Origin of the sequence: Wolbachia endosymbiont (group A) of Campoletis raptor, assembly GCF_964026755.1 — a bacterium.
Lineage (GTDB): Bacteria > Pseudomonadota > Alphaproteobacteria > Rickettsiales > Anaplasmataceae > Wolbachia > Wolbachia pipientis.
This window is the reverse complement of the sequence record NZ_OZ034695.1, coordinates 403700-518755: the sequence shown is the minus strand read 5'-3', so window position 1 is coordinate 518755 and position 115056 is coordinate 403700. Positions and strand designations below refer to the sequence as shown.

The following is a 115056-nucleotide window of genomic DNA, read 5'->3' as shown; positions in this document are numbered from 1 at the left end:
AGAGTGAAAATCATAGCATGGTCGGTGACAAAGCAAACGATGAGCTGAGAGTAAATGGTAAGGATATTAGAGCTTCTATGTTTATAGAGGGTGGAAATCTTGGTTGTACACAGCTTGGAAGAATAGAATATGCTGAAAAAGATGGATATATCAATGCAGATTTTGTTGATAATTCAGCCGGAGTGATATGTTCGGACCTTGAAGTTAACATTAAGATTGCATTTGTTTCAGCTATGAAAGCAGGGGGTATTTCTTTAGAAAAAAGGAATGAAATACTGGCAAGTATGGTGGATGAAGTTGCATCCAAAGTGCTTGAGAACCACAACAAAATTGAAACAAAAGCATTACTTCTTGAGTGTTTGCAAGCTAAAGAGAGATTGGAGCAGCACCACAGGTTACTGCTCAGTTTAGAAAAATCTGGGCTGTTAAACCGAAGCGTAGAATTTCTTCCAACTGAAGAAGAGATAGCAAGGATGTTAACTGGTGCAGAAGGTTTCAGTTCTCCTCAGCTCTCTGTTCTAATGTCTTATGCTAGAACAGCAATAAAAAATGAAATTATACATTCCGATCTGTCTGAAAAAGATCTTATATCTCATGACTACTTGCTAGGTTATTTTCCTAAAAAGATGGTAACAAAGTTTAAGGATTTCATATTAAAACACCAACTTCGTAGAGAAATTATCTCTACTTGCATTGCAAATGATGTAGTGAATAGAATGGGCTGTATATTCATCAATAATTTGGCTGAGAACACTGGAATTAAGATACAAGAAGCGGTTAACATATATATTGTTGTTAACCACCTGTATGATTTAAACAGCCTGTGGCAGAAAATTGATGAATTGGATGGAAAAATTGATGTTAACTCATACTTACAAATAGTGAGGAACGTGCAGAAATTTATTGGCAGAGTATCATTTTGGCTAGTGAAAAATCTTGGCAAGCTTAGCTTTGTAGAATTGGATGATGTTACAAAATTTAAAGATGCAATTGAAACTTTAGGCCAGAACTTAACTGATGTTTTAGATGAACACCTATTAAAGATCTATAGCCATGGATCAACTTCTTTAGTAGAACTTAATATAAATAAAGATCTAGCAAAAAAAGTTGCTGATCTATGCGTTCTTGCTTATGCACTGGACATTATATCTGTTGCTGAACAGACATCTTTGTCCATTCTTGATGCTGGTAAAATATACTTTGAGTTAAAGTCGCTGTTAAGATTCGATCTGATTAGAACAATTGCCATCAAGATGAAAAGCCGCTCTTCTTATTGGGATCGCAGCTTAGTTAATGATTTATTGGACGATTTAAGCAATTACCATCACAAGCTAGCTGTTAAAGTCATAAAAGCTACTGATAACCCTGAAGATAAGGTTCAAACCTGGGCTTGTAATGATAAGGACTACATAGAACGTTATAATAGTTTTTTAGATGAGATGGTTGCTTCTAAACTTGATTTAAGCAAATTAATATTTATAATCAGAAGGATTAAAGTACTTGCTTCATAGGAAAATGTTCAATATAGGTCTTTCAGAAATTTTAGTTGTAGCTTTAGTGAGCATAATTGTTCTTGATAAAAATAAGGTGCCTGTATTTATTGATCTTATTAGGAATGTGTATAAGTATCTTATGATTATAAAATCAAAAGCTAGGAGGTTATTGAAAGACGCAGGAGTTGAAGACTTATATAAAGAATGTAATGCTGAGAAAGTAAATTACATAATTGGTAAAAATGGTAAGCTTTATCCTACTTATGATATAGATAATACATCTAAAGATAATGACAGCAAAGATTCTGGTAGTAGATGATGTACTATCTAATGTCAAGCTTTTAGAAGCTCGACTAAAAGCAGAGTACTATACGGTTATCGTAGCTCATGATGGTGAAGAAGCTATAGATTTAGTAGCAAAGCAGCAGCCCGATATTATATTACTTGATATCATGATGCCAAAGATGAATGGCTTTCAAGTTTGTAAGGAGCTAAAGAGTGATCCCTTGACAACCCATATTCCAATAATTATGGTAACTGCGCTGCATGATACTCATGATAGAGTGCAAGGTATTAATGCTGGCGCGGATGATTTTCTGACTAAACCAATAAACGAAACTGCTTTATCTGCACGAATTAAGTCTCTCACACGCTTAAAGATGATTATTGATGAATTGCGTTTGAGAGGAGAAACTAACGCTGAGATTGGTGGAGTCGCAGGAAACAGTATTATGGATTATTCCAATCAGATTTTTGATGCTAACATACTTGTTATAGATGAGGATGTTCATCAAGCAGAGCAGATATATAATATATTAAAGCAACGCTTTAGGTCAATTAAAATACTGAGTGATCCAATGGAAGCATTGAAGGTTGGTATTGAGAATGGTTACGACCTGATCATTTCTGATATGCAATTTTCAAAAACTGACGGCTTGCGTTTGTGTTCTGAGTTTCGTAGTAAGGTGGAAACACGTTATACACCAATTCTGATTCTTTCTGAGGATTATGATAAAAACAATTTAGTAAAAGCACTTGATGTAGGTGCTAATGATTATTTAACAGTACCTTTGGATGAGGGTGAGCTAATAGCAAGGGTTAATTCGCAAGTAAAACGCAAAAGATATCAAGATGCCTTGAGAATGAATTTATTTAATAATGCGGAAATGTCTATAAAGGACCCATTAACTAACTGTTATAATAGAAGATATTTTGATGCACACTTAAGAAACATTGTTAAGGACTCTGTGGAAAAGGATAGAAGGTTGTCTCTTATGATACTTGATATAGACTATTTTAAGATAGTGAATGACAGTTTTGGGCATAGTGCTGGAGATGAACTTTTAAAGCAAATACAGAAAAGAATTTCTGAAAATATCAGAGTGACAGATTTACTAGCTAGGTTTGGTGGTGAGGAGTTTGTTGTTGTAATGCCAGATACCAATGTATCAGATGCGTATACTATTGCGGAGAGAATACGAAAAATTATTGCTAAAGAACCTTTTGTACTTGCGGATAAAAATACAACCCATAATGTAACTGTGAGCATTGGAATTGCAGAAATGCAAGGATCTGACTTTGATGATATTAAAAAATTTATAGTACGTGCTGACAGATATTTATATAAAGCAAAAAACAGTGGTAGAAATAGAGTGGTTACTGGCTATAGCTAAAGTGGCTTAAGTTTACCGACAACCGTCATTCCACTACTCGTGAGCGGAATCTATGCTGAGATACCGCGAATGAATCGCGGTATGACGTGTTGCTTGGGTTAGCTATAGATTTCTGAAATGATTTCAAAAAAATGATAACTAAGATTAAAGCGACAACATGAGGTTTCTCAGCTCTGGAAATTTCACGTTTAACTGCAAAAATAGATACTTATTTAAAAAATATCCTGTGACTTTCAGTCCTAACTGAAATTCTTGGAATGAGTAGCTGTTTTGTAGGGTATTATTGTATACATCATGCAACATTTGTGGAAAAGGTAGGAGTTTATCTGCATAATAATCTCCTACTTTTTTTGACACTGCTCTACCAGTTTTTGGAGAAATAAATTGCAGATTTTCCTTAACACCTGTTACAGCGCATTTGGATAAGTCTAACTTGAATCCCAATTGCGTAAGAAGCAGAAGCTCTAAGTTAAGATAATGGCTTTGCCAAGACTGATTGTTGTGTTTAATTACATCGATGAAATATCGAAAATTGTCATACAGCATGGCACAGGGTTCACTTTCTGGAAGCACTTTTTCTAAAATAGAGGAGAAAGAAACAATAGTAATGCTTTTTAACCTATCTTGAAAGAAATGATGGAATGGAGATTCGATTAATTCGCACTTAAAAAAACCTAGATTTTCAGGTAACTTAGCACTCCATTCTGCATGTAATAGATTACTTATCTGAAACTTATAATTGCTATTGTTTGTTAGCTTAGTTAATCCCCTGCGCTTTCCATGATTTTTTGTAAACAGAGAGAGAATTAAGTTTTTATCGCCGTATTTTTTAGCAGCTATAATGATGCCTTCATCTTTCCATCTCATTTAGAGTATATTGACCGTATGATATTATAGGATAGTACACCTAGAGCTTGTAATCCATAAAAATCACTTACTCCGTTACTGTCTGCTTCCAAAGTTTCAAGGCTATGAGAGAGTAAGGTATTGGCTGCCACCCTTCTTCCTGAGCCTCCATGCTGAGCTTTTGGTTTTTGGTTTGCTAAATAATTGTTTGAATGATTTTAGTAACCATTACTTTTCCTTATCTGAAATTTTGGATAATTCAGCTTCTAATTCTTCTATCGTCGGTAAAGCTGTTTTTATGTTCTCTGGTAGATTTTCAGTTATTCGATATTCCGCTAATCCTATTGGTTTATTTATGTCTTTGAGTGTATATTTAGCAAGTACATCGTCTTTAGATTTACATAAGATTAACCCTATAGAAGGTTGATCTGTCGAGTGCTTAAGTAAATCATCAACTGCAGAAAGATAAAAATTCATTTTACCAGCATATTCCGGCTTAAAATCCTTATCTTTTAGTTCAATCACTACGAAGCAACGTAACTTTAAATGATAGAATAATAAATCAATATAAAAGTCTTTATTACCAACATCTAAATGAAATTGTCTACCAACAAATGCAAATCCTTCACCGAGTTCTAACAGAAATTTTTCCATATGCCCTACGAGTCCTTTTTCTACTTCTCTTTCATGAGCATCCTTACCTATACTTAAAAAATCAAAAATATACGGATCTTTTAATGTGTAATGTGCTAGATCGGATTGTGGAGATGGTAATTTTTCTTTAAAATTAGTTATTGCTTTTCCTTGACGTTTATGTAGTCCAAGTTCTATCTGCATCACCATAATGTTACGTGACCAGCCATGTTCAATAGCTTTTTTTACATAAAATAATCTTATTTCATGACTTTCTATTTTTTCCAAAAGAGTGATATTGTGATACCAAGTTAATTGTGCAAGAGGCTCCTGCACAAATTCAACATCAGGATATTCTTCGGCAAACTTACGCATATACTTCAGATTTCTCGTGCTAAAGCCTTTCATTTCTGGAAATGTACTTCTCAAATCCTTACTTAATTGATCAATTACCTTAGCTCCCCAGGTATGTTCTTTTTGGCGTTTTAGGATCTCTGTACCAATATGGTGGTAAAGCAAAATAAGCTTACTATTTACTGCAAGTGCTGCCTTATAACGGTTTGTTGCAATACGATCTTTCAACTGCTCTAAAAGTTCTGTATATTCTTTTCCTATAATTTTTGTCATACGGTCCCTTTTAATCCATTATACAATTCTTTGTCTGTCGAGAAGACAATCTTTCGCTTGCCTGCAACTTTGAAGGGATTCCTTATTGACTTCAAAGTTGTCCATCAACTAAAATATATTGACTTTATGTGCAATATTAGCTTTAAACCAGTAAAACAAGCTGCTTAACATATGCGTTTTTTCTATTCTAATTATATTCTTTTTTTGTCTTTATGTTGTTTTCTGCTTTTTTCGTTACCTTCAACAAAAGCCCAAACGAATGATACGTCAGTTGTTCCTATACCACAAAGGAAAAAAGAATTGGTTGAGCACACTGTTGTAGCACAACCGAGGCAAATTATCGAAATGCAAGAAGAAGTCATTATTAACGAGGGTAAAGAATTCATTCCAATTCCAAAAAGAAAAAAAAGTGTAGAGAAAAAACTAAGAAGGGATGTTAGAGGGGCAAAAAATGAAATAGGAAACGAAAAAAGCGTTGAGAGCAAAAAGGATGAATTAGTTGTAACAGAAATTATTAACTCTATAAGAGACAAGCTCACAAAATGCTGGAGCATTCCTGAAAGCATAGCTTACAAAGAAAATTTTAATATAAAAATTAACTTATTGTTATCCAGTCAAGGCGAGATAATTATGGCGGATGTAGCAGACAGTGATTCCTATCGAAATAATCCACTTTTCAGGTCGATAGCAGATAACGCAATGCGTGCAGTATATAAATGTAGCCCATTAACCGGCTTGCCTACTCAGCACCACCACATTTGGCGTGAAGTAACACTAGACTTTATTCTATAGCTAAAGTAATTCTATAATTTAATAAGCCCACTGTATCCGTTCAGGATAGCAGCAAGGTAGTATAACCATAGAGTAAAAGTGAGTTTACAACAAATGGTGTCATCCCAGTGCTTGACACTGGGATGACGTTATACGGTTCTTGGATGCAAAGAAGAGTGAGAAAAACTCCATAGTTAGCAAACTTTCAATCAGAAACAGCCAAAGATCTCTCTAAGATGTCAGTTTCTTTTGTATCTTCAACTTTACCGTCCTGGTCGAATGAAATTTGCAGAGACTTACTACTATACTTCCTTTTTCCTAAAAAGTTGGCTTGTTTAATTTTATATGAGACATAGTACCAAACATTGTCATCGAACTTTGATACTAATGTTGGTGATCCTAAAGTGTGAACCACTTTTTCTTTATCGTCACCTACTTTTATCTTGCTCCACAATTCAACACTAATGCCAGGAGCTCCGTGATTGTGAATAGTGTGAGTGCAGCTCACTGTAAATAATAAAATAAAAGATATTAATACTCGCATTTCTGTTGATAAATTACTTGAAGCTATAATACACTAATAAATTATCTGCCGTCAAATTTCAAAAAAGTTAAATTGACTGATTCTCAATATCACTTAATATAATATTTACTTTAGAAAATAATAGGTGTCTTATGTCATTGTTAGAAGCAGATCCAATATACAAACCTTTTAATTACCCTTGGGCGTATGATGCGTGGCTGCAGCAACAAAGAATCCATTGGATACCTGAGGAAGTTCCACTTGCTGATGACGTAAAGGATTGGAAAACTAAACTTTCAAGTGTAGAAAAAAATCTACTAACCCAGATCTTTAGATTTTTTACTCAGGCAGACATTGAAGTAAATAACTGCTACATGAGGCATTATTCAAATATATTTAAGCCAACGGAAATATGCATGATGCTTGCAAGCTTTTCCAATATGGAAACTATACACATTGCAGCTTATTCTTATCTTTTAGACACAATTGGCATGCCAGAAAGCGAGTATCAAGCATTCTTAAAGTATGATGCTATGAGAAAGAAGTATGAATACATGTTAGAATTCGAGGAAAGCAAAAAACACGATAAAAAACATGTAGCTAAAACTCTAGCGGTGTTTGGTGCATTTACCGAGGGGTTGCAGTTATTCGCATCATTTGCAATTTTGCTCAATTTTCAACGCTTTGGAAAAATGAAAGGCATGGGACAAATAATTGCCTGGTCAGCCCGTGATGAAACTTTGCACACCAATTCAATTATCATGTTGTTTAATACATTTATTAAAGAAAATAATGAAATTTGGGACGACGAGTTTAAAGAGGAATTATATTCTGCATGTCGCACCATTGTTGAACTTGAGGATGAATTCATAAAGCTTGCTTTTGATTTCGGAGACGTTGAAGGACTATCCGCAGAAGAAGTGCGCAATTACATACGCTACGTAGCAAACAGACGGTTAATGCAATTAGGTCTTGAGTCCATATATGATGTTAATGATAATCCTATTCCGTGGCTTGATGAAATACTAAATGGCGTGGAACATACGAATTTCTTTGAAAATAGAGTAACAGAGTATAGCCGTGCAGCAACTCAAGGCACATGGGAGGAGGCTTTTACTGAAAACGACACGAATAATAAGTGAGTGCTAATTTCACTCTTCTTTGTCATTCCAGTGTCAGCTACTTTCATTACACCATTTGCTGTGCAGTTTAGACAGTTTTGCTTTACTTAACAACTAACTTACCATATATATGTCCATAGGACATTGGTATATAAGAACGTGCTACAACTATTAATCTTACTCACGGTCATCACTTCAGTTGCATTCTTTGGTCATTTAGTTCCAATGGAAGCAAAAACCTTCTTGTACTCAACGAGCCTGAGTATAAAAGAGGTTTTGCTATTTATAATGCCTTTTATTATTTTTGCGTTAATCTTTAGCAGTGTTAACAATCTTAAGCAGTCAGCTATAAAGTTCATATTGTTACTTATTATAATGATCTTCTTGTCAAATCTGGCTTCAAGTTTAATAGCTTATTCTGTTGGGCATTTCATCATACAAAACACTCATTCAATACAAGATATAACGTATGAAGAAACAATTGTTCCCTTATGGTCGTTTAGGCTGCCTGCATTGCTTTCTAATTTTTATGCCCTTGCCTGTGGATTTGTGTCCAGCATAGTAGTGTCCACACTGCTACCCAAGAAAAGCAAAGAGCTTTCGAACAAAATGTTAGATTTAACTCTCTTTATTTTGAAGACGTTTTTGACGCCGATTATTCCAATATTTGTACTTGGGCTTGCTTTAAAAATGCAGCATGATCAAGTTTTATCTATAATATTTAAGGATTACTCAATAATTTTCATTATTATAGCATCTGCAACCTACCTTTATGTTTTCCTCTTATATGGAGCAGCAAATTCATTCAAGATCACAAGCTGGATAGCTAGTATAGGCAATATGATACCGGCATTTATTACTGCGATGAGCACAATGTCTAGTAATGCAACTATGCCTCTTAGTCTTGAAGGAAGCAAAAAAAATGTAAAGCAACCTGACATAGCATCGTCTGTTGTGCCAATAACTGCTAGCTTTCATTTAGTAGGTGATTGCTTTTTTATCATAATATTATCAATGATAATTGCCTCCGGTTATTCATTGTGCACAACAGACTATGTAACTTTCCTTCTCTATTTTTTGTTATTTAAGTTTGCTATCGTTGCAGTGCCGGCAGGAGGAATTATGGTAATGCTACCTATTCTTGAGAAATACCTCAAATTTTCTCCAGAAATGCTTTCGTTAATCACAGCATTGTATATAGTGTTTGATCCAATAATCACTTCAGCAAATGTTATGGGTAATGGTGCCTTTACTATGATATTTTCAAAACTCTATGATAAGCTTAAGTAATGTCTATTTTAGCGATTGATACTGTAGGTATTGGTAGTTCAATAGCAATAGTTGATTATGATGGTAACTGCTTTGTAGAGCACAATTCCACCAACAATAGTCATGCAGAATCATTTTTTCAAATACTAAGTACTTTATTTGATAAGCACAACTATAATTATGATAAAATAGATCATTTGGCGGTAGTAGTTGGACCAGGAAGTTTCACTGGAATTAGAGTTGGTATATCAGCTGCACAAGGTATAAATCTTGCTACAAATAAGCCGTTATACGGGGTTAGTGCGCTGGAAGTTCAAGCCTACGCAATATCTTTGCTTTGTGCAAATAGCAAAAAAAATATCAGAGCTATAATCAAAAATGCTCAAGGGTTTTATACACAGTTATTTGATTTCAATTTATTGCCGCTGTCTGGTCCAACTGCAGCATGTGACCCTGGTCACGCTACAAGCAGTACACATATGGATTGCAATTTAAATGCTAGCCATGGAGGGCTATTAGTTCATTATAGACTAAAGAACAAGCAAAAATTAAATGAAGTTGAAGCTCTATATTTAAATGAGCCTCAGTATATGAAATTGCTATAGACTATTTTTTTTGCATACACGCAATTTGGCTAAGCTTGTGCATCTGGTTTACTATCTCTTGAGCTACTTCTTTTATACTCATATTTGAATTTTCTATCTCTATAGCACTCGGTGGTGTAAATAAATTGTTAATCCTACATTGCTCTATCATGCTATTTAGATTAATCACCTTCCTATTTTTTCTTTGCCTTTTTAATGCAATACGCTTTTGTAATGTCGGTAGATCACACCTAAGTACCACAGGAAGGATTTCTGTGTTCATTTTTTTACTAAGCCTTACTATTGAATCATACATCCTCATGTTCTGGTCATTATTTTCCATCAACTCATCAATAAATATGTAATTTTTTGAGTGAATCGGATAATTTTCTATTACCTGAAGCATAATTTGCATAATGCCATATATTCTATCTTGAACTTCTTTAGGTATTTGATCACGTTCAAAGACACCATCGTATATAGAGCAAGCTTGAACATTGTTATAGAACTTACTATTTACAATTAATGCGTTTATCATATTAGATAATTCTATTGCTGTGGAAAGTTTACCACTTCCCGAAAGACCAGAGAGATATATGAAAAATCCTGCTGGCTGTCTTTTTGTGTTAATATTTACCATATTATTTTCAATCTTGAAACTTACATTTATAATAACATAAAAATGAAGCTTTAAAACATATGAAATATTATATAGAAAATTATTTTTGTAGTTAAGATATTATGTAATTTAAAAACATAAATTCTGTATATAAACTCTATAATAACGATAACTATTTTTAAGCAAGCTACAACACAAAAGTGTTTGGTATTCAGAAAGCAAGACAGAGTGGCATAGACTTATTAGTTTACTACAAGTCTCTTTTCGCGTATAAACCTTCAGAAGATTCTAACAGAGGATTGTGTTGTTAACAAAGAGCAGAGTAAAAAGGGATCTAGTCTATGCCTATCAGATTTTGTCCTACCTTAAGTTCGATGATCATACATATACTCACCTTTCAGTGCGTTCTGAAGATCAAAAGTCGTTTTATATTTATCCGTTTGGTATGCGTTTTGATGAAGTAGATGAACGTTCGTTAATGAAAGTATCATTTGATGGAGATGTAATTGAAGGCAAAGAATATCAATATAATAGAACTGGCTATATAATTCATGGTTTTATTTATCAAGCAAGGAAAGATATTCAAGCAATTTTTCACTTGCATACACCTTCTATTGTAGCGGTTTCTTCTCTCAAAGATGGGCTGCTTCCTATAAGTCAATGGGCACTGCACTTTTACAATAAAATCTCTTACCATAATTATAATTCCCTAGCACTTAGCGATACAGAAGGAAAGAGGTTAATAGCTGATCTGAAAGAAAATTTTGTCATGTTAATGCGTAATCATGGATCTATAACGTGTGGTCGGACTATACAAGAAGCAATGTTTTACACGTATCATTTAGAACAAGCGTGCAAAACTCAATGTTTAACGTTAGCAATGAATAAGGAGTTATCAATTCCAAGTGAAGAAATTTGCTCAAAAGCTGTAAAGGATCTCCTATCTTTTGAAAGCAATCTTGGTGAGAGGGATTGGCACGCATGGGTTAGACTAATTAAAAGTAAGTTGTAAGAGACTTTCGCACTACTATCTGTCATCCAAGTAGTGACCTTACCCAGAAAAAGTAGAGAGAAAGTTAAGACGTTTTTGGAGTAAAATAAAACGTTTTTTCAAAATATGACAAATAGAAGAGAATATACAGCAGAATTCAAATTAGAAGCTGTTAAGCTGGTTAAAGAAACAGGTCAAGCAAGTACAAAAATAGCAAAAGATCTAGGTATAGATGGCAGTATGTTAAGTAAGAAAATATGATGGAAAAATGTCTGGAGCATACGCATTTCCAGGCAAAGGCTCCTTATGACAAAGAAAGATTTGATCTAAAAAAAGAGCTAATAAGAGAAAGAGACATCTTAAAAAAAGCCCTGGGCAAAGAAAAAGAGTAAAGTATTCTTTTATATAGAAATTGCTATAAAACACAGGAACTATGTAGGGTTTTGTACTGGTGGTATGGGTTGCTAAGGAAAAAAGCAGTAAAGAATTAGCAAAAGAAGGGCTTCTAGCAGATATTCAAAAAATACATCAAGCATTCTAAATGCAGATATGGAGCCCCTAAAATTCACGCTGAATTAAAAGCTTTAGGCAAAAATTAAAACAGTACAAAGTGTTATGCAAGAAAATGGCATTAAAACCAAGCTTAGACGAAGGTTCAAAAATAAAAAACAGCAAATAAGCAACCGAGTTGTGGCTCCGAACACATTGGATCAAAATTTTACTACTGATCAGCCAAATAAAGTTTGGGATTACCTACATAAAAACTAAAGAAGGTTGTTGGCGGCAATAATTGACCTATATTCACGCATGGTGGTTAATGAGTAACATGATAATTAGTTATAGATTCTTTATTGATGGCCGTTGATAAACGCAAACCCGATAAAAATCTGCTGTTACATAGCGATCAAGGGTCACAGTATACCTCTCAAAATTACCAATTTCTATTGAATACAAAAAACATCATTTCCAGGATGAGCCATAAGGGCTGTTGTTACGATAACTCTGTTGCAGAAAAGTTCACTTAAAAGGGAGCTGCTTATTGATACTTCTCGCTCAACAAACCAGAACTGCCATATTTGAATACATAGAAATCTTTTATAACAAATAACGTAGACATTCTACTATTAACTATTGCATTCCTGCACAATTTATTCTCATGATAAAAACGTCTTAACTTTCTCTCTACTTTTTTTGGGTAAGGTCAAACATGCAATACCAATAATGCTAATATATTTTATAATTTTTCTCATAAGATATTTTACAATGCTTCTAATAATATTAGATATCATCTATAAAATTAAAAAATCCATGAAAGGGGATGAAAATATGTAAAAAAGTATTATTGATTAATTAAAAACAGATTTTGATTTGATAATACTAATAAAATCGATTTATCTTAAATTTACGTTGATTTTTACCTGTTATTTTTTGTAGTTTATCCAACGTAAATTCCAGGTAAAACAAAGTCGTTATCTCCAACCTTTACAACCAACTCTCCTTCTTTAATTTTTATTTGATTAGGTGTATGGTCCCATACCATCACACTCTGGGATCATACACCTAAAGTACTCCGACACTGGGATGACACCCCGGGGTTTCTGGGATGACAAAAAAGAGCCCCCTGAGCAAAAATCTTATAGCCACTTGAATGATAATTGACTTTTTGCCTAAAATAACTAAGAAAGAAACTTCTCATCAAGATAACTTAAATATATACTAATTCTCTTATTTTTAAACGATTTCTCATCATGAATTGCACGATCAAAAACCTGAATTTGACTTGTTATAATGCTACAATTATTATTTGCAACTTCTAATACGCCACTATCAATTACAACCTTCTTTTCTGTTTGGTTACTCATTTTAACAGTAATCATACCAGGCAATAAATAAATTAAGTAAGGAGCATGGTGAGCTAAAATCATAAGCTCCCCTTCGAGCCCAGTTACTGAAAGAGAAACCACTCCACTGAATGAAATTTGATCATCAGGAGAGAAAAATTGCACTTTAAAAGTATTCATAATCTTTAACTTTTATTTAGCTTCAGCTTGTATTAATTCAGCCTTTTTTATTGCTTCATCTATATTCCCCACCATATAAAAAGCAGCCTCTGGTAAGTGATCATATTTGCCTTCAACAATTCCTTTAAAACTGGAAACAGTATCAGAAAGTGAAACAAATTTACCAGGCATGCCAGTAAATATTTCTGCAACGTGAAAAGGTTGAGAAAGAAATTTCTGAATCTTACGAGCCCTATCAACAATAATTTTATCTTCATCAGATAGCTCATCCATACCAAGTATTGCGATAATATCTTGCAGTGATTTATAAGTTTGCAATATACGTTTCACCTCAGAAGCTACATTATAATGTTCTTCACCAATGATTTCAGCAGATAAAGACTGAGAAGTTGAATCAAGTGGATCAACAGCAGGGTATATTCCCATTTCAGCTATTTGCCTTGACAACACTGTGGTTGCATCAAGGTGAGAGAATGTAGTTGCTGGGGCTGGATCAGTCAAATCGTCCGCAGGAACATATATAGCTTGCACAGAAGTAATAGAGCCAGAAGTTGTTGAAGCTATTCTTTCTTGCATTGCACCCATATCAGTTGCAAGGGTTGGCTGATAACCAACAGCTGACGGTATTCTTCCAAGTAAAGCAGAAATTTCAGAACCAGCTTGTGTAAATCTAAAGATATTATCCACAAAAAATAGAACATCTTGGTTTTCACGGTCACGAAAATACTCTGCCATAGTAAGTGCTGTTAAAGCAACTCTAGCCCTTGCTCCAGGAGGCTCATTCATCTGACCATAAACCAAAACAGCTTGAGATTTTTCATGCTCATTTATATTTATTACATTTGAAGTGATCATCTCGTGATAAAGATCGTTACCTTCACGCGTTCTCTCCCCTACCCCGGCAAACACAGAAAATCCTTTATGAGCTTTTGCTATATTATTAATTAATTCCATTATTAGGACTGTTTTACCAACACCGGCTCCACCAAATAAGCCAATTTTTCCTCCTTTAAGATAAGGTGCAAGAAGATCTATAACTTTTATTCCCGTAACTAAAACTTCTTCCTGTATTCTCTGTTCAGTAAAACTTGGAGGTGCTCTGTGTATAGGCTCTAAGTTATACTTTCCCTTCAGTGGACCACACTCATCTATAAGCTCTCCAACAACATTAAAAATCCTTCCTAAAGTTGAACGCCCAATTGGCACCGATATTGGTGCACCTGTATCAACAAATTCATCCCCCCTTGACATGCCATCTGTGCTATCCATAGCAATACAACGAACTATATTGTCACCTATATGCTGCGAAACTTCTAAAACCAGCTCCTTATCCTTATATTTTAGTTTGCTTTTTAAAGCATTAAATATTTTAGGCAATTCACCTTCAAATTTTATATCAACGACTGCTTGAGTTACCTTAATCGCTCTACCTATATTCATCTCTTTATTTTTATCACCTAACACTATAATTCCATAAAAGAACTTCTAAAGAAAATAAATTTTATATTATTAATAGAAATTTTGCAACATTAAAACGCTTACTAGTTACGCTTCATTACAAACAATGCAAATGCATTTAATAGCCAAGTAATAATAAACAATACTAAACTAAGCGCATAAGCAGCAAGAGTTTGTACACTATTGAAATCCTGATCTCCGGTAAGTAATGTAGCGATCTGCACGGTAATGGTAGTAACTGAATTAAGAGGGTTAAAAGTCAAATTTGCGTTGATTCCCACAGCCATTAGCACAATCATTGTTTCACCTATCACTCTTGAAATTGACAATAAAATTGCACTTAAAATTGTAGGCATTGCATAAGGTATTGTTATATGCCATATAGTTTCCGCTGGAGTTGCACCAAGTGCCATGAAGCCATAACGCAAGCTTTTTGGAACAGATCTTATGGCATCTTCGAGTAAAGAAATAATAAAAGGAAGAATCATTATCCCAATCGATAAACCGGCAACTAAGGCACTTTCTGAGTGTATACTTAAACCAAAAAAATTTGCTACCTGCTTTATAAAGAAAGACAAAAACACAACCGCGAAATATCCATATACAACCGTAGGAATAGCAGACAAAACTTGCAAAGTTGTATTAACAATATAACGCACTTTCTCACTCGCATATTCACTAATATATATTGCAGAAAATAAACCAAGCGGAACGACAACTAACATTGCTATAATAGTTATAAGTAATGTACCAACTAAAAGCGGCGCTATACCAAAACATCCTATCTTCTCTTTATTGATAGTGACTACATTGTGGCCCCATTTCAAGCAAAACAAGAATTCTGAAATAGCTACTTTATTAAAAAAACTAATGGATTGAATAAAAATAGACAGCATTATAAATAAAGTGATAAAAAATGATATGGCCAAAGCCACAAATAACGAAAGTTTTATTATCTTATTTCTTTTATTTTTAAAGATAAAAGCAAGCATGAAAAAAAGTAACGCTATAGAAATAAAAGTTACAAAACAATTATTATAGAATACTAACAACCAAGTTAGCATCCATACACAACTAAGATACAGATAAGATTTAACCTTATTTACTTCTTGAAACCTACTAAAACAAAATAAAAGGATTAGTAAGACAGGTATGACTATCACCGAATTCATTCTTCCATGCATCAAATTTTATTCTACGAAAATGTCATACAAGTTCACCATTATTTGACAATAAAGTAAAACAATTTAAAATAAATAATTATATTAATATAAAAACAATGAAGAGAACATTTCAACCAAAAAATTTGATAAGAAAGCGCAGACACGGATTTCGTTCACGTATGGCAACAAGAGCTGGAAGAAAAATCCTTAATAGGCGCCGTTCATTAGGGTGTAACAAATTATGCGCATAGTAAGTATAAAAAAAAAGATTTTTCTTCTGCTTTCAAAAATAAGTTAGCACTCAACAGTCTTTTTTATCGTGGGCTTTATATATCACTGTACGCTATAAAAGAAAGAGAACCTGAAAAGTACATTCATACTATTAGAGTAGGTCTGGCTATCAGTAAAAAAACCGGAAAAGCAGCAAAAAGAAATAAAATAAAAAGGCAACTACGAATGCTTGCTAAAATTAGCATTTTAAATATAAGTAATATAGGGCACTACTACATAATACTAACTCATAGAAACATTATGCAAGCAAGTTATAAAAATTTACAAAAAGATCTAACTATTTGCTTAAAAAAGATAAAATAAAAAAAAATCTCAATTAAGGTATTTACAACTATATTTTTTATGATAATATAGGTAAAATTTTTAAAAATAGTTAATGGGTGTGGTGAATGGTAGAGCATATAAAAGAGGTAAATAACACAGGCTTTGGTCAGATGTATCAATTCTTATTTCTTCCTAAAGGAACAGGAACAGATTGGAGGTCAGCATTTCGCCAACAAGAAGAATTATTTAAAAAAGTGGGAGGTAATGTAATATTACCAGAAATCAGTAATTCTCCTTCAAAAGGGAATCAATTAGGGGAAGTGGGAACAATGCTAAATAATGTAGAAAATGACCAAGAACATATAAGAAAAAAAAGATATCGTAGTTAAAGTAAAAACTTAAAGAATAGTAACAAAACAAGAAAGTTAAAATATAAGTATACCTACTGTCTAATTAACAAAGAAATTTTGTATCCGTTCAGCGGAGTGGCAGAATAAGGTAGACAAGGTGATCTAAGAAGATAATCATAGAGCAAAAGTGAAATAATATGGTAAACCTTTTAGAACTTTGCAAAAATTTACAGCAAAAAATAGAAAGGTTAGAAGCAAAAATAGAAAGATTGGAAAAAGAGAATGAAAGTTTAAAAGCAGAAAATAAGGCTTTAAAGATAGAAAATGCTGAGTTAAGAGAAAGACTCGGTTTAAGCTCAAAAAATTCATCAATACCAAGTTCCAAAGAGTTGTATAAAATAAAAAAGAATAAGCCGAAAAGCGAAAGGAATATTGGCGGTCAGGTTGGTCATAAAGGAAGTTTTCGCGCCAACATGGATGCAGATAAAGTAGTAAAGATAGAGTTGCCTAATACTTGCGAATGCGGAGGAGAAATTGCAATATGTGAAAAACCATATATTCATCAGAAAGTTGATCTTCCAGAAATCAAGCCTTATGTAGTGGAATATCAGTTAGAACATGGCCGTTGTCGGAGATGCGGAAAGAGAAGAAGTAGCAAGTTACCAGAAGGTGTTACGCCAGATACATTTGGTCCAAGGGTTAAGTCAATAATTGCAGCGTTCAGCGGATTCTACAAAAATTCAAAACGCGAAATAGCGAGTGTCGTAAATGATATCTTCAATTTGAACATAAGCGTCGGTAGCATATCAAATAGTGAACATAGAGTTGCTTCAAAATGCAAAAAAATGTATGAGCAGATCGAACAAGAGATAAGTAGGAGTAAAGTTCTACATATTGATGAAACGAGCCATTATAACAAAGGTAAACTCGCTTGGTGTTGGATGTTTGCAAGCAATACGGCAAGTTTTGTAAAATTTACAGAGTCAAGAGGAATGAAAGTTTTACAAAATAGTAAATTCTGCAATCGCAATAGCTTGGTAATAACTGACAGGTATGCAGCATACAATTATTTTGCCGATAAAAACAGGCAAATCTGTTGGGCACATTTATCAAGAGATTTTGAAAGATTAGCACATAGTTGGAATATTGAAGTTAAAGTTCTGGGTTGTTACTTGAGAAACGTGGCCACTGAATTATTTGCACTAAAAAAAGCTTTACTAAAAAGTGAGATAGATGTTTTGAGGTTTGTCAGACGTGCCAGAAAATTAAGAAAACGTACAAAGTATTACTTGAAGGAGATATCTCGTTTACCTGAAGCAATTGGAGCCTCTCGAGTTGCAAAAAATGTTCTGAGATCTGAAAGAATGATGTGGAAATTTTTAGATGACCCAGAAAATATTCCGCTGACAAATAACCACGCTGAACGGCAAATTCGGCATTATGTCGTTTATCGCAAAAACTCATATTTTACACAATCAAAGCGGGGAAATACATTCCTTGAGCGGATAATTTCATTATACTTAACTTGGAAACAAAGGGGTCTCAATCCTTTCCAAAATCTCCTATCTATTGTTTCTTAAACCACTCTCCTGAACGGATACGAAATTTTTATAAACTTGGCGGCGACCTACTCTCCCTTTTCAAGTACCATCAGCGCTAAAAAGTTTCACTTCCGAGTTCGAGATGAGATCGGGTGGTTCATTTTTGCTATAGCCACCAAGTCAATAAAAATTTCTAACTTAACAATTTTAACTTAATATTTAACACTGCATACACACATATAGAAAGCAAATAAATCAATCAGGCTATTAGTACTAGTTAGCTTCACATGTTACCATGCTTCCACACCTAGCCTATCAACGTGGTAGTCTTCCACGGCCTTAATTGGGAAATCTTTTTGAAGAGGGTTTCTTGCTTATATGCTTTCAGCAATTATCCCATCTATACATAGCCACCCAGCGATGCTATTGGCATAACAGCTGGTACACCAGAGGTATATCCATCTCGGTCCTCTCGTACTAGAGTCAGACCTTCTCAAATTTCCTTCACCCACGGCAGATAGAAACCGAACTGTCTCACGACGTTCTAAACCCAACTCACGTATCACTTTAATCGGCGAACAGCCGAACCCTTGGGACCTTCTTCAGCCCCAGGATGTGATGAGTCGACATCGAGGTGCCAAACGGTGTCGTCGCTATGAACGCTCGAACACCATCAGCCTGTTATCCCCGGCGTACCTTTTATCCGTTGAGCGATGACCCTTCCATACAGAATCACCGGATCACTATGACCGACTTTCGTCTCTGCTTGGCTTGTCAGCCTCGCAGTCAGGCAAGCTTATGCCATTATACTATCAAGCTGATTTCCGACCAGCTCTAGCTTACCTTCGCACGCCTCCGTTACTTTTTAGGAGGCGACCGCCCCAGTCAAACTACCCACCATACAATGTCCTAGCTCCAGATAATGAAACATAGTTAGATATCAAAAGTGTAAAGGGTGGTATCTCAAGGTTGAATCCATTATAGCTAGCGCCATAACTTCAAAGTCTCCCACCTATCCTGCACATCACACTTTTAATAGCAATGTAAAGCTATAGTAAAGGTGCACGGGGTCTCTTCGTCTAACCGCGGGTACCCCGCATCTGCACGGGGAATTCAATTTCGCTGAAGTGATGTTGGAGACAGTGGAGAAATCGTTACGCCATTCGTGCGGGTCGGAACTTACCCGACAAGGAATTTCGCTACCTTAGGACCGTCAGTGTTACGGCCGCCGTTTACTGGGGCTTCAATTCGGAGCTTTGCACCCTTCCTATTAACCTTCCAGCACCGGGCAGGCGTCAGACCCTATACTTCCACTTACGTGTTTGCAGAGTCCTGTGTTTTTAGTAAACAGTCGCTACTCCCTATTTTGTGCCACCTACTCATAGTTGCCTAAAAGCAGGTTACCCTTCTTCCGAAGTTACAGGTATAATTTGCCGAGTTCCTTCAACATCATTCTTTCAACACCTTAGTATACTCTACTCATCCACCAGTGTCGGTTTGCGGTACGGCCTCATAAATATAAGTGCTATTTCCTGGAGCTTCTTTTAAGCATAGATCAATCCAATAAGATCTATACAAATACGAAACCCGTCACACTTAAGAGGTTTAGGAATATTAACCTAATTGCCATCGACTACTCCTTTACGGACTCGCCTTAGGAACCGACTAACCCTACGCAGATTAACTTAACGTAGGAACCCTTAGATTTTTGGTGAGAGTGTTTTTAACACTCTTTTACGCTACTTATGTCAGCATTCTCACTTCCGATATCTCCAGCAGTTTTCACAAACCACCTTCACAGACTTACGGAACGCTCCGCTACCGCGCCTATTGATCGAAATCAATAAGCACTCACATCTTCGGTATACAGCTTTAGCCCCGGTACATTTTCGGCGCAGAAAAACTTATTTAGACAAGTGAGCTGTTACGCTTTCTTTAAAGGATGGCTGCTTCCAAGCCAACCTCCTAGCTGTAATGGTTTTTCTACTTCCTTCCCCACTTAGCTGTAATTTTGGGACCTTAGATAGTGATCTGGGTTGTTTCCCTCTTCACTACGGACTTAGCACCCGTAGTGTGCCTGCTGTATAATTAATTGCTGGTATTCGGAGTTTAGTTAGATTTGGTAAGACGGTGAATCCCCCTAGTCTATCCAGTGCTCTACCCCCAACAACATACATACAACGCTCTACCTAAATAGATTTCGCGGAGAACCAGCTATTTCCAAGTTTGATTGGCCTTTCACCCCTAATCACAACTCATCCAATAATGTTGCAACATTAACTGGTTCGATCCTCCAGTGTGTTTTACCACACCTTCAATCTGGTCATGACTAGATCACTTGGTTTCGGGTCTAATCCATAAAACTAAAACGCCCTATTCAGACTTGCTTTCGCTACGCCTACACCTAACGGCTTAAGCTTGCTTCATAGATTAACTCGCTGACCCATTATGCAAAAGGTACGCTGTCACTCTAAATATCAATAAATTGATATAGAGCTCCAACTGTTTGTAAGCACTTGATTTCAGACTCTATTTCACTCCCCTCCCGGGGTTCTTTTCACCTTTCCCTCACGGTACTTGTTCACTATCGGTCGTTAAGGAGTATTTAGGCTTGGAGGATGGTCCCCCCATATTCAAACAGGATTTCACGTGCCCCGCTCTACTCAAGGATTTAAAAACTTTCTACTTATACAGGACTATCACCTTCTATGGTTACTATTTCCAGAGTATTCTAATTCTTATTCTTAAACCACTAGCCTTTTCCGCTTTCGCTCGTCACTACTAACAGAATCTCGGTTGATTTCTTTTCCTCTGGCTACTTAGATATTTCAGTTCACCAAGTTTGCTTTACATACTTAGTACGTAATAACTAGCTAAACTAGTTGGGTTTCCCCATTCGGAAATCTGCGGATCAAAATTTGTTGACAATTCCCCACAGCTTATCGCAGCCTGCCACGTCCTTCATCGCCTCTTAACGCCAAGGCATCCATCAAGTGCTCTTAATAATTTATTTATCCGACTATATGCAGAATATGCAGAGTTAAATATTATTAAAATTGAATTGAGATTAAATTAATCTCTACCATAAAACTTGTCAAACATCTAAAAACTAAATTAATCTTTTATATACTATAACCTAATAAATAATATGTCAACGCCTTTTTGCACAAAACATTTACTTATATTATCAACAACAATACACTAGCAATCCTAAACAGTAGGATCTGAGAAATATGTGGTAAACTTATATATACAGTAAAAATTAATAAAAAAGATATTTTGTAAGATAAAATGTGTTAAAATCAATTGCCTAAAAATGATAATAAACATTCGGAGTATTTCTAACGTATGAAAAGTAATCTCTCTTTTATAAAAAACGTTGCTTTAAATTGTATGTCTAAGCTCATTGGCGTATTAAATATTAAGAAAGTAAAACACTTCATTGTGAATAAATATAATACTCTTCATAAAGAAATGACAGTGCTTCTTAAAAAATCTAAGAACCTGTTAAACACCAACATTGAAATCGGTTTATATCACTTTTATAAAGGTAGCATATCAGATGCAAAGTTACGATTTTGGTTAATTAGCATATTTTACCCCCATTTACCTATAGTCTGGTATAACATCGGAAGGTGTCATTTTGCGGTAGGGAATACTAACAAAGCTTATAATTATTTAACAAGGGCACTAAAATTAGATAATGACCACGAGGAGGCGTCTTACTATATAAAAAAAATGACAAACTCGGCGCCTATTACAGAATTGCCAAAAAACCTCATAAGACAATATTTTGATTACACAGGTGAATATTTTGTTGAGCATTGGTTGATTGCCAAACAATATAGAGGGCATGAACTTGTACACATGATAATTACAAAAATCTTCAACAACTCCACTTCTGAGCTCAATATACTCGACCTTGGTTGTGGAACTGGAATATGTGGTCATTTCTTGAAAATAAATAGTATTGGAAACCATATAACAGGAATTGACATTTCAAGTAGAATGCTAAATATCGCAAGAGGATGCTTTATAAAAGGTAAGCCTGTTTACAATGAATTAATACATATGGAAATGAAAGAGTTTCTTAAACAAGAGAAAAACCAGCAGTATGATGTAATTATCTTTGCTGAAGTGCTACATTATCTACATGACTTTCAAGAAGAATTGGAATTAGCAAAAAGATCTACGAGCAAAAAAGGGGTTATTGTATGTTTAATAAGAAGAAAGGAAGGTGAAGGTATTGACTTTGTAAATAAAGGAGACTATTTTCGTCACTCAGAAAGTTATGTTCAACATGTTGCAAAAGAAATAAATATGCAAATAAGTTATATGAGTTACTGTAAAATATATGGCAGTCAGGTTGACGGTATCTTGTTTGCATTACAGCATCAACAAGAAAGTCCGAAAAACCTAACTTAAAAATCGCTCAAAATGACTTTTAAGTATCTATATATAATAAAAGAATAAAAGGAACTTTATGAATAACATTACCATTAATTACGCAAAGGACAGCAAATTAACCGACTTTGGAAAAGCAGTTCTATCAGACAGGTATTTAATAGAAAATGAAAGTTATCAAGACCTCTTTGCACGTATTGCTAATTACTATTCTGATAATAAAGAACATGCGCAGCGTCTTTATGACTACATGAGCAACTTGTGGTTCATGCCTTCAACACCAATACTCAGCAATGGTGGCACTAAGAGAGGGTTACCTATCTCTTGCTTTCTTAATGAAACCGAAGACAGCTTGCAGGGAATAGTTGATCTATGGAACGAAAATGTTTGGCTTGCTGCACGTGGAGGAGGCATAGGTAGTTATTGGGGAAATTTACGCTCAATAGGCGAAAGCGTAAAGGGTAGCGGCAAAACATCAGGAATTGTTCCATTTATTGTAGTGCAAAATGCTCTAACGCTTGCAATTAGTCAGGGATCCCTAAGGCGAGGAAGTTCAGCAGTCTACCTTCCTGTATCTCATCCGGAGATAGAAGAGTTTCTAGATTTACGCAAGCCAACAGGCGGTGACCCAAATCGCAAAGCGTTAAATATACATCATGCTGTAATAGTAACAGATAAATTTATGCAGGCTGTTGAGAATGATCAAGAATGGAATTTAATAAGCCCTCACAACAATAAGGTTATTTCAACTGTAAAAGCGCGGGATATATGGATCAAAATATTAACAGCAAGAGTTGAAACTGGAGAACCTTACATTATTTTCCTTGATGCAACAAATAACAATAAGCCAGAATCTTACAAAAAGCTCAACTTAGACATCAAGATGTCAAATCTATGCAGTGAAATAACTTTAACCACAGGTTATGATCACCTGAATAAGTCACGCACTGCTGTGTGTTGTCTATCATCCGCAAACCTTGAGTACTACGAAGAATGGAAAGACAATAAACTCTTCATAGAAGATATAATGCGCTTTCTTGATAATGTATTGGAAGATTTCATAAATAAAGCACCGAATGAAATGCAGCGAGCAAAATATTCTGCAGCCAGAGAACGCAGTATTGGTCTTGGTGTGATGGGCTTTCATTCATTTTTACAAAGCAAAATGGTTCCTTTTGAATCAGTAACAGCACAACAATGGAATAAAAAAATATTTAAGTATTTACGCGAGCAAGCAGATATAGTTTCTAAAAAATTAGCAGAAGAAAAGGGAGCATGTCCTGATGCCAAAGAAGTTGATCTAATGGAAAGGTTTACACACAAACTCGCTATTGCTCCTACTGCCTCGATCTCCATTATTGCAGGTAATACCTCCCCTGGAATAGAACCATACGCAGCAAACGTATTCATACAAAAGACACTTACAGGCTCATTTGTAGTGCGAAATAAATTCTTGCAAAAACTATTAGCAGAAAAAAATCAAGACAATGATAAAATATGGTCTTCAATTTCAACAAACGAGGGTTCCGTTCAGCATTTAGATTTTCTTAGTGAGCATGAAAAATTGACATTTAAAACAGCGTACGAGCTTGACCAAAGATGGATTATAGAACATGCAAGTAATAGAACTTCGTATATTTGTCAATCTCAATCAGTAAATCTGTTCTTACCTGCCAACGTACATAAACGTTACTTGCACAAAATACACATGCTTGCTTGGAAAAAAGGATTGAAGAGCTTATATTACTGCAGATCACAGTCAATGCAGAGAGCCGATAAGGTCTCGCATGACATATTCAAAAAAAGTGAAATATTGCAACAAAAAGCAGATATTGACTACGATGAATGTCTGTCATGCCAATAGCGGCCTTACTCAGAAAAAGTAGAGAGAAAGTTAAGCAAATGGGTAAATAGACTTCTTGCATAACCATATAACGCACTTTTATTGGGAATAGAAACGAAAAAACTTTCTTGACAAACTCCGCCAGCCCTCTTATCATAAAATTGAAGCTATTTATTTATCTTCTCTGTACAGATTAAATGACAAAAAAACTCACGTATCTGGCGTCTCATGTTTAATTTTTTGCACTATGTGCACCTTATGTCTTTATCAAACTTCTACCTACATAAGCTGAAACGCGCTTATAAAGCGTTTAAAACATAAAAAAACGCCAACTTAAAAAATGGATAGTGAATAACTAGCTACCCTAGGGTTTCTTTTGCCTTTTTTCTGTTTAGTAAATTTCTTAAACATTTATAGCTAAGGTTAGTTGCATTTAAAAGCAGCTGAGTCGCGGTTATTAAGCGTTTAGAATAAAAAAACGCCATACTTGAAAGTATAATGTAAGTAATTAGCCAACTACGGGGCTTCTTTTGCCTTTTTTTTTCATTTGGTAAATTTCTTAAACATTTATGGCTAAACGACAATCGTCATCCCGCTACTTGTTAGCGGGATCTATTGCCAAGATACCGCGAATGAATCGCGGTATGACGGTTCGCGGTGGCATGACGATAAAGTTTATACCTCGTCATCCCGCTGCTTGTTAGCGGGATCTCTTGTTAGCGGCTGAGATACCGCGAATGAATCGCGGTATGACGGTTCGCGGTGGTATGACGGTTCGTGGCAGCATGAAGATAATCCCGCTACTTGTTAGCGGCTGAGATACTGCGGCGGTATGACGTAGATTGCTGTCATTCCGCTACTAGTTAGCGCCGCAGCGGTATGGTGTAGGAAAATTAGCTATATAGCTAACTTGCACCACGCGTTAAAGCTTTTAAACAGGTCTTGGTTTACTTACTCCATTATTTTCTTTATTATCAGATATCATTTTAAATAATATGGAGGAGCAAATTGTCAGCAATTGCCATTATTGATTTTGGTTCACAGTTTACACAGCTTATCGCAAGACAAGTAAGAGGAATGGGTGTTTATTGTGAGATATTTCCAAGCAACATCAGTTTTGAAACAATATCAAAATTCAATGGGTTTATTCTCTCTGGAGGACCACAATCTGTAAATGATGATTGTTCTGAAACAAGTAGAGTAGTACATGAAATTATAAAACTTAATGAGGCAACAAGCGTTCCTATACTTGGAATATGCTATGGACAGCAACTCATTTGTCATTATTTTGGAGCAAAAGTAAAAGAGAGTTTCAAACAGGAGTTTGGTAGAACTAAAATCAAGATACTAAAAGAATCCCCCATTGTAAAGGATACCTGGGATGTTAATTCTGAAGTGGATGTATTAATGAACCATGCGGACAGTGTTGATACTATACCACAGGGATTTACTGTTATCGCATCAGGTGTGATAAATCAAACAATTGCAATGATTGTCAACGAACAGCGGAAGATTTACTGTACTCAGTTCCATCCTGAGGTTAAGCCCACAACAAATGGCAGTAAATTGCTCTCTAACTTCTTGGATATTGCAAATTGCAAAAGAGACTGGACAATGAAGTCGTTTATTGAGGAGCAAAAGGAAAAAATCAAAAATGTAGTAGGAGAGAAAAAAGTAATCGCTGCAGTAAGTGGTGGGGTTGATTCAAGCGTTGCAGCGGCTCTCACACATAAAGCTATAGGAAAACAATTGAACTGTATTTTTATCGATACTGGGTTGTTACGCAAGAACCAAACCATCGCTATGTTGAAAGAGATTCCGATAAATTACGTTGATAAATCAAATTTATTTTTGAGTAGGTTGAAGGGAATAACTGATCCAGAAGAAAAGCGAAAAATTATCGGTAACACTTTTATTGAAGTGTTTGAAGAAGAAGCAAAAAAAATAGGTGATGTGGATTTTTTGATGCAAGGTACCATCTACTCTGATGTAGTTGAGTCAGGGCATGCCTCAAACAACACTAGTACAATTAAGTCTCACCATAATGTTGGTGGGTTGCCAGAAAAGATGAACCTGAAGCTAGTGGAGCCTTTACGCTACCTCTTTAAAGATGAGGTAAGGCTACTTGGAAAAGAAATTGGGCTTTCAGATGAGATAATATTTCAACATCCATTTCCTGGACCTGGACTTGCAGTGAGGATTATAAGTGAAGTCGATGAAGAAAAGGTGCGAATATTGCAAGAAGTAGATGAAATATATATTAATACGATGAAAAATTACGATCTATATGATAAGATATGGCAAGCTTTTGCTGTATTATTACCAATAAAAACTGTAGGCGTTATGGGAGATGGTCGTACGTATGGATATGTTTGTGCTTTAAGGGCTGTAACATCATCTGATGGTATGACAGCCGATGCATTTCCATTTGAAGATAAGGATCAACACTTGCTAGTATTTTGGGATTTTTTACGCAATGTCGGCAGTATAATTGTTAATAATGTTCCCGGAGTAAATAGAGTTGTTTATGATATCACTTCTAAACCACCCGCAACTATTGAGTGGGAGTAAATCAAAAAGATCCCGCTGCTTGTTAGCTGGATCTAGAGATACCGCGGCGGTATGACGGTTCGCGGCAACATGACGATAACCTCGTCATCCCGCTGCTTGTTAGCGGCTGAGATACCGCGAATGAATCGCGGTATGACGGTTAATTTTCTTTATTTTGCTTATAATTTCCACAAGCAGTGCAAACATAAATGAAGAATACAAATATCCTTTTGGTAATTCTATATGAAATCCATGAAGTATGAGGTACACACCGACAAATAAAATAAATAAAATGGCGATTATTTTTAACCCTGGGTTAGATTTGATTAACTGGGCGGTATAACTTGATAAAAACAGCATTGCTAGCATGGAAAATGTAAATGCTGTAGCAATTATTACCATGTTATAAGTTAGTGCTATAGCAGTTAATATCGAATCAACCGAAAAAACTAAATCTATTAATATAATTTGTAGCACAACTAAAAAAAATTTTGATTTAACGTTTGCTTTCTTTTTATTTTTCTTACATACAAAGATGTCATCCCGTAACTCCATAGAGCTCTTAACAATAAGGAATAATCCCCCTGCGATCATAAGTAAATCCCTTGCTGATGCAGTGTGAAATATAGGTTTTTGCATTGATAATATAGATGATGTAAAAAATAGTATTACAAAACGCATTAATAGTGCTAATCCAAGGCCCATAAGGCGCACTCTTTCTCTCAGCGCATTTGGTACCTTATCTATTGCTAGAGAAATAAAGATTAAATTGTCTACACTAAGTATAGTTTCAAGTAGTGTAAGTGTCAGTAAAGTCCAAGCATCAGTTAGCATTTTTGTTTCAAATTCGGTTCTTCTTACTCTACAATAGATGTGTAAAAATTAAGTGACTTCACTCAGAAGTTTTATAGCAGTTCTCCAGAAAAACAGGATATATAAAGTTCAGCAGCTTCTTCTATTTTCGTTTTTGAGCAAAATCAATAATAAGAGAGTTTCTTATTTTCATGCACGCAAATAAGATAAAGCCTTATTTTCATTTTTGACTTTATTTGAAAATAATATATACTATAAAAATAGTGTGCTCGGTTGAATGAATGTATATTAAAGGATCACCATCAGGCAAAGTATTCGCTGGTTATCAGGCATTTATACCAAGCCCCTTGCCACCAAAATTTGAATGGGACAATGATTTAGTTAATAGTCTTTAAACCCTTACTTTACTATAAGGAAAGTGGTTGAAAACTTAGGTGTCGTATTTACAACAGCCCAAAGAGCAATCGTAAAGCTTGAAGATTTAGGCATCGTTTCACAAACTTCTCAAGGAAAGAGAGATCGGGTTTATTGTGCAACTGATATTTTGAATATTCTAGAAGAACCAACTAAGATTACAGAGAACTTCGATAGCACATTGTAGCTATTGTGATGAATAAATTCAGCAAACAGCAAGCTTAAAGAGTCTGATCCAATGGACATGCTGAACAAAAAGTAAGGAGCTCCTTTTGGAGGATTATATTAACTTATTAATTAATTGCTTGACTTTTAGCAGGATTTATTATATTATTTATTAATGAGTAATGCAATCAAACCAAGGAGGATAGCATGATAAATAATTTGGATTCAATAATTCTTGGAATAAAAGATGGTGAAAAGGCGATTGAAGATTTAAGGGTTGTTCTTAAAAAAAGAAAAGAAGAAGTTATTACTACACAGACATTTAATTACGCTTTACGATGCCCAAAAACTACAAAGGAAGCGATAGTACACGAAATTCTGCTTCATTTTATACAAAATCCTGGCGAGCAATCACTAGAACAAGTGATACAATGCTTAGACAGAGCAATACAATCTGGGATATATGCAAAAAACAACCCAATAAGAAATCTAGATGAAGAATTTAGTACTCATATAAACTTTAAAGATGAAGAGGGAAATACATTACTACATCATGCAGTTATAGGTAATAAAACTGAAGAAATAACCACCCTTCTTGTTACATATAGTGCAAATCCTTTGATACAAAACGCGGATAATAAAATTCCTTCAGATTTAGCTCAAGGAAAAACAAAAGAAGTGCTTATTAAAAGTATGAAAAAACAAGCTCATACGAAAAAAGAAAGCGCTATGATAGGCAGTTTAGTGCCTGGCGTAATAATTGGTGGTTTTCTTGGTGTTGTACTTGGAGCTGGTGTGTATGTTGCAGTAAGTCTTTCTGGTGGTATGATACTAGGTGTAATGATAGCATCTGTTCTTGTTGCTAGTATAGCTGTTGGACTGGCCATGTATTTTTTGAGTCAAGACTATGAACAGGCTAAAGCGATAGAAAAAACTATTAGCACTGTTAGCTCTGTTAGCTCTGAAATATCTGTTGGTGCTGCAAATGGTAAAAATGATAAAGAAGGGCAACAACTTATATAGAAAAAGCTATAGTATTTTTCAAACTAAATAATAAACCTTGTAATTAGGATATTCTGGATTCCAGCGTCACGTGCTGGAATGACAACTGCGTTTTTTGTTTTTTTGTCATCAAATACTCCTACTCTTTATGTCATCCAAGTGTCCTGACTACTTGGATCCAAGAAATTTAATTGTTTTAAATTTTTCCCTCTATACACCTATTTAAATTTTATATTATCCACATGTACAATATAATCTATAATAACGTTTATCAATACAATATATTAAAAAATATTATGAGCTTCGTAAAAGAAAAAAACACCCCTGTGATGGAGCAGTATTTGAACCTGAAAGCTCAATACAAGGATCATCTGCTATTTTATAGGCTAGGAGATTTTTATGAGTTGTTTTTCGATGATGCTATTAAAGCTGCGAAATTGCTGAATATAGTGCTCACTAAGAGAGGTAATTCGTGTGGGCAAGAAATACCAATGTGTGGAGTGCCAGCACACAGTAGTGAATCTTACCTACACAAGCTAATAGATTTAGGATTCAAAGTAGCAATCTGTGACCAATTAGAAACTGCTGATGAAGCAAAAAAGAGGGGCTATAAATCCATAGTAAAACGTGATGTAGTGCGAGTTGTAACTCCAGGTACAATTATAGAAGATTCACTACTGGAGGATAAAAGCAATAATTATCTCGCGTCCATAGTTGAACAAAATGACGAATATGCTATTAGTTGGCTTGAATTATCGACGGGAAAATTTTTTCACACTTTAACGAGTTTGAAAGCTCTAGATAGTGATTTATTGCGTATATCACCAAGAGAATTATTAATTTCTGAAAAATTCACTGAGGATGAAAAAATTAGATCGGTTTTAAAAAATTATAAAATATCAATTACGCAACACGCACAGAGCTTTTTTGAGTATAGTAAATCTCACAGAACGTTATGCGAGTTTTATAAAATCAGGGAACTTGGGAGTATAGGAAATTTCAGCAAAGTAGAAATCATGGCGTGTGGTGCACTGCTTGAATATGTCAGAGTAACGCAAAGGGGCTCCATTCCAAGGCTTGAATTCCCAAAAACCTATAAGCAACAAAATTTCATGCTTATTGATGCTTCAGCAAGGAGAAATCTTGAGTTGTTTTCAACTCAATTTGGTGAAAAGAAAGGTTCACTAATTTCAGTTATTGATCATACAGTTACAGCTTCTGGTGGACGCCTGCTCAAACAAATGCTCGCTTCACCCCTTGCTTGTTCTAAGGCGATTAACCTAAGGCTCAGTACCGCTCAATTTTTTGTAAATAATCATGATTCACGCAAAAAAATACGAGAGATATTATCTAACATTCCGGATATTGAAAGGTCTTTATCGCGCTTAATACTAGGGCGTGGTTCACCAAAGGATATGAACCTATTAAAAATAGGCCTAGGAAAAACTTTAGAGTTGTCTGAGTTCTTATGTAAAATTGAATCAGGTGAAAATGGATCTCTCCCACAACAATATGTCATCCAAACTGAGATCCAGCCAGCGTCACGCGCTGGAATAACAGTAAAATCAGACGAGAGTGAACTAAGCACAATACATAAAAGCCTTGGCAATCATAAAGACCTATTTGAACTGTTAAATAGTGCTATACTCGATAATAACCTCAGTTCCGTGAAAGAAGGAGGATTTATTCACTCAAAATACAACTCAGAATTATATGAGTTATCCTACATATTAAATAATAGTAATAAACTAATAACCAAACTCCGTGAATCTTATCGCGACCTAACTGGCATTGCCGCACTCAAAATATTACACAACAACATACTTGGTTATTACGTTGAAGTGTCGGCAAATCACAAAATAACTTCGGATATATTTATTCATAGGCAAAGCTTAGCAAATAGCATGCGCTACACTACTAATGAATTGAAAGAACTAGAAAATAAAATTCTTACGGCACGTGATGCTGCAATCGGCTTAGAAATGAAAATTTTTAGTGAACTGTGTAGTGAAGTTGCTAAAGAGTCTGAAAAAATTGCTCTTGCTGCAAATGCTTTGGCAAAACTTGATATTAGAACCGCATTTGCAGAGCTTGCAGTGCAAAATAATTACGTAAAACCCATTATTGATGACAGCAAAGAGTTCAATATCTGTAGCGGAAGACATCCAGTGGTTGAAGTTAACGATAAATTCATTGCAAATAGCATCAATTTAGCTGGTATACATCTAATTACTGGTCCTAATATGGCTGGAAAAAGCACTTTCTTGAGGCAAAACGCTCTCATTGCAATTTTAGCTCACATGGGGTCATTTGTGCCAGCAGAGAGTGCACATATTGGAGTGATTGACAAGATATTCAGCAGGGTTGGCGCAACGGATAATATAACAGCTGGTTATTCTACCTTCATGGTAGAGATGATCGAAACAGCAACGATAGTAAATCAGGCAACGGACCGTTCCTTGGTGATACTTGATGAAATTGGTAGGGGCACAGGGGTGTATGATGGATTATCTATTGCACAGGCGGTGATTGAACATATTCACAATGTAAATAAGTGCCGCGCCATTTTTGCAACTCATTATCATGAATTAACTAAAGCAAGCAAATACTTGAAGAACGTGAAATGTTTTTGTGTAAAAATAAGAGAGTGGAACGGAGAGGTTATTTTTCTACATGAAGTCATTGAAGGCATTGCAGATGAGTCATATGGAATACATGTAGCAAAACTTGCTGGTTTTCCTGATTCTGTTTTAAATAGAGCAAGTGAAGTGTTTGAGGAGCTGAAGGCTTGAATCATTATTATAAGTGAAGAATTACCTATACAATCGTGGTAGTAGCTATAGAAACGAAAAACTTACTTGACACCCTTCGCCAGCGCCCTTATCATGATAGTGAAGCTATTGTATTTGCTTTCGCCAATCTGCAGATTAAAAGGTAAGGATTACTTAATGTATCGGCGTCTTATGTTCAATTTTTTGCAGTATATAGATACTGTATGTCTTTACAAAACTTCATCTACATCTAGATTTTTATCTAAATAAGCTGAACGCGCTTATAAAGCGTTACAAGACATCAAAAAATGCCAATACTCGACAGAGATAGTAAAAGACTAGCTAACTCGGGGATTCTTTGTCTTTTTTTCTGCTTAGTAAATTTCTTAAACATTTGCAGCGTAAGTTAGTTGCAATTAAAAGCAGCTTAATCTTGCTTGTCAAGCGTTTAAAACATAAAAAACGCCAATATTTTAAAGCGGATAATAACCCCAGGGCTTCTTTTGCCTTTTTTTTATTCGGTAAATTTCTTAATATTTATAGCTAAACGACAATCGTCATCCCGCAGCGGGATCTAGAGATACCGCGGCGTTATGACAGTTCGCGGCGGTATGACGTAGAGTGCTGTCATTCCAGTGCTTGGCACTGGAATGGCTTTGTTGCATCGCTAGCTATGATGGATTAAAGATAAAAAAGGTGGAGAATATCAGTAGCTTATTATTCTGGTATTTATAACAAGAACGGTCAGTGAATACCTAAATTTGAGTAAAAGAAATTTCACTACCACTCACTAATCCGGCTAAAATTCAAGAATTTCAATGCTTTAGCTATTTTCAATAGAATTAAATTTATTAATATAAATAACAAATTACTATTCTTAAATTTGATCAGATTGATTGCAAAAAAACAAGATTTTCAATAGGTTGCTTATAATCCTAACTATAGTTAGCCTTTCATAAGTAGCGATGCAACAAAGCCCACTGGAATCCAGCCTTTATTATGCAGCCACTTGGTTGAAATTAAGTCTTCTAGATCCCAGTGTCAGCTACTTGGATGACAGGAGAAGGAAGCACTGGGATTGGGATGGAAAAGGCTATTTGTGTGATGCCAATGAGTGATAGAAAGTTCTGCAAGAAGTCATTAATTGCAAAAATTTAATATAAGTGGTAAAGTAGAACCACTGAATAAAAAACATATGTTAATTAATACAACGTCGGACCTGGAGGACATATGTGAGGGGTTGATAGCAAAAAAGCCAAAATTTATAGCAGTTGACACGGAGTTCATTAGAAATAATTTAATCTACTACCCAAAATTATCGTTAATTCAAATTTCTTACGGAGAGAAGAGTTTTATTGTAGACGCATTAGTGCCAGAAATTGATTTATCATTCATTAAGAAAATAATGCTAAATCAGGGGATAACCAAAGTGTTTCATAGCTGCCGGCAGGATATAGAATCCTTACTCACTGTGTTTAAATGTATTCCCACTCCCATTTTTGATACCCAAGTTGCTGCTATGTTTTGTCATTATTATCATGACTTTATTGGTTACTCAAAAGTAGTGGAGCAATATCAAGGAATAGCACTGGATAAAATTAAAGCTAAAAATTCAGATTGGTTAAGGCGTCCGTTGTCCGAAGATCAGTTAGATTATGCAGTAAACGACGTGGTACACCTATATGACCTATACCAAATATTGTGCAATAAACTTGAAGAAAATAATAGGATGGGTTGGTTTCAAGAAGAGATGGAATCAATAGTTGATATAAATAAGTATTTACATAGCCCAAAAGATGCATGGAAGAGGATTAAATTTAATTATGAAGTAAATCCAAGATTGATACTAACTGTTAAAGCAGTTAGTGAGTGGCAAGAAACCTTAGCACAGCGCTATAATATGAACCGTAATAAAATAATCAATAATGCTGTAATAGCTGATTTTATTGAAAAAAATGTAGAGCATGTTGATGAGATTTTAGATGATCTCAAGAGGAATACAAAAAATATAAAAGATGCGGATTTACTAGAGTTTGTGAATATTTTTAATAAAAATGAGAGAAATTGGATGCAGCAAAACAACACCTTATCGAGTAATTATGATAAATCTGTACTTGATATACTCTCAATTATTTTAGATAGTAAATGTAAAGAAAGTAACATATCAAGGAAATTAGTTTCTTCAAAAGATGAGTTAACCGGGTCAATATCTGGACAGACAGATAAATTATTCAAGGGATGGAGATATGATTTTTTTGGCAGGTCAGTTGAATCATTTTTGAACACAAGCTCAAAATTTGAGATTTCAGCAGTGAAATCCGCAAATAATATAACCAAAATTCAGAGTAATTTAGTGGAGAATAACTGTTGCTAAAGTAACTTAGATTTATCGACAATCGTCATCCCGCTACGTGTTAGCGGCTAAGAGATACCGCGGCGGTATGACGGTTAAGTAGGGTGTCATCCCAGTGCCTTGACTACTTCGATCCAGGAAAATTGATTGTAAACGAGCAAACATTTTCGATAAAATTACCAAAAAGCTAGATCCCAGACTGGGATGACACCACCTACAAATTGCAATGTTCGTATAGTTATGTGCTTGACACTGGGATCTAGAAAATCTAGTTAATATATATAGAGAAACCTTAGCTATAGTTTCAAAAGAAGTCGAATGTATTTTGTTATATGATTATAAGTCTAACAGGCGGAATTGGGGTAGGAAAGAGCTTTGTAGCTAATTGCTTTCAAGAGTTTGGTGCTGTTGTATTTGATGCTGATTCTGTTGTACACCAACTTTATAAAGTGGATAAAAGCATAATAAGTTATGCAGAGAAAAATTTTCCTGGAGTGGTAGTAAATGGTGAAATAGATAGAACAGTACTGTCTAAATATTTCTTAGCCTACGATGAAAATTGGAAACAATTTCAATCTTTGGTTCACTCTGCTGTGCTGCGTGAATTAGAATTTTTTATTGCCAAGGAAAAAAAGATCGATAGAAAACTTTTAGTTTTAGATGTGCCACTTCTATTAGAAACAAAATTTTATTTATATTGCGACCTTATTGTTTTTGTTCATGCAGATAGCGTTGTGCAAGCTCAAAGACTTAACGAACGCAACATAGATAAAGAAAAGCTTAATCTAATCTCCGATGTTCAGTTATCTATTGAGGAGAAAAGGAAGATGAGTGACTTTATTATCGATACCAGTGTAAGCAAAGAGTATGTTTTTTCTCAAGTAAAAGATATAGTGGATTCATTAAACCTAAACACGTAGCTCTACGTCATACCGCCGCGGTATCTCTAGATCCCGCTAACAAGCAGCGGGATGACGGTTGTCAGGATCCCAGCAGCCTCCCTCCCCTGTCATCCAAGTAGCCCCTATGGTGTCATCCCAGTGCCCAGACACTGGGATCCAGGAAAATTGATTGTGCACTATAGCAACATTTTTGATCAAAAACTGGATTCCAGTGGGCTTTGTTGCATCGCTACTTATGAAAGGCTAACTATAGTTAGGATTATAAGCAACCTATTGAAAATCTTGTTTTTTTGCAATCAATCTGATCAAATTTAAGAATAGTAATTTGTTATTTATATTAATAAATTTAATTCTATTGAAAATAGCTAAAGCATTGAAATTCTTGAATTTTAGCCAGATTAGTGAGTGGTAGTGAAATTTCTTTTACTCAAATTTAGGTATTCACTGACCGTTCTTGTTATAAATACCAGAATAATAAGAGGTTGTCCGGAAACAAGTAAATTCAAGCATATTCCCTCTTTAACATAACCCTACTCATAGCTAGGTATATGAAATTCTCAGTGGATGTTGTGAGTAAATCATACTCCTTCGATAGCCTTCTATTCCTATTAACCCAAGCAAAAGTCCTTTCTACAACCCATCTTCTTGGCTGTACTTTAAACCCTTGTTCTCTTGTTGGTAGTAGCTCAGGTGGCGTATCTTTGTGCACCCAAAATCTACATGGAGGCCTTGTAACAATTTCAATATCTATGTCATATTCTTCCTTTATGTGATTCTTTAAATTTCTTCCTTGGTATCCCATGTCAGCCCACATTTTTTTAACTTTAGTATATTTTGTTCTCATATTGTTTAATGCTATTTTAATACCATCTCTATCATTTTCGTTAGCAGCGCCTACGTAACAACCTAGTATAAAACCCTGAGTGTCTGTAATTATATGCCTTTTTCTACCCTTTACTTTTTTACTTCCATCATAGCCTTTGATCCCCCCTTTTCTGTAGTCTTTACAGATTGACTATCTACTATACAGGCACTCGGCTGCTCATTCCTTCCTATTTTTCTTCTACTATATTTTGTAATTTCATAATTCATTTTCTCAAAAATTCCCTGCTTCTTCCATTGCCTGAACTGCTCATACACAGTCTTCCATAGCGGAAAATCATTTGGTAAATACCGCCATTGACACCCTGTACGCAATACATAGAAAATTGCTTCTAATATTTCTCTTTTGCTATACTTTGGCGGCCTTCCTCCTTTCTTGTATGATACTCTGAAGTGTTTTTCTATTCTTGCCCATTCCCTTTCGCTTAGATCTGTTGGATACTTTTTTCTCATCTTTACCCCGTACTAAAATTTCAGATATTATAGCCTTTTACTTGTTTCCGGACAACCTCTCAAACTACAACAGCATGAGTAGCTACAGAAGCTTTAATGATACAAGAAAAAATAAACAGCTATCATTTTTTTAGTAATTAAGTAAAATAGAGTGAAAGATTGCGAGGAAGTTTTGAAAAATAAGATAAAAAAGATAGTAATTTCAGGAAAGGAAGTGTGGCCAATCATCGAGGGCGGCAAAGGCATTGCAGTTAGTGATGGAAGATCAAGCGGAGCATTTGCTGCAGCAGATGCTGTGGGTACATTTTCTGGTGCAAATGCTAAGCTTATTGATGATAATGGCGAGTTAGTGCCACTAATTTATAAAGGCAAAACAAGAAATGAAAAGCATAGTGAATTGATTGAGTATAGTATTGAAGCTGGAATTAGTCAGGCAAGAATAGCAAATGAAATATCAAAAGGTCATGGAAGAATACACATGAATGTACTTTGGGAGATGGGAGCAGCAGAACGCGTGCTTCATGGCATATTAGAAGGAGCGAAAGGTTTGATTCATGGTATTACCTGCGGTGCTGGTATGCCTTATAGGCTTGGAGAAATTGCAGCTAAATATCAGGTTTATTATTACCCTATTATCTCATCGGTGCGTGCTTTTAAAGCATTATGGAAGCGTGCTTACCAAAGAATATCTTCCTATTTGCTTGGTGGAGTAGTGTATGAAGATCCATGGCTTGCTGGAGGGCACAATGGACTGAGTAACAGTGAAGACCCAGAGCTACCACAGGCTCCATTTGAAAGAGTTGCAGAGCTTAGATCTTTCATGAACGAGATCGGTCTTTCAGAAACACCAATTGTTATGGCAGGAGGAGTGTGGCATTTGAAAGATTGGGAACATTGGTTTGACAATCTGCAAATTGGACCAATAGCTTTTCAGTTTGGCACTCGTCCACTTTTGACGAAAGAAAGCCCAATTTCTGCAGAGTGGAAAAAGAAGCTACTCACTTTAGAAGAAGGTGATGTATTTTTAAATAAATTCAGTCCAACAGGGTTTTACTCATCTGCAGTAAAAAATAACTTCATACGTGAGTTGCAGGAACGGAATTCACGTCAAATAAAGTTTTCAGAAAATGCTAGCGAAGAATTTAATAATGAATTTGCAATGGGTAGCAGAGGTAGAAAGATCTACCTTACTGCAAAAGACAAAGAACTGGCAAATACATGGACTAAAGCAGGGTATACAGAAGCAATGAAAACTCCAGATACAACTGTTATTTTTGTGACGCCAGGCAGGTTTGCAGAGATAAGACAAGATCAAATCAATTGTATGGGATGCTTAAGTCATTGTTTGTTTAGCAATTGGAAAGATCATGGTGACCATTCAACAGGACGAAAGCCAGATCCGCGTAGTTTTTGCATACAAAAAACACTGCAAAACGTTATACACGATGGTGATATTGAGAACGAACTCATGTTTTCCGGGCACAATGTGTACAAATTTAAGCAAGATCCATTTTATGAGAATGGCTACGTACCGGCAGTAAAAGAACTGGTGGAAAGGATATTGACTGGGTATTGAGTCAGCAGTGGCCTGAAAAGTCCATTTTTCACTTTATAAAATGTTTATATTTTACTACCTACTTTATTTGAATAAGTTCTTCTGCCACACTTGAACGAATATCAAAAAAGATTGAATATTTGTATAGAATAGTGTATAATTATTAATCTTTTCTCAGTATTTTTACTATGGCTTTATCTAAGTTTCTCGACCCTAAGCTGGATTTAACTGACCTTACCCAGAAAAAGTGGAGAGAAAGTGTGGAATGTTTTTTACAAAAAGAATGATGCATCAAATTGTTCTGGAATGCAATAGTTAATAGTGACGTTGTTTGTTATAAAAAATTTCTATGTATTCAAATATTGCAGTTCTAGTTTGTTGAGCAGAGTGTTGTGAAGTATCAATAAGTATTTCTCTTTTCAATGAGCTAAAGAAGCTTTCTGCAACAGAATTGTCGTAACAACAGCCTTTATTACTCATCTATATTCTTTACAGCTAAGAGATATTGATACCCTTGCGCAGTATATTGTGAACCTTGGTCACTGTGCAGCAGTAGATTTTTAACAGGTTTACGCCTATTAATGGCCATTAATAAAGAGTTCATAACCAATTGTTTATTTATTGCACTACTCATTAACTACCATACGTGAGAATTATTGCTGCCAAATATAGCCATCCCTCCTTGGTTTTGATGTAAGTAATCCCATACTTTATTTGGTTGATCAACAATAAAGTTTTGATCTAGTATATTGGGAGCTACAGCTCTATTATCTGTTTGTTGTTTTTTAATTTTAAACTTTCTTCTCAGTATAGCCCTGATGTCATTTTTCTGCATAATACTTTGCACCGTTTTCAAATTGCAACTTTTACCCAAAGCCTTCAATTCAGCATGAATTTTAGGAGCTCCATATCTACATTTAGAAACTTGATATATTTTTTGAATAGCTTCGAGTAGCTCTTTATTTGCTGATTCTCTACTGCTTATTTTTCTTGTGGTCCACTTATAGTAGCCACTAGCAGAAAATCCTACATAATTCCTGTACTTTATAGCAGTTAGATGTATGGTCCCAGAGAGTGATGGTATACTATCATCATCATTTAAGGAGTCATTATGGGACAGATATTACATGGGTGCGCCAAAACAACACAGACGATTCGTAGAGCAATACAAAATAGAAAAGAGAGCATAGCAAAACTCTCCAAGCATTATAACCTTAATCCAAAAACTATTATTAAGTGGAGAAAACGTTCATTTACGAAAGATGCTGATATGGGTCCAAAGCATCCAAGATCAACTGTTTTAACGCTAGAAGAGGAAGCTATAATAGTTACATTTCGCAAGTATACACTACTGCCACTAGATGATTGCCTTTACGCTCTGCAGTCTACAATTCCGCATTTGACTCGCTCTAGCTTGCATCGTTGTTTACAAAGACACAACATTAGCAGATTACCAACTGTTGATGGAGAAGTTAAGTCAAAAAAGAAATTCAAACAATATCCTATCGGTTACTTTCATATTGATATTGCTGAAGTTAGAACTGAGGAGGGCAAATTACATTTGTTTGTTGCTATTGATAGGACATCCAAATTTACCTATGTTGAGTTGTGTAACAGTGCTACAAAACCCATAGCTGCTGAGTTCTTACGTAATTTGATTAGAATTTTACCGTATAAAATCCATACTATTTTGACAGATAACGGTATACAATTTACAAACCAGAAGCGTCATAAGTATGCTTTCCAACATATATTTGATAGAGTTTGCGAAGAGAATGTTATTGAACATCGTTTGACAAAAGTTAGCCATCCTTGGACGAATGGGCAAGTCGAGCGTATGAATAAAACTTTAAAGGATGCTACAGTTAAGAAGTATTACTATCAATCGCACCAGCAACTTAAAGAACACCTTTATAACTTTGTTATGGCTTATAATTATGCAAAGAGACTCAAAACTCTTAAGGGTCTTACTCCTTATGAATTTATATGTTATCAGTGGACACAGTCTCCAGAATTATTTATACTAAATCCACACCATCACACTCTGGGACCATACAATCTACCAGTTGGATTGACTAAGAGATTTTCCTCAGAACACATCCATCCTTCAGGTAAAGATGAAACTATGTAAGGGTAAATTATTTCTTTTACTTTTGATTGATCCAAATCCTCAGGGTGCTGTATTGAGACAATAATACTTTCAGCACGTACCGGGAGGTTATTCTCATATGCCAAAGTGATTTGTGACTTTGCATCTGGACCAAGTTTTGCTTCTTTAACTGCGCTCATGATATTTTTCAGAATCGAGTGTGCATAAAAAATGGGTGCCGGCATAAGGTTTTCTGTCTCTGTTGTTGCATAGCCATACATTATGCCCTGATCTCCAGCACCTTGATCCAACCCTATTGCAATGTCATTTGATTGCTCATGCAGCAATATATTTACTTTCACTTTTCTCCAGTGGAACCCATCGTGCTTGTAACCAATATCTTTTATTGTATTCCGTACAATACTTTCAATCCTGCTATTTTTGATGTTAGGCCCAAACACTTCCCCAGCTATAATAACGTTATCTTTGGTGACTAAAGTCTCTATTGCAGCTCGCGCAAAAGGATCAGTAAAAAGGTACTCATCAAGTATTGCATCTGAAATTTGATCTGCTACTTTATCTGGATGACCAGCCGCCACTGATTCACTGGTTACTAAATTTTTATATAAACTCATGTTTTTGCTTATACAATATCAAAACCGCTATAGAAAACACAGTTAGTAACTACTAAATGGTGGGTCTGGGAAGAGTTGAACCTCCGACCTCACGCTTATCAGGCGTGCGCTCTAACCACCTGAGCTACAGACCCATGATTTATTCAAGCTGAAGCTTTCATATTATCTGTAGGCACGATATCAATAAAAGTCTTTTTATTTGCTGATCTTCTAAAGCTGACCCAGCCTTCTATTTTAGCAAAAATCGTATGATCTTTACCTATACCAACATTCTTCCCAGGATGGAATTTTGTGCCTCTTTGGCGCACAATTATGTTACCAGGAATAACCTTCCCATTCTTCTTTATTCCTAACCTACGACCCGCTGAATCTCTACCATTACAGGAACTACCACCTGATTTTTTAGTTGCCATATCTTACCTCTTACTTTTGAAGACTAATTTCATTTATACGAAGAACAGTTATATACTGCCTATGACCAGTTTTCCTACGGTAATTTTTTCTTCTTTTCTTCTTAAAGATTATAATTTTTTCCCCCCTGCACTGCTCCAACACTTCAGCTTTAACAGTAGCATTAGATGAATAAGATAAGCCATTATTTGAAATACAAATCACCTTATTGATTTCCACCTCTTTTTTTTCTTCAGCTTCTAACTTCTCTACCTTTATTATACTACCTTCTTTTACTAAATATTGCTTTCCACCAGTCTCAATTACTGCAAACATGATAAATATAAATTATTGTTATTAACTTTAATCGTAAACGATGTCATATACGCTGTCAATATAAATAAAAAGCATGACTTAACGTTCTTTTTGAGCTACTAAAATACTTCTATCTGTTTTCATCTTTTATCTACCTTTTCTCAGACAGTAGACTTCTTGGATAACCTAAGCAGAAAAAAGGCAAATAGTTATTATAGCTCTAAGTTTACCGACACCGTCATGCAAGTAGCCCCTTCTCCTGTCATCCGAGTAGCTTGACACTGGTTCCTTTATGACGATGTCATCCAAGTGTCAGCTACTCGGATGACAAAAAAAGGAGCACTAGGATGACACCCTACTTAACCGTCATACCGCCGCGGTATCTCTTAACATAGATCCCTTACTTAACCGTCATACCTTAACATAGTATCCCGCTAACAAGCAGCGGGATACTATCTACACCGTCATACCGCCGCGGTATCTCTAGATCCCGCTGGGATGACGATTGTCGTTTAGCCATAAATATTAAGGAATTTACCAAATAAAAAAAAGGCAAAAGAAACCCTGGGGTTATTATCCGCTTTAAAATATTGGCGTTTTTTATGTTTTAAACGCTTGACAAGCGAAATTCAGCTGCTTTTAATTGCAGCTAACCTACGCTGCAAGTGTTTAAGAAATTTACTAAGCAGAAAAAAAGACAAAGGACCCCCGAGTTAGCTAGTCTTTTACTATCTCTGTCGAGTATTGGCATTTTTTGATGTCTTGTAACGCTTTATAAGCGCGTTCAGCTTATTTAGATAAAAATCTAGATGTAGATGAAGTTTTGTAAAGACATACAGTATCTATATACTGCAAAAAATTAAACATAATACGCCGATACATTAAGTAATCCTTACCTTTTAATCTGCAGATTGGCGAAAGCAAATACAATAGCTTCACTGTTATGATAAGGGGGCTGGCGGAGTTTGTCAAGGAAGTTTTTTTGTTTCTATTCCCAATAAAAGTTTGTTATATGGTTATGCAAGAAGTCTAATATTAAAAATGACACAACAACATAATTAAATTAGACTACTTTATTCTCTTAGTTACTTGCTTTTCTCTTGCTATTGCAAGGCTTTTTTCTGGTACATCCTCAACTATAACACTACCTGCTGCAATTACAGATTCATCATGAATATTAAGCGGCGCAATTAGTGAGCTATTGGCGCCAACAAAGCAATTGCTCCCTATATTCGTTTCATGTTTATTTTTCCCATCATAATTACAAACAATAGTGCCTGCTCCTATATTACTCTCCTGCCCTACTTTAGCATTTCCTATATAACTTAAGTGTTTTATTCTAGTGTTTTGACCAACTTCACTTGTTTTCACTTCCACAAAATTTCCTATTTTTGCCTTATTACCAATTGTTGTGTTTCCGCGTATTCTGGTAAATGGACCGACCTCAGCATTACTTTTAATTAAGCAGTTTTCTAAATGCGAAAATGGCAGTATTTTCGCACCAGACTCTATTTTCACTCCAGTACCGAAAAAAACATATGGGTAAATAACTGAATCTCTGGCAATTTGCGTATCAAGAGAAAAGAAAACAGTCTCTGGTGCAACAAGCGTTACTCCGGAGTCGGTAAAAACTTTTCTTTTATTTTCTTGAAAGTAAAATTCAGCTTTTATAAGGTCATTTCTGTTATTTATTCCCGTTGCTTCTTCTCCACCGGTAATAACGTAACCGACATTTAAATTACTCTTCACTGCAATGGAAACTATATCGGTCAAGTAATATTCATGAGTTGAGCTATTGCACTCTATTTTCTCCACCAATTCACGTAAATTCTTTGCACATGCAACCATTATTCCAGCATTTGCAAGAAATTCTTCATGATTATTTTTATCACTCTTTGCTTCTACGATTTCTCTTAAGGAACCATTCTCAATAATTAACCTACCGTATTCTTTATTGCTTGTCCTAAAACCTAGGCAAACTAGAGCCTTGCCTTCTAAATAACTAATCATTTTAGTTATTGTGCTGCTTTTTATGAGCGGAGTATCCCCATACTGCACAACAACTATGCTTGAATCTGGCAATTCTCTTAGGTTTCTCATCGCAGTTTTGACCGCATCTCCCGTGCCAAGTGTTAATTCTTGTGTAATTAACTGTATATCCTTAAAGCACTTTAGTCTTTCAATTAAAGGCAGATCAACTACAACAGCAATATTTTCAGGATTTAACTGTTTTGCATTGTAAATGACATGCTGAAGCATGGAAAAATTGCCTATTTCGTGCAGAACCTTAGGCAAATCTGAATTCATCCGCCTGCCATGCCCGGCAGCAAGTATGATAAAAGTATGAGCTTTATTTATCACTTATCTTAAAGATGAAAAATGAAAACCATAATGATCAAGCCAACTGATTTTGTTATCGTAAAAGCTTCTTAGGTCGCTGATTTGATATTTTAGCATCGCAAGCCTTTCTATACCAATGCCAAACGCAAAACCGTTGTATTTAGTATGGTCTATTCCAACATTTTGAAAGACATTTGGATGCACCATACCACATCCAAGCACTTCTATCCATTTACTACCTTTATAACTTATGTCCACTTCCGCAGAGGGTTCAGTAAAAGGAAAAAAACTATTACGAAAACGTATCTTCAGCCCTTTATCTCCAAAAAACTTATTAAGGAAGTGATGAATAGTAAATTTTAACTGGCCCATATTGACGTTTTCATCGACATATAACCCTTCTATCTGGTGAAACATAGGAGTATGAGTTGCATCAAAGTCATTTCTGTATACCCTACCAGGGGCTACTATTTTAATTGGGCATTTTTTTGTTTTTTCCATGGTTCTAATCTGTACAGATGAAGTGTGAGTGCGCAGTACCATTCTTTTATCGTTTATTTTATTCTTTAAGTAGAAGGTATCTTGCTCCTCTCGCGCAGGATGATGACTTGGAGTATTCAGTGCATCAAATACATGAAATTCATCTTCAATATCAGGGCCATCAACTGCTTTAAAACCCATATGTGCAAAAATAAGCTTTACTTCATTTATAACCTTACTGAGTGGATGGACCTTGCCCATTTTTTCTGGTCTAACGGGCAACGTGATATCAACCGCCTCGTTCTGCAATTTAAAGTTAACTTCTTCTGTTTTTAGCACATTTTCCCTATTCATGATAAGATGATCTATCTTATCACGTAAAGCGTTAATCACTGCACCTAAATCACGCTTTTTCTCTGCATTTTCTATCTTTTTTAAGTTATCAAAATACGCTCTAACTACACCCTTTTTTCCCAAATATAATAGCCTAACTTTTTCTAAATCTTGCAAAGAAGAAGCATTCTCAATTTCGGAAACTGCTTTATCTTCAAGTGAAAGTATGTCATCTAATAACTCTTTATTCATCTTAAAAACGCTGGCTTAAACTTTCATTATAGTGAAATTTTAAATATCATCAACAATCCGAAAAATTGCCCTATTCTGATTATTAATTTATTGACTGATTAATCTTTTTTATTTACCTTTGCGTTGATGAATTTGCTGTATCAACTATGCACAACAGTAATACTGAAACTAAGAATAAGTATAAAATAGAGGATTTACCTAAGCTCTTTAAGGAAAAATCCAGAAACATAAGTAAAGCATTTTCTAGCGAAACAATTAAGATCAGTACTATTCGCTCGAGAAGTATTGAAAGTAATATACAAGAATTTTCATTTGAGCTAACAGCAACAGATAAAGACACCTTTAATATAGGATTATTTCGAATAAACCCTTTAATTGATTTTTTCAAAATCTGCCTTTCCCGGGAAAAAAAATTTACAGCCAACATAAAAGTGCCCAAAGAAAGCAGTGAACTATATAATAACTACTGTAAAACTAACAGTTATAAAACTGTAGAAGAATTCGTAAATAGTGCTCCGCCTCAAATCCTTCTGCAGGGCACAACGATAACGCTACAAACAGACGTTGAAAACATTAACCTGGACAACTTGTACCAAATCGAGTTATTTCTAAATGAAAAGCTACAACATGCAGAAAAAACTGAAAATGAAGACAAAAAAGAACAGAGTGAAACTAACAAAAAAAATGCACAAAATAAACAAATCGTACCAGTTACAGGCCTGTTTGGCTATAATTTAACAAGTAGTAAAAAGCAAGTGATGCGGGTTCCAATAGTTGTTGCTGCAATGCGTGACAATTTTTTTTGGTTTGGATCTTCTTTTCGGCTATCCAATTTTTTTAATACAATACAATTCTTCTTTCAACAGCCACCAAAACTGTCCATACGAAACCAGAGGGCTTTGACTTACCATCCAACACTTCAAGAGACAAAACAGGACAAGGTAACACAAAAAGATGGAATCGACGAAAGAAGAATAGAAGACGTCACAATGCTTATTTCTGATTTCGGTCAAACTACTTCGCACACAGAGTATTTTAAGGCTAACAGAAAAAAGAAGTCAAAAAAGCAGACCAAAGAACTATCAGAGAAAGAAAAACCATTAGCCATAAAACAAGCACAAAATGATGCTAGAGTAGCTATGATAGATAACCAAATTGAGCACAGGGGAAAAAACTCGATAAAATATTTATTGAAGTGATGAGTGGATACAAAAATCAAGATCCAGAAACATTTTGCAATATTTTCAGCTCAGTATTCAATATTGTTTACTTTCAAGATAAACAATTACATGCAATATTAGAGCCAGGCGAAATATCAGAAGTATTACAGATACTCGAAAGGCCACAACCTCTTAGTAACTCACTTTTAGGTAAAGAATATTTACAAAAACAAGTATATAGAAAAAAAGAGCAATTGCTTAAATTAGTTTCAGGTGTTTATATACAACAACCTTCTCCACAACATGAAAATACTCCTCATAAATCTACAAACCCTTTACCAATTAAAGATCTTTCACCAGCAACAAATGAAGCTAAAACTCTACCACCTACTAACATTACACTCAAATCATCATTAAAAACTGTATTTTCCTCAAAAAAGGCTTATTTTTGTCTATTTATAATAGTAGCATCTGCATCAACACTTTGCTTATGGCATTTTCCGTTAGGAAAAGTGTCAATGTTAAAAGGATTAGTGCCACCAGAAAAAAGAGAAAGTATTGGGCTAGCATTGAACATAGGGTTACCAATATTAACTGCATTATGTGTTCTGAGTTTGGCTTATTTCATATATTCTGAATATTCTATAGAATCTATTGAACAAGTAAGTGAAAACGATCCCCTTTCTCGCGCCTATAGCTAGTGCAGGCTCAGTTTTCCTACGTCATACCGTCACGGTATCTCTAGATCCCGCTAACACGTAGCGGGATGACGAATTTGTCGTTTTTTAAATTGTCGGTAAACCAGAATTACTTTAACTATAACAAAATAGAAATAAGTTGTTGTAAAAAATTTTTCATGGTAAAATTATTTATTTTCACCATATGTTTAAAGGAATTATCACGGATATCGGGACTATAACTGATACTACCACTCACTCCAACTCTGATCAAATTTTCCATATCAAGACACAAAATTTATCCTCTATAAATAAAGGAGATTCAATAGCTTGCTCTGGTGTGTGTTTAACTGTTGTTGATATAATGAGCGATACATTTACAGTCCAAGCATCTCAAGAAACTATGAAGGTTGCTAACTTAAATACGTGGAGAATAGGAAAAAAAATAAATCTCGAACAAGCAATGAGATTAAGTGATAAGATCGATGGCCACCTAGTTCAGGGTCATGTTGACGGGATAGTAAAATTTTTAACAATTAATCAAAATTTAGATTCTCATGAAATCAAACTATCGTGCCCACAAGAATTAATTAAATTTGTTGCAAAAAAAAGCTCCGTTACACTAGATGGGGTTTCCCTCACAGTGAATTCAGTTATTAATCAGGAATTTACAGTAAATATCACTCCCTATACATGGGAAAATACAACTTTTCAGTACAACAAAGTAAATGATTATTTGAATTTAGAAATTGACATGATCGCTAGGTATTTAGATCAATTGATGCAGCATAAATACAATTAATTTTACAACCTTGTTATTTACAACTATTATATCTTGAAAACCATATAGATATAAAACATGCTTTTCGATAGCCTAATTATCTTCATTGTTGTTCTATGCGTAATAATCTCGGTAACTAGAGGCTTTATAAAAGAGCTATGCGCACTAATGTTTCTATTTTTATCGGTCTTTCTGACAGCTAATCACTATGATTTTTTCGCTCCAAATTATAGTAAATATTTTGATTCTAAAGTTACACTAAACATACTTTCTACAATCTCTGTATTTATTATACTTAATCTTATATTCATGATAATAAATAACTGGCTAATGTACATATTATCACCCATAAGGTTGGGGTTTATCGATAGAGTTACTGGAATCTTTCTCGGAGTGCTTAAAGGAATATTACTCTCTTATGTATTATTTTTTGCTGTGCACTTATATTGCTACACAGTATATGACAAAAAAGAGGGAGAGTATAAAATAGAAGCAGAAGACATATTGCCTAATTGGATAATAAATTCACACTCTTATCAGGCTTTATTTGTGACAGCAGAAGAAGTAATTGACATGTATGTACCAGAGTCGTTGATACTAAAAATAAAAGAGATCGGTGGAGAAATGGTTGATCAAGAAAAACCTAAAAACAATAAAAAAGAAGAGTAAATATTTATTTATAAATATTTTCATTGGGAGTATTCAAAAAGCCATATGTGTCAGGTTAAGAGCACAGAATTTTTTACTGGAAATATTAATTTTGTTTTAGCAATAAATCAACTTAAGGTCATAATATCTTGACATTTATTTAATGTTGCTATATAATAGCTATGTACATTTTGTGTACTATAGCAATAAAATTACCTTGTAATAGGTGTATTGGACCCGAGGGCAGTACTCGGCGCCTCCACCATGTTTTTTAATTATACGGGGGCGATTAAGGATCGACATGCATAGTAAAGATGGTAGCTTTGCTCGGTTAGACACCACCGCTAAGAGTTCATAATTTAAATGCAAACGATAATTTTGCTGCTGAAGAATATCGTGTTGCTGCTTAATTTAGCACAACCAATTTATTACTAAAGCACGGTTCAGGGAACGCCGGGTAACAGAAGTTCCCCCAAAATTTACGTATGTGAAAGTTATATGGAGCAAACAGATTACAAAAAACTGCTTAATTCTGCTAAGTTTCAAGTTATCAAAAAGACTTTAGATGTTATATCAGGTAATGGTTTTATCCCTCACTTAGAAATATTATTTTTCACATATTTTAATGGTGTGACCATGCCAGATCGTTTGAAAAAGTCATACCCTACTCAAATGCTTATTATATTACAGCATCAATTCTATGATTTAAAAGTTTCTGAGGATAAATTTAGCGTCAGTTTGAGTTTTCAAGGAAAACAAGAGCGAATTACTATACCGTTTTTTGCTATTAGTGAGTTTCGTGATAAAATTTCAGGAGATGTTTTAATATTTGACAAAATCAGTATCGACTCTGATAAAGAATACAAAAGTGAAAAATGTACTGAAAAACTATCAAACGGTAGTATTATATCCATAGATCAACTGCGTGATGAGTAACTGCTCATCTTTATAAACAAAAAATATTAATAGAAAAAAGTGGTCTAACTTCAGTAATAGAATAGAGGGTAGATAAATATGCTAAATCTTTAATTATTTATTAACGCAGGTGGCAAAATTTTTCTTACATATCATCAACTTCCTTTATTGAAAAATTCAGAAAAATGTTGTATAATTATTAGTAGACTTTGGTAAAACATATGACAGATTCAGGAATTAGTATAACTTTTGACCCAAAAACTTCACATAACCTTACTAAGTTAGCTGAAATCACCAAGGAATCCGTTCAAGAACTAGCAAAAAGGTTAGTCATCGAAGGAATCGAGTGCGAAGTAGAAGATATTGCGTTATATAAAACTATTAAGGAATGTGAGGATGTAGACTGGAACACAGTACTATCTGAAAGGGAGAGGACATAAACTGAGATACGATATTGTCTACTCAAAAAACTTTACTGAAAGAGATTTTCTAAATCTTCCAAAAACAATAAGATCAAGGATTACAAAAGCGATAAACGAGCGGCTTACAACTGATCCAATTAAATTTGGTAAACCATTACGTGGCAGGCTAAAAGGGTATAGAAGAATAAGGGTTAGTGATTATCGAATTATTTATACTGTAAATATTGCAAAACATAAGGTATTTGTTGCTACAGCAGGACATAGAGACACCATTTATGAGAAGGCTACTTGATAAACATTAAATATATTTTTATACAGCCCTCCTTCCTTCCTTTCTTTATTGAAAAATTAAAAAAAATGTTGTATAATTATTAGTGGACTTTGGTAAAACATATGGCAAATTCAGGCATTAACATAGCTCTTAGCGAAGAAACTTTAAAGCATCTTGCTGAATTATCTGAATTTACTAAACAGCCCGTTCAAGAATTAGCAGGAAAACTATTTAGAGAAGCAGTTGAGCTTGAAATGGAGGATTTTTTAGTATCTAAAATTTCTGATGAGCGTGATGTTGAAGGTGCAGAAACAGTTGATTTTGAAGATATTAAGTGGGATTAGAGCGTTACAAGGTTAAGTCTCTAAAGAGTGTTGTTGAAAAAGATTTACCAAACCTTCCAAAGACAATAAGGCTAAGAGTTCAAAAGGCTATAAAAGAACGTCTTACAGTTGACCCAATAAATTTTGGTGAACCACTACATCATAACTTAAAAGGATGTAGAAGGCTAAGAGTTGGTGACTATCGTGTAATTTACAGAGTAAATCAATTAGATCATATAGTAACTATCACAGAGATAGGACATAGAGATGATATTTATAAGAAATAAATACCAACATTAATATATATTATACACCCCTCCTTCCTTGTCCATTCTCTACTTTAGGTGGCTTTGCCCAGCTCAAAAAATGAAGTTTTTTTTGGTTCAGCAAAAACAACATTTTGAGTTTGAAAAGGCTAAATACTTGTCTTTTATATAACTTTCGTGTAATAGATATGTATGCATCCAATCATATATCTACTCAATACGTTACTTGATCTTTATAGCTTCATTCTAATATGTTGGGTTGTCCTAAACTGGCTGGTTAAACTTAATATGGTGAACATATATAATGAAACTGTCAGTAGCATAATGCACATCTTGAACCAATTGACATATCCACCACTAAAGATTATTAGAAGATATATACCACCGTTCAACGGATTAGATTTATCTATAATGATATTGCTAATAACAATTCACTTTGTAAAATATACAGTAGCTTACTACTTTAGGTAGATGTTAAAAAAATATCTAAAATCAGCAATATATCTATCCCTTTTAATATATATATATATATCAGTTTTTAGCTATAACTATAAAGATCCTTCCTTAAACACGGCTACAAATGAGGAAGTGACAAATTTAGGTGGAATAGTAGGTTCATATTTAGCTGATATATTGGTTCAATTTCTTGGATTAACTAGTGTTACAATAGCTACAACCATAGTTTACTTGTTGATCTTCAGGCCAGCAAAAATACTGCTGAAAATTCTCTATTTAATATTAATCAATTTAGGGGTATGTGCTATATTACCACAACTTTCGCTAGGCATCACAGCAAGGTACAGACACAGTGGAATAATAGGGAATGCACTCGTTAATAACTGCCCGTTTTATGTATTTGTGATAGTAACATTAATAGGTCTTGTAGGATCTGTTGGTTGGAAGAGAACAATTTACTCTCTATTCTTCTTATGTAAAAAAATAGCTTGCTTATTTGTAAATGTTCCATTCTTCAGATCACATAAAACTGCTGAATATTCAGTTGCACCATTAGTAGTAGAAGAAAAACATAAAACTAAAATCACTACTAAACAACAACCAAAAGAAAGACAGAAAAAAGCTACCGAAGAAATTTTTAAACCTTCCAGTGAGTTCGAATTTCCAAGCATTCATTTACTTTCCAAAGCAGAGGAGTCTTTGCAGAGAAAACAGCTGAATGAAATGGAGAGCAATAAAAATTTATCTCTGCTGGAACAAGTCCTGAGTGATTTTGGCGTGCAAGGAAAAATTATCAGTGTATGCTATGGGCCGGTTGTGACTTTATACAAACTTGAACCACAAGCTGGTACGAAATCTGCAAGAGTAATTGGCCTTGCAGATGACATTGCACGTTCGATGAGTGCACTCTCTGCACGTATTTCAATAATTCGTGGGCAAAATGCTATGGGAATAGAGTTGCCGAACAAGGAACGGGAAATTGTAATGCTGCGTGATTTGCTTGAATCACCAGAATACCAAAATGCAAACTTAAATCTTCCAATTGCGCTTGGCAAAGAAATAAGTGGAAAACCAGTTATTGCAGATCTAACTAAAATGCCTCACTTGCTCGTTGCTGGAACCACAGGGTCTGGTAAATCAGTTGCGATTAACACTATGATTCTTTCACTCGTTTATCGATTAAGTCCTGACGGATGCAAGATGATAATGATCGACCCCAAAATGCTTGAGCTTTCAATATATGATGCAATACCACATCTAATAACGCCAGTAGTAACAGAGCCAAAAAAGGCTGTAGTCGCTCTTAAGTGGATAGTGAAAGAAATGGAAAACCGCTATCGCATGATGTCGTATTTGAATGTACGCAATGTTATAAACTATAATCAAAAAATCACAGAAGCGATGAATAGTGGAATAGAATTGGAGCGCGTTGTGCAGATTGGCTTTAACTCAACAACAGGCAAACCTCTGTTTGAAAAAATACCAATCAAGATGGAAACATTTCCATATATTGTAGTGATCGTGGATGAAATGGCAGATTTGATGCTTGTTGCCGGCAAAGAAATAGAGTGCTCTATTCAACGCTTAGCTCAGATGGCTCGTGCTGCAGGAATACACATCATAATGGCAACACAACGCCCATCTGTGGATGTGATCACAGGTGTGATAAAGGCGAACTTTCCAACGAGAATCAGTTTTGCTGTTACTTCTAAGATAGATAGCCGTACAATACTTGGCGAACAAGGGGCTGAACAATTGCTCGGCATGGGTGACATGCTCTATATGGCCTCTGGTGGTAAGATCATTCGAGTTCACGGCCCATTTGTAAGTGATAATGAGGTGCAAGATATAGTTGATCATCTGAAAATGCAAGGTGAGCCAAACTACATGGAGGAAATCACTAAAGAAGATGAAAATTCTTCTACAGAGTCACACGATGAAACGGAGGATGAAGAAAATGACCTCTATAACCAAGCAGTGGCCATCATTCAAAGAGATCAAAAAGTTTCAACCAGTTACATTCAAAGGCAGCTTAGAATAGGCTATAACAGAGCAGCAAACATCGTTGAAAGAATGGAAAAGGAAGGTATTGTCAGCGCTCCAAATTACTCAGGGAAAAGAGAGATATTGGTTGAATAACAATCTTGTAATACCTTAATTTAAGTTTCCGCACTTTCAAAAAGCAAGTCAAACAAAATTATTAAAAGGTCAATACATAATGACAGTTAATTTAATAATAATTTAAACATTGGGAATGTAAAATTATAATATATTAATTAACTAGGGGGTTAAAATGGTAAAAGGAATTTTGTGCAATTGGTTAGGTGTAACAGAATTGCAAGAAAGTCAAAAAATCGATGCTGAGCAGTTTGAAAAAGTTTTTGGTGCATTAAAAGAATGGCAAGAAGCTCAAAAGATAGATGCTAAACAGTTTGAAGAGGTATTTAGTGCATTAAAAGAATGGCAAGAAGCTCAAAAGATAGATGCTGAGCAGTTTGAAAAAGTTTTTAGTGCATTAGAAGACAAGATTGGTACTGAGCAGTTTCAAGCTATGCAAGAGCACTTAAACGGCCTGCAAGAAAAAGTGGAAACACTTGCAGAGGCAGTAGCAGATCAAGAAAAAACACTACTAATTTGTACCATAGCCACTGCTGTTGCCGTAATAGCGATAACTAGTTTTGTTGCATTCTGTATCTATCAGGGAGTTAAGTGTGAAAGGGAGAAAGAAAAGAACTTGTCTAAAGATACACCAGACGCAAAACTTAATAATGTAGATGCTACCGATGGTACTAAAAAACTACGGAATGACTTAAAAGTTGACAAACATATAGCTGCATAACACTTTTCTTGAAAAGGTGTTACGCAACTTGTAACACCTTCCTCTTCTCTTAGCCTATGTAGATTTTTTGATAGTAAACATATCACTTTTTAGAAAAATATTTGTATTGTAAAGTTAGTAAAGATTCTGGTTTACTTAAAGTTTGTTAATTGCTATCTTTTAAAACACGATATTTACTATAGCACCATATGCTTAGGATTTTTTCTAAAGTTTTGTTTATATTAATGTTTTTGGTTTCTAGCTTTTTTACTGTGCATAGTGCTGGAGCTAAATCTAAGCTCAGTAAGAGATACATACCTCCTGGTAACCCTGGTGGTGCAAACTTTCATACAGATGAGGATTTTGCTGAGTCATATAAACTGTATGAGAAGCGTAGGGAATTGCTCAAGAAAAAAAAGTCACAAGATCGAGCTATAAATAAAGAAGATCTAATAAAAAAATTAAAAGAGAAAAAAATTGCTAGTCTTGATAATGAGCCAAATGACATGGAAGCGTGCATAGTCGACGATGAAGAGAGCGCTATGATAAATCAGCATGGTATTAATATCGCACGTTTAAAGGGTGCTGTATTTATAGATCAAGAGCCAGTTTCTCAGTATGAAAGTAAGCAGCATGAAAGTGAACAACAAGAAGGGAAGAAAGTTACTTCAACACGAGAAAAGAAAGTTTCTCCTATAAATATCACTATAAAAGAAACTCCTTCAAGAAGAACGTGCTCACATGATTCTATTGCTAATTTGGATAACGTAGATGCTTATAGTTTGAATGGTTCAAGTTCGTTTGGCAGCGTAGCTGAAACAGTAAAATAGTATCACAATTAATAATATGCTAGATACAGACCTGATATTGAATGACGATGCATGTGAATTATCGCCAATTTCCAGGCACAAAACTCATGTTGTAGAAGTTGGAAAAGTAAAGATAGGCGGAAATAATCCTGTAGTTGTACAATCTATGGCGCTTGGTGTGCATATAGATTCTGATAATATAAAAAGTAGCGCAAAACATTATGCAAAAGAGATAACAGAACTAGCGCGTACAGGTTCAGAATTGGTGCGAATTGCCTTGAACTCAGAGGAGGTAGCAAGAGCAATACCTTATATAGTAGAAGAGATAAATAAAGAAGGTTTTGACGGTAAAATATTGGTAGGCTGCGGTCAATATGAGCTAGATAAATTAGTTCAAGATTATCCAGACAACATCAAAATGCTGGGTAAAATTAGAATCAATCCAGGCAATATAGGCTTTGGCGACAAACGTGATGAGAAGTTTGAAAGGGTGATAGAGTATGCAATAATGCACGATCTTCCGGTTAGAATTGGGGTAAATTGGGGTAGTCTTGATAAATACCTTTTGCAAAAATTGATGGATGAAAACTCTTCGCTTAGTAATTCAAGGCCTTCTGATGTTATACTGCGCAAAGCACTTGTAATGTCTGCTCTTGATAGTGCAAAAAAAGCTGAAGGAATTGGTCTAAATTCAAACAAAATAATCATTTCATGTAAAGTTAGCAAAGTGCAAGATTTAATTTTAGTTTATATGGCACTTGCAAAATCTTCCAATTATGCGCTGCATTTGGGTTTAACTGAGGCTGGTATGGGCAATAAAGGTGTGGTAAATACCGCAGCAGGGCTTACTTATTTATTGCAAAATGGCATTGGAGATACAATACGGGCTTCTTTGACTCAACGTCCTGGTGAATCGCGTACTAATGAAGTGGTGGTGTGTCAGGAAATATTGCAGTCTATAGGCTTGCGATACTTTAACCCTCAGGTTAATTCATGTCCTGGTTGTGGGCGCACGAGCAGCGATCGTTTTCGTATATTAACTGAAGAAGTGAATGGCTATATAAAAACTCATATGCCGATGTGGAAGAAAAAAAATCCAGGTGTAGAGCATATGAACATTGCTGTTATGGGATGCATAGTAAATGGTCCTGGAGAAAGCAAACACGCAAATTTGGGAATCAGCTTACCTGGATATGGAGAAAAACCTGTTTCAGCAGTCTACAAAAACGGCAAATATTTCAAAACTTTACAAGGTGATAATGTCTCTGAAGAATTTAAGGCAATTATTGATAATTATGTGAAGAAACATTACATGTAACCTTTCACGGTTAATTATGACCTTACCCATAAATGGAAGAAGATCTGATAGGCTTTCATATACTTAACTTCAATATTAGCTTTTCTTGATCTCTGGTTTCCACCTTTAGTAACTTCTAGAGAAATTTTCTTTTTTACTGGCAGTTGAGTGATGCGTGTTTGCAAATCTGTTTTTCCGACTTCAGTACAGATAAATCTTCTATTAGCTCGATTGCGGATTACATAAAAACTACCTAACGTCTCAGCCACCCATAAAAATTTGAAGATGTCTGCTTCCCTATCACCAAGGGTAACAAGTTGTACATTTGGAGGAAGGTTGTTTATAGTTTCTTTGAGAGCTGTTATCCACTTATAACTTTCTTTTTCTTCTATGGAGGTACGGTATTTTCTGTTTGCTTTTTCTTGTGCCGTTTCTTCTTCCCTAATAGAACGCGCCCAACATTGTTGGGAAGATAGACCTAAAGGTAATCCGTCTTTGCTAGGCACTATGCAACAGTAAACCCATTTTATGCTTTGTATAAGCTTTAGAAATACTGCCTAGTCTCTTGGTCTTTATATGAGAGTCAAAATCCAAATAACTGGATTCCAGTGGGCTTTGTTGCATCGCTCTTCGGATAGTAGGTAACGTACAATAAATTCATGAAGCTATCTCAAACTTAGCCATGCCTATTTCAGTAAATTTGTTAAGCAAATAACATTTAGTTCCCTCTCACGATTCATTTCAGATTTGTTCCTAAAACTAAATCCAAATGTCTTTTTTAATCGCGAGAAAAAACCTTCTATATAAGATCTTTTTCCATAACTCATCTCTTTTTTCCACTTCTTTATACCATCTTCATCATATGACTTTATGAGCTTGACTGCAGAATTTCTCTCAGCCATATAGTCTAACTTTGGATGCTCTGCTGCGTTGTTTTTCGGAGGAATTTTCGTTTTTATACCATATTGATTACACAGCTTATAGAGCTTTTCTCTGTCATATGCCCTATCTGCATATAGTACTTTTATGACATACTGAAAATCGACTTCTTTTAGCAAATCACAAGCTCCATAGTGATCAGAGTAGACACCGTTACTGTATTTTACAGCTATGGCTTTTTTGCTGTTTGTATTCAACATTACATGCAATTTTCTTGTCTGTTCATAGCTGCGATACTTTCTATCTTCGCTATTTTCTTTGCTATGACCAGAAGTGTTGTTGTATATACTAATTCCTGTACTGTCTATAGCAATTTCGATATCTTCCATATTATTTTCTGCAATCATTGATCTTAATATTGAGTTTCTTAAACCTTCTTGATGATTGTGAATAGCTGATAACTTGCAAATTTTTCCCAATTTGCTCAAGGTATCCTGCTATAAACCCAACTGTTTGCCTCAGGCCTATTCTAAATAAACAAGTTATTATGTGCACCAAAATTACAACTTTATCGCTATAAATATTGTTGCCACCTGGTATTTTTGGACCATTCTCGTACCACTTTTCTATGGCTTCGTTGATATAATGAAAAATATTTCCTCTTTTTTCTAGAAATTTGTTATATTCGCTATGGTTACTGACCCTCATTTTTTGTGGCATATTTTTTCTTCAACAGTTAAATCGCTATTTATAATGAATTTTGTCAGTAACTGCCAGTTCTTTTCACTTGAGCGATGCAACAAAGCCATTCCAGTGTCAAGCACTGGAATGACACCGTTATAAAGAAACCAGTGTCAGCTACTTGAATGACACAGTCTTTGCTTAAACCCGTAACGTTCGTACATTTTGCTAAAAGTTCAAATATCAACATCATGCACGTTGAGTGCATTGCTATTAATAAAATCACGGCGTGGTTCAACTATATCACCCATTAGTATTGAAAATATGGAATCAGCTTCTTCACAATCTTTTATTTCAACCTTTAGTAAAGTTCTAGCCTCAGGATTTAACGTAGTATCCCATAGCTGATCAGCATTCATTTCACCAAGACCTTTAAATCTCTGCAGAGTTAAACCTTTTTTACCATAGTCCATTATTATTTTTGCAAGCGTACTTGGAGAAGTGATTCTTATTTCAGTTTCTTGTGACTTTAAAAATGAATCACCATTAAATAAATTACTTATACCATCAAGCAAACTTAATATGTTTTGCATATCTTTGCCTTCAAGCATACTAAGTGCAAATATATATTTGTCTGCCAATCCTTGAAACAATTTAGAGATATGAATTTCTTTTTCTTCATCTTTTATTTCCACTTCCCAAGTGTATTCGCTGTACATTAACTTCAAATACTTTAATATCTCATCAGCCGATGATAGAGCATTCTTTTTACTTAAAATTAGCAATGACTCTAAGAGATTTTGTGGTATTTCTCTATCATAATTTTTGCTAATATTAGAAATGCTAACGCATTTATTCAAAATAAGGCGCAAATCGTTAAATTCTGTAGCTGTACTACTTAGTGTTAATCTTTTAACTGCTGAGTTTATTATATACTCTTCAAAAGTTTCGTCATCTTTAATATAAGTGTCTTTAGCATTCTTTGTAACTTTATAGAGGGGTGGCTGTGCTATGTATAAGTAGCCTTTTTCAATAACTTCACGCATGTGTCTAAAAAAGAAAGTCAGAATCAAAGTTCTTATATGTGAACCATCAACATCTGCATCTGTCATGATGATAATTTTATGATATCTAGCTTTTTCAATATCGAAGTGTTCACTCCCTATTCCAGCACCAATTGCAGTAATTAAAGAGCCTATTTCTGCAGATGAAAAAATACGATCTAAACTTACACGTTCTACGTTTAGAATTTTTCCTCTTAAGGCAAGCACTGCTTGTGTTTTACGATTACGCCCCTGCTTTGCAGTACCACCTGCTGAATTACCCTCTACTATAAATAATTCCGATAACTCAGGGGCTTTTTCCTGGCAATCAGCAAGCTTTCCTGGCAGAGTTGCAATATCAATATTGTTTTTGCTTTTAACTAGCTCTCGTGCTTTTCTTGCGGCTTCTCTTCCTTTTGCTGACCTAATTGCTCTTTCTACTATGCTTGCCGCCAATTTGGGATCAGTTTCAAGGATTGTGCTCAATTTATCAGAAACTATACTTTCTACAACTGCACGTGCTTCAGAACTAACTAGTTTATCTTTTGTTTGTGAAGAAAACTTAGGGTCAGGCATCTTGAGAGATAAAACACAAGTTAAACCTTCTCTAACGTCCTCTCCAGTTAAATTTACTTTTGCTTTCTTTAAAAACCCTTCATTAGTTGCATAGTTATTGATACATCTAGTTAGTGCAGATCTAAATCCTGCCAAATGCGTACCACCATCTCGTTGCCGTATATTATTAGTGAAACACAACATATTCTCATAGTAGGAATCATTCCATTCCATCGATATTTCCAAGCTGATGCCAAGATCTTCTGCATCTCCTTTCATACTGGCAATTTTAGTTACATGTGTCTTATTCTTATCTAAATACTGCACAAAATTTGCTGTACCAAAATTGTCTTTAGATTGATTGCTCTGATTGAAATGAGATTCTGTATATGGTTCATTGCGCAGATCACGTAAAGTAATGTCGATATTTAAATTTAAAAATGCTAATTCTCTTATACGACTTTCAAGCGTTGAGTAACTGAAATTAATGCCATTAAAAGTCTCTGTTGATGGCATGAACGTGACTTTAGTTCCTCTTTTGTTTGTATTTTCGTTGACTACCTTTAAAGGTTCAATAGACTCACCATCTTCAAAACGCATAAAGTGTTCTTTCTTATTGCGCCAAATAGTTAATTCCAACCAGCTTGATAATGCATTCACAACTGAGATTCCAACACCATGTAATCCCCCAGAAACCTTATAGGTATTGCTGTCAAATTTACCACCAGCATGGAGTTGAGTCATTATTACCTCTGCTGCTGATATTCCTTCTTCTTCATGAATGTCAGTTGGAATGCCACGACCATTATCAGTTACAGATACTGAACCATCTGCATTTATACTAACTTCAATTTTATCACAATATCCAGCTAAAGACTCATCTATTGCGTTGTCAACAACCTCATATACCATGTGGTGCAAGCCAGATCCATCGTCAGTGTCACCAATGTACATACCTGGACGTTTCCTTACAGCATCAAGACCCCTTAAGATTTTTATTGCATCGGCATTATAACTATTTTCCATGGTATTGCTTCGTTTATGAATGTTAATTAATATTACATTCATATATGCTGATTAGCAACATTTTTAAACTGATAACCCATATTAAAAGCACAATTTTACGAATGTTTATTTTTGAAGACAGCAAATAGTGTCATTCCAATGTGTCTTCCAGGTGGAGATTAAATTATAACGCTCATGCAGTTGCGTAATTAACAGAAGAATCTATAATTCAGTTTACGTATTTTCTGATCTCAGCCAAAATCTTATCAGATTGACTTTCGTCTGAATTTAAATCGGCTGCAAAGTGTGTAACATATTTTCCTCCAGGGCCAATAAGATATATTATCGAAGAATGGTTGATTTCTTCTTCTCCACCAACTTTGCTTGCATATACTTTGTATTTCGCAACTACTTCGTCTATTTTTTCTCTTTCACCAGTTAACATTTGTATTCTGTGGTCAAATTGCTGCTGAAATTCTTTAAGTCTTTCCGTGCTATCGCGCTCAGGATCAACTGTGATAAAAAATGTTTGTAGCTTGTTGTTAGTTTTCTCATCTAACTTTGCAAGTGTTTCTGAAATTATTCCAAGGTTCATAGGGCAAGTTCTTTTGCATGAGGAAAACCCAAAGAAAATCATCATGTATTTATCTTTAAAATCACTACTGCGCAGGATCTGTCCGTCCTGATTAATTAAAGAAAAATCTCCGCCTATCTTAACTTCTGCGTTGTGAATCGCTACTGGGGCAAATATGCCTTTTTTAGTGAAATAACAATAACCTAAAAAAACAACTGCTAATGCTGCTAGCACATTAGATAACAATCTTACAAACCTTACCATTAGAATGCTCTCAGTAAAATTAAATTGTATCTTTATTGGTTGATCTATTCAATACATTTATTCCAAAGTGTATTGTTAATTTTGTCTAACAGTTTCTTATGTTCATCAATTTCTTCACTATTTGGTGAATGTTCTCTGGGAGTTAGATTACGCACTTTATGCTGAACGAATGTAGAGTTACTGTCCTGATTGCATTCATTATCAAACAGAAAGGTTTGTAACCCTCCTGTAAGTTCAACATATACCTTTGCAAGCAATTGAGCATCAACTAGTGCTCCGTGCAATTCTCTATTCTCTAGCGATATATCAAAACGCTTACATAATGCATTCAAAGAAGCAGGTGATCCTGCGAATTTTTTCCTCGCAAGAGGTAATGTATCTAGCACTCTATCTGAGGAAATTAACCCAGCATTCAGCTTGCTTAACTCCATGTTAAGGAACTTAACATCGAATTCAGCGTTGTGAATTACCAAAATATCATTAGATATAAAGTCAAGAAATTCAAGTGCAACATCTGAAAATAATGGTTTATCTTCTAAAAATTCTTCACTAACACCGTGAATCTTAAATGAGTGATAAGGTATATCTCTTTCTGGGTTAAGGTACCGATGGAATACTTTACCTGTTGGAATGCGGTTAATTAATTCCACACACCCTATTTCAATAATTCGATGACCAGATCCAGTGTCAAGACCTGTCGTTTCAGTGTCAAGTACTATTTCGCGTAGCTTGCTTTCCATTTCAAAAAAAACTCATCTTACTTGTCATTTGTCTTATCGTTACTTGTCTTTTTATAGTGAATAGAAACAAGCAACCAGCTTGGGTCTGATGAATTAACATTTTTTTTGAATTGCCATACATCCTCAACTTTATTAATGGTGGATGTACTACCTGATATGATATCCCCTTTATTATTCTTAACGAAGTTAATTTGCTCTGAAAGGAAATATACTGCAATAAACACTGCGTTTTTTACTAGCTTTATTTCTAAAATCTTTTGTGAAACAATAGAAACAATTATAGACTCGTGCACCTCTTTACGATGTTTAATCTTCTCTGCAAAATTATCATATAAGTCTTTATCGAGAAGTGGTTTTAACTGAGACAAATTTCCTTGATTGAAACATTTTATTATTAATTCAAAAGCTATGCTTGAACCTTCTATAAAGTGGGAAATAGAAAAATCTTTGTTTTTTTTTAATATTTGTTTATAAGTAACTTTTATTGAATTTTCATCATTGCTATCAATGTAACCCTCAATGTTTTCTACTACATCTTGTCTACTTCGGCTTACATCCAATACATTAGTTAGCTTTTTTAGGTTGAGGTTGGCTGACCTTCCTAAAGAATTATACAAACGTGAAAAAATGAACGCCGCTAATAAAGCATATATTACAAGCTCTATCATAGTAACTCAACTCCTTGGCATATAAAGTATCCGAACATTATTAATTATTAATGAAAATATGTTTTTCATATCAACTTATAATCAGGTTTGCTATTCGTTTGTAAATGAATATATTATATAAGAAAGTATTAAATATCTCAACTTAATTAAAGGAGACGTAAGAAATGCCACAACAAAAAATGAGAATTCACGGTCAATATGTTAAAGATCTATCATTTGAGAATCCGAATTCGCCATTCCTTTCTTCTAGTAAAGCTCCAGATATTAATGTAATGGTTAATATCAATTCAGCAAAATTAGAAGGGACGAAAAACAAAGAAGAAGTGAATGAAGAAAAATCTTTCCATGAAATTACTTTGCATATAGAAGTCAAAGCAACGGTAAAAGATGAAGGCATAAAAGATGGCGTAGCTTTCATTTGTGAGACGAAATATTGTGGTATTTTTTCAATAGAAAATTTAAAAGAGTTGAGTGAGGAAGAGGTAAGACAAGCTTTGTTTATTGGCGGACCTACTTTTCTTTTCCCTTTTGCAAGAGAAATAATTGCAAGAGTTACAAGTAGTGGTGGATTTCCCCCACTGATGCTAGATCCTATAGATTTTGAAACTATGTATGAGCAGCAAGGTCAACAACAAAAAAGTAACGGTAGTAATTCCAATTTTAACTAATATGATGTAACTTGATGAATAATTCTTTAAACGCAAAAACGACTTTAAACATTGACGGGAAGTCATACAACTATTTTAGCCTAAGTAGTGTTAGTGAATTTTTAGGAATAGATGTGACTAAATTGCCCTGCTCACTTAAGGTTCTGCTTGAAAATTTATTGCGCAATGAAGATGGAGTAAACGTAAAGCTGGATGACATAAGAGTGCTAGCAGACTGCGTTAATAAACACACTAATCACGAAATTAGCTATAAACCAGCAAGGGTGTTGATGCAAGATTTTACAGGGGTTCCTGCTGTTGTTGATCTAGCTTCAATGCGGAGCTATGTTAAGAAAAATGGAGGAAACCCGAGCAACATAAATCCGTCTGTACCGGTTGATCTTGTGATTGACCATTCTGTTCAAGTAGATAGTTATGGAAGTGTTTCCGCATTCAGTAAGAATGTTGAGCTAGAAGTAAAAAGAAATTTGGAGAGATATCAATTTTTAAAGTGGGGGGAATCGTCCTTCACAAATTTTAGAGTAGTGCCGCCTGGCACAGGGATTTGCCACCAAGTGAATCTTGAATATTTAGCGCAAGTTGTGTGTAATAATGATGGAGTCATATATCCTGACACTTTAGTTGGTACTGACAGCCATACTACAATGGTTAACGGATTATCAGTTCTTGGTTGGGGTGTTGGAGGCATAGAAGCTGAGTCTGTGATGCTTGGTCAACCAATTAGTATGGTGATTCCAGAAGTAGTTGGATTTAAATTAATTGGCAGATTGCCGGAAGGAGTAACTGCGACTGATTTAGTGCTGACGGTTACCAATATCCTAAGAACAAAAGGCGTTGTTGGTAAGTTTGTAGAATTTTATGGTGATGGTTTAGATTATTTATCTTTGGCAGATAGAGCCACTATAGCAAACATGGCCCCAGAGTATGGTGCAACTTGTGGGTTTTTTCCAATTGATCAGAAAACACTCGATTATTTACATTTAACAGGGCGACCAGAAAAGCTGATTAAGTTAGTTGAGGCTTATGCGAAAGAGCAAGGATTGTGGCGTGGCAATAATGAGTTAGCATTTTTTGACGCACTAGAACTTGATTTATCGAGCGTGAAGCCAGTAATGGCTGGTCCTAAAAGACCACAAGATAAGGTTTTTCTTTCACAAGTGGCAGAGTCTTTTTCTAAATCATTTTCAGTTAATGAGTCAAAGGAAAGCGATAAACTCCAAGATGGAAGTGTAGTTATTGCAGCAATAACAAGCTGCACTAATACCTCAAATCCAAGTGTGATGATTGCTGCAGGTCTTGTAGCTCGTAATGCAATTAAACTTGGATTAAAATCAAAGCCTTGGGTTAAAACTTCTCTTGCTCCAGGGTCACAAGTTGTAACAGAATATTTAGAAAAGTCTGGATTGCAGGTAGATCTAAATGCTTTGGGTTTTAATCTAGTTGGATATGGTTGCACAACTTGCATTGGGAATTCTGGTCCACTTAATAAAGATATAGAAAATGGCATTAAAAACAAAAACTTAACCGTTGCTGCAGTTTTATCTGGCAATCGTAACTTTGAAGGAAGAATTCATCCGTTAGTCAAAGCTAATTACTTGGCATCTCCGCCACTTGTTGTTGCATATGCACTTGCTGGTACTGTGCAAATTGATCTGACAAAAGATTCAATATGCAAAGATAAGAATGGAAATGATGTCTATCTCAAAGATATATGGCCAACAAACAATGAAATCGAAGATTGTGTTAAAAGTGTGGTAACACGTGAGATGTTCATACAAAAGTATAAGGATGTTTTTTCTGGTGATGAACATTGGCGAAAGATAAAGTGTGAAAAAAGTGAAATCTATAATTGGGATGCAAACAGCACTTACATACAAAATCCGCCTTATTTTGATAACTTATCACCTAAAAATAATAAAATCGATATAAAGGGTGCACAAATATTAGCAATGTTTGGCGATAGCATAACTACTGATCATATTTCCCCTGCGGGAAATATTGCCTCGAGTAGTCCTGCCGGTCTATATTTAAAAGGGCTTGGAATTGAACCACAGGATTTCAATTCATATGGATCTCGTCGTGGTAATCACAATGTAATGATGCGTGGGACTTTTGCTAACATTAGAATAAAAAATGAAATGGTTAGCACCGAAGGTGGATATACAAAATATATTCCTTCTCAAGAAACTATGCCAATTTTTGATGCGGCGATGCGCTACAAGGAAGCTCTCATCATTGTGGCAGGAAAGGAGTATGGCACAGGTTCAAGTAGGGATTGGGCAGCAAAGGGTACTTTATTGTTGGGGATTAAAGTTGTAATTGCAGAAAGCTTTGAGCGTATACATAGGTCCAACTTAGTTGGTATGGGTGTTCTTCCACTTATATTCCAAAATGGAATAACCAGAAAGATATTTGATGGTAGCGAGGTAATAAGCATAAAAGGTGAAATAGTGCCGAGTGGAAATCTAGAATGTATCATCAAAAGAAAGGATAATTCAAGGCAATCAATTCAACTCAAATGCTGTGTACAAACCGCAACTGAGACTAAATACTTGATGTGTGGTGGAGTGTTGAGCTACATACTTGCACAATCTTTTTGATTTAGTGAAGTTATTGCATGGACTTCTTTTAGCCAGCCCTGATCCCTTTGTAAATAGCAATTTGCTCTGCGCAAAGTTATGATATAATTTCACCATACATATGGTGTCGGAGTATTTTTTGGAGATAATTATATATGATAAGCTCTATACAAGAACCTAATGAACTCAGAAAACGTTTACAAGGATTTTATCGTACTGATGAAAAGAGTTATATACGTTATCTTGTAGAAAAAGCAGAGCTTTCGGCTGATTCAAAAAATAGAATTTATAATATAGCAAAACAAGTTATTGAAAAAATCAAACACAATAAATTAAGTATTGTAGATTCCTTTATGCAGCAATACTCGCTTTCCAATGATGAAGGAATAGCGCTTATGTGTCTTGCTGAGTCACTACTTAGAATACCAGATGATTATACAATAGACGAGCTAATCAAAGATAAAATTGCCAATCAGGAATGGAATAAATATTTAGGGCTCTCTTCTTCGTTGTTTGTTAATGCTTCCACATGGAGCTTGATGATAGGTAGCAGTATATTGAGAGATAATGAAGGCGATTCGAAGTTCTATTACGCAATTTCTAAGTTACTTAAGAATTTAGGAGAACCGATCATTCGCAAAGCAGTAAAACAAGCAATGTCTATGCTTGGTAATCATTTTGTTGTTGGAGAAACCATAGAAGAAGCTTTAAGGTACGCAAAACTAGATGACAATAGTAAGTTTTTATACTCTTTTGATATGCTTGGCGAAGCTGCTCACACAACTGAGGATGCAGAAGAGTATTTTAATTCATACATGCACTCAATAAAAGCTATAGGTGAATCCACTGAAATAAATGATTGTTTTAAATCCCATGGAATTTCAATCAAACTTTCTGCTTTACACCCACGTTATGAATTTAGTCAATTTGGCCGAATTGCTGGTGAGATATTCACTAAGGTTTTAGAGCTCTGCCGCGAGGCAAAAAAATACAACATTTCACTATGCATAGACGCAGAAGAAACAGAAAGGCTTGAAATTTCCTTAATCTTGTTTGAACAATTACGGCTTGATGAATCACTTTCTGAGTGGGAAGGGCTCGGCTTGGCTGTACAAGCATATCAAAAACGTGCTTTATCTGTTCTTGACTTTGTAGAGGATGTTGCTATTCGATCAAATCATAAAATTATGGTGAGGCTTGTAAAAGGTGCATATTGGGATTCAGAAATCAAGTGTACGCAAGAATTGGGATTAAATGATTACTCAGTATTTACAAGAAAAAGCTATACTGACGTATCTTACCTCGTGTGCGCACAGAAACTTTTGAGTAAACCAAACAGCTTTTACCCATGCTTTGGAACTCATAACGTCTATACTTTTGCCTCTATCATGGAACTTGCTGATAAAAACCACCCTGGATTTGAATTTCAACGCTTACATGGAATGGCAAAAGACTTATATGATTATGCAATGTCAGAGCTTGCAACAAATGTTAGCTGTCGTGTCTACGCACCCGTTGGGGAACATAGTGACTTGTTGCCTTATCTTATAAGACGCCTTCTTGAAAATGGAGCTAATAGTTCGTTTGTTAATCAAATAAGTGATCCTAACGTTAAAATCGATGAGTTAATTTCAGATCCACTGGAAAAAGCTATAAATTTTAATTATGAACCTCATCCAGGCATTCCATTACCACAAGATATTTTGGGACCAGAAAGAAAAAATTCCTTGGGGATGGATATTAGTGATTCTGTGATAGTCTCACAATTTGCAGATGATATAAAGGGTTTTAGTGAAAAAAAGTGGCAAGTTGGACCAATAATTGATGGAAAAGCACTATTTGATAATGCTGAATTTATCGAAGTAGTGAATCCTGCACATTTGGAAAATGTAATTGGAGAAGTGTCAAGTGCAACAAGCGATCAAGCTTTAAACGCTCTTGAAATAGCACATAGTGCTTTTGCTAAGTGGCAGAATGTTTCAGCAGAAGAGCGCGCTAAATGCCTTGAAAAAGCTGCAGATTTGCTTGAGGAAAGGATGAAAGAGTTAATTTACATTCTGATTGTGGAAGCAGGAAAAATTTTATCCGATGCAATAGCAGAAGTAAGAGAGGCAATCGACTTTCTGCGTTATTATGCAATGATAGCAAAAAATGAACTGAGCGACTGGAAAAAATTGCCGGGCCCAACAGGTGAAGATAACTTCATCTTTTTTGAAGGCAGAGGAGTTTTCTTATGCATATCACCGTGGAATTTTCCGCTCGCTATCTTCATTGGGCAGGTCTCAGCTGCACTTGCAGCAGGTAATGCAGTGCTGGCAAAACCGGCAGAGCAAACGCCGATTATTGCCTACGAAGCTGTTAAGATACTACATGAAGCTGGGATACCAAAGAATGTGTTACACCTCATTCCTGGGGATGGTGGATATTTAGGCAAAATATTAGTTCCAGACAATAGAATTGCCGGAGTAGCTTTTACTGGCTCAACACAAACTGCTCAAATAATCAATAAAATGCTTGCAAATAGGGATGGTCCTATTGTGCCACTTATTGCTGAAACAGGAGGGCTCAATGCTATGATAGTTGATAGCTCTGCTCTTTTAGAGCAAGTGGCTATGGATGCTTTGCTTTCTGCGTTTCGTAGCAGTGGTCAACGCTGTTCTGCGCTTAGAGTGCTGTTTATTCAAGAGGACATAGCAGAGAAGCAGATAAAAATGATATGCGGTGCAGCGCAAGAACTCAAGATTGGTGACCCAATACAACTTAGTACTGATATTGGTCCAATAATTGATAAAGCATCTATCGATATGCTCACTCAACATACGCAAAAAATGTCAGAGGATGAAGATTCAAATCTGTTATTTAAAGTACCCATGGATACGAATTCTCATAATGGTTATTTCTTTCCTCCATATATTTATGAGATACAAAAAATTTCGCAATTAAAGCAAGAGGTATTTGGTCCTATTTTACATATCATACGTTTTAACAAGTCACAATTAAATGAAGTTATAAGTGATATAAATAGTACTGGATATGGGCTTACGTTTTCTTTGCAGAGTCGTATACAAAGTCAAATTGACACTATAAGTAAAAAAATATCAGTTGGAAATGTCTACATCAACCGTAACCAGATAGGTGCAGCAGTTGGGATACAACCATTTGGTGGTAGAGGACTATCTGGCACTGGGCCAAAAGCTGGTGGTCCTCATTATTTACAGCGTTTTTCTACAGAAAAAGTTGTAAGTGTTAACACTACAGCATTTGGTGGTAACACTACACTTATGTGTTTGGATTAATTTGCAGGCCCTAATTTTTCTTACCCCTAAACTAGACGTTCGTGCAGTTATGTACACAGCGCTAAAATCCGAAAAGGACCAGCTCATGCACTGAAATAAATCGTATCCGTTCAGCCAATGGCGTCAACTTAAGAACTTTCATTAGCAAACTCTCCTAAAGACATGATGGCGTTTAGGCTTATCTACTTTATTGCGGCTGTCCCGGTCGGATTTTAACTTTAGCGCGTATACTTAAAAAGGGCTTGAAAGTTTTTTGGTGCAATAAGTACCTGATAGAGTTTCTGTCTCATTACACTAAATAAAACTGAAAAATTTAAACGATACTCAGTAATTTGATCTGGGTTCCAAGGCCCTTGTGCATCACATATATGAAGCGATAATATATTGCACATGACCAAGTTTGCCCAAAATTCTTGTAATACAGCCTCTCCAGAAAAATTCTCTAACTCTGCTCCTACTTTGAGTCGTTTCCTCTATGTGCCACCTTAACACATAAGCTTTGCTCCAAAGTCTCGGTCAAAAACTCTGTTTCTCAGTTGGCTAATGTCAGCACTATAACTCTTACTTTCTGTCCTTTCATTTTATTTTTTAGCTTTTCATTTTCTAATATAAAATCAAAATCTAATTCGCCAGCGTTCCCATAGCTTACTATAATTTCTTTTTTGCAAGCGAAAAATAAAATCTACTTCCAAATCATAATGCTGCTGAATGAATTTTACTGAAGACGATCATAGATAAATAATAATTTCTCTTGATTTAATAAACGCATTTGAGTGATAACTTCGGGTAATTGCTCTGCCGCCAACGTTTGTTCACCTATATTCCAAGCTGCAAGACGAGCACTACAAATCAGCGAAGTACACAAATCAACAAACAAATTGCCAATGGTGCCTGTTGTTCCATTTGGTTCAAACTCGGATACAATTTCCCCAGAGCTGGGTAATCTCATACCAGAACCATCTGCTGCAATAAGTCTATAGCCTCTCCAACTCAGGTTCATCCTGATAGGCTGTTTGGATGCTTAAATTCTTGAAAGCCTGTATGGCAAATCTTATACCTTGCTTTAGAAAAAGCTTGCTTTGAGGGTACATGTCAATGGCTCCATAAGTTCACATTCTATTCCCAAACTTTTTTTAACTAACTTTAAAATCATAGAAAATACTGTCGAAAAAGGAAGTTTTCTTGTTCGTGTAAAACTCAACACAATGGATTTTCTGAAAAGTTTTCGAGTATATTGCATTTTTAATTTGTAAGATAAGGTCTTTTCCTTTTTGCATGCCTCACCTAAAAAAGACACATTTTAAACTTTTTTGTTGCAATAAAATAGAAACAAAAGTGCTGTCCCTTGCACTCTTTGGATAATTTAATGATAAAAAATTTAGAGAGAAATTTTATACACAATCTCTGACATTTTTCCTTAAGTTGACGCCATTGTGTGAACGGTTACGGTTTCCCGTCTTCACCATGCTATATAGAAAAAAGTCTGGATTCCAATTTGCATGACAATATGGAGTATCTGCTTCTTTCATCCCAGTGGGATCTTTTATTCCATTTTATCAACAGTTTGTTTTGCAGTATCAAACAATTTTAATCCTATAATCCCGAATGTAACTAAAATAAAGCATATTACTTCGAATAAATTAACTGGTTCATCAAATAGGTAAACTCCAAGTATCGAAGCTCCTATAGCGCCCACTCCAGTCCAAATTGCATAGCATACTCCGATAGGTATAGAACGTGTAGCGAGCGAAAGTAAATATGTACTAAGAGCCATGGAGAGTATGCTAATTATTGATGGTACGAGATGAGTAAATCCATAACTATGCTTAAGTGTTATGACCCAGAACACTTCAATTAGTGACGATAAGAGTAAATATATCCAATTCATGCATAAATTTTTAGGTTTAAATAGAGAGCTTTAGCCCTATGGTTCCTATTACAATTAAAACGATACATAAAACTTGATATAAATTAATATTCTCTGTGAAAGTGGTTGCACCAATTATAGTTATTCCAATTGTGCATATTCCAGAGGAAACTGCATAGCATACTCTAATAGGTAGAAAGCATGCTGCAAGAGATAAAAAATAAATGCTAATGATCATAATTACCAATGTTGCAATCGAAGGCACAACTTTAGTAAAACTGTTACTAAACTTTAGTGTTACAGCCCACAGTATCTCTAGGATACTAGACAGCAACAAATATAACCAGCACATTTTCGTAACACTTCAATCTTGTATTGTAACAGAAATTGTTAGTTAAAACTACACTAAAGTGCAATAGATCTCTCTTTCGAAATTGCTTTAATATCAAACTTAAAACAACATCCTAAAAAACTTTTCTACGAAATTCAATTCCTGCACGTCATTTGCTGCATAAAGTGGTGTAGTTTGTTGCTCAATACCTGGTATTTCTACAAAAACTTCGCCCACTTCTTGACCTTTTTTAATGGGTGCAGGTATCATATCTTTATATTCAATACGCACCTTAATTTGGTCATGCAATTTGCGGTTGTAAGTTATGGTAACATCGTTTGCAACTGTAATAGGCACTTTTTTATCTTTTCCATAGAGAACATTTACTTCCTCAACTACGCTATCCTTAGCGAATATTTTCTTGGTGTTAAAATGATTTAAGGAGTATTGTATCAGTCTTTTTGCTTCTTCTATTCGCTCTTTCTCAGTGTTTAAGCCATTTACGACAGCAAAAATTCTCCTATCATTTCGTTTTGCAGATGCTACAATGCCGTAACCACCAGCATTTGTATAACCGGTTTTTAAACCGTCAACCCCAATGTCGTGAAAAAGTAGAAGATTTTTATTCTTTTGTACAATTTCATTATATGTCAAATATTGTTCAGAAAATAAATCATAATATTCAGGAAAATCGGTGAAAATCCTTTTTGCCAGCATTACCAAGTCTTTTGCGTTCATAAAATGATCTTCATCTGGCCACCCGCTTGAGTTGACAAAATGACTGTCATTCAGATTCAAATTTTGTGCAACTTCATTCATTTCAGCCACAAAATTCTCTTCTGATCCTGCAATGCCCTCGGCTAGTGTTATGCAGGCATCATTGCCTGAGACTATTGTAATTCCTTCAAGTAATTCCCTCACCGTAACGGATTGACCTTCTTTCAAAAACATAGAAGAGCCTCTCCTTTCCCACGCTTTTCTACTTACTCGAAATTTATCCTCCATGTGTATTATTCCAGCTTTTAGATAATCGAAGGCTATATATAAAGTCATTAGCTTGCTCATTGAAGATGGGGCCATTTTTTCATCAGAATTATGGTCAAAAATGAATGAGTCTGAAGCTAAATCTAAGACTACTGCTTGCTTTGCTTTGGTTCTAAACTGGTATGAGTATGAAGAAAAAGGAAGTATAAAAACTAATAGCAAAATTACCAATCTGCTTAACATATCTATAATTTTAAATTTACAGTGCACTAATTAATAGTATAATTTTACAGGGGCATTTCAATAGATCTCTTGCATAAAAATTCCTTGACAAAACTCGCCAGCCCCCTTATCATGAAACTGAAGCTATTTATTTATCTTCTCTGTACAGATTAAATGACAAAAAAACTCACGTATCTGGCGTCTCATGTTTAATTTTTTGCACTATGTGCACCTTATGTCTTTATAAAACTTCTAGGTTTTTACCTAATATAAGCTAAAATGCGCTTATAAAGCATTTAAAACATAAAAAAACGCCAACTTAAAAAATGGATAGTGAATAACTAGCTACCCTAGGGTTTCTTTTGCCTTTTTTTCTGTTTAGTAAATTTCTTAAACATTTATGACTAAATGTTAGTTGCATTAAAAAGCAGCTAAATCGCGGTTATTAAGCGTTTAGAATAAAAAAACGCCATACTTGAAAGTATAATGTAAGTAATTAGCCAACCACGGGGCTTCTTTTGCCTTTTTTTCGTTTGGTAAATTTCTTAAATATTTATAGCTAAACGACAACCGTCATCCCGCTACGTGTTAGCGGGATCTATGCCAAGAGATACCGTGAATGAATCGCGGTATGACGTAGGATTGCTGTCATTCCGCTGCTTGTTAACGGCTGAATACCGCGAATGAATCGCGGTATGACGGTTAAGTATCCCGCTGCTTGGATGACAGCAGATCACCTCTTCACAAAGATTTTATCAGTAATACGCATATCAATAATACTCCAATCGCTGAAAGTAAAATCAGTTGTATTTTGCAAGTGGTTTAAATATTCCCATGCACTATAAGGGTTATCTTCAGGCAGTTTTACTGTGGAATCGTTATCAAGTATGATATTCCATCTTCTATTCCCTATATAAGCAAAAGAAGAAATGTGGTCACTTAATTGAGTTTTACTCTCTAACACATCTCTAACAAATTCTAGGTTTGATAACGAGTTTTGTCCTGTAATTACAACAAGATCATCTACTGGATAGTTATCTACGATCACTTTGCCTTCGAAATCAATTACCGAGGTTTTGTTATTATCTTTCCAGAGAGCAAACGGTTTATGCTCATCTATATTAATGCGTAGAGTATTGGGCAAAATTCTGTGAACTCTTACGTGTTTTATCCACCTGCTTACGGATTGTATGTTACCGGCAAGTTTTGAAAGTGATATATACAGGATAGGTTGCGTTCTATCTGTCAAACTTAGAATATCCTTTTTGTTTGTAAATTTATTGCCGCTCACGACTACTTCGTCGATTGAAAATCCACTACTGAGTAATAAACTAGATAGGCAGTCATTATACCAAGTAAAGTAGTAATTAAATCGATTTATTATTTTATCAAGTGAGCTGTAAAGTATTAGCGTAAGAAAAAGTGCTGTGATAATAACCAAGGCACACTTACGCAAAAAACTCCTTTGGCTTCTAGTAATACTGCTCAACATGACTTAAATCCCTAATATTTTTGTGCTGCAAACTATCTTCAATAATAATTTTAACTAATTCATTAAAATTGATTCCTTTTGCCAATTTTGCAATTTCTGGCACTAACGATAACTCAGTAAAGCCAGGATGTGTATTAATCTCAAGCATTTTTAAAGTGTTATTCTTGGGATTATAACGAAAGTCTGAGCGGGAAATAGTTTTGCATCCTAAAAATTGATGAACTTTCAGTGCGTGTTCCAAGGTCATTTTATATATATTGTCAGGAATTTCAGCAGGAAATATATGTTCTGCAAATCCATCTGTATACTTTGCTTCATAATCATAGAATTTATTTTTTGGTCGTATTTCCATAGTGCCAATTGCTTCATCCAGCAATACAGCAGTATGTAACTCTATGCCCGGTATGTATTCTTCTACGATCATCAAATCTTTTGTCATAGAAGTAGCTCCTTCCTTGTCATCCAAGTAGCCAGATACTGTTTTTTTTTCCTGGTCACGCGCTGGAATGACATCAAATTTCAGTTTTAAATAATCCTCATGTGAGGAAACAATATGTACTCCGATGCTAGAGCCTTCATTAATTGGTTTTAAGACGTACGGATAATCAATTTTAATATTATTTTTTAGTAGATCTTCTCGGCTAATTACATAACCTTTTGGAGTATCAATACTAAGGGACCAAAATATATGCTTTGACATTGCCTTGTTCATAGCAACAGCAGAAGCCATAACTCCTGAGTGTGTATATTTTATACCTAAGATTTCCAATAAACCTTGAATGCAGCCATCTTCACCATAAGGTCCATGCAGAGCGATAAAAGCAAGGCCCGGATTAATTTTTTTAAGCTTTTCAGCAATGTTGCTGTCAACATCTATTTCTATTGCATTATATGAAAGGCTATCAAGTGCCTTCTTTACTGCTCTTCCACTCATAAGTGATATTTCTCTCTCACAAGAAAATCCACCACTTAAAATTGCTATAGTTGGAACCATGGGCACTCCTAGAAGAACCTTATTAATTATAACTACATATATGAACCTTGTAAACAGAAGGGAAAGTTAGCTTGGAGGTTTATAATCTACTGCCACTGTCTTTGCAATTTTATCATGAAGAAACTGCTTGCGTTGGTCAAATATTGCACATATGAAAATTAGTATTGTGGTCATAAAGATTAAGCCTAATAAAGGATCAAACCACCATTCAGAGGTATACTTATCAAAAAATTTCCTTCTCGTGATGAATATGGGGAAGCAAATAACTTCAAATGAAATATGCCTAACTATTGCTTGCACTAGAGTAACATTTTCAAGTGTATTTGCATCTTTGATATTAATACCGCATAACAATTGTCCTGGAGTACCACCAAATCTTCTTATCATGAATACTCCGAATACTATCGATAGCAAAAAAGATAAGCAAATACGTATAATTAATAATTTAGGTCTAGCAATGTGAAAAACCACTCTTACAAGAATCAAACAGAATAAAGGAATTCCCTTAATAATAAGACTGTCAATAATATGCGCTAACACACGCCTAGTTATTCCCACATATACATAGTTTAATTTTGGGTAGCATGCTTCAGACCTATAATCCATTACTACTGTTTTTGTAATTTTGTCGTAGAAAAGCTGCTTGCGCTTATCAAATATTGCAAACATTAGAACCAATATTGGTAAAATAAAAAACCACTCAGAAATGTAGGTGGGTACCCACAAAAGTGCCTTGAGAGTGCTTCTCATCACTACTTGCATTAAAGCAGCGTTTTTAAGTGTGTTTGCATCTTTTATGTATATACCAAGTAGCAACTTTCCTGGAGTCCAACCAAGTCTTGTTATCATTAATACTTCCAATGCTATATATACTAAATCTTTCAATAATATATCTAAGTCTTCTAATATTTCATATCGCTCTGATATAAGGTCACTATTAGTGTCAATATCAGGAAAGACATAATTAAAAACATCGGCAAGGGGCTCTCCTGATAATATGAATAAAATTAATAAATAAAATAATGAATAACAGACTAGGAATATAATTTGGTCAACTATATAAGCTGCAGCACGCTTAGTTATTCCCGCATATTTTACTTTAATATCCATTTTATACCCCATATGATCCGTCTAATGTACCTATTAACAGTTAAATAGCAGTAAAATTGCTGTATTACTATTTGTATTCTCAAGTAAACTAGTTATGCTATCAAGGACATAAACAATACAGCCACTTTCAGCAATGCAAAACAATAATTGTGAGATACAAGAGAAATTTTCTTTTTCCTTCAGTAGCATTATTCTAAATTTTCGTCAAAATAAGCTGTTTTATCCTTTTTTTCCTTATACTCTTCTGCAGTATAGAGAGGTTGCTTCTTAGCTGTGATATTTGGCCATTTTTGTGAGTATTCTACGTTTATGTTGTAAAATGATTTGAAGATTTTTTGTTCACTGTTCAGTAACTCTTCATCTAGTTCTAAAATATCTTTTATGGAATCATCAGTTACAATTGCATCTACTGGACACTCAGGTATGCACACTCCGCAATCAATACATTCATCTGGGTTAATCACGAGCATGTTTTTACCTTCATAGAAGCAGTCAACGGGACATACTTCCACACAGTCCGTATATTTACATTTTATGCATTTATCTGTAACAAAATGCGTCATAAAACACTGTATATTTGCATTATCTTGGGTACACTAAATTGATAAGAAATTCAAGCCTTTTATGAAGATAAATAAATTGAACAACAAAGAATTAGAAGTATGGTTAAGCTTGGCTAGAACTATAGGACCAACAAAGTTTTTTAGTATACTAAGAACACATGGATCGCTAGATGAGGTGCTAAAATATCTCAATAGGGTGGCTAATAATAAGGTGTATGGCATTCAAGATGCACGAGAAGAAATCAATAATGCAGAAAGAATTGGAGCTAAAATTATACCCGCATGTGACCCAGATTACCCTGATCTTTTAAGAAATATCTCTAGTTGTCCTCCTGTAATAACTGCGCTTGGTGATATATCATTATTAAGCCGTGAGATAATTGCAATAATCGGTGGGCGTAACTCTTCAATGAATGGAAGAAATTTTGCCAATAAGTTGGCACTTGATTTAAGCGAAGCTGGTTTTGTTATCGTTTCTGGACTTGCAAAAGGAATCGATACTGCAGCAAACAGTGTAATATACAAAAATCATCCCACTATTGCTGTTACAGCAAGCGGAATTGATGTGGTGTACCCAAAAGAAAATTTTGATCTATACAAAAAAATCACCGAGAATGGTGGATTAGTAGTTACTGAGAGGTTGTCCGGAAACAAGTAAAAGGCTATAATATCTGAAATTTTAGTACGGGGTAAAGATGAGAAAAAAGTATCCAACAGATCTAAGCGAAAGGGAATGGGCAAGAATAGAAAAACACTTCAGAGTATCATACAAGAAAGGAGGAAGGCCGCCAAAGTATAGCAAAAGAGAAATATTAGAAGCAATTTTCTATGTATTGCGTACAGGGTGTCAATGGCGGTATTTACCAAATGATTTTCCGCTATGGAAGACTGTGTATGAGCAGTTCAGGCAATGGAAGAAGCAGGGAATTTTTGAGAAAATGAATTATGAAATTACAAAATATAGTAGAAGAAAAATAGGAAGGAATGAGCAGCCGAGTGCCTGTATAGTAGATAGTCAATCTGTAAAGACTACAGAAAAGGGGGATCAAAGGCTATGATGGAAGTAAAAAAGTAAAGGGTAGAAAAAGGCATATAATTACAGACACTCAGAGGCTGTCTTGAAAGAAAGAAAAGGGTATGATAAGGTAAGTTAAAAAATAGGAGGTAAAATTGTATCCAAGCGATATAAGTGATAAGGGATGGGAAATTTTGGAGCCACATGTTGCACAAGGAGCAATAGGGAGGCCAAGGAAGCATAACATCAGAGCAATTATTAATGCAATAAGGTATATAATGAGAGGTGGCTGTCAATGGAGAATGCTGCCAAAAGACTTTCCGCCGTGGAAAACAGTTTATGATCATTATTTTAGGTGGAGTAAAAACGGAAAATTGCAGGAAATACATGACACTTTGGTGAAAAAGGTAAGAGAAATGGTTGGTAAAAATAATACACCATCGGTTGGAATAATAGACAGTCAGTCAGTAAAAACGACTCAAAAAGGGGATCCAGAGGTTACGATGCTGGCAAGAAAATAAAAGGCCGTAAACGTCATATTATTGTAGATACACAGGGTCTTATCATTACCGCTGATGTACATAGTGCAAGCGTTCAAGATCGTGACGGAGCTTTGGGTCTTTTTGTTCAAGCGAAAAAGAAAATACCAACATTACAGAAGTTTTTTGCTGATCAAGGATATACGGGTGCTCTGCAAAATCACTGTTTTCTGAAAACGGGATGTCTACTCACAATTGCCAAAAAAGCTAGTGATGCTGTAGGGTTTCAGGTCATTCCTAAGCGATGGATTGTTGAACGGACGTTTGCTTGGCTCTCCAATTTTAGGCGTATGAGTAAGGATTATGAACACTCTCCTCTCACCTCCAAGATTAATATTCTCTTTGATATGATTACTCTTATGCTTAATAAATTAGCTACTTAAATGTTTTCAAGACAGGCTCTCAGGGTTTTATACTAGGTTGTTACGTAGGCGCTGCTAACGAAAATGATAGAGATGGTATTAAAATAGCATTAAACAATATGAGAACAAAATATACTAAAGTTAAAAAAATGTGGGCTGACATGGGATACCAAGGAAGAAATTTAAAGAATCACATAAAGGAAGAATATGACATAGATATTGAAATTGTTACAAGGCCTCCATGTAGATTTTGGGTGCACAAAGATACGCCACCTGAGCTACTACCAACAAGAGAACAAGGGTTTAAAGTACAGCCAAGAAGATGGGTTGTAGAAAGGACTTTTGCTTGGGTTAATAGGAATAGAAGGCTATCGAAGGAGTATGATTTACTCACAACATCCACTGAGAATTTCATATACCTAGCTATGAGTAGGGTTATGTTAAAGAGGGAATATGCTTGAATTTACTTGTTTCCGGACAACCTCTTAGTTGCTGATTTTAGAATTGATAAGAGAAAACTTTTTTTCAACTTGTTGTATAATTTTATAAAAGTGATCGAAATCTAAGCTTGCACTGCCAATTAAAACTCCTGATAAATTTGAAATATTTAACAAATTTTCTATATTTTCTGAACTGACTGAACCACCATATATAATGTGTTTTTTACTAGTACACAATTTTATTACCTCTATCACCTCAGCAATTGCATCATTATTTGGCACATGACCTGTGCCTATTGCCCATATTGGCTCATATGCTACGGTATATTCACCGTGTATTGGCAAGCGGTTTTTGCATTGATATTCTATTACTTCTTTCTTATAATCTTCTGAATTTTCACCCACACAGATAATTGGGTGTAAGCCTGATTCTATTGCTATTTCCGACTTAAGTTTTATTTCACTATCTTTTTCATTAGCCCTTTCAGAATGCCCAAGTATTACGTAAGTACACCCTAGTTCTTTTAACATTTCTGCACTAATTTCACCTGTGTAAGAACCGAACTTTTTATGATGGCAATTCTGTGCTCCTATATTAATATTATTGTTCAACTCTATACTGCTTGGAAATGACGTAAAAGGAGGGCAAATCACTAGCTTAGAGGTAATTTCGTTGCTCTTGTTGTTAAGTTTGCCTATAAAGTCAACAAATGAAGAACGCATTCCATTCATTTTCCAATTTGCTACTATTAAAAAGGACATCAACTTTACTTATATGGGCGAGAGTGCCGGCTGTCGGACTTGAACTGACAACCTACTGATTACAAGTCAGTTGCTCTACCAATTGAGCTAAGCCGGCGTTAAACACATTAATAATATACAATTATCAATGAATTTTCGTCAACTAATTTTTATAAAATACTGTATAATGAAAATAATATGAGAAAATTTTTACTGAAGCCAAAAAAGAGTCTAGGACAAAATTTTATTTTATCGAGTGAGATAACAAAAAAAATAGTCGCTTTAGCTGGTAGTCTGGAAAATTTTAATGTCATTGAAATTGGTCCTGGATATGGTGCATTAACAAGAGAAATATTGGTGCATAATCCAAAGTCTCTACTTTCTATAGAAAAAGATAGAGATTTAGTAAAACACCATGATCAACTGCTAAATGAGCATCAAGGAAAGTATAAAATTATAGAAGCAGATGCACTGCACGTTATAGAAGAAGAGCTGATAGAACATCCAGTTAAAGTTATTGCTAACTTGCCTTACAATATCTCGGTAGTGTTATTTTTAAAGTGGTTAAATAATATAAAATTTTTTACGAACTTGACATTAATGTTTCAAAAAGAGGTAGCAGATCGCATTACGGCAAGACCCAATTCTAAAGATTATGGTTCCTTATCAGTGCTAAGCCAGTTACTATGTGAGATAAAAAAGGAATTTGATATTGAACCTAAAGAGTTTTTTCCAAGACCAAAAATACATTCTTCAGTAATTACAGTAAATCCTTTGCCTATCCCAAAATTTGCAGTAAATTTGGAAACCTTAACAAGATTAACACGTGCTGTTTTTTCTCAAAGAAGAAAGATGCTGAGAAATAGCTTGCAAAATATAACGAACCACGCTGAAACTGTCCTTGAAAACGCTAAATTGAGTGGAAATGAACGTCCAGAAAACTTAACTATTGAGCAGTTCTGTTTGCTGGCAAATAATGTAGAATGCTTATTGTGCAATAAAATATATTAGCAGCTATATATTCTGGTATCTCTTCTATCCCCTAAAAACAGTGAGAGCTATACGACAGAGCCACACCGGCTTCTATAGCTCCGCTTCTGTCATCCTATGGCTTACTGTACGAACATTGCAATATGGCACATAGTAAACGATGTCATTCCAGTCTGGAATCCAGCTTTTTCATAATCATTAAAACGTTGTATTTTAACATAAAACGGCTACTTTTATACTTAATAAAATTCCTGGATCCCAGTGTCTGGGCACTGGGATGACATCATAGGGACACTGGAATGACATCATAGGAGGCTTGGATGACACCTTAACGATTTGAAGAACCGTCATCCCGCTGCTTGTTAGCGGGATCTAGAGATACCGCGAATGAATCGTGGTATGACGTAGGGAAACCTTTCTTGGGTTAGCTATAGAATGCTTATTCTGCAATAAAATGTATTAGCAACCATATAGCTTTTCTATCTCCTAAAAACAGTTAGAGCTATACAATTAAAGGCTCCTAGCTAATTTTGCCTATTGCAATTTAATTAATTGGCGTATAAGCTTTAAATAAAGCCTATGAAAAAAATGGAAGCTTGTTATTCGTTTGACGATATACTTCTTTTGCCAGCCTATTCTAATATATTGCCTTGCGATGCAGATACAAAAACTTATTTAACAAATAGTATAGAACTAAATATCCCTCTCATATCCTCTGCAATGGATACTGTTACTGAATCGGGCTTTGCAATAGCTATTGCCCAACATGGAGGGATAGGTTGCATACATAAGAATTTATCAATAGATGAACAAGTTTTAGAAGTAAGAAGGGTGAAAAAATATGAAAGTTGGATCGTGTATAACCCAATTACGATTTCACCGGATAAAACAGTTGCGGAAGCAATTTCATTAATGAGAGAGCACAATTATTCTGGCATTCCTGTAGTCGATCAACGCAAGTTAGTTGGAATTTTAACTAACCGAGATGTGAGATTTATTGAAGACCAGAACATGAATGTAAAAGTTTCCGAAGTGATGACAAAAGATAAGTTAGTGACAGTGCGGGAGCAGGGAGTGAATAGTGCCTCAGCAATGAAATTGTTGCATGAAAATAGAATAGAAAAGCTTTTGGTCGTAGATGAAAATTCTTGTTGTATAGGTTTAATTACGGTTAAAGACATTGAAAAATACAATAGATACCCAAATTCATGTAAAGACAGTAAAGGGCGTCTCAGAGTTGCCGCTGCAATTGGCACTGGTAAAAAAGATGGTATAGACAGATGTGAAGCTTTGATCGGAGAAGAAGTTGATGTAGTTGTTGTGGATACTGCTCACGGTCATTCCGAAAACGTTATCAATACCATTAGGGAAATAAAAAAGATGTATCCTAATACGCAATTAATTGGCGGAAACATTGCAACAAAGGAGGCTGCTGAAGCGTTGATTGATGCGGGTGTTGATGCAGTGAAGGTCGGAATAGGACCAGGATCAATCTGTACAACCAGAATAGTTACAGGTGTTGGTGTGCCACAATTCTCTGCAATCAAGAATGTTGCAGAGGCGTGTAGAGCAAGAAACGTCAGACTAATTGCTGATGGTGGGGTAAAATACTCAGGAGATGTTGCAAAAGCTATTGCAGCTGGTGCTGACTCTGTGATGATTGGTTCGATTTTTGCTGGCACTGACGAAAGCCTAGGTGAGATTATTATGTATAAGGGCAGAGCATATAAAGGCTATCGAGGAATGGGATCTATTAGTGCAATGAAACGAGGTTCAGCTAGCCGTTATTTTCAAGATAAAGATTCAAAACTCAAATTAGTTCCACAAGGAGTGGAAGGAAGAGTTCCATTCAAAGGTCCAGCTTCAGGAGTAATCCATCAATTGATTGGCGGATTGCAAGCTGCAATGGGGTATACTGGTAATAGGAATATAGAAGAGATGAAAAAAAATTGTAAATTTGTTACTATTACTGCATCAGGATTAAGAGAGAGTCACGCTCATGATATAGTCATTACACAAGAAGCTCCAAATTATGCTTATCAAGCGTCCAATTTGTCAACCGATTCGGAGTAGTCCAGAAAAAGTAGAGAGAAAGTTAAGACGTTTTTGGAGTAAAATAAAACGTTTTTTCAAAATATGACAAATAGAAGAGAATATACAGCAGAATTCAAATTAGAAGCTGTTAAGCTGGTTAAAGAAACAGGTCAAGCAAGTACAAAAATAGCAAAAGATCTAGGTATAGATGGCAGTATGTTAAGTAAGAAAATATGATGGAAAAATGTCTGGAGCATACGCATTTCCAGGCAAAGGCTCCTTATGACAAAGAAAGATTTGATCTAAAAAAAGAGCTAATAAGAGAAAGAGACATCTTAAAAAAAGCCCTGGGCAAAGAAAAAGAGTAAAGTATTCTTTTATATAGAAATTGCTATAAAACACAGGAACTATGTAGGGTTTTGTACTGGTGGTATGGGTTGCTAAGGAAAAAAGCAGTAAAGAATTAGCAAAAGAAGGGCTTCTAGCAGATATTCAAAAAATACATCAAGCATTCTAAATGCAGATATGGAGCCCCTAAAATTCACGCTGAATTAAAAGCTTTAGGCAAAAATTAAAACAGTACAAAGTGTTATGCAAGAAAATGGCATTAAAACCAAGCTTAGACGAAGGTTCAAAAATAAAAAACAGCAAATAAGCAACCGAGTTGTGGCTCCGAACACATTGGATCAAAATTTTACTACTGATCAGCCAAATAAAGTTTGGGATTACCTACATAAAAACTAAAGAAGGTTGTTGGCGGCAATAATTGACCTATATTCACGCATGGTGGTTAATGAGTAACATGATAATTAGTTATAGATTCTTTATTGATGGCCGTTGATAAACGCAAACCCGATAAAAATCTGCTGTTACATAGCGATCAAGGGTCACAGTATACCTCTCAAAATTACCAATTTCTATTGAATACAAAAAACATCATTTCCAGGATGAGCCATAAGGGCTGTTGTTACGATAACTCTGTTGCAGAAAAGTTCACTTAAAAGGGAGCTGCTTATTGATACTTCTCGCTCAACAAACCAGAACTGCCATATTTGAATACATAGAAATCTTTTATAACAAATAACGTAGACATTCTACTATTAACTATTGCATTCCTGCACAATTTATTCTCATGATAAAAACGTCTTAACTTTCTCTCTACTTTTTCTGGGTAAGGTCAAATAGAGAATTTTACAAAAATCTATTTTTAACTTACAATCAATTATTACAATTTTAAACCTACAACTTATGTACAACAGACTTATAGTCAAATCTTTTTCAGTATTATGCATCTGTTTATTTGCTTTATACATAACACTGCCAAATTTCTTTGATAATAAGCTTTTTATTTCGAAAAAAAGAATAAACTTAGGCCTTGACCTGAAAGGAGGGGCATCTTTGCTTTTAAACATAGACTTAGACTTCTATTTTAAGGAAAAGCTAAGCATGCTAGCTAACGAAATAAAAGAGACATTGCTAACAAAAGATATTGAATCTAACGTACAAAATAGCGTTATAACTTTAAATAATATTGATGATTATAAAAAAGCATCTGTGTTGATTAATGCGATAAATCCAAATTTAGAGCTAAATAGAAAAGATTCTTCAATTCTCATTTCGTATAAACCCCATTATAAAAATTCTTTGATCAGTGAAGTAGCTGCAGAATCAATAAACAATGTCCAGCGCCGTTTGGACAAACTTGGCACAAAGGAAGTCAGCGTTCAAAAACAAGGGCAGAATAAAATATTAGTGCAGGTGCCTGGAGTAGAAGATACCAAGCAGATAAAATCTCTGCTTGGCAAAACTGCTAAGCTAGCTTTTCATTTGGCAAACACTAACATAGCCAAGGTGCAGGATATAGACCATGAAACCACTGTCATGCTCAAGGATTCTTTAGGTAATTCTTATCCAATATTCCGCAAAACTGAAATAGGTGGTGATTCGCTGGTTAACGCATCAGTTAGATTTGGTCACTTAGGTAAACCAACAGTGCATTTTAAATTTGACAGCATAGCGAGTAAAAGATTCGCAAAAATCACTAAAGAAAATGTGGGAAAACCTTTTGCAATTGTTCTGGATAACACAGTCTTAACAGTACCTACAATACGTGAGCCAATTTTAAATGGAGAGGGAGAAATTAGCGGTAATTTCACTGAAAAACAAGCAAGCGAACTTGCAATACTTTTAAAATCTGGAGCACTGCCAGCACCACTTAAAATAATTGAAGAAAAAAACATTGGCCCAAGTCTTGGAGAAGAGTCAATAAAGGCAGGGGAAATGGCAGCAACAATCTCTATTATAGCCGTGGCTTTATTTATAATCATCACTTACGGCAAATTAGGTGTATTGGCCTCTGTTGCACTTTTTTCTAATGTAGTTCTTATATTATCAATTCTCACTCTGCTTGAAGCAACTCTAACTTTACCTGGAATTGCCGGTATTGCACTCACTGTCGGTATGGCGGTGGATGCAAATGTTTTAATATTTGAGCGAATTCGTGAGGAAATCAAATCTGGCAAGAGAGTGGAACGTGCTATTGAAGAAGGGTTTAAAAACGCTATAAAGACAATACTGGATTCAAATATCACTACATTAATTGCTGCAGGAATAATGTTCATTATTGGCAGTGGAGCAATAAGAGGCTTTTCTGTCACTCTATCAATAGGAATTTTATGTTCGATGTTTTCTGCAATCACAGTCACAAAACTCCTGATAGAGTTGTGTATGAACCCGAAGGAACTAGCGCTTTGAATTAAGGATTTAGATCTCAGTCAACCACCTTCATTCCCACAACGTTATATCCTGAATCAACGTGCAAAATTTCTCCAGTAGTGGCACTACTTAAGTCGCTTAATAAGTATAACGCTGCCTTGCCAACATCCTCTATTGTAACATTGCGTCTGAGCGGAGAGTTATTTCTATTCCATTCTGATATGGAGTGAAAATCGCTTATTCCAGAAGATGCTAAAGTTCTGATTGGACCAGCGGAAATTGCATTTACTCTGATATTTTGTGGCCCGAGATCACATGCTATATATTTTACACTTGCTTCAAGTGCCGCTTTACATAAACCCATAACGTTATAATTTGGCATAACTTTTTCAGCGCCATAATAAGATAAAGTAAGTAAACTACCACCATTTGACATCATTTTTTCAGCCCTTTGCGCTAAAGCAGTAAAAGAATAGCACGATATATGCATTGCATTGAGGAAGTTATCCAGTGAAGTATTGACATATTTACCATCTAACTCATTTTTATCGGAGAATGCTATTGCATGCACCAAAAAGTCAAGAGTACCCCATTTTTTCTCTATTATTTCGAAAGCGTTATCTATGATTTTTTCATTTGAAACGTCGCAGTGTAATATTAGCTCCACATTTAGTTCATCTGCTATTGGTGATAGTTTTTCTTTTATTATTTCATTCTGGTAGGTGATTGCAAGTTCTGCTCCGTGCTCTGAGAGAGTTTTTGCTATACCGTATGCTATTGATCTCTTATTTATTATTCCGGTTATTAATCCCTTTTTGCCTTGTAATAGACTTGTCGTCATAGAACTATCTGTTTTTTTATAATTTGGAATATTAACTAGGTAAAGTCAAGATATCACTATGTTTTAAAATATTTTTTGCAGTAACTTGAAGTCTATAAACAGTAATCTTGATTCTTCTACAACAAAGCCATCCCGTATGACATTTTGTCTATACCTAATTAAGCATATCAATAAGTAAGTAAATCTTAATATAATCTTATTATACTTATAAATACGCTGTATAGAATGAAAGTATGGATGATTTCATAACTGCAAGAAGAAAAGATGATGCTGTGGTATCTGTTTGTCAGGATAATAAGAAAAAAAACGTGTTAATTTTAGGGCTCAATCAAGTTGCAAGGGATTTGTTAAAATATGAAGAGGAGAATTTGCTTAATAAGCCATTAATTAATATCTTAAGCACAAGAGCAGCTGACAACGTGAAGAATTATTTAGAGTATACCGAAAATGGGCACGATTTACTTGATATATTACCTAAAGTGATAGATTTTTCCTTAACTGATGCTAAAGGAGAAGATATCAGGACAAAAGTAAAAGTTTTCCGCACTGCACAATTTGCCAGTAATAAAATAAATTATGAGCTGTTAATACGTGATATCAGTTTGTCCCATAAATTAGGAATCTTTAGAGATGAATATCTAATGGGTAAAAAATATAAAAACCATGACTTATTCGATATACCGGGCAATGAGTCCACTATTCTAGAGTTATACGTTATATTGAATTTCGCCTTTCAACATCAAATTAATGCAGCTATAGGAATAATTGGCTTAAATAGTAGCTGTAGCGAGACAAATGATGCACTGAAAGTTGTCATAGAACATTTTTATAAAAATTGCCGTAGTGATGATTTTCTAGGGTATATTGATGAGAATAAAGTGCTTTTTGTTTTGATTAACTGCGATGTAAAAAGTACATCTAAAATAATTAATCGTATACATTCTGCCATTAATAAGCAGTTATTAATGCAAAAATTACCGAGTGTATCAATAATTTATGGGAATATAGCTCAAAAACAGGCAGCAAAATCTACCAGCGGTGCCTTCTGAAAAGTTGTTTTTTATTTATATTGAGTTTAAACTTAAATTTTTATAAAGATTTAAGTTTATTTATGAAGTTAAAGTACTACCTGGTAGCACTGCTTTCATCATTGTTTTTGCAGAATAGTGCTAGCTCTAAAACAATTTTGGATAAGGAAATATTTTATGCAGAACTAGACGGAAAAATAGATTTGAGATTCGGCTACGCCTTCAACAGAGATTCTTTCAATGCTAAGCCTAAGGATAAAACTTCAAGTTATTCATACTTGCGCTTTCTTTATTTACAGCAAGTTTATCCAAATACTCAAATGGGGGTTAATGTTAAGGCAGGGGTTTCTGGTATTGCAAACCTAAAAGCGTTAGACATAGAAAAGTTAGACATGGAGGAATGGTATTTTATCATAAAAAACCAGGAACTTGGATCAATTGAATATGGTAAAAGAAGTTTAGTTGGTCAGAGCATGTTAATTAACACTTCAAAAATTTATGCAGCTGCTGGAGGAGTAAATGGTCATTGGACAAACTATGCAAATTTGCGCGGTGATCATAAAAAAGATGGTGACCCTGGATATGATCAAGACAAGGTGTTCTGGGTCAAGCCCAATATTTATAGCGATTATAATGAACTCGAACTAGGGTTAAAACAATCATCAATTAACTACATCTCCCCTGAAATCTATAACTTTCAACTCGGATTCAGTTATGTTCCAGGAAAAAATAACTTACAGTACAGCAATTTAATTGCTGCTGGCCTTTCCTATAAAAACAGCTTGTCAGATGGTATAGGTTTTACTACTGCCTTAACTGGTGAATTTGCAAGAGAAAATTTAACTGATTGCTCAGATGGGACTTCTAAAAATTATGAATGCCGCAATCAATTACTACACTGGAATTTTGGTTTGAAGCTAAAATTGTTCGATCTTGATTACATTTTTTCGTATGGTAATGGTGGTAAATCTGGTGAGAAGCGTAATCCTGAAACAAATAATACGTATTATATGAATGCAGGTATCGCTTACCGTTCTGATTCTTACAAATCGAGCTTAACATATTTTAGTAGTGGTAGGGATATTGCAGGCGAAGGTACAAACGAGTTAACATCATATGCTTTAAGTCTTGAAAATTCTCTTTTTTTAGGTACTTCATACTATTTCGATATTGTAAAGTTTAGTACAAAAGAGCCTAAAATAGAAAATAACAACTCTGGTTATGTGTTCTTGGCTGGACTGAAATTAAGTTTTTAATATTACCTCCTTCCAACACTCTTTTCTGTCATCCAAGGTAACCGTTCACAGATTTCCACTTAATTTTTCAATCTCACTCATGGAGAGGCCAGTAAACTGACCTTACCCAGAAAAAGTGGAGAGAAAGAAAAGAGTTTTTTTGGGTAAAATAGAATTTTGGAGGATTAGAAATGGTAAGAGAATATACGGCAGAATTCAAATTGGAAGCTGTTAAGAGGTTGTCCGGAAACTAGTAAATTCAAGCATATTCCCTCTTTAACATAACCCTACTCATAGCTAGGTATATGAAATTCTCAGTGGATGTTGTGAGTAAATCATACTCCTTCGATAGCCTTCTATTCCTATTAACCCAAGCAAAAGTCCTTTCTACAACCCATCTTCTTGGCTGTACTTTAAACCCTTGTTCTCTTGTTGGTAGTAGCTCAGGTAGCGTATCTTTGTGCACCCAAAATCTACATGGAGGCCTTGTAACAATTTCAATATCTATGTCATATTCTTCCTTTGTGTGATTCTTTAAATTTCTTCCTTGGTATCCCATGTCAGCCCACATTTTTTTAACTTTAGTATATTTTGTTCTCATATTGTTTAATGCTATTTTAATACCATCTCTATCATTTTCGTTAGCAGCGCCTACGTAACAACCTAGTATAAAACCCTGAGTGTCTGTAATTATATGCCTTTTTCTACCCTTTACTTTTTTACTTCCATCATAGCCTTTGATCCCCCCTTTTCTGTAGTCTTTACAGATTGACTATCTACTATACAGGCACTCGGCTGCTCATTCCTTCCTATTTTTCTTCTACTATATTTTGTAATTTCATAATTCATTTTCTCAAAAATTCCCTGCTTCTTCCATTGCCTGAACTGCTCATACACAGTCTTCCATAGCGGAAAATCATTTGGTAAATACCGCCATTGACACCCTGTACGCAATACATAGAAAATTGCTTCTAATATTTCTCTTTTGCTATACTTTGGCGGCCTTCCTCCTTTCTTGTATGATACTCTGAAGTGTTTTTCTATTCTTGCCCATTCCCTTTCGCTTAGATCTGTTGGATACTTTTTTCTCATCTTTACCCCGTACTAAAATTTCAGATATTATAGCCTTTTACTTGTTTCCGGACAACCTCTCAAACTGAATCCCATATAAAAGTTACTCAACAAAACAAGAACCTTTCGTATAAGCATGACAAATTGCTACAGCAAGAGCGTCAGCAGCATGGTGGCATTTTACACTCAAATTTTTAACTATTTGCTTCACCATAAATATCATCTGATCCTTATCAGCATGGCCATTTCCGGTAATGCTTTTTTTTACATAGTTTGCATCATATTCATTCATAGTTAGCTTTGTTATTTTTAACGCTAAAATTACAACCCCTCTTGCATATCCTAAAGTTAGTGAAGATTTAGGATTTTTATTAACAAAAATTTTCTCCACCGCAGCTTCATTCGGAGAGTATAGGGAAATTACTTTCTTTAATTGTTCAAAAATTGTATGTAGGCGTTCACCTGTACCCAATTTACCATCAGTTGATATGGTACCGCCGCCCAAAAATTCAATATTATTTTTTTCGTTCAGGCTGATAATGGCCCACCCAGTCTTGCTTATTCCTGGATCTAGACCTATTATTTTAACCACTTAATAAACGCTTAACCAATAGACAAACAAAAATAAAAATATCCAGACTACATCTACAAAGTGCCAATACCAGGAGGCAAACTCAAAGCACAAATGGTCCTGAAGTGTAAATTGGCCTTTCCGTGCTCTAAATAAACACACTGATAAAAATATTATTCCTATTATAACGTGTGCGCAGTGAAAACCGGTAATCATATAAAAATTGGATGTATAAATAAGCTTTTCTCCTGTTTCTTGTAGAGAAAAACTCGCTTCATGATACTCTATTGCTTGCACTATTATAAAAAAAACTCCAAGCAATATAGTTATGGACAGCATTTTAATCATGCTCTTTTTATCATTTTTAAGTAAAGAGTGATTTGCCCAAGTAATTGTTGTACCAGAAAGCAATAATATTAATGTATTCATGAATGGTAGTGACCACGGATCAGGTGGCAAAATTCCCTCAGGGGGCCATTCAACTTTTTTTGCAGGAGAAAACGCCTCAAATAAAAAAACTGGATCAAGCCAGGCTTTAAAGAATGAACAAAAGAACACTATAAAAAATACGACCTCCGAGAGAATAAACAAGTACATTGCAAATTTGAGTCCATGTTTTACAATGGCAGTGTGACATTTGTCATAAATGGCCTCCCTTATTACATCTCTCCACCAATAAAACAGCACCCCTGATACTGCGGAGATTCCCAAAACTAAACAAAACATTCCGACAATTTGTTTATGAAGCGCGCCAACTAATCCAAGTGCAAGAATAAGAATTGCTGCTGATACAGCAATTGGCCAAGGGCTTGGATCCACTAAATGAAAATCATGTTCTTTACTTTTCATAGCATTTTAAAAAATACTTATTAAGGATACAAATTAGCTTAAAATTGTCAATGTTCCTTAGGAAATTGATTGAATCTTGAAAAATTATATGCACCGTTCAAAAAATCTAACACAAATTGTGCAGTTATTCTAAACAACTCAAGCATTCTGCTCTTTTCGTTTTCTCTTGCTCTGCTGCAATATCCATCAACAATATTTTCCAAAATAATGCATCCAGACTTTACTGAATCACTGTAACAAAAATTAAACCAATCCCTATATCTATTATTTTTCTTGAATCTATTTTTCATGCTATCAGAGGTTGTCCGGAAACAAGTAAAAGGCTATAATATCTGAAATTTTAGTACGGGGTAAAGATGAGAAAAAAGTATCCAACAGATCTAAGCGAAAGGGAATGGGCAAGAATAGAAAAACACTTCAGAGTATCATACAAGAAAGGAGGAAGGCCGCCAAAGTATAGCAAAAGAGAAATATTAGAAGCAATTTTCTATGTATTGCGTACAGGGTGTCAATGGCGGTATTTACCAAATGATTTTCCGCTATGGAAGACTGTGTATGAGCAGTTCAGGCAATGGAAGAAGCAGGGAATTTTTGAGAAAATGAATTATGAAATTACAAAATATAGTAGAAGAAAAATAGGAAGGAATGAGCAGCCGAGTGCCTGTATAGTAGATAGTCAATCTGTAAAGACTACAGAAAAGGGGGGATCAAAGGCTATGATGGAAGTAAAAAAGTAAAGGGTAGAAAAAGGCATATAATTACAGACACTCAGGGTTTTATACTAGGTTGTTACGTAGGCGCTGCTAACGAAAATGATAGAGATGGTATTAAAATAGCATTAAACAATATGAGAACAAAATATACTAAAGTTAAAAAAATGTGGGCTGACATGGGATACCAAGGAAGAAATTTAAAGAATCACACAAAGGAAGAATATGACATAGATATTGAAATTGTTACAAGGCCTCCATGTAGATTTTGGGTGCACAAAGATACGCTACCTGAGCTACTACCAACAAGAGAACAAGGGTTTAAAGTACAGCCAAGAAGATGGGTTGTAGAAAGGACTTTTGCTTGGGTTAATAGGAATAGAAGGCTATCGAAGGAGTATGATTTACTCACAACATCCACTGAGAATTTCATATACCTAGCTATGAGTAGGGTTATGTTAAAGAGGGAATATGCTTGAATTTACTAGTTTCCGGACAACCTCTGAAGATTTCCAGATCTGGAAAAACTATTTGATTGTATTTATCTTGTCTAACGTTCGTTGCAAAATAATACATGCGGAGATTTTATCATCTATTTTTTTCGATTTTGTGATTGATATTCCAGTGATTTTTAGTGTATGAGTTGCAATAGATGTTGATAAGCTCTCGTCTTGTAAGTATATATTTACTTTATATTTTTTTATTATTTTATTTGCAAATTGGATTATGGTTTTACACCATTTAGTTTCTTGCTCGTCTATGTTTAATGGTATTCCTATTACCATTGATCCAGCTTCATTTTCTTTGAATATTCTATGTAGATAACCTAAATCTTTGCTCATATTTTTTCTGTGATATATGCTATGAGCTGTGGCTATGAGCTGTGTTTTATCGCTAAATGCTATGCCTATTTGCTTTTCTCCCATGTCAAGGCACATTATGCGCTTATCTTTTGGAATAGACTTTAGAAACTCATCTGGATTTCTATGTAGCATCTATTAGACTTCCTTTAAAGTGACCTTACCAAAAAAGTGGAGAGAAAGTTAAGAAAATTTTTTACAAAAAGAATAATGAATCAAATTGCTCAGGAATGCAATAGACTTCTTGCATAACCCAAACTAAGTAGAAAAAGGTATCATCTAAGATGTATGGTCCCAGAGAGTGATGGTATACTATCATCATCATTTAAGGAGTCATTATGGGACAGATATTACATGGGTGCGCCAAAACAACACAGACGATTCGTAGAGCAATACAAAATAGAAAAGAGAGCATAGCAAAACTCTCCAAGCATTATAACCTTAATCCAAAAACTATTATTAAGTGGAGAAAACGTTCATTTACGAAAGATGCTGATATGGGTCCAAAGCATCCAAGATCAACTGTTTTAACGCTAGAAGAGGAAGCTATAATAGTTACATTTCGCAAGTATACACTACTGCCACTAGATGATTGCCTTTACGCTCTGCAGTCTACAATTCCGCATTTGACTCGCTCTAGCTTGCATCGTTGTTTACAAAGACACAACATTAGCAGATTACCAACTGTTGATGGAGAAGTTAAGTCAAAAAAGAAATTCAAACAATATCCTATCGGTTACTTTCATATTGATATTGCTGAAGTTAGAACTGAGGAGGGCAAATTACATTTGTTTGTTGCTATTGATAGGACATCCAAATTTACCTATGTTGAGTTGTGTAACAGTGCTACAAAACCCATAGCTGCTGAGTTCTTACGTAATTTGATTAGAATTTTACCGTATAAAATCCATACTATTTTGACAGATAACGGTATACAATTTACAAACCAGAAGCGTCATAAGTATGCTTTCCAACATATATTTGATAGAGTTTGCGAAGAGAATGTTATTGAACATCGTTTGACAAAAGTTAGCCATCCTTGGACGAATGGGCAAGTCGAGCGTATGAATAAAACTTTAAAGGATGCTACAGTTAAGAAGTATTACTATCAATCGCACCAGCAACTTAAAGAACACCTTTATAACTTTGTTATGGCTTATAATTATGCAAAGAGACTCAAAACTCTTAAGGGTCTTACTCCTTATGAATTTATATGTTATCAGTGGACACAGTCTCCAGAATTATTTATACTAAATCCACACCATCACACTCTGGGACCATACATCTTAGGGTCAAGTTTTGAGTATTTTACTAAAATAGCTTTAACATTTTTTGGGGAATGTTTTAAATCCTATGGTGATGTTAAGTTAATAGCTTAAGAGATATTCTAAAGGAGTTATCTTATTTAAAAAATTACTTGGACGCTTATAGTTTTTTGAGCATAGCCTTTCATGTTAGATTCAAAGAAGACTGAATAGGCTGCTCCACACTTTCTACTTTCTCGAGCTTGGTGTTGGGCTTAAAGGTATTGACCTTACCCAGAAAAAGTGGAGAGAAAGTTTGGAATGTTTTTCACAAAGAGAATGATGAATCAAAATGCTCAGGAATGCAATAGTTAATAGTGACGTTGTTTGTTATAAAAAATTTCTATATATTCAAATATAGCAGTTTTGATATGCTGTTTAGAGTGCCGAGAGGTGTCTATTGGTAACTCCCTTTTTAGAGAACTGAAGAAGCTTTCCACAACAGAATTGTCGTAACAACAACCTTTATGACTCATCTATGTTTTTTATGGATAAGAGATATTGATAACCTTGCAAAGTATATTGTGAACCTTGATCACTATGTAATAGTAGATTTTTGGCAGGTTTACGCTTGTTAACGGCCATTAATAAAGAGTCCATAACCTATTGTTTATTTATTGAACTGCTCATTAACTACCATGCGTGAATATAGATCGATTATTGTTGCCAAATATAGCCATCCTTCTTTGGTTTTTATATAAGTAATCCCATACTTTATTTGGTTGATCGACAATAAAGTTTTGGTCTAATATATTGGGAGCTACTGTCCGTTTGTTGTTTCTTAATTTTAAATTTTCTTCTCAATATAGCCTGAATACCATTTTTCTGCATAATACTTTGCACTGTTTTTAAGTTGCAACTTTTACCCAAAGCCTTTAATTCAGCATGAATTTTAGGAGCTCCATATCTACATTTAGAAGCTTGATATATTTTTTGAATATCTGCTAATAACTCTTTATTTGCTGATTCTCTACTGCTTATTTTCCTTGTAGTCCACTTATAGTAGCCACTAGCAGAAAACCCTACATAATTCCTGCACTTTATAGTGTTTACTATGCTCTTTTATGAAAAAATATTTTACTCTTTTTGACTGGCCAGGGCTTTTTTTAAAATGTCTCTTTCTCTTGTTACTTTTGCTAACTCTTTCTGTAAATCAAATCTCTCTTTGTCATAAGGTGCTACATCTGGAAATGCATGTGCCGCTGACTTTTTTTCGTTATATTTCTTCATCCATTTTCCTAATACACTATCCCTTATTCCTAGATCTCTTGCTACTTTTGCAACTGGTTGACCTACCTTTCTTTGTTCATTTGCCAGCTTAACAGCTTCCAATTTGAATTCTGCCGTATATTCTCTTGCCATTTCTAATCCTCCAAAATTTTATTTTACCCGAAAAAACTCCTTTCTTTCTCTCCACTTTTTCTGGGTAAGGTCAAGAAGCCTATTGTCTAATTATGTACCTAAATTTTATTACGGCACTTTCACTACTACTTTAACGAGTGAGCTACCTTTCTATAAAAGACCTATCGACTGTTGCAATTATAGGCGTAAACAAGAATGATAAAAGAGTACGAGATTGAGTAACTATGTACACTTCTGCTGGCATACCAGGGTATAGGTATACGTTTTTAAACTGAGCAAGCTCTGGTTTTGGTATCACTACACGTACTGAATAATAACGCCCTAGCCTTGGATCATCAAGGGCATCGGGAGAAATATTGCTTACTATACCATTAATTAAACTTAAACGACGTGCACTGTAAGCACTTAAACGAACTTTAACCTTTAGCCCTTCTAGCCCATCAATAGAGACTATATTGCTATCTTTCTTTTGTGCTGACAGTATCTCTTCTATGTTTCTGGTCTGAATTTTAGCATCTATTATTAGGTCATCATCCGATGGCACTACGCTCATGATCGGAACTCCAGATTGTATAACACCACCTTCAGTATGGTATCTTATATCTGTGACTATCCCATCTTGAGGCGATTTAATTATTGTACGTGCTAATGAATCTTCAGCAACCATCAGTCTCTCTTTCAAGTCTGCAATAGACGTACTAACTTCCTTAAGTTCAGCGTTTGCTCTTTCTTGAGAATCATTTCTCACGTTTATAATTTCTAATTCGTTCTCTCCAATTTTTTGCTGCACTTGAGATATTGCAGAACGGTAATGTCCAACTCTGCCTTCAATTTCAGCAAACTGCTTTTCTAAAGCTAAAATGTGTGGTTTGCTTATATGGCCACTATCAAGTAATTGTCTTTTTGTTTCCAACTCCTCAGTTATCAAGTCATATTGCTTATGAGCTGCATTTAGTTGAAAGTTTAGCCCCGCTAATTCATCATTTAACTGCTTTATACGTTGTTGCAGTATGTCTGTTTTTCCCAATATGCTCTTTCTCTGAGAGTTGAACAACTTTACTTGATTCTTTATCGCTTTATTTACAAGTTCATCGTGAGATAATTTTTTAACCTCATCAGGAAACTCGAGCGTGTCCAAATCTACTCTGATTGCAAGAAGCCTTGCTTCTGTTGCTAAAAATGATAAGAGCTTCTCTTTGATGATACTTAAATTCGCCTTCTCGTTAACATCACTCAACAAAACTAGAGGCTCATCTTTTTTAACTGCTTGACCCTCTTTTACTAAAATTTTGCTTATTATTCCTCCGCCCAAGTGTTGAACTATTTTTCTATTTGAAGATACAATAACTTCTCCACTTGCATGCACCGCACCGTCAATTGGAGCTATAGCCGACCAAATACCACCTATCCCAAAAAAGATGAGTATTACTACCAGACCAAAAAATAGTGGTCCCCATGTTACTTTCAGGACTTCATTTACGTTATTACTTTCGCGTTTTAAAATAAAATTTATCACTGCATCAATCAATGTAAACGTCTTATCCAAAAATTTTGGGTACTTCTTCTTTTTATTTTTTGCTCCTTGCATATTTATATTATCACCATTGCCAATCAAGCCTGTCAAAGAAAATCCAGCGCTAAGCTTTTTTAACTTACTTATCATAATACTACTGTGAATTTGTGTTAACTCAAGATAACACACAAAAACAAAGAATCTATAATTTAAGCATTCCATTTAGACTGTAGAGCACCAGAATAAACTATTTAGTAACAATTCCTGCATCAACTATGTTTTTAAAATTTTTTGACGTTTAACTTTATTATAACTTTTTCTTTACTTTGTGAATATCTGAGTTACTTATATTATGTAAGAAATCTATTGCCAACTAGTCAATATTCTGTTAGGAATTAAGGTAATATAAAGTTATTATGCTTAAATTGGAAAGCAGAAAGTTCCTGATTACTGGCGCATCAGGCGGAATAGGGCAAGCAATTGTAAAAATTATGCACAAAGCCGGAGCAACTTTATGTATTTCTGGCACAAAAAAAGAAGTGCTCGAAGAAGTTGCTAAACAATATGAAAAAAATATGCACGTACTCCCTTGTGATTTATCAAATGCTGAGGAAGTAAATCAACTAGTAAACAGAGCAAGTGAGTTGATGGAAGGCTTTGACGGGCTTGTATGCAACGCGGGCATTACGCAAGACAGTTTATTATTGAGAATGACAGATGAAGCATGGCAAAAAGTAATTGATATTAACTTGAGCTCTATATTTAAGCTGAGTAGAGAAGCATGCAGGAAACTAATTAAGAATAATTGGGGAAGAATTATAAATATTTCCTCAATAATAGGGCTAACAGGAAACGCCGGGCAAGCAAATTATGCAGCGTCTAAAGCTGGAATAATAGCCATGAGCAAATCTATAGCAAAAGAAGTTGCAAGTCGTAATATAACAGTAAATTGTATTGCTCCTGGGTTTATAGATACTAAAATGACTGAAGTTTTAAATGAAGGACAAAAGGGAAAAATATTAGATAATATTCCAATGAAAAGAATGGGAACAGGGGAAGAAATAGCAGCAGGGGTCTTGTTTTTAGCAAGTGATGAAGCAAAATATATAACAGGGCATGTGCTCAATATTAATGGTGGGTTATTTATGTAGCAACACTTATGTATGGACAAATTATAATTTTTACTTTAAAATAAAAAATGTGTAGGTTTAGGTTTACGTTAATTTATTACTTAGAGGCAAAAAAATGAGCTCTATAATAGGATTTTTTGGTGTCTTGTGTGTAGTATTGCTTTTCTCTTTCTCAGGTTACGCAGCTATCACTGGTCCTGATATGGATGATACAACACAAGTAATATGTAATATTATTGGTTATGTTTGGGGGATAGGCGGTCCACTTATGACGGTAGTAATAATTGGTGCAGCTTTGCTTGCAATATTTGGCAGGATGCCGTGGCCAGCCCTCTTTGCTCTAGGCGTGTTTTGTGCTGTATTTTTTGGCGCTAAGACGATTATAATAAAAGTTATGCCCAATGTAAGCGATGAAGCAAAAGCTATGTTGGAAAAGTGTGGAAAGAAATAACCCATAAAAGTACAGAAATGCTTTTTTGTTATCCATTAAATCGCTTCATATCTTCAACTTGCAACAAATAAGGGCTATCTTTTGGTAAAGTTTTAACAGCTAGCTCAGCATATTTTGTAAATTGCTTTAAATCACCTTCAATACAAGCCTTTTTTGTCAAGGCAAAATAATGCATTGCCGTATCAGCTTCACATTTATATGCAATGCTTAAATACTTCCAGACAAAAGCGTTATTTGGTTCTATATTCAAAATCTGCTCCAGGTAAAAAATCGCCTTTTTTGCATCACCGTGTAATAATAAAGTATGAGATAATGCAAGTTTCACTAAATAACTGTTTTTCTCAGATAAATACCTAAGCGATTCCTCATACATTTTTATTGCTTCACTTAAATTTCCGGCCTTGTATAGCATTTCTGCTTTTAATTCATATAGGTATGGGTCATTGCGTGACTCTTGAATCAATGAATTAACTTTAGCAATAGCCTCTTCTATCTTTCCTTGCCTATAGCAAACTATAGCATTTACATACTCAGAATTATTTTCATATTTATTAGATAACACATGAATAGGAGCAAAGAAAGAGTCTAGCTTGGCAACCACACGCTCAAACTTTAGTAACTTATCCGCAAAAATTGGTTTTACGTTGTTTTTAACCTTATAATTTTGTACAGCAAACATACGTTTCTCACTAAGTGGGTGAGTGCGGAAATATTCCTCGGTGTTCTCATGCTCAATACTTTTAAAATAATCAAAAATCTCTTTCATACCTGAATTATCATAGCCAGATTCATCAAGATACCTTAAAGCATAGCTATCTGCTACACTTTCTTGCTCTTGAGAATAGTTAAAAAATAGCCTTGAACTAAACGCTACACCACTAAGCAAAATTGCACCAGCAACCTGAGGGTTAATGATAATACTAGAAACTAATCCTACCATATAACTAATCATTGCTATCGATTGAAAATAACCCATAGCACTACTCATTTGCAATATATGACCAGCAGATATGTGAGCAATCTCATGTGCTAATATACCAAGCAGGACATAAGGTTTAGCCGAATATTGTAAAAGTCCTAAATGAATGAAAATACTGTTATTGTTAATTACAAAAGCATTAATCGAATTGTCATTAATTATAAAAACTTTTATTTGCTCATGATCAATATCCGCAGCAGAAAATAAAGGTTGCGCTAGCTCTTTCACTATTGCTTCCACTTCACTATCTCTAATAATGTTAATAGAGTAAGCATTATTATAATATGCAAAAAAGAACAATAAGGTCAAAAACTTAGCAACTCTAAACATGAAAATTCTGTGCTTGTATAATTTATAGAAATTCTATATTTTAACACTTAAATTATACAAATTTATAAACGCTAGTTTAAATTTTTAACGTAACTGATAAGTTTGTCGATGGTAGTTAACTTAATTTTATGTTGTTCAGCAAATTTAAGTAACTGAGGTAAGCGCATCATAGAGCCATCATCATTCACTAATTCACAAATAACTGCTGAATGATCAAACCCTACTAACTTCGCCATTTCAACACTCGCTTCAGTATGACCAGCACGTTGTGCCACCCCACCTTTATGTGCAATTACAGGAAAAACATGACCTGGAGTTATGATGTCATCCTGAGTACCATCCTTGTTGATAGCAGCATGTATAGTTTTCGTTCTATCCTCTGCTGAAACACCGGTTGTAATGCCATAACGTGCATCAATTGATGTAGTAAATGCGGTATGATTTTCACCAATATTTTTCTTTTCCATGAAATTAAGGCCCAACCTTTTCATGTGAAATTTAGTCATTGCTAAGCAAACAACCCCTGTACCGTACCTAACCATAAAAGCCATATGTTCCGGCTTTATTTTCTCAGCTAAGACAATCAAATCGCCTTCATTTTCTCTATTTTCATCATCAACTAAAATGAATAATTTACCGGAACGAGCATCCTCTAATACATCTTCCACAGAAGAAATACCTGGTAGACTCATTGAAGCATAAGTGGCCTGTACCATAATAATTTACTTAAATTCAATCTTAACTATTTTATACAATTTCTCTCCATTTGGCACTGTCACTTCCACATATTCACCGACTTTTTTGCCGATTAAGGCACTCCCAAGTGGTGAACTAGTAGATATTAACTGCTTTGAAACATCAGCTTCATATTCGCCTACAACCTTATAAACATATTCCACTTCACCGTTATTATCACTTAACATGCTTAATGTCACAGTTGCACCAAACATTACTGAATCACCAGACAAATTTTTTACTTCTATTACTTCCGCATGTGAGAGCTTACTTTCTATCTCCATTATACGGCCTTCAATAAAACCTAACCTTTCCCGTGCTGCATGATACTCTGCGTTTTCAGACAAATCACCTTGATCACGAGCATCAGAAATAGCCTGTATCACAGAAGGTTTTTCTTCCTTTAATTTTTCAAGTTCGGCTTGCATATTCTCAAAACCTTCACTCGTTATAGGAAATTTATTAATAATGGATGAAGCCATAATCACCACCTAAACGCAATTAAATTGAGTAACGAAATTACTCACAATGTTAAAAATATCACCTTTTATATCATCACTCATGTCATTTGACAACTTTTTTAAAACCCCAGGATGCACAGTATGAAAATAATTAATAAGATCATGTTCAAATTTATTAATGTAACTTATTTGTATTTTACTTAACTGATTATATAGGTTAGAAAAAATATACATCAGCACTACTTGTTCTTCTATTGACATAGGTAAATGTTGTTTTTGCTTTAATAACTCGACAAGATATTTACCCTTATTCAAGGATAATTGAACACTAGCATCAAGATCAGAACCAAATTTTGCGAAATCTTCTAATTCTCTATACTGAGCTAAGCTTAGCTTTATAGAACCAGCAACTTTCTTCACAGACTTTAGTTGTGCAGCAGAACCAACCCGTGAAACTGACAAACCTATATTTACTGCAGGTCGAAATCCTTTATAAAATAATTCAGACTCAAGAAAGATCTGCCCATCGGTAATTGAAATAACATTTGTTGGCACATATGCAGATACATCACCAGCTTGAGTTTCGACAATTGGCAAAGCAGTTAAAGAACCCTGCCCTTTTTTATCAGACATTTTAGCAGCTCTTTCAAGCAAGCGAGAATGTACATAGAATATATCTCCAGGGTAAGCTTCACGACCAGGAGGACGTCTGAGCAATAAAGACATCTGCCTATATGCCACAGCATGCTTAGATAAATCATCATATATAATCAAACAATGCATTCCATTGTCACGGAAAAATTCCCCAATAGTGCAACCAGCATAAGGTGCTAAAAATTGCATAGGCGCGCAGTCAGATGCACTAGCCACAACTACAGTTGTATACTCTAATGCTCCGCTTTCTTTCAGCTTATTTACCACTTTTGCTACTGTTGAAATTTTTTGCCCAATAGCAACATAAACACAGTAAACTTTTTGATTTTCGTTTACCTCATCGTTAATCTTCTTCTGATTGATAATAGTATCAAGCGCAATAGTAGTTTTACCAATTTGTCTATCACCAATAATTAATTCACGCTGCCCTCTACCTATTGGAATTAGCAAATCTATAATTTTAATTCCTGTTTGCAGTGGCTCATGCACAGACTTACGATCAATAATGCCTGGCGCTTTAGATTCTATATCCATTCTGTTTTTGGCTCTAATTTCCCCACCGTCGTCCATAGGATGGCCCAACGCATTTACAACTCTCCCTAACAATTCATGCCCTACAGGCACCTGCACAACATCACCACTACATTTTACAACGTCCCCTTCTTTCACATCACGGTCATTACCAAGCACAACTATTCCAGCCGTATCATGATCTAAATCGAGAACTATTCCTTCTACACCACTTGCAAAAAATACCTTTTCACCGAATTTTGCTTTTTCCAGCCCATAAACCAATGCGATACCATCTGTTACTGAAATTACTTCACCTATATTTTCCCGCTTTATAGGATTATCAAACGTCTCAACCTTTTCTCTTATTATACTTGCTATCTCAGAAACATTCATACTGTTCTTCATACAAAATTCCTTACTTTTAATATTTCCATTTTACTTAAGTCAACTAACCTATCCAAGTAACTTTTTAGCGAAGCATCGATCAAATTAAAACCATACCTAACTACGAAGCCACCTAGTATAGAAGGGTCAACCACATTGCTTACTTTTATTATTTTACCAAGAAAGCTCAAAGATTCAGTAATTATTTTTATATCAGATTCCTTTAAAGTTTCTGCTGACTTTATAGTAATTTCGAATTCATTTTCATTTTCTCTTGCAAGACTTAAGAATTTTTCTAATATAAGGATCAATAAACTAGAGCGTTTATTTGCAAATATAACCATAATAAATTTTACTAAATTCTCACTCAAGTGCTCATTTATAGAAAGCATCACTTCTTTTTTGTGTGCAAAAGAAATCATAGGATGAGATAGGTACACAAAAACATCACGTTGATCCTTAAAAAAAGCCAACAAAAATTCTACTTCTTTCCTTATAATACCTAACCTGCTTCCTGAGACATGAAATAGCACTCTAGCGTAAGATGAAACTAAATTATTGTATTGGGTCTTTTTCATATTAAATCCAGTAAATCTAATTAAATCCAGTAAATCTAAATTAATTCAGCTACAAATCTTTCATTCTTCAATCCAAGCATTTTTTATATAAACAGGTCTTCTCTTTAAGGAAAGAAAATATAAATCATATCTGACTGAATAATCTAAAAAACTAAGGTTTTTACTTAAGAAATACTTAGAAGAATTTATAATAGACTGACATTGAAGATGAGATATCGGTATTTCTTTTCCAAGTAAACTTGTTTTAACTTCTATAAAAATCAGCTCCTTTTTTTTAGATACAATCAAGTCAATTTCACCGAACTTACAACGGTAACGGCGTTTTATAACACTATACCATTTCAGTTTTAAATATACTAAAACTAATAACTCGCCAAAGTAACCTACAAAGTAGCGTAACCTACTTACCACAAGAAGAACAATTATGATAACAATTAACTTTGTGTAACTACTTTGCCTCCTTCTTTATTTTTACTATAAACCTTACCTCTTGCTGCAATATCCCTATCAACCAGTTCTATCACTGCCATTGAAGCGCAATCACCCTTTCGAGTGCTAAATTTTATTATTCTAGAATACCCACCTTTACGATCTTGATAACGGCTGGCTAAGACGTTTAATAACTTATCAACTGCTAACTTACTATTATGAAGGCGTGAAAGCAAAAGTCTTCTACCATGTAAAGTATTCTTATTCTTAGCAATTGTAATAAACTTTTCGACATATGGACGAAGTTCCTTAGCTTTTGGTAAAGTAGTTACAATCTGCTCATGGTTAATTAATGAGATAGATAGATTCTTTAACGTCGATAATCTATGTTCAGTACAACGAGATAGTTTACGTTTTTTTATTCCATGTTTCATATATCACCTAATCTTCACCAGTATGTTGTTTAGCCAACTCATCTATATCCTTAGGTGGCCAGTTTAGCACATTCATACCCAAAGACAAGCCAAAATTAGTCAAAACTGCCTTAATCTCATTCAAAGACTTTCTGCCAAAATTAGCAGTTCTTAACATTTCACCTTCTGTCTTTTGCACAAGATCACCTATATAAGTGATGTTTTCGTTTTTCAGACAGTTATGAGACCTGACAGATAATTCCATTTCATCTACCTTACGCAATAAGACAGGGTCATAACCCAAATCTTTAGCACCACTAGACGAAGAAACCTGCGATTTTTTATAACTTACATCAGAACTAATAAAGGGCTGAAGTTGCTCCTGTAATATTCTTGCAGCAGAGTCAACAGCTTGACTCGGAGAAATTGTACCATCAGTTTCAATTGACAATATCAGCTTATCCTTATCAGTCACTTGGCCAACACGACTGTTCTCTACCCTGTACGAAACCCTGTTGACAGGGCTATACAAAGCATTAACTGGAATAAAACCAATTAAATCCTGTTCACTCATAAGCTTCAAAAGTTCGTTTTCTTTATACTTAATTACAGGAAGATAACCTTTTCCGCTAGCCACATATATGGTCATGTTAAGCTCTACATTTTGCCCCAGCGTACATATTAATAAATCCTTATTCACAATAGAGCATTGATCATCAGTTTCTATCATCCCAGCTAATACCTGGCAAGGCCCTTTAGCGTTTAAATTTAAGCATTTATTAGAAGCACCATTTAATTTACACCTCAACATACCCATATTTAATACTATATCAGTTACGTCTTCTCTCACCCCTTGAATTGAAGTGAACTCATGAGTTACACCTTCAATTTTTATTCCATAAACAGCACTACCTTTAAGAGAAGATAACATTACACGTCTTAATGCATTACCTAATGTTAAAGCAAAACCACTTTCCAACGGTTCCAGCACTATATCACTTTTTTCACTTGAATCATCTGATATTACCTTAACTGAACTAGGTTTAATCAATTTATCTAAATTGCTACAGAGAGAAACATCATTATTATAATACATAAAACAACCTTTTCAAATATCCTATACTCTTCTTTTTTTTCTTAACCTGCACCCATTATGAGGAATTGCGGTTTTATCTGCAATTGAAGTCACAGTCAACCCACAGCTCTGAAGTGCTTTAACCGCAGCTTCGGTACCAAAGCCAGGACCGCGAATTATTACAGAGACAACCTTCATACCAAATCTCTCCATTGCGTTCTTCGCAGCAGACTCCGCAGCCTTACCTGCAGCATAAGGTGTGGATTTTCTCGAACCTGAAAAACCACATGCACCCACAGAAGTTTGACATAGCGTATTACCATGAACATCAGTTACATTTACAAAAGTATTATTAAAAGTTGCACGAATATGGACAACACCAGTAATAAACTCCTTCTTACTCTTACTAACCGTTTTGACTTTTTTCATTAAAACTCACAATAATAATAAATTTTATTTTTTCCCAGCAATAGGCAACCGAGATCTACCTTTACGAGTCTTAGCATTAGTATGAGTCCTTTGCCCTCTCACAGGTAAACCTTTTCTATGTCTCACCCCTCTATAGCATCCCATTTCCACTAAAGATTTCATGTTCATAGCCACTTCTTTTCTGAGCTCACCTTCTATAACATAATTTTGTCTAATGAAACCGCTGATCTTTTCTATATCTTCATCTCGTAATTCTGAAACACGTTTGCGCTTATCAACTTCGCAAGCGTGACAAATTACATTCGCAGTAGCAATACCTATACCATATATATAAGTTAATGCAAAAGGAACACATTTCCTCACTGGAATATTTATGCCTGCAATACGTGCCACTGGTACCTCGATACTTTATTAATAACAACTCTTAATTTATACCATAAAACAACTCAGAGTCAAACCAAATTACAAGAAATTTTACTTTCAATCTCTTGCGTTACCTCATCAACACTCAAATTAGCGTCAATTGTTAATAATTTGCCTTTATAATACTCGCGTAAACCTTTCATTTGAAGGTGATATTCACTTATTCTCTTATTAATTGCAGACATATCAGCATCATCAATTCTTTTCTCTAACCTCGTACTTTTACATTTAGCACAAGTAGTACTCTTAAAAGAAGATACACTATATATGCTTTTACAGTCCAAACACGCGAGACGATTTTTTAACCTATCGATTGCAATATTATCGTCAAGCTGCAGCTCAACTACAATGTCAACATCCCTATTATATTTTTCTTGCAAAACTTGAGTCAAAAAATGAGCCTGGTTTAAATTTCTCGGAAAACCATCTAATAAGCAATTATCATCCACTAATGCAATCTGGTCACGTAATAATCCACATATAATTTCATCTTGAATTAAATTACCAGATTCCACGGTACCCTTTATTTTTTTACCTAACTCACTACTGCTGGATATAATATTCCTTAATAAATCCCCTACTGAAATTAATTTTAAATTATATTTTGCTATTAACAAGCTTGACTGAGTACCTTTACCAGAACCTGGAGGACCAAAAATCGTAATGATCATCTTACTTTCCTCGTTTTAGACTCATATTTCTTTATCCAGTTGTCGTACCTATTTGAAAAAATATAAGATTGTATTTGCATAATAGTATCAGTAATAACGTTCACTATAATCAGTAAGCTCGTCCCACCAAAAATAAATGGTATATCATAATAATATCTCATAACTTCAGGTACAGTACATATGACTACCAAATACGCAGAGCCAATGAATGTCAACTTAAAAACTATATCTTGAAGGTAATCAGAAGTATGTTTCCCAGGCCTTCTACCAGGTATAAAACCACCATTTTTTTTAAGAAAATCTGCGTTTTCCTCTGGATTAAATATAAAATTGGTATAGAAAAAATTAAAAAATACTATCAGCACCAAATAGGCTACAATATATACTACTTTATTTGCCATAAAGTAATTCAAAATAAAATCAGAAAAAGCGTGCCCCTTATAGAAATTTGCAATTGAAATAGGTGTCAATAAAATTGCATTAGCAAAAATGGTTGGTACTACACCAGATAAATTAATCTTCAATGGAATATAAGTAAAATCGTCATTATGTAATCTTTTAAATTGCTTTTTAGGATGTTGAACAATAACCTTTCTATAAGAAGACTCTACAAAAATGACTAAGGGTAGCAGCAAAAAAAACAATACCAAAACAAAAAGGATAATAAATAACGATACGCTACCGTTTTTATTTAACGTTAACAAAGATGACAAAGCGCTGTGTAACTCTGATATTATACCCGTGAAAATGATTAATGAGATACCATTGCCTATACCGCTAGCGCTGATTCGTTCACCAAGCCATATTAAAAGCATAGTTCCACCTAAAAGGCTGAAAACACCTATTGTACGAAACATAACACCAGGTTCGATTACAACCAATACCCCTTCCCTATTCATCCCTTCCAATCCAACCAAAATTGGAATTGATTGAAATACACAAATTACTATGGTCAGATAGCGTATATAAGAATTCATCTTTCTACGGCCTGACTCTCCATCATTCTTAACTTCCTTCATTCCTTTAATCGCAGAAGAAAGTAACTGAATAATGATAGAAGCCATTATATATGGCATAACGTTCAATGCTAGAATTGTCATTCTAGCCAATGCACCACCAGAAAATAAATTAAATACTCCAAAAACGCCTGAGCCATCTTTGGGAAATATATCATTAATTACATCAAGATTAATTCCAGGAATAGGGACATAAGTACCCAAGCGATAGCAAATTAAAGCTATTAGCGTAAAAAATATACGCTTTAATAAATCGCCTTTATATAACAACGTAGGATCCAAGCTATTAAATGCTGATTTATTGCCCATGACTTACGATAGTATTTCCACACTACCACCAACTGAAGCTACAGATTTTTTTGCAGCTTCTGACGCAAAATCAACATGAAACACAAATTTTTCGCTCAACTTACCTTTATTAAGAAGTTTAATTTTATCCTTAATAGACTTTATAAAACCTAATTTATACAGCCTCTCCTTATCTATAACAGAGTCTTTCACTATTTTTTTAGCTTCCATTAAGCGCTGTATATCGCCAACATTAATTATAGAGTATATGCTCCTACGTATAGGCTTAAAACCTCTTTTAGGCAAACGAGTATATATAGACTGTTGTCCACCCTCAAAACCATTTATAGAAACTCCACTTCTAGCCTTCTGCCCTTTATGCCCTCTACCGGATGTTTTACCTTTACCACAACCGATACCTCTACCCAGCAACTTAGGCTTCTTTTTCTTAGATAATTTAGTAAATATAGAGTTTAATTTTACAGCATTATTCATACTTTACCTGTTTCCAACTATCTCGCTAATCTTTTTGCCTCTTTTGCTTGCTACCTGACGAGGAGATAACATACTATCAAAAGCCTTAAACACCGCACATATAACGTTATGAGGATTATTTGATCTAGTGGATTTAGCTACCACATCCTTTATACCTAACACCTCAAAAACTGATCTAATCGCTCCACCAGCAATAATACCTGTTCCGGCTCTTGCGGTTCTTAAAACTATCTCACCAGAACAAAATTTAGCTTTAATATCATGATGCAAAGTTCTACCTTCACGCAAGTACACTCTAATCATTGATTTCTTTGCAGCATTTACAGCTTTGACTCTTGCTTCAGCAACTTCTGCGTGCTTACCTATTCCACACCCTACCCTACCCTTCTCATCGCCAACAACAACCAAAATTGAAAATGAAAATCTTCTACCACCTTTGGTAACCGTTGTCACTCTTCGTACCGAAACTAAAAGCTCTGATAAATCATTATTATTTTGTAAATTCTTTATAGCCATATTCAAAACCTTCTAAAATTCAAATCCAGAACTTCTTAAAGCCTCAGCAAATTGAGAAACTAATCCTGTGTATTTATACGCTCCACGATCAAACGTAAGCTGCTGCTCTAATTTCATGCCAGACAGACGCTCAACCATTAAAGAAGAAACCTGTTTTATAGTTTCAGCGTTGACTTTCCCTTTACATACATCCTTAATTTTAGCATCCAAAGTAGAAGCTGAAGTGAGAGTTATTCCTTTTACATCATTAATTAACTGGACATAAAAATGCCTATTAGATTTAAATATGGATATACGTAAACGTTCAGCGCTCTTGTCAAGCTTCGCTCTATTACGTAACTTCCTTTTTTCAGAATTACTTAAAAAATTATACGATCTTTTCATTTTTATTACTTCTTTTTACTTACAACCTTACGCAGCATAAATTTGCCTTTTATTACAACACCCTTACCTTTATAAGGATCATATTTTCTAATTTTGCATATATCAGACGCCACCATATAGACCTTCTGCTTATCCATACCACTAACTACTAAGTGAGTTGGCTTTATGCACTTAATCTCAACATCTTTAGGCACTTTATATTTAACATTATGGCTATAACCAAGATATAAAGTCAAATACTTACCATCACACTCTGCCTTATATCCCACACCGTTAATCTCAAGATTAACAGAAAAACCATCAACCATGCCGTTAATGATATTATTAATATTACTCCTATAAGTGCCCCACATAGGCTTTATTTTATCATAATTATCTTTATCTTGATCAACAGAAAGCAATAGCTGATTATCAATAATCTGACACACAACATCCCTGATCAAGCTAACTTCCTTTTCAGCCTTAGCACTCTTTATTAACATACTACCATTATTATATTCAACTGAAACACCAGCAGGAATATTGATAGGAGCAGCACCTATACGAGACATGAATTTCTCCTATTATTTAAAACACACGACACAAAACTTCTCCACCAACCTTTAACTTATGTGCATTATAATCAGTCATCACTCCTTTGGGTGTCGATATAATAAAAATACCAAGACCATTATATGCTTTAGAAATGTCCTTATACTTAGAATAACGACGACAACCAGGCTTTGACACCCTAACTATGTCACTAATTACAGGTGACTTCTCATAATACTTCAATTTTACAATGAAAGAAGGTAAATTATCTACAACTTGCTTTTCATAATCAAGGATATACCCTTCCTCTTTTAAAATCTCCAATATAGAAGAATTCATCTTAGAAAATAGTACCCTTGTTGCCCTATGCATTGCCAATTGAGCATTACGTATCCTTGTTAAAAAATCACCAATACTATCAGATAACGCCACAATATACTCCTTATATTATATTTACCAACTAGACTTTGTAACTCCTGGAATTTGCCCAAAAGAACATAAATCACGCAAAACAATTCTACATAAACCAAATTTTCTATATACTCCTCTTGGTCTCCCAGTTAAAGCACACCTATTTCTAATTTTGGTTTTAGAAGAATTTCTAGGCAATTTTTTAATTAATTTATTTTGAGCTGTAAACCTTTCTACAATAGACAAATTCTTATTATTTATTATAGATTTCAATTTTTCTCTTTTTTCTTTATATTGATCGCACAACTTTATTCTGCGAAGATTTCTTTCTATCATAGATTTTTTTGCCATATATTTCTCCTCTCAATTAATCAAAAAAAGGAAATTTAAGAGCCAGTAATAATTCCTTTGCTTCCTTATCACTAACTGCACTTGTTATAATATTAATATCCATACCTCTAATTTTACTTATTTTATCATAGTCTATTTCTAAAAACGAGATATGTTCCTTTATACCAAAGGAAAAATTACCATTACCGTCAAATTGCTTCACACTAAATCCTCTAAAATCTTTTTCCCTTGGCAAAGCAATATATATCAATCTTTCTAAAAACTCATACATTTTATCTCTACGCAAAGTTACTTTGCAACCTACTGTAGCACCTTTTCTGATCTTGAAGCCAGAAATAGATTTTTTTGCAAAAGTTGATAAAGGCTTCTGCCCAGCAATCAAATATAGGCTATCAAGTGGTTCATTTATTGCTTTACTATCTGTAGCAGCATCTCCAACGCCCATATTGATACACACCTTGACAAGTTTAGGCACTTGCATTATATTGCCGTAATTAAACTTATCCTTCAAGGACTTTACTATGCTATCTTTATACAATTCTTTAAACATATCAACCTAATCTATCACTTCTCCAGAAACTTTTGCAAAACGCACCTTTCTACCGTCTATAACCTTAAACCCCACTCTAGTTGGAGTTTTATATTTAGGGTCCAATGTTGCAACGTTGGATATATCAATAGCTAACTCTTTATTTAATATACCACCACTACTACCAGCTTTTGGTTTAGTATGTCTCTTATGCACATTCACTCCAGAAACAATTACTTTCTTTTTAGCATCACGTGCTATAACTTTGATTACCTTACCAATTTTTCCCTTATCTTTACCAGTTAAAACTATAACGTCGTCACCACTTTTTATTTTAGCACTCATTATAAAACCTCAACAGCTAATGACATTATCTTCATAAAAGAACCAGATGATAACTTTTTTACCGGACCAAACACCCGAGTGCCAAGTGGTTCACCTTGATCGTTAATCAAAACTACAGCATTGCTAGAAAAACGAATTACAGAACCATCAGATTTTCTAATAGGGCTTTTCACCCTCACCACAACTGCTCTATATACTTTTCCCTTCTCAACTTTCCCTCTTGGAGTAATAGATTTAGTAGATACAATAACTGTGTCACCTATAGATGCAGACTTTCTACCACCCAATAAACCAATACAAAGCACTGCACGCGCGCCAGAATTATCAGCTACTTCCAACAATGTATTTTTTTGAATCATATAAATATCCTATTCAATGTGAGCTATTAACAATAACCCATTTTTTAGTAGTAGAAATAGGCTTGTGTTCTTGTATTAAAACCTTGTCCCCTTCTTTACAACTATTATTCTCATCATGTGCTGTATACTTCTTGTATTTTTTTATAACCTTTTTATACAGCTCATCCTTATACACTTGTAATACCGAAACCTTTACAGTCTTATCACACTTAGCCTTAGTTACAGTACCACAAAAAACCTTTTTAGGCATTCTTTTCCTCTCTTCTTCTTTTATTTAATGTAGTTAAAATACGAGCTATGCTCTTTCTTATTAAGCTAAAACGCGAAATATTGTTGCACTGGCCCAGCTTCTTTTGAAAAACCAAATTAACAAACTCTTTTCTCAAATTCACAAGAATTTCATGCAATTCTTGCGAGGACCTCGATTCAATGTCAGCTATATCCATTGCAACTCCATTTAATTATGATTAGATACAAATTTACACTTCATAGGAAGCTTAGCAGTTGCCTTTTCAAGCGCCAATCTTGCTAAATGCATGGGAACATCACTGCTAATTTCAAACAACATTCTACCGGGCTTAGCTTTAAATACCCAAAACTCAACACTACCTTTCCCTTTACCCATACGCACATCCGCCGGCTTTTTACTAACAGGGGTATCAGGAAAAATTCTTATCCACACTTTACCAGAGCGTTTTAATGTTCTAGATATTACACGCCTTGCAGTTTCAATATGCTTAGATTGAATCCTACCTGCTTCCATAGCCTTTAGACCATAATCTCCAAAAGATAATGTGCTACCACCTTTCGTGTTACCCTTAATTCGTCCTTTAAATACTTTTTTATATTTACTTTTTTTAGGAATAAACATTTCAATATACCTAATTAGTTACCAATATAAACCCAGACCTTAACTCCTATGATGCCATATATAGTTTTTGCTTCAGCAAAAGCATAATCTATATTAGCACGTAAAGTATGCAAAGGCAAACGGCCTTCTTTATACCACTCAGTACGAGCTATCTCAGCTCCGCCAAGGCGCCCAGAACAACTTACTTTAATACCTCTAGCACCCATCCTCAAACAACTTTGAATAGCTTTTTTCATCGCTCTTCTAAATGAAACCCTTTTTTCTAACTGCTGTGCAATGCTGTTTGATATTAAAACTGCATCTATTTCAGACCTTTTAACCCCTACTACATTCACTTCCACATTATTTTTTACTTTTTCAGCTATCTTTTGCTTTATCTTCTCAATATCCGAGCCTTTCTTACCTATTATCACTCCAGGTCTAGAAGAATGTATTATTACAGATACCAAATCGATCGTACGCTCTATAATTACTTTAGAAACACCAGCATGCTTAAAAGATTCATTTATATAACTGCGAATAGATAAATCTTGATGCAACCCTTGTTTATAACCCTTCTCAGCATACCAAATAGATGACCAAGTATTAATTATTTTTAACCTAAATCCTTTAGGATTAACGTTTCCCATATTTTTGCACTTTCCTTATTAATTTTCTATTTTTATGAATCATATAATTTCCCCCAATTTTACAGTTATATTACTATAACGTTTACTAACTCTATTAGCTCTACCCATAGCTTTTGGACATACCCTACGCAAAGTAAGAGACTTACCTATTAAAATTTCTTTTATATATAAATTATCGATATCCAATCCATAATTTTGAGCATTAGCAATCGCAGAATTTAATACCTTCCTTATAAGACCTGCAGCTTTCTTTTCACAAAATCTTAATTGCACAGTGGCAAAAGAAACTTTTTTATTACGTACTAAACCAGCAACCAAATTCAATTTACGAGGAGTTGATTTTAAAACCCTAGAACCAGCTTTAACTATTACATCTCTGTTTTTCATATCAATTACCTTCTTGTCGCCTTTTTATCACCACTATGCCCAGTAAATTTACGAGTGGGTGAAAACTCACCAAACTTATGACCTATCATATTCTGATCATTAACATTCACAGGAATGTAATCCTTACCATTATAAACAGCAAACTTTAAACCTAAACAATTAGGAAGAATTACAGAAGCCCTGGAATGAACTTTTATAGCCATGTTAACAAACCCCTTGTTTAAAGCATTATTCACCGACTTTAATATAGAAGGATGACAAAAAGGAGGCTTCCATGCAGATCTACTCATAAACTAACCTTTCAATTGTTTTATATACTTATCACTAGATTTATTTCTCCTTCGAGTTTTCTTTCCTTTTGTTGCAACACCCCAAGGAGTAACAGGATGACGACCACCAGAGGTTTTTCCTTCCCCGCCTCCATGAGGATGGTCAACCGGATTCATTGCAACTCCACGTACAGTAGGTCTAATCCCAAGCCACCTACTTCTCCCAGCTTTACCCAACTTTCTATTCTTATGGTCAGGGTTAGATACTACACCAATAGTAGCCTTGCAAGAAGATAAAATCAACCTAATTTGACCAGACCTGAGTCGTAATAAAACATATTGGCCATCACGACCAACGATTTGTGCATAACAACCAGCAGCTCTAGCAATCGCAGCACCATTACCTGGCTTCAGCTCAACATTATGAACGAAAGAACCAACAGGTATATGCTTGAGTAGTAAACAATTCCCTGGCAAAATATCAGCATCATTCCCAGCTGTAACAACATCACCTGGCTTCATACCTTGAGGAGCTAATATATAAGACTTAATATCATCTTCCTTATATGATATTAACGCCAAAAACCCACTTCTATTTGGGTCATACTCTATTTTTTCAACTATACCTTGACCACTTCTATTACGCTTAAAATCTATCACTCTATACTTCTTTTTGTGACCACCACCCCTATGACGAGTTGTAATTCTACCATGATTATTTCTTCCACCACTGGACTTTTTACCGGATGTAAGAGACTTTTCTGGCTCATCTTTTGATAAACCAACTTTACTTACTAACACAGTCCCACGAGAAGACGGAGTAACAGGATTAAAAAATTTCATACCCATACTAAACGCTCATTATATCTAATTTTTGACCATCCATCAAAGAAAAATAAACTTTCTTTTTCTGTTTTTCACAACCAATCACACCCCTAAAACGCCTATATTTAGGCTTAATTCTAACAACATTTATAGAAGAAATTTTAACATCAAATAGAGACTCTATTGCCAACTTTATTTGACGCTTATTTACATTTACAAAAACATACAAAGAATATTTATTAAACTTCTCCCTCAAAAAAGAGGCCTTTTCTGTAATTATAGGAGATTTTATTATATTATTATATTTGATCATAACAATCTACCTTCAAGATGCTTTAAAGTATCCTTTGTCAACATCACGCATTCGTGATTCAATATATCAAAAACATTTAACCCAATAGGTTTGATTAAGTCTACATAGTGCAAGTTTTTAGCCGCACGCAACAAATCATCTCCATAATCACCAACTATCAAAAAG

At 34.9% G+C, this 115056-nt stretch carries 124 protein-coding genes, 2 tRNA genes, 2 rRNA genes, 1 other RNA gene and 9 pseudogenes (2 of these 138 only partly in view); 58 read left to right on the top strand and 80 right to left on the bottom strand.

What is annotated here, in order from left to right; translation table 11 throughout:
* The 3 genes in view from AAGD74_RS02700 to AAGD74_RS02690 are tightly spaced (at most 4 nt apart) and all read left to right on the top strand, a layout consistent with a single transcriptional unit that may run on beyond the window.
* Positions 1-1511: the 3' end of an NAD-glutamate dehydrogenase gene (locus AAGD74_RS02700; RefSeq protein WP_341810725.1), read on the top strand. Its footprint begins 3241 nt before the window's first position; only the last 1511 of its 4752 coding nucleotides appear in the window; the start codon falls outside the window, past its left edge; it ends in the stop codon at positions 1509-1511.
* 4 nt (positions 1512-1515) lie between these two features.
* Positions 1516-1812: a hypothetical protein gene (locus tag AAGD74_RS02695; RefSeq protein ID WP_038250226.1), complete on the top strand. Its 297-nt coding sequence runs from the start codon at positions 1516-1518 to the stop codon at positions 1810-1812.
* On the top strand, positions 1784-3166 hold the full coding sequence (locus AAGD74_RS02690; RefSeq protein ID WP_077188565.1) for a PleD family two-component system response regulator: 1383 nt from the start codon (positions 1784-1786) through the stop codon (positions 3164-3166). The genes AAGD74_RS02695 and AAGD74_RS02690 overlap by 29 nt, the downstream gene beginning before the upstream one ends.
* Positions 3167-3310: 144 nt before the next feature.
* On the opposite strand, the gene recO is transcribed toward AAGD74_RS02690, so the two are convergent.
* Together recO and AAGD74_RS02680 are read right to left on the bottom strand one after the other, a co-directional pair.
* Complete coding sequence (gene recO, locus AAGD74_RS02685; protein ID WP_065094880.1) at positions 3311-4033, bottom strand: DNA repair protein RecO; 723 nt, start codon at positions 4031-4033, stop codon at positions 3311-3313.
* Between the two features lie 207 nt (positions 4034-4240).
* Positions 4241-5272 (bottom strand): YhcG family protein, encoded by a 1032-nt coding sequence (locus AAGD74_RS02680; protein ID WP_077188564.1) that lies wholly within the window; start codon positions 5270-5272, stop codon positions 4241-4243.
* A gap of 171 nt (positions 5273-5443) precedes the next feature.
* On the opposite strand from AAGD74_RS02680, the gene AAGD74_RS02675 reads away from it, so the two are divergent.
* Complete coding sequence (locus AAGD74_RS02675) at positions 5444-6064, top strand: hypothetical protein (protein WP_006279909.1); 621 nt, start codon at positions 5444-5446, stop codon at positions 6062-6064.
* A 184-nt stretch (positions 6065-6248) separates the two neighbouring features.
* On the opposite strand, the gene AAGD74_RS02670 is transcribed toward AAGD74_RS02675, so the two are convergent.
* Positions 6249-6587: an outer membrane protein assembly factor BamE gene (locus tag AAGD74_RS02670; RefSeq protein ID WP_006279908.1), complete on the bottom strand. Its 339-nt coding sequence runs from the start codon at positions 6585-6587 to the stop codon at positions 6249-6251.
* A gap of 131 nt (positions 6588-6718) precedes the next feature.
* Here AAGD74_RS02670 and AAGD74_RS02665 point away from each other — a divergent pair, with 131 nt between their 5' ends.
* The 3 genes from AAGD74_RS02665 (at position 6719) to tsaB (ending at position 9561) form a co-directional block, all read left to right on the top strand.
* The gene (locus tag AAGD74_RS02665; protein WP_077188563.1) at positions 6719-7708 is read left to right on the top strand and encodes a ribonucleotide-diphosphate reductase subunit beta; all 990 of its coding nucleotides are present in this window, start codon (positions 6719-6721) and stop codon (positions 7706-7708) included.
* A 138-nt stretch (positions 7709-7846) separates the two neighbouring features.
* Positions 7847-8977 carry a cation:dicarboxylate symporter family transporter gene (locus AAGD74_RS02660; protein WP_049973631.1) on the top strand — a complete coding sequence of 377 codons (1131 nt, stop codon included), beginning with the start codon at positions 7847-7849 and terminating at the stop codon, positions 8975-8977.
* Complete coding sequence (tsaB, locus tag AAGD74_RS02655) at positions 8977-9561, top strand: tRNA (adenosine(37)-N6)-threonylcarbamoyltransferase complex dimerization subunit type 1 TsaB (RefSeq protein WP_338482745.1); 585 nt, start codon at positions 8977-8979, stop codon at positions 9559-9561. The genes AAGD74_RS02660 and tsaB overlap by 1 nt, the downstream gene beginning before the upstream one ends.
* Position 9562: 1 nt before the next feature.
* Here tsaB and AAGD74_RS02650 read toward each other — a convergent pair whose 3' ends face one another.
* Positions 9563-10180 carry a hypothetical protein gene (locus AAGD74_RS02650; protein WP_341810724.1) on the bottom strand — a complete coding sequence of 206 codons (618 nt, stop codon included), beginning with the start codon at positions 10178-10180 and terminating at the stop codon, positions 9563-9565.
* A 280-nt stretch (positions 10181-10460) separates the two neighbouring features.
* On the opposite strand from AAGD74_RS02650, the gene AAGD74_RS02645 reads away from it, so the two are divergent.
* From AAGD74_RS02645 to AAGD74_RS07270, 4 genes are all read left to right on the top strand, one after another.
* The gene (locus tag AAGD74_RS02645) at positions 10461-11171 is read left to right on the top strand and encodes a class II aldolase/adducin family protein (RefSeq protein WP_077188560.1); all 711 of its coding nucleotides are present in this window, start codon (positions 10461-10463) and stop codon (positions 11169-11171) included.
* A 105-nt stretch (positions 11172-11276) separates the two neighbouring features.
* The gene (locus AAGD74_RS02640) at positions 11277-11411 is read left to right on the top strand and encodes an IS3 family transposase (protein ID WP_007548354.1); all 135 of its coding nucleotides are present in this window, start codon (positions 11277-11279) and stop codon (positions 11409-11411) included.
* Entirely contained in the window at positions 11408-11542 is a 135-nt protein-coding gene (locus tag AAGD74_RS02635; protein ID WP_007548509.1) for a hypothetical protein, read from the top strand. The genes AAGD74_RS02640 and AAGD74_RS02635 overlap by 4 nt, the downstream gene beginning before the upstream one ends.
* 462 nt (positions 11543-12004) lie before the next feature.
* Positions 12005-12175 (top strand): hypothetical protein, encoded by a 171-nt coding sequence (locus tag AAGD74_RS07270; RefSeq protein ID WP_410529906.1) that lies wholly within the window; start codon positions 12005-12007, stop codon positions 12173-12175.
* 651 nt (positions 12176-12826) lie between these two features.
* Here the strand turns inward: AAGD74_RS07270 and AAGD74_RS02630 are convergent.
* From AAGD74_RS02630 to pstC, 3 genes are all read right to left on the bottom strand, one after another.
* On the bottom strand, positions 12827-13171 hold the full coding sequence (locus AAGD74_RS02630) for a F0F1 ATP synthase subunit epsilon (protein ID WP_006279902.1): 345 nt from the start codon (positions 13169-13171) through the stop codon (positions 12827-12829).
* 12 nt (positions 13172-13183) lie between these two features.
* Positions 13184-14611 carry a F0F1 ATP synthase subunit beta gene (gene atpD / locus AAGD74_RS02625; protein WP_010962432.1) on the bottom strand — a complete coding sequence of 476 codons (1428 nt, stop codon included), beginning with the start codon at positions 14609-14611 and terminating at the stop codon, positions 13184-13186.
* Between the two features lie 101 nt (positions 14612-14712).
* Complete coding sequence (gene pstC, locus AAGD74_RS02620; RefSeq protein ID WP_338482805.1) at positions 14713-15801, bottom strand: phosphate ABC transporter permease subunit PstC; 1089 nt, start codon at positions 15799-15801, stop codon at positions 14713-14715.
* A 107-nt stretch (positions 15802-15908) separates the two neighbouring features.
* Here pstC and rpmH point away from each other — a divergent pair, with 107 nt between their 5' ends.
* From rpmH to AAGD74_RS02600, 4 genes and pseudogenes are all read left to right on the top strand, one after another.
* A complete protein-coding gene (gene rpmH, locus AAGD74_RS02615) occupies positions 15909-16043 on the top strand; it encodes a 50S ribosomal protein L34 (RefSeq protein ID WP_006279898.1) in 135 nt (44 codons plus the stop codon).
* 67 nt (positions 16044-16110) lie between these two features.
* Positions 16111-16386, top strand: a pseudogene (gene rnpA / locus AAGD74_RS02610) (ribonuclease P protein component); the annotation flags it as partial.
* Between the two features lie 86 nt (positions 16387-16472).
* A complete protein-coding gene (locus tag AAGD74_RS02605; protein WP_077188558.1) occupies positions 16473-16736 on the top strand; it encodes a hypothetical protein in 264 nt (87 codons plus the stop codon).
* 158 nt (positions 16737-16894) lie between these two features.
* Positions 16895-18277 (top strand): IS66-like element ISWen3 family transposase, encoded by a 1383-nt coding sequence (locus tag AAGD74_RS02600; protein ID WP_007548562.1) that lies wholly within the window; start codon positions 16895-16897, stop codon positions 18275-18277.
* A 34-nt stretch (positions 18278-18311) separates the two neighbouring features.
* Here AAGD74_RS02600 and rrf read toward each other — a convergent pair.
* Both rrf and AAGD74_RS02590 read right to left on the bottom strand, forming a co-directional pair.
* Positions 18312-18418: ribosomal RNA gene (gene rrf, locus AAGD74_RS02595) — 5S ribosomal RNA — on the bottom strand.
* Between the two features lie 66 nt (positions 18419-18484).
* Positions 18485-21251: ribosomal RNA gene (locus AAGD74_RS02590) — 23S ribosomal RNA — on the bottom strand.
* Between the two features lie 335 nt (positions 21252-21586).
* Between AAGD74_RS02590 and AAGD74_RS02585 the strand changes: the two genes are divergently transcribed.
* The 3 genes from AAGD74_RS02585 (at position 21587) to guaA (ending at position 27056) form a co-directional block, all read left to right on the top strand.
* Positions 21587-22663, top strand: a complete 1077-nt coding sequence (locus AAGD74_RS02585) for a methyltransferase domain-containing protein (protein ID WP_264702764.1) — start codon at positions 21587-21589, stop codon at positions 22661-22663.
* Between the two features lie 58 nt (positions 22664-22721).
* On the top strand, positions 22722-24506 hold the full coding sequence (locus AAGD74_RS02580) for a ribonucleoside-diphosphate reductase subunit alpha (protein ID WP_341810723.1): 1785 nt from the start codon (positions 22722-22724) through the stop codon (positions 24504-24506).
* A 987-nt stretch (positions 24507-25493) separates the two neighbouring features.
* Complete coding sequence (guaA, locus tag AAGD74_RS02575; RefSeq protein WP_264339311.1) at positions 25494-27056, top strand: glutamine-hydrolyzing GMP synthase; 1563 nt, start codon at positions 25494-25496, stop codon at positions 27054-27056.
* Between the two features lie 99 nt (positions 27057-27155).
* Here the strand turns inward: guaA and AAGD74_RS02570 are convergent, their stop codons facing one another.
* Both AAGD74_RS02570 and AAGD74_RS02565 read right to left on the bottom strand, forming a co-directional pair.
* Positions 27156-27869 (bottom strand): TerC family protein, encoded by a 714-nt coding sequence (locus AAGD74_RS02570; RefSeq protein WP_338482741.1) that lies wholly within the window; start codon positions 27867-27869, stop codon positions 27156-27158.
* Between the two features lie 504 nt (positions 27870-28373).
* Positions 28374-28508 (bottom strand): hypothetical protein, encoded by a 135-nt coding sequence (locus AAGD74_RS02565; protein WP_265040776.1) that lies wholly within the window; start codon positions 28506-28508, stop codon positions 28374-28376.
* Between the two features lie 126 nt (positions 28509-28634).
* Here AAGD74_RS02565 and AAGD74_RS02560 point away from each other — a divergent pair, with 126 nt between their 5' ends.
* The 4 genes from AAGD74_RS02560 (at position 28635) to coaE (ending at position 35473) form a co-directional block, all read left to right on the top strand.
* A complete protein-coding gene (locus AAGD74_RS02560; protein ID WP_338482740.1) occupies positions 28635-29450 on the top strand; it encodes an ankyrin repeat domain-containing protein in 816 nt (271 codons plus the stop codon).
* 275 nt (positions 29451-29725) lie between these two features.
* A complete protein-coding gene (mutS, locus tag AAGD74_RS02555; RefSeq protein WP_341810722.1) occupies positions 29726-32221 on the top strand; it encodes a DNA mismatch repair protein MutS in 2496 nt (831 codons plus the stop codon).
* 1174 nt (positions 32222-33395) lie between these two features.
* Positions 33396-34574, top strand: coding sequence for a ribonuclease D (locus AAGD74_RS02550; protein ID WP_341810767.1), 1179 nt, complete (start codon positions 33396-33398; stop codon positions 34572-34574).
* 311 nt (positions 34575-34885) lie between these two features.
* Positions 34886-35473 (top strand): dephospho-CoA kinase, encoded by a 588-nt coding sequence (coaE, locus tag AAGD74_RS02545; RefSeq protein ID WP_006280338.1) that lies wholly within the window; start codon positions 34886-34888, stop codon positions 35471-35473.
* A gap of 36 nt (positions 35474-35509) precedes the next feature.
* Here the strand turns inward: coaE and AAGD74_RS02540 are convergent, their stop codons facing one another.
* Both AAGD74_RS02540 and AAGD74_RS02535 read right to left on the bottom strand, forming a co-directional pair.
* Entirely contained in the window at positions 35510-35653 is a 144-nt protein-coding gene (locus AAGD74_RS02540) for a hypothetical protein (RefSeq protein WP_341810721.1), read from the bottom strand.
* A gap of 304 nt (positions 35654-35957) precedes the next feature.
* A pseudogene (locus AAGD74_RS02535) lies at positions 35958-36790 on the bottom strand (IS5 family transposase).
* A 172-nt stretch (positions 36791-36962) separates the two neighbouring features.
* Between AAGD74_RS02535 and AAGD74_RS02530 the strand changes: the two are divergent.
* Complete coding sequence (locus AAGD74_RS02530; protein ID WP_182365528.1) at positions 36963-38366, top strand: NAD(P)H-dependent flavin oxidoreductase; 1404 nt, start codon at positions 36963-36965, stop codon at positions 38364-38366.
* A gap of 294 nt (positions 38367-38660) precedes the next feature.
* On the opposite strand, the gene AAGD74_RS02525 is transcribed toward AAGD74_RS02530, so the two are convergent.
* From AAGD74_RS02525 to AAGD74_RS02515, 3 genes are read right to left on the bottom strand one after another with little or no spacing between them, the layout of a single operon-like run.
* Positions 38661-38825 carry an IS3 family transposase gene (locus tag AAGD74_RS02525; protein WP_010082072.1) on the bottom strand — a complete coding sequence of 55 codons (165 nt, stop codon included), beginning with the start codon at positions 38823-38825 and terminating at the stop codon, positions 38661-38663.
* Complete coding sequence (locus AAGD74_RS02520) at positions 38818-38979, bottom strand: DDE-type integrase/transposase/recombinase (protein ID WP_010082071.1); 162 nt, start codon at positions 38977-38979, stop codon at positions 38818-38820. The genes AAGD74_RS02525 and AAGD74_RS02520 overlap by 8 nt, the downstream gene beginning before the upstream one ends.
* Positions 38980-38982: 3 nt before the next feature.
* On the bottom strand, positions 38983-39279 hold the full coding sequence (locus AAGD74_RS02515) for an IS3 family transposase (RefSeq protein ID WP_094189604.1): 297 nt from the start codon (positions 39277-39279) through the stop codon (positions 38983-38985).
* Between the two features lie 177 nt (positions 39280-39456).
* Between AAGD74_RS02515 and AAGD74_RS02510 the strand changes: the two genes are divergently transcribed.
* Complete coding sequence (locus tag AAGD74_RS02510) at positions 39457-40476, top strand: IS481 family transposase (RefSeq protein WP_341810720.1); 1020 nt, start codon at positions 39457-39459, stop codon at positions 40474-40476.
* On the opposite strand, the pseudogene AAGD74_RS02505 reads toward AAGD74_RS02510, so the two are convergent.
* The 6 genes and pseudogenes from AAGD74_RS02505 to pheS form a co-directional block, all read right to left on the bottom strand.
* Positions 40404-41069, bottom strand: a pseudogene (locus tag AAGD74_RS02505) (S-adenosylmethionine synthetase N-terminal domain-containing protein); the annotation flags it as partial. The gene AAGD74_RS02510 and the pseudogene AAGD74_RS02505 overlap by 73 nt on opposite strands.
* Positions 41070-41126: 57 nt before the next feature.
* Positions 41127-41203: transfer RNA gene (locus AAGD74_RS02500), tRNA-Ile, on the bottom strand.
* A gap of 9 nt (positions 41204-41212) precedes the next feature.
* Entirely contained in the window at positions 41213-41482 is a 270-nt protein-coding gene (gene rpmA / locus AAGD74_RS02495) for a 50S ribosomal protein L27 (RefSeq protein WP_006279564.1), read from the bottom strand.
* Positions 41483-41492: 10 nt separating this feature from the next.
* Entirely contained in the window at positions 41493-41795 is a 303-nt protein-coding gene (gene rplU / locus AAGD74_RS02490; RefSeq protein ID WP_006279565.1) for a 50S ribosomal protein L21, read from the bottom strand.
* A gap of 1047 nt (positions 41796-42842) precedes the next feature.
* Positions 42843-44135 carry a bifunctional UDP-N-acetylglucosamine diphosphorylase/glucosamine-1-phosphate N-acetyltransferase GlmU gene (glmU, locus tag AAGD74_RS02485; protein WP_077188522.1) on the bottom strand — a complete coding sequence of 431 codons (1293 nt, stop codon included), beginning with the start codon at positions 44133-44135 and terminating at the stop codon, positions 42843-42845.
* The gene (pheS, locus tag AAGD74_RS02480) at positions 44136-45179 is read right to left on the bottom strand and encodes a phenylalanine--tRNA ligase subunit alpha (protein WP_338482735.1); all 1044 of its coding nucleotides are present in this window, start codon (positions 45177-45179) and stop codon (positions 44136-44138) included.
* 146 nt (positions 45180-45325) lie between these two features.
* On the opposite strand from pheS, the pseudogene AAGD74_RS07265 reads away from it, so the two are divergent.
* The 15 genes and pseudogenes from AAGD74_RS07265 to ispG all read left to right on the top strand — a co-directional run.
* Positions 45326-46064, top strand: a pseudogene (locus tag AAGD74_RS07265) (hypothetical protein); the annotation flags it as partial.
* A gap of 119 nt (positions 46065-46183) precedes the next feature.
* Positions 46184-47040, top strand: a pseudogene (locus tag AAGD74_RS07260) (hypothetical protein); the annotation flags it as partial.
* Between the two features lie 181 nt (positions 47041-47221).
* The gene (locus AAGD74_RS02470; RefSeq protein ID WP_010082169.1) at positions 47222-47818 is read left to right on the top strand and encodes a riboflavin synthase; all 597 of its coding nucleotides are present in this window, start codon (positions 47222-47224) and stop codon (positions 47816-47818) included.
* A gap of 57 nt (positions 47819-47875) precedes the next feature.
* The gene (locus tag AAGD74_RS02465) at positions 47876-48466 is read left to right on the top strand and encodes a CvpA family protein (RefSeq protein ID WP_010962383.1); all 591 of its coding nucleotides are present in this window, start codon (positions 47876-47878) and stop codon (positions 48464-48466) included.
* Positions 48467-48590: 124 nt separating this feature from the next.
* Positions 48591-48921, top strand: a transfer-messenger RNA (tmRNA) gene (gene ssrA, locus AAGD74_RS02460).
* A 22-nt stretch (positions 48922-48943) separates the two neighbouring features.
* On the top strand, positions 48944-49381 hold the full coding sequence (locus tag AAGD74_RS02455) for a ClpXP protease specificity-enhancing factor SspB (protein WP_006279412.1): 438 nt from the start codon (positions 48944-48946) through the stop codon (positions 49379-49381).
* Between the two features lie 200 nt (positions 49382-49581).
* Positions 49582-49800 carry a hypothetical protein gene (locus AAGD74_RS02450; RefSeq protein WP_006279413.1) on the top strand — a complete coding sequence of 73 codons (219 nt, stop codon included), beginning with the start codon at positions 49582-49584 and terminating at the stop codon, positions 49798-49800.
* Complete coding sequence (locus AAGD74_RS02445; protein ID WP_341810766.1) at positions 49781-50074, top strand: type II toxin-antitoxin system RelE/ParE family toxin; 294 nt, start codon at positions 49781-49783, stop codon at positions 50072-50074. The genes AAGD74_RS02450 and AAGD74_RS02445 overlap by 20 nt, the downstream gene beginning before the upstream one ends.
* A gap of 101 nt (positions 50075-50175) precedes the next feature.
* Complete coding sequence (locus tag AAGD74_RS02440; protein WP_006279415.1) at positions 50176-50397, top strand: hypothetical protein; 222 nt, start codon at positions 50176-50178, stop codon at positions 50395-50397.
* Positions 50388-50663, top strand: a complete 276-nt coding sequence (locus AAGD74_RS02435; protein WP_015588829.1) for a type II toxin-antitoxin system RelE family toxin — start codon at positions 50388-50390, stop codon at positions 50661-50663. The genes AAGD74_RS02440 and AAGD74_RS02435 overlap by 10 nt, the downstream gene beginning before the upstream one ends.
* A gap of 171 nt (positions 50664-50834) precedes the next feature.
* On the top strand, positions 50835-51113 hold the full coding sequence (locus AAGD74_RS02430; protein WP_006279515.1) for a YggT family protein: 279 nt from the start codon (positions 50835-50837) through the stop codon (positions 51111-51113).
* The gene (locus tag AAGD74_RS02425; protein ID WP_338482733.1) at positions 51114-53237 is read left to right on the top strand and encodes an FtsK/SpoIIIE family DNA translocase; all 2124 of its coding nucleotides are present in this window, start codon (positions 51114-51116) and stop codon (positions 53235-53237) included.
* A 154-nt stretch (positions 53238-53391) separates the two neighbouring features.
* Positions 53392-53937 (top strand): hypothetical protein, encoded by a 546-nt coding sequence (locus AAGD74_RS02420; RefSeq protein WP_065094680.1) that lies wholly within the window; start codon positions 53392-53394, stop codon positions 53935-53937.
* A gap of 188 nt (positions 53938-54125) precedes the next feature.
* Positions 54126-54746, top strand: coding sequence for a TRP75-related protein (locus tag AAGD74_RS02415; RefSeq protein ID WP_006279518.1), 621 nt, complete (start codon positions 54126-54128; stop codon positions 54744-54746).
* A gap of 16 nt (positions 54747-54762) precedes the next feature.
* Complete coding sequence (gene ispG, locus AAGD74_RS02410; protein ID WP_338482732.1) at positions 54763-56043, top strand: flavodoxin-dependent (E)-4-hydroxy-3-methylbut-2-enyl-diphosphate synthase; 1281 nt, start codon at positions 54763-54765, stop codon at positions 56041-56043.
* A 14-nt stretch (positions 56044-56057) separates the two neighbouring features.
* Here ispG and AAGD74_RS02405 read toward each other — a convergent pair whose 3' ends face one another.
* The 7 genes from AAGD74_RS02405 to AAGD74_RS02375 form a co-directional block, all read right to left on the bottom strand.
* Complete coding sequence (locus AAGD74_RS02405) at positions 56058-56528, bottom strand: hypothetical protein (RefSeq protein ID WP_077188515.1); 471 nt, start codon at positions 56526-56528, stop codon at positions 56058-56060.
* Positions 56529-56708: 180 nt separating this feature from the next.
* Positions 56709-57308 carry a transposase gene (locus AAGD74_RS02400; protein ID WP_341810681.1) on the bottom strand — a complete coding sequence of 200 codons (600 nt, stop codon included), beginning with the start codon at positions 57306-57308 and terminating at the stop codon, positions 56709-56711.
* Positions 57292-57621, bottom strand: coding sequence for a transposase (locus AAGD74_RS02395; protein ID WP_007548762.1), 330 nt, complete (start codon positions 57619-57621; stop codon positions 57292-57294). Before AAGD74_RS02395 ends, AAGD74_RS02400 begins: the two co-directional genes overlap by 17 nt.
* A gap of 197 nt (positions 57622-57818) precedes the next feature.
* Positions 57819-60206, bottom strand: coding sequence for a DNA topoisomerase (ATP-hydrolyzing) subunit B (gyrB, locus tag AAGD74_RS02390; RefSeq protein WP_338482729.1), 2388 nt, complete (start codon positions 60204-60206; stop codon positions 57819-57821).
* 208 nt (positions 60207-60414) lie between these two features.
* Entirely contained in the window at positions 60415-61023 is a 609-nt protein-coding gene (locus AAGD74_RS02385) for an SCO family protein (protein ID WP_236514420.1), read from the bottom strand.
* 44 nt (positions 61024-61067) lie between these two features.
* Entirely contained in the window at positions 61068-61763 is a 696-nt protein-coding gene (dnaQ, locus tag AAGD74_RS02380) for a DNA polymerase III subunit epsilon (RefSeq protein ID WP_338482728.1), read from the bottom strand.
* Positions 61764-61780: 17 nt separating this feature from the next.
* Positions 61781-62431, bottom strand: coding sequence for a Tim44/TimA family putative adaptor protein (locus AAGD74_RS02375; protein WP_338482727.1), 651 nt, complete (start codon positions 62429-62431; stop codon positions 61781-61783).
* Positions 62432-62595: 164 nt separating this feature from the next.
* Between AAGD74_RS02375 and secB the strand changes: the two genes are divergently transcribed.
* The 3 genes from secB to putA all read left to right on the top strand — a co-directional run bounded on the left by secB (position 62596) and on the right by putA (position 68974).
* Complete coding sequence (secB, locus tag AAGD74_RS02370; RefSeq protein WP_006279761.1) at positions 62596-63099, top strand: protein-export chaperone SecB; 504 nt, start codon at positions 62596-62598, stop codon at positions 63097-63099.
* A gap of 14 nt (positions 63100-63113) precedes the next feature.
* A complete protein-coding gene (gene acnA, locus AAGD74_RS02365) occupies positions 63114-65699 on the top strand; it encodes an aconitate hydratase AcnA (RefSeq protein WP_236514421.1) in 2586 nt (861 codons plus the stop codon).
* Between the two features lie 134 nt (positions 65700-65833).
* Positions 65834-68974 (top strand): bifunctional proline dehydrogenase/L-glutamate gamma-semialdehyde dehydrogenase PutA, encoded by a 3141-nt coding sequence (gene putA / locus AAGD74_RS02360; RefSeq protein ID WP_338976984.1) that lies wholly within the window; start codon positions 65834-65836, stop codon positions 68972-68974.
* Between the two features lie 141 nt (positions 68975-69115).
* Here the strand turns inward: putA and AAGD74_RS02355 are convergent.
* The 8 genes and pseudogenes from AAGD74_RS02355 to AAGD74_RS02320 form a co-directional block, all read right to left on the bottom strand.
* Positions 69116-70251, bottom strand: a pseudogene (locus AAGD74_RS02355) (transposase).
* Between the two features lie 266 nt (positions 70252-70517).
* Positions 70518-70862: a DMT family transporter gene (locus AAGD74_RS02350; protein ID WP_006279756.1), complete on the bottom strand. Its 345-nt coding sequence runs from the start codon at positions 70860-70862 to the stop codon at positions 70518-70520.
* A 16-nt stretch (positions 70863-70878) separates the two neighbouring features.
* The gene (locus AAGD74_RS02345; RefSeq protein ID WP_006279755.1) at positions 70879-71193 is read right to left on the bottom strand and encodes a DMT family transporter; all 315 of its coding nucleotides are present in this window, start codon (positions 71191-71193) and stop codon (positions 70879-70881) included.
* A gap of 99 nt (positions 71194-71292) precedes the next feature.
* Positions 71293-72399, bottom strand: coding sequence for a D-alanyl-D-alanine carboxypeptidase family protein (locus AAGD74_RS02340; RefSeq protein ID WP_006279754.1), 1107 nt, complete (start codon positions 72397-72399; stop codon positions 71293-71295).
* A gap of 712 nt (positions 72400-73111) precedes the next feature.
* Complete coding sequence (locus AAGD74_RS02335; RefSeq protein ID WP_006279753.1) at positions 73112-73870, bottom strand: cell division protein FtsQ/DivIB; 759 nt, start codon at positions 73868-73870, stop codon at positions 73112-73114.
* A complete protein-coding gene (locus AAGD74_RS02330) occupies positions 73851-74870 on the bottom strand; it encodes a D-alanine--D-alanine ligase (RefSeq protein WP_049973618.1) in 1020 nt (339 codons plus the stop codon). The genes AAGD74_RS02335 and AAGD74_RS02330 overlap by 20 nt, the downstream gene beginning before the upstream one ends.
* Before the next feature lie 60 nt (positions 74871-74930).
* Positions 74931-75974 (bottom strand): RDD family protein, encoded by a 1044-nt coding sequence (locus AAGD74_RS02325; protein ID WP_049973617.1) that lies wholly within the window; start codon positions 75972-75974, stop codon positions 74931-74933.
* Between the two features lie 188 nt (positions 75975-76162).
* Positions 76163-76537, bottom strand: coding sequence for a ferredoxin family protein (locus AAGD74_RS02320; RefSeq protein ID WP_077188509.1), 375 nt, complete (start codon positions 76535-76537; stop codon positions 76163-76165).
* 61 nt (positions 76538-76598) lie between these two features.
* Here AAGD74_RS02320 and AAGD74_RS02315 point away from each other — a divergent pair.
* The 4 genes and pseudogenes from AAGD74_RS02315 to AAGD74_RS02295 form a co-directional block, all read left to right on the top strand.
* Positions 76599-77174, top strand: a pseudogene (locus AAGD74_RS02315) (DNA-processing protein DprA); the annotation flags it as partial.
* A gap of 58 nt (positions 77175-77232) precedes the next feature.
* Positions 77233-77647: pseudogene (locus tag AAGD74_RS02310) on the top strand (IS5-like element ISWpi1 family transposase); the annotation flags it as partial.
* Positions 77648-77707: 60 nt separating this feature from the next.
* A protein-coding gene (locus AAGD74_RS07255) for an IS5 family transposase (protein WP_410529903.1) occupies positions 77708-78474 on the top strand; the annotation gives its coding sequence in 2 pieces (ribosomal slippage) (positions 77708-78035 and positions 78035-78474; 768 coding nt in all).
* 11 nt (positions 78475-78485) lie between these two features.
* Positions 78486-78914, top strand: a pseudogene (locus AAGD74_RS02295) (transposase); the annotation flags it as partial.
* A 24-nt stretch (positions 78915-78938) separates the two neighbouring features.
* On the opposite strand, the gene AAGD74_RS02290 reads toward AAGD74_RS02295, so the two are convergent.
* Together AAGD74_RS02290 and AAGD74_RS02285 are read right to left on the bottom strand one after the other, a co-directional pair.
* Positions 78939-79655, bottom strand: a complete 717-nt coding sequence (locus AAGD74_RS02290; RefSeq protein ID WP_006279748.1) for a triosephosphate isomerase — start codon at positions 79653-79655, stop codon at positions 78939-78941.
* Between the two features lie 24 nt (positions 79656-79679).
* A tRNA-Thr gene (locus AAGD74_RS02285) sits at positions 79680-79752 on the bottom strand.
* A gap of 80 nt (positions 79753-79832) precedes the next feature.
* On the opposite strand from AAGD74_RS02285, the gene rsmA reads away from it, so the two are divergent.
* The 6 genes from rsmA to secD all read left to right on the top strand — a co-directional run bounded on the left by rsmA (position 79833) and on the right by secD (position 85412).
* Positions 79833-80645, top strand: a complete 813-nt coding sequence (rsmA, locus tag AAGD74_RS02280) for a 16S rRNA (adenine(1518)-N(6)/adenine(1519)-N(6))-dimethyltransferase RsmA (protein WP_341810719.1) — start codon at positions 79833-79835, stop codon at positions 80643-80645.
* 558 nt (positions 80646-81203) lie between these two features.
* Positions 81204-82697: an IMP dehydrogenase gene (gene guaB / locus AAGD74_RS02275; RefSeq protein ID WP_338482701.1), complete on the top strand. Its 1494-nt coding sequence runs from the start codon at positions 81204-81206 to the stop codon at positions 82695-82697.
* 63 nt (positions 82698-82760) lie between these two features.
* Positions 82761-82895 (top strand): IS3 family transposase, encoded by a 135-nt coding sequence (locus AAGD74_RS02270; RefSeq protein WP_007548354.1) that lies wholly within the window; start codon positions 82761-82763, stop codon positions 82893-82895.
* Positions 82892-83026: a hypothetical protein gene (locus tag AAGD74_RS02265; RefSeq protein WP_007548509.1), complete on the top strand. Its 135-nt coding sequence runs from the start codon at positions 82892-82894 to the stop codon at positions 83024-83026. The genes AAGD74_RS02270 and AAGD74_RS02265 overlap by 4 nt, the downstream gene beginning before the upstream one ends.
* A 462-nt stretch (positions 83027-83488) precedes the next feature.
* On the top strand, positions 83489-83659 hold the full coding sequence (locus AAGD74_RS07250) for a hypothetical protein (protein ID WP_410529906.1): 171 nt from the start codon (positions 83489-83491) through the stop codon (positions 83657-83659).
* 247 nt (positions 83660-83906) lie between these two features.
* Positions 83907-85412, top strand: coding sequence for a protein translocase subunit SecD (gene secD, locus AAGD74_RS02260; protein WP_006279745.1), 1506 nt, complete (start codon positions 83907-83909; stop codon positions 85410-85412).
* Between the two features lie 16 nt (positions 85413-85428).
* On the opposite strand, the gene AAGD74_RS02255 is transcribed toward secD, so the two are convergent.
* The gene (locus AAGD74_RS02255) at positions 85429-86214 is read right to left on the bottom strand and encodes an enoyl-ACP reductase (protein WP_338482702.1); all 786 of its coding nucleotides are present in this window, start codon (positions 86212-86214) and stop codon (positions 85429-85431) included.
* A gap of 233 nt (positions 86215-86447) precedes the next feature.
* On the opposite strand from AAGD74_RS02255, the gene AAGD74_RS02250 reads away from it, so the two are divergent.
* Both AAGD74_RS02250 and AAGD74_RS02245 read left to right on the top strand, forming a co-directional pair.
* Positions 86448-87263: a PAS domain-containing protein gene (locus AAGD74_RS02250; protein WP_077188505.1), complete on the top strand. Its 816-nt coding sequence runs from the start codon at positions 86448-86450 to the stop codon at positions 87261-87263.
* 62 nt (positions 87264-87325) lie between these two features.
* Positions 87326-88498 (top strand): porin, encoded by a 1173-nt coding sequence (locus AAGD74_RS02245; protein ID WP_341810718.1) that lies wholly within the window; start codon positions 87326-87328, stop codon positions 88496-88498.
* Between the two features lie 238 nt (positions 88499-88736).
* Here the strand turns inward: AAGD74_RS02245 and AAGD74_RS02240 are convergent.
* The 4 genes from AAGD74_RS02240 to AAGD74_RS02225 form a co-directional block, all read right to left on the bottom strand.
* Positions 88737-89569 (bottom strand): IS5-like element ISWpi1 family transposase gene (locus AAGD74_RS02240; RefSeq protein WP_341810716.1). Its coding sequence is split into 2 segments (ribosomal slippage): positions 88737-89200 and positions 89200-89569, totalling 834 coding nucleotides; the frame shifts between segments, so codons are not numbered across the junction.
* Between the two features lie 82 nt (positions 89570-89651).
* Positions 89652-90140, bottom strand: a complete 489-nt coding sequence (ruvC, locus tag AAGD74_RS02235; protein ID WP_341810717.1) for a crossover junction endodeoxyribonuclease RuvC — start codon at positions 90138-90140, stop codon at positions 89652-89654.
* Positions 90141-90968 carry a cytochrome c oxidase subunit 3 gene (locus AAGD74_RS02230; protein WP_006279354.1) on the bottom strand — a complete coding sequence of 276 codons (828 nt, stop codon included), beginning with the start codon at positions 90966-90968 and terminating at the stop codon, positions 90141-90143. It abuts the gene before it with no gap.
* A gap of 47 nt (positions 90969-91015) precedes the next feature.
* Positions 91016-91258: a hypothetical protein gene (locus AAGD74_RS02225; protein WP_265043748.1), complete on the bottom strand. Its 243-nt coding sequence runs from the start codon at positions 91256-91258 to the stop codon at positions 91016-91018.
* A gap of 66 nt (positions 91259-91324) precedes the next feature.
* Here AAGD74_RS02225 and AAGD74_RS02220 point away from each other — a divergent pair.
* Positions 91325-92157 (top strand): IS5-like element ISWpi1 family transposase gene (locus AAGD74_RS02220; protein WP_341810716.1). Its coding sequence is split into 2 segments (ribosomal slippage): positions 91325-91694 and positions 91694-92157, totalling 834 coding nucleotides; the frame shifts between segments, so codons are not numbered across the junction.
* Between the two features lie 48 nt (positions 92158-92205).
* Here AAGD74_RS02220 and ruvX read toward each other — a convergent pair.
* Together ruvX and AAGD74_RS02210 are read right to left on the bottom strand one after the other, a co-directional pair.
* Positions 92206-92673 carry a Holliday junction resolvase RuvX gene (gene ruvX / locus AAGD74_RS02215; protein WP_077188502.1) on the bottom strand — a complete coding sequence of 156 codons (468 nt, stop codon included), beginning with the start codon at positions 92671-92673 and terminating at the stop codon, positions 92206-92208.
* A 61-nt stretch (positions 92674-92734) separates the two neighbouring features.
* On the bottom strand, positions 92735-92863 hold the full coding sequence (locus AAGD74_RS02210) for a hypothetical protein (protein ID WP_341810715.1): 129 nt from the start codon (positions 92861-92863) through the stop codon (positions 92735-92737).
* A gap of 13 nt (positions 92864-92876) precedes the next feature.
* Between AAGD74_RS02210 and AAGD74_RS02205 the strand changes: the two genes are divergently transcribed.
* The gene (locus tag AAGD74_RS02205) at positions 92877-93917 is read left to right on the top strand and encodes an IS481 family transposase (RefSeq protein WP_341810714.1); all 1041 of its coding nucleotides are present in this window, start codon (positions 92877-92879) and stop codon (positions 93915-93917) included.
* A 236-nt stretch (positions 93918-94153) separates the two neighbouring features.
* Here the strand turns inward: AAGD74_RS02205 and AAGD74_RS07245 are convergent, their stop codons facing one another.
* The 4 genes from AAGD74_RS07245 to AAGD74_RS02195 all read right to left on the bottom strand — a co-directional run bounded on the left by AAGD74_RS07245 (position 94154) and on the right by AAGD74_RS02195 (position 96867).
* Complete coding sequence (locus AAGD74_RS07245) at positions 94154-94318, bottom strand: IS3 family transposase (protein WP_081600772.1); 165 nt, start codon at positions 94316-94318, stop codon at positions 94154-94156.
* A gap of 238 nt (positions 94319-94556) precedes the next feature.
* Positions 94557-94772 carry an IS3 family transposase gene (locus AAGD74_RS07240; RefSeq protein WP_245836010.1) on the bottom strand — a complete coding sequence of 72 codons (216 nt, stop codon included), beginning with the start codon at positions 94770-94772 and terminating at the stop codon, positions 94557-94559.
* A gap of 147 nt (positions 94773-94919) precedes the next feature.
* The gene (locus tag AAGD74_RS02200; RefSeq protein ID WP_341810713.1) at positions 94920-95204 is read right to left on the bottom strand and encodes a transposase; all 285 of its coding nucleotides are present in this window, start codon (positions 95202-95204) and stop codon (positions 94920-94922) included.
* A gap of 142 nt (positions 95205-95346) precedes the next feature.
* Positions 95347-96867: an HlyD family type I secretion periplasmic adaptor subunit gene (locus AAGD74_RS02195; protein ID WP_338482381.1), complete on the bottom strand. Its 1521-nt coding sequence runs from the start codon at positions 96865-96867 to the stop codon at positions 95347-95349.
* A gap of 266 nt (positions 96868-97133) precedes the next feature.
* Between AAGD74_RS02195 and fabG the strand changes: the two genes are divergently transcribed.
* Together fabG and AAGD74_RS02185 are read left to right on the top strand one after the other, a co-directional pair.
* Positions 97134-97868, top strand: coding sequence for a 3-oxoacyl-[acyl-carrier-protein] reductase (gene fabG / locus AAGD74_RS02190; protein ID WP_077188170.1), 735 nt, complete (start codon positions 97134-97136; stop codon positions 97866-97868).
* A 94-nt stretch (positions 97869-97962) separates the two neighbouring features.
* On the top strand, positions 97963-98298 hold the full coding sequence (locus AAGD74_RS02185; protein ID WP_236514837.1) for a TrbC/VirB2 family protein: 336 nt from the start codon (positions 97963-97965) through the stop codon (positions 98296-98298).
* A gap of 28 nt (positions 98299-98326) precedes the next feature.
* Here the strand turns inward: AAGD74_RS02185 and AAGD74_RS02180 are convergent, their stop codons facing one another.
* From AAGD74_RS02180 to rplD, 30 genes are all read right to left on the bottom strand, one after another.
* On the bottom strand, positions 98327-99607 hold the full coding sequence (locus AAGD74_RS02180) for a M48 family metalloprotease (protein ID WP_338482383.1): 1281 nt from the start codon (positions 99605-99607) through the stop codon (positions 98327-98329).
* A gap of 71 nt (positions 99608-99678) precedes the next feature.
* Positions 99679-100323 carry a 3,4-dihydroxy-2-butanone-4-phosphate synthase gene (gene ribB / locus AAGD74_RS02175; protein WP_007549343.1) on the bottom strand — a complete coding sequence of 215 codons (645 nt, stop codon included), beginning with the start codon at positions 100321-100323 and terminating at the stop codon, positions 99679-99681.
* Between the two features lie 6 nt (positions 100324-100329).
* Positions 100330-100824 (bottom strand): transcription elongation factor GreA, encoded by a 495-nt coding sequence (gene greA, locus AAGD74_RS02170; protein ID WP_077190318.1) that lies wholly within the window; start codon positions 100822-100824, stop codon positions 100330-100332.
* A gap of 9 nt (positions 100825-100833) precedes the next feature.
* Positions 100834-102375 carry a F0F1 ATP synthase subunit alpha gene (gene atpA / locus AAGD74_RS02165; RefSeq protein ID WP_012673176.1) on the bottom strand — a complete coding sequence of 514 codons (1542 nt, stop codon included), beginning with the start codon at positions 102373-102375 and terminating at the stop codon, positions 100834-100836.
* Positions 102372-102932, bottom strand: coding sequence for an ATP synthase F1 subunit delta (gene atpH / locus AAGD74_RS02160; RefSeq protein WP_010962742.1), 561 nt, complete (start codon positions 102930-102932; stop codon positions 102372-102374). The genes atpA and atpH overlap by 4 nt, the downstream gene beginning before the upstream one ends.
* 60 nt (positions 102933-102992) lie before the next feature.
* The gene (locus AAGD74_RS02155) at positions 102993-103343 is read right to left on the bottom strand and encodes a YraN family protein (RefSeq protein ID WP_338482384.1); all 351 of its coding nucleotides are present in this window, start codon (positions 103341-103343) and stop codon (positions 102993-102995) included.
* A gap of 23 nt (positions 103344-103366) precedes the next feature.
* Entirely contained in the window at positions 103367-103795 is a 429-nt protein-coding gene (rplQ, locus tag AAGD74_RS02150) for a 50S ribosomal protein L17 (RefSeq protein WP_007550873.1), read from the bottom strand.
* A 7-nt stretch (positions 103796-103802) separates the two neighbouring features.
* Entirely contained in the window at positions 103803-104870 is a 1068-nt protein-coding gene (locus AAGD74_RS02145) for a DNA-directed RNA polymerase subunit alpha (protein ID WP_341810712.1), read from the bottom strand.
* A 21-nt stretch (positions 104871-104891) separates the two neighbouring features.
* Positions 104892-105278: a 30S ribosomal protein S11 gene (gene rpsK, locus AAGD74_RS02140; RefSeq protein WP_015589137.1), complete on the bottom strand. Its 387-nt coding sequence runs from the start codon at positions 105276-105278 to the stop codon at positions 104892-104894.
* 24 nt (positions 105279-105302) lie between these two features.
* Positions 105303-105671: a 30S ribosomal protein S13 gene (rpsM, locus tag AAGD74_RS02135; RefSeq protein WP_341810711.1), complete on the bottom strand. Its 369-nt coding sequence runs from the start codon at positions 105669-105671 to the stop codon at positions 105303-105305.
* Between the two features lie 59 nt (positions 105672-105730).
* Positions 105731-106372: an adenylate kinase family protein gene (locus AAGD74_RS02130; protein WP_077188177.1), complete on the bottom strand. Its 642-nt coding sequence runs from the start codon at positions 106370-106372 to the stop codon at positions 105731-105733.
* A complete protein-coding gene (gene secY / locus AAGD74_RS02125; RefSeq protein WP_341810710.1) occupies positions 106369-107697 on the bottom strand; it encodes a preprotein translocase subunit SecY in 1329 nt (442 codons plus the stop codon). Before secY ends, AAGD74_RS02130 begins: the two co-directional genes overlap by 4 nt.
* Positions 107698-107700: 3 nt before the next feature.
* The gene (gene rplO, locus AAGD74_RS02120) at positions 107701-108171 is read right to left on the bottom strand and encodes a 50S ribosomal protein L15 (RefSeq protein ID WP_006279863.1); all 471 of its coding nucleotides are present in this window, start codon (positions 108169-108171) and stop codon (positions 107701-107703) included.
* Positions 108172-108174: 3 nt separating this feature from the next.
* Positions 108175-108687, bottom strand: a complete 513-nt coding sequence (gene rpsE, locus AAGD74_RS02115; protein WP_010962748.1) for a 30S ribosomal protein S5 — start codon at positions 108685-108687, stop codon at positions 108175-108177.
* 12 nt (positions 108688-108699) lie between these two features.
* The gene (gene rplR / locus AAGD74_RS02110) at positions 108700-109071 is read right to left on the bottom strand and encodes a 50S ribosomal protein L18 (protein ID WP_006279867.1); all 372 of its coding nucleotides are present in this window, start codon (positions 109069-109071) and stop codon (positions 108700-108702) included.
* A gap of 5 nt (positions 109072-109076) precedes the next feature.
* Entirely contained in the window at positions 109077-109622 is a 546-nt protein-coding gene (gene rplF, locus AAGD74_RS02105) for a 50S ribosomal protein L6 (RefSeq protein ID WP_007551152.1), read from the bottom strand.
* A gap of 16 nt (positions 109623-109638) precedes the next feature.
* Positions 109639-110034, bottom strand: a complete 396-nt coding sequence (gene rpsH, locus AAGD74_RS02100; protein WP_007551150.1) for a 30S ribosomal protein S8 — start codon at positions 110032-110034, stop codon at positions 109639-109641.
* Between the two features lie 21 nt (positions 110035-110055).
* A complete protein-coding gene (gene rpsN / locus AAGD74_RS02095) occupies positions 110056-110364 on the bottom strand; it encodes a 30S ribosomal protein S14 (protein ID WP_006279345.1) in 309 nt (102 codons plus the stop codon).
* 16 nt (positions 110365-110380) lie between these two features.
* Positions 110381-110914 carry a 50S ribosomal protein L5 gene (rplE, locus tag AAGD74_RS02090; protein WP_010962750.1) on the bottom strand — a complete coding sequence of 178 codons (534 nt, stop codon included), beginning with the start codon at positions 110912-110914 and terminating at the stop codon, positions 110381-110383.
* 6 nt (positions 110915-110920) lie between these two features.
* The gene (gene rplX, locus AAGD74_RS02085) at positions 110921-111238 is read right to left on the bottom strand and encodes a 50S ribosomal protein L24 (RefSeq protein WP_006279347.1); all 318 of its coding nucleotides are present in this window, start codon (positions 111236-111238) and stop codon (positions 110921-110923) included.
* Positions 111238-111597: a 50S ribosomal protein L14 gene (gene rplN / locus AAGD74_RS02080; RefSeq protein ID WP_006279348.1), complete on the bottom strand. Its 360-nt coding sequence runs from the start codon at positions 111595-111597 to the stop codon at positions 111238-111240. Before rplN ends, rplX begins: the two co-directional genes overlap by 1 nt.
* A gap of 13 nt (positions 111598-111610) precedes the next feature.
* Positions 111611-111847, bottom strand: a complete 237-nt coding sequence (gene rpsQ, locus AAGD74_RS02075; RefSeq protein WP_007549925.1) for a 30S ribosomal protein S17 — start codon at positions 111845-111847, stop codon at positions 111611-111613.
* On the bottom strand, positions 111840-112043 hold the full coding sequence (rpmC, locus tag AAGD74_RS02070) for a 50S ribosomal protein L29 (RefSeq protein WP_006279350.1): 204 nt from the start codon (positions 112041-112043) through the stop codon (positions 111840-111842). Before rpmC ends, rpsQ begins: the two co-directional genes overlap by 8 nt.
* Positions 112044-112054: 11 nt before the next feature.
* Entirely contained in the window at positions 112055-112468 is a 414-nt protein-coding gene (rplP, locus tag AAGD74_RS02065; protein ID WP_010962752.1) for a 50S ribosomal protein L16, read from the bottom strand.
* Positions 112469-112482: 14 nt separating this feature from the next.
* Positions 112483-113097, bottom strand: a complete 615-nt coding sequence (gene rpsC, locus AAGD74_RS02060) for a 30S ribosomal protein S3 (protein ID WP_010962753.1) — start codon at positions 113095-113097, stop codon at positions 112483-112485.
* Between the two features lie 39 nt (positions 113098-113136).
* Complete coding sequence (gene rplV, locus AAGD74_RS02055; protein WP_007549821.1) at positions 113137-113484, bottom strand: 50S ribosomal protein L22; 348 nt, start codon at positions 113482-113484, stop codon at positions 113137-113139.
* A gap of 5 nt (positions 113485-113489) precedes the next feature.
* Entirely contained in the window at positions 113490-113774 is a 285-nt protein-coding gene (rpsS, locus tag AAGD74_RS02050; RefSeq protein ID WP_006279181.1) for a 30S ribosomal protein S19, read from the bottom strand.
* 3 nt (positions 113775-113777) lie between these two features.
* On the bottom strand, positions 113778-114602 hold the full coding sequence (gene rplB / locus AAGD74_RS02045) for a 50S ribosomal protein L2 (protein ID WP_015589143.1): 825 nt from the start codon (positions 114600-114602) through the stop codon (positions 113778-113780).
* Between the two features lies 1 nt (position 114603).
* A complete protein-coding gene (locus AAGD74_RS02040) occupies positions 114604-114891 on the bottom strand; it encodes a 50S ribosomal protein L23 (protein WP_015589144.1) in 288 nt (95 codons plus the stop codon).
* Positions 114888-115056, bottom strand: the final stretch of a protein-coding gene (rplD, locus tag AAGD74_RS02035; RefSeq protein ID WP_012673183.1) for a 50S ribosomal protein L4. Its footprint extends 446 nt past the window's final position; the window shows 169 of its 615 coding nt (coding positions 447-615); the start codon falls outside the window, past its right edge — the gene reads right to left on this strand; it ends in the stop codon at positions 114888-114890. The genes AAGD74_RS02040 and rplD overlap by 4 nt, the downstream gene beginning before the upstream one ends.

What these genes read in the sequence shown, in the direction of transcription:
- AAGD74_RS02695 (WP_038250226.1), top strand. Translation starts at nt 1,516, where the DNA reads ATGTTCAATATAGGTCTTTCAGAAATTTTAGTTGTAGCTTTAGTGAGC.
- AAGD74_RS02690 (WP_077188565.1), top strand. Translation starts at nt 1,784, where the DNA reads ATGACAGCAAAGATTCTGGTAGTAGATGATGTACTATCTAATGTCAAG.
- recO (WP_065094880.1), bottom strand. Translation starts at nt 4,033, where the DNA reads ATGAGATGGAAAGATGAAGGCATCATTATAGCTGCTAAAAAATACGGC.
- AAGD74_RS02680 (WP_077188564.1), bottom strand. Translation starts at nt 5,272, where the DNA reads ATGACAAAAATTATAGGAAAAGAATATACAGAACTTTTAGAGCAGTTG.
- AAGD74_RS02675 (WP_006279909.1), top strand. Translation starts at nt 5,444, where the DNA reads ATGCGTTTTTTCTATTCTAATTATATTCTTTTTTTGTCTTTATGTTGT.
- AAGD74_RS02670 (WP_006279908.1), bottom strand. Translation starts at nt 6,587, where the DNA reads ATGCGAGTATTAATATCTTTTATTTTATTATTTACAGTGAGCTGCACT.
- AAGD74_RS02665 (WP_077188563.1), top strand. Translation starts at nt 6,719, where the DNA reads ATGTCATTGTTAGAAGCAGATCCAATATACAAACCTTTTAATTACCCT.
- tsaB (WP_338482745.1), top strand. Translation starts at nt 8,977, where the DNA reads ATGTCTATTTTAGCGATTGATACTGTAGGTATTGGTAGTTCAATAGCA.
- AAGD74_RS02650 (WP_341810724.1), bottom strand. Translation starts at nt 10,180, where the DNA reads ATGGTAAATATTAACACAAAAAGACAGCCAGCAGGATTTTTCATATAT.
- AAGD74_RS02640 (WP_007548354.1), top strand. Translation starts at nt 11,277, where the DNA reads ATGACAAATAGAAGAGAATATACAGCAGAATTCAAATTAGAAGCTGTT.
- AAGD74_RS02635 (WP_007548509.1), top strand. Translation starts at nt 11,408, where the DNA reads ATGATGGAAAAATGTCTGGAGCATACGCATTTCCAGGCAAAGGCTCCT.
- AAGD74_RS07270 (WP_410529906.1), top strand. Translation starts at nt 12,005, where the DNA reads ATGGCCGTTGATAAACGCAAACCCGATAAAAATCTGCTGTTACATAGC.
- AAGD74_RS02630 (WP_006279902.1), bottom strand. Translation starts at nt 13,171, where the DNA reads ATGAATACTTTTAAAGTGCAATTTTTCTCTCCTGATGATCAAATTTCA.
- atpD (WP_010962432.1), bottom strand. Translation starts at nt 14,611, where the DNA reads ATGAATATAGGTAGAGCGATTAAGGTAACTCAAGCAGTCGTTGATATA.
- pstC (WP_338482805.1), bottom strand. Translation starts at nt 15,801, where the DNA reads ATGAATTCGGTGATAGTCATACCTGTCTTACTAATCCTTTTATTTTGT.
- rpmH (WP_006279898.1), top strand. Translation starts at nt 15,909, where the DNA reads ATGAAGAGAACATTTCAACCAAAAAATTTGATAAGAAAGCGCAGACAC.
- AAGD74_RS02605 (WP_077188558.1), top strand. Translation starts at nt 16,473, where the DNA reads ATGGTAGAGCATATAAAAGAGGTAAATAACACAGGCTTTGGTCAGATG.
- AAGD74_RS02600 (WP_007548562.1), top strand. Translation starts at nt 16,895, where the DNA reads ATGGTAAACCTTTTAGAACTTTGCAAAAATTTACAGCAAAAAATAGAA.
- AAGD74_RS02585 (WP_264702764.1), top strand. Translation starts at nt 21,587, where the DNA reads ATGAAAAGTAATCTCTCTTTTATAAAAAACGTTGCTTTAAATTGTATG.
- AAGD74_RS02580 (WP_341810723.1), top strand. Translation starts at nt 22,722, where the DNA reads ATGAATAACATTACCATTAATTACGCAAAGGACAGCAAATTAACCGAC.
- AAGD74_RS02570 (WP_338482741.1), bottom strand. Translation starts at nt 27,869, where the DNA reads ATGCTAACTGATGCTTGGACTTTACTGACACTTACACTACTTGAAACT.
- AAGD74_RS02565 (WP_265040776.1), bottom strand. Translation starts at nt 28,508, where the DNA reads ATGTCCATTGGATCAGACTCTTTAAGCTTGCTGTTTGCTGAATTTATT.
- AAGD74_RS02560 (WP_338482740.1), top strand. Translation starts at nt 28,635, where the DNA reads ATGATAAATAATTTGGATTCAATAATTCTTGGAATAAAAGATGGTGAA.
- mutS (WP_341810722.1), top strand. Translation starts at nt 29,726, where the DNA reads ATGAGCTTCGTAAAAGAAAAAAACACCCCTGTGATGGAGCAGTATTTG.
- AAGD74_RS02550 (WP_341810767.1), top strand. Translation starts at nt 33,396, where the DNA reads ATGTTAATTAATACAACGTCGGACCTGGAGGACATATGTGAGGGGTTG.
- coaE (WP_006280338.1), top strand. Translation starts at nt 34,886, where the DNA reads ATGATTATAAGTCTAACAGGCGGAATTGGGGTAGGAAAGAGCTTTGTA.
- AAGD74_RS02525 (WP_010082072.1), bottom strand. Translation starts at nt 38,825, where the DNA reads ATGAGTAATAAAGGCTGTTGTTACGACAATTCTGTTGCAGAAAGCTTC.
- AAGD74_RS02520 (WP_010082071.1), bottom strand. Translation starts at nt 38,979, where the DNA reads ATGAGTAGTGCAATAAATAAACAATTGGTTATGAACTCTTTATTAATG.
- AAGD74_RS02510 (WP_341810720.1), top strand. Translation starts at nt 39,457, where the DNA reads ATGGGACAGATATTACATGGGTGCGCCAAAACAACACAGACGATTCGT.
- rpmA (WP_006279564.1), bottom strand. Translation starts at nt 41,482, where the DNA reads ATGGCAACTAAAAAATCAGGTGGTAGTTCCTGTAATGGTAGAGATTCA.
- rplU (WP_006279565.1), bottom strand. Translation starts at nt 41,795, where the DNA reads ATGTTTGCAGTAATTGAGACTGGTGGAAAGCAATATTTAGTAAAAGAA.
- pheS (WP_338482735.1), bottom strand. Translation starts at nt 45,179, where the DNA reads ATGAATAAAGAGTTATTAGATGACATACTTTCACTTGAAGATAAAGCA.
- AAGD74_RS02470 (WP_010082169.1), top strand. Translation starts at nt 47,222, where the DNA reads ATGTTTAAAGGAATTATCACGGATATCGGGACTATAACTGATACTACC.
- AAGD74_RS02465 (WP_010962383.1), top strand. Translation starts at nt 47,876, where the DNA reads ATGCTTTTCGATAGCCTAATTATCTTCATTGTTGTTCTATGCGTAATA.
- AAGD74_RS02455 (WP_006279412.1), top strand. Translation starts at nt 48,944, where the DNA reads ATGGAGCAAACAGATTACAAAAAACTGCTTAATTCTGCTAAGTTTCAA.
- AAGD74_RS02450 (WP_006279413.1), top strand. Translation starts at nt 49,582, where the DNA reads ATGACAGATTCAGGAATTAGTATAACTTTTGACCCAAAAACTTCACAT.
- AAGD74_RS02440 (WP_006279415.1), top strand. Translation starts at nt 50,176, where the DNA reads ATGGCAAATTCAGGCATTAACATAGCTCTTAGCGAAGAAACTTTAAAG.
- AAGD74_RS02430 (WP_006279515.1), top strand. Translation starts at nt 50,835, where the DNA reads ATGCATCCAATCATATATCTACTCAATACGTTACTTGATCTTTATAGC.
- AAGD74_RS02425 (WP_338482733.1), top strand. Translation starts at nt 51,114, where the DNA reads ATGTTAAAAAAATATCTAAAATCAGCAATATATCTATCCCTTTTAATA.
- AAGD74_RS02420 (WP_065094680.1), top strand. Translation starts at nt 53,392, where the DNA reads ATGGTAAAAGGAATTTTGTGCAATTGGTTAGGTGTAACAGAATTGCAA.
- AAGD74_RS02415 (WP_006279518.1), top strand. Translation starts at nt 54,126, where the DNA reads ATGCTTAGGATTTTTTCTAAAGTTTTGTTTATATTAATGTTTTTGGTT.
- ispG (WP_338482732.1), top strand. Translation starts at nt 54,763, where the DNA reads ATGCTAGATACAGACCTGATATTGAATGACGATGCATGTGAATTATCG.
- AAGD74_RS02400 (WP_341810681.1), bottom strand. Translation starts at nt 57,308, where the DNA reads ATGATTGCAGAAAATAATATGGAAGATATCGAAATTGCTATAGACAGT.
- AAGD74_RS02395 (WP_007548762.1), bottom strand. Translation starts at nt 57,621, where the DNA reads ATGCCACAAAAAATGAGGGTCAGTAACCATAGCGAATATAACAAATTT.
- gyrB (WP_338482729.1), bottom strand. Translation starts at nt 60,206, where the DNA reads ATGGAAAATAGTTATAATGCCGATGCAATAAAAATCTTAAGGGGTCTT.
- AAGD74_RS02385 (WP_236514420.1), bottom strand. Translation starts at nt 61,023, where the DNA reads ATGGTAAGGTTTGTAAGATTGTTATCTAATGTGCTAGCAGCATTAGCA.
- dnaQ (WP_338482728.1), bottom strand. Translation starts at nt 61,763, where the DNA reads ATGGAAAGCAAGCTACGCGAAATAGTACTTGACACTGAAACGACAGGT.
- AAGD74_RS02375 (WP_338482727.1), bottom strand. Translation starts at nt 62,431, where the DNA reads ATGATAGAGCTTGTAATATATGCTTTATTAGCGGCGTTCATTTTTTCA.
- secB (WP_006279761.1), top strand. Translation starts at nt 62,596, where the DNA reads ATGCCACAACAAAAAATGAGAATTCACGGTCAATATGTTAAAGATCTA.
- acnA (WP_236514421.1), top strand. Translation starts at nt 63,114, where the DNA reads ATGAATAATTCTTTAAACGCAAAAACGACTTTAAACATTGACGGGAAG.
- putA (WP_338976984.1), top strand. Translation starts at nt 65,834, where the DNA reads ATGATAAGCTCTATACAAGAACCTAATGAACTCAGAAAACGTTTACAA.
- AAGD74_RS02350 (WP_006279756.1), bottom strand. Translation starts at nt 70,862, where the DNA reads ATGAATTGGATATATTTACTCTTATCGTCACTAATTGAAGTGTTCTGG.
- AAGD74_RS02345 (WP_006279755.1), bottom strand. Translation starts at nt 71,193, where the DNA reads ATGTGCTGGTTATATTTGTTGCTGTCTAGTATCCTAGAGATACTGTGG.
- AAGD74_RS02340 (WP_006279754.1), bottom strand. Translation starts at nt 72,399, where the DNA reads ATGTTAAGCAGATTGGTAATTTTGCTATTAGTTTTTATACTTCCTTTT.
- AAGD74_RS02335 (WP_006279753.1), bottom strand. Translation starts at nt 73,870, where the DNA reads ATGTTGAGCAGTATTACTAGAAGCCAAAGGAGTTTTTTGCGTAAGTGT.
- AAGD74_RS02325 (WP_049973617.1), bottom strand. Translation starts at nt 75,974, where the DNA reads ATGGATATTAAAGTAAAATATGCGGGAATAACTAAGCGTGCTGCAGCT.
- AAGD74_RS02320 (WP_077188509.1), bottom strand. Translation starts at nt 76,537, where the DNA reads ATGACGCATTTTGTTACAGATAAATGCATAAAATGTAAATATACGGAC.
- AAGD74_RS02290 (WP_006279748.1), bottom strand. Translation starts at nt 79,655, where the DNA reads ATGTCCTTTTTAATAGTAGCAAATTGGAAAATGAATGGAATGCGTTCT.
- rsmA (WP_341810719.1), top strand. Translation starts at nt 79,833, where the DNA reads ATGAGAAAATTTTTACTGAAGCCAAAAAAGAGTCTAGGACAAAATTTT.
- guaB (WP_338482701.1), top strand. Translation starts at nt 81,204, where the DNA reads ATGAAAAAAATGGAAGCTTGTTATTCGTTTGACGATATACTTCTTTTG.
- AAGD74_RS02270 (WP_007548354.1), top strand. Translation starts at nt 82,761, where the DNA reads ATGACAAATAGAAGAGAATATACAGCAGAATTCAAATTAGAAGCTGTT.
- AAGD74_RS02265 (WP_007548509.1), top strand. Translation starts at nt 82,892, where the DNA reads ATGATGGAAAAATGTCTGGAGCATACGCATTTCCAGGCAAAGGCTCCT.
- AAGD74_RS07250 (WP_410529906.1), top strand. Translation starts at nt 83,489, where the DNA reads ATGGCCGTTGATAAACGCAAACCCGATAAAAATCTGCTGTTACATAGC.
- secD (WP_006279745.1), top strand. Translation starts at nt 83,907, where the DNA reads ATGTACAACAGACTTATAGTCAAATCTTTTTCAGTATTATGCATCTGT.
- AAGD74_RS02255 (WP_338482702.1), bottom strand. Translation starts at nt 86,214, where the DNA reads ATGACGACAAGTCTATTACAAGGCAAAAAGGGATTAATAACCGGAATA.
- AAGD74_RS02250 (WP_077188505.1), top strand. Translation starts at nt 86,448, where the DNA reads ATGGATGATTTCATAACTGCAAGAAGAAAAGATGATGCTGTGGTATCT.
- AAGD74_RS02245 (WP_341810718.1), top strand. Translation starts at nt 87,326, where the DNA reads ATGAAGTTAAAGTACTACCTGGTAGCACTGCTTTCATCATTGTTTTTG.
- AAGD74_RS02230 (WP_006279354.1), bottom strand. Translation starts at nt 90,968, where the DNA reads ATGAAAAGTAAAGAACATGATTTTCATTTAGTGGATCCAAGCCCTTGG.
- AAGD74_RS02225 (WP_265043748.1), bottom strand. Translation starts at nt 91,258, where the DNA reads ATGAAAAATAGATTCAAGAAAAATAATAGATATAGGGATTGGTTTAAT.
- ruvX (WP_077188502.1), bottom strand. Translation starts at nt 92,673, where the DNA reads ATGCTACATAGAAATCCAGATGAGTTTCTAAAGTCTATTCCAAAAGAT.
- AAGD74_RS02210 (WP_341810715.1), bottom strand. Translation starts at nt 92,863, where the DNA reads ATGATGATGATAGTATACCATCACTCTCTGGGACCATACATCTTAGAT.
- AAGD74_RS02205 (WP_341810714.1), top strand. Translation starts at nt 92,877, where the DNA reads ATGGGACAGATATTACATGGGTGCGCCAAAACAACACAGACGATTCGT.
- AAGD74_RS07245 (WP_081600772.1), bottom strand. Translation starts at nt 94,318, where the DNA reads ATGAGTCATAAAGGTTGTTGTTACGACAATTCTGTTGTGGAAAGCTTC.
- AAGD74_RS02200 (WP_341810713.1), bottom strand. Translation starts at nt 95,204, where the DNA reads ATGGCAAGAGAATATACGGCAGAATTCAAATTGGAAGCTGTTAAGCTG.
- AAGD74_RS02195 (WP_338482381.1), bottom strand. Translation starts at nt 96,867, where the DNA reads ATGATAAGTAAGTTAAAAAAGCTTAGCGCTGGATTTTCTTTGACAGGC.
- fabG (WP_077188170.1), top strand. Translation starts at nt 97,134, where the DNA reads ATGCTTAAATTGGAAAGCAGAAAGTTCCTGATTACTGGCGCATCAGGC.
- AAGD74_RS02185 (WP_236514837.1), top strand. Translation starts at nt 97,963, where the DNA reads ATGAGCTCTATAATAGGATTTTTTGGTGTCTTGTGTGTAGTATTGCTT.
- AAGD74_RS02180 (WP_338482383.1), bottom strand. Translation starts at nt 99,607, where the DNA reads ATGTTTAGAGTTGCTAAGTTTTTGACCTTATTGTTCTTTTTTGCATAT.
- ribB (WP_007549343.1), bottom strand. Translation starts at nt 100,323, where the DNA reads ATGGTACAGGCCACTTATGCTTCAATGAGTCTACCAGGTATTTCTTCT.
- greA (WP_077190318.1), bottom strand. Translation starts at nt 100,824, where the DNA reads ATGGCTTCATCCATTATTAATAAATTTCCTATAACGAGTGAAGGTTTT.
- atpA (WP_012673176.1), bottom strand. Translation starts at nt 102,375, where the DNA reads ATGAAGAACAGTATGAATGTTTCTGAGATAGCAAGTATAATAAGAGAA.
- atpH (WP_010962742.1), bottom strand. Translation starts at nt 102,932, where the DNA reads ATGAAAAAGACCCAATACAATAATTTAGTTTCATCTTACGCTAGAGTG.
- rplQ (WP_007550873.1), bottom strand. Translation starts at nt 103,795, where the DNA reads ATGAAACATGGAATAAAAAAACGTAAACTATCTCGTTGTACTGAACAT.
- AAGD74_RS02145 (WP_341810712.1), bottom strand. Translation starts at nt 104,870, where the DNA reads ATGTATTATAATAATGATGTTTCTCTCTGTAGCAATTTAGATAAATTG.
- rpsK (WP_015589137.1), bottom strand. Translation starts at nt 105,278, where the DNA reads ATGAAAAAAGTCAAAACGGTTAGTAAGAGTAAGAAGGAGTTTATTACT.
- AAGD74_RS02130 (WP_077188177.1), bottom strand. Translation starts at nt 106,372, where the DNA reads ATGATCATTACGATTTTTGGTCCTCCAGGTTCTGGTAAAGGTACTCAG.
- secY (WP_341810710.1), bottom strand. Translation starts at nt 107,697, where the DNA reads ATGGGCAATAAATCAGCATTTAATAGCTTGGATCCTACGTTGTTATAT.
- rplO (WP_006279863.1), bottom strand. Translation starts at nt 108,171, where the DNA reads ATGAATAATGCTGTAAAATTAAACTCTATATTTACTAAATTATCTAAG.
- rpsE (WP_010962748.1), bottom strand. Translation starts at nt 108,687, where the DNA reads ATGGCTATAAAGAATTTACAAAATAATAATGATTTATCAGAGCTTTTA.
- rplR (WP_006279867.1), bottom strand. Translation starts at nt 109,071, where the DNA reads ATGAAAAGATCGTATAATTTTTTAAGTAATTCTGAAAAAAGGAAGTTA.
- rplF (WP_007551152.1), bottom strand. Translation starts at nt 109,622, where the DNA reads ATGTCTCGTATAGGTGCTGCTCCTATCAATATTCCTGCTGGTGTTTCA.
- rpsN (WP_006279345.1), bottom strand. Translation starts at nt 110,364, where the DNA reads ATGGCAAAAAAATCTATGATAGAAAGAAATCTTCGCAGAATAAAGTTG.
- rplE (WP_010962750.1), bottom strand. Translation starts at nt 110,914, where the DNA reads ATGTTTAAAGAATTGTATAAAGATAGCATAGTAAAGTCCTTGAAGGAT.
- rplX (WP_006279347.1), bottom strand. Translation starts at nt 111,238, where the DNA reads ATGAGTGCTAAAATAAAAAGTGGTGACGACGTTATAGTTTTAACTGGT.
- rplN (WP_006279348.1), bottom strand. Translation starts at nt 111,597, where the DNA reads ATGATTCAAAAAAATACATTGTTGGAAGTAGCTGATAATTCTGGCGCG.
- rpsQ (WP_007549925.1), bottom strand. Translation starts at nt 111,847, where the DNA reads ATGCCTAAAAAGGTTTTTTGTGGTACTGTAACTAAGGCTAAGTGTGAT.
- rpmC (WP_006279350.1), bottom strand. Translation starts at nt 112,043, where the DNA reads ATGGATATAGCTGACATTGAATCGAGGTCCTCGCAAGAATTGCATGAA.
- rplP (WP_010962752.1), bottom strand. Translation starts at nt 112,468, where the DNA reads ATGTTTATTCCTAAAAAAAGTAAATATAAAAAAGTATTTAAAGGACGA.
- rpsC (WP_010962753.1), bottom strand. Translation starts at nt 113,097, where the DNA reads ATGGGAAACGTTAATCCTAAAGGATTTAGGTTAAAAATAATTAATACT.
- rplV (WP_007549821.1), bottom strand. Translation starts at nt 113,484, where the DNA reads ATGAAAAACAGAGATGTAATAGTTAAAGCTGGTTCTAGGGTTTTAAAA.
- rpsS (WP_006279181.1), bottom strand. Translation starts at nt 113,774, where the DNA reads ATGAGTAGATCTGCATGGAAGCCTCCTTTTTGTCATCCTTCTATATTA.
- rplB (WP_015589143.1), bottom strand. Translation starts at nt 114,602, where the DNA reads ATGGGTATGAAATTTTTTAATCCTGTTACTCCGTCTTCTCGTGGGACT.
- AAGD74_RS02040 (WP_015589144.1), bottom strand. Translation starts at nt 114,891, where the DNA reads ATGATCAAATATAATAATATAATAAAATCTCCTATAATTACAGAAAAG.